Source organism: Streptococcus sp. HMSC10A01, assembly GCF_001807785.1.
Lineage (GTDB): Bacteria > Bacillota > Bacilli > Lactobacillales > Streptococcaceae > Streptococcus > Streptococcus gordonii.
Window position 1 is genome coordinate 1 of the sequence record NZ_KV790961.1, and the last position, 115343, is coordinate 115343.

General features: G+C 40.3%; 113 protein-coding genes, 1 tRNA gene, 1 pseudogene and 1 other annotated feature. Of the genes and pseudogenes, 90 read left to right on the forward strand and 25 right to left on the reverse strand.

Annotated features, from left to right (window positions below; all coding sequences use genetic code 11):
• Window positions 1-772, forward strand: a 772-nt coding sequence (locus HMPREF3108_RS00005) for an SHIRT domain-containing protein (protein WP_141738439.1), incomplete at its 5' end; no start/stop codon positions are given.
• A gap of 209 nt (window positions 773-981) precedes the next feature.
• Here the strand turns inward: HMPREF3108_RS00005 and ald are convergent.
• A complete protein-coding gene (ald, locus tag HMPREF3108_RS00010) occupies window positions 982-2094 on the reverse strand; it encodes an alanine dehydrogenase (protein ID WP_048778434.1) in 1113 nt (370 codons plus the stop codon).
• 192 nt (window positions 2095-2286) lie between these two features.
• On the opposite strand from ald, the gene HMPREF3108_RS00015 reads away from it, so the two are divergent.
• From HMPREF3108_RS00015 to HMPREF3108_RS00090, 18 genes are all read left to right on the forward strand, one after another.
• Window positions 2287-2856, forward strand: a complete 570-nt coding sequence (locus HMPREF3108_RS00015) for a GNAT family N-acetyltransferase (RefSeq protein WP_070492813.1) — start codon at window positions 2287-2289, stop codon at window positions 2854-2856.
• Between the two features lie 50 nt (window positions 2857-2906).
• Window positions 2907-2979: transfer RNA gene (locus tag HMPREF3108_RS00020), tRNA-Thr, on the forward strand.
• 223 nt (window positions 2980-3202) lie between these two features.
• Window positions 3203-3700: an rRNA maturation RNase YbeY gene (gene ybeY, locus HMPREF3108_RS00025; protein WP_070492815.1), complete on the forward strand. Its 498-nt coding sequence runs from the start codon at window positions 3203-3205 to the stop codon at window positions 3698-3700.
• Window positions 3681-4079 (forward strand): diacylglycerol kinase, encoded by a 399-nt coding sequence (gene dagK / locus HMPREF3108_RS00030; RefSeq protein ID WP_008809070.1) that lies wholly within the window; start codon window positions 3681-3683, stop codon window positions 4077-4079. The genes ybeY and dagK overlap by 20 nt, the downstream gene beginning before the upstream one ends.
• A 66-nt stretch (window positions 4080-4145) precedes the next feature.
• On the forward strand, window positions 4146-5045 hold the full coding sequence (era, locus tag HMPREF3108_RS00035) for a GTPase Era (RefSeq protein ID WP_008809069.1): 900 nt from the start codon (window positions 4146-4148) through the stop codon (window positions 5043-5045).
• Window positions 5046-5071: 26 nt separating this feature from the next.
• On the forward strand, window positions 5072-5854 hold the full coding sequence (locus tag HMPREF3108_RS00040; RefSeq protein WP_070492873.1) for an alpha/beta fold hydrolase: 783 nt from the start codon (window positions 5072-5074) through the stop codon (window positions 5852-5854).
• Between the two features lie 38 nt (window positions 5855-5892).
• Window positions 5893-5979, forward strand: coding sequence for a helix-turn-helix domain-containing protein (locus HMPREF3108_RS11035; RefSeq protein WP_141738440.1), 87 nt, complete (start codon window positions 5893-5895; stop codon window positions 5977-5979).
• Between the two features lie 24 nt (window positions 5980-6003).
• Window positions 6004-6828, forward strand: a complete 825-nt coding sequence (gene mutM, locus HMPREF3108_RS00045; protein ID WP_070492817.1) for a DNA-formamidopyrimidine glycosylase — start codon at window positions 6004-6006, stop codon at window positions 6826-6828.
• A gap of 5 nt (window positions 6829-6833) precedes the next feature.
• Window positions 6834-7430 (forward strand): dephospho-CoA kinase, encoded by a 597-nt coding sequence (coaE, locus tag HMPREF3108_RS00050; RefSeq protein WP_048778451.1) that lies wholly within the window; start codon window positions 6834-6836, stop codon window positions 7428-7430.
• A 40-nt stretch (window positions 7431-7470) separates the two neighbouring features.
• Complete coding sequence (locus tag HMPREF3108_RS00055) at window positions 7471-8646, forward strand: multidrug efflux MFS transporter (RefSeq protein ID WP_371106292.1); 1176 nt, start codon at window positions 7471-7473, stop codon at window positions 8644-8646.
• Window positions 8636-8785 (forward strand): 50S ribosomal protein L33, encoded by a 150-nt coding sequence (gene rpmG / locus HMPREF3108_RS10395; protein WP_008809064.1) that lies wholly within the window; start codon window positions 8636-8638, stop codon window positions 8783-8785. The genes HMPREF3108_RS00055 and rpmG overlap by 11 nt, the downstream gene beginning before the upstream one ends.
• A 42-nt stretch (window positions 8786-8827) precedes the next feature.
• Window positions 8828-9061: a preprotein translocase subunit SecG gene (gene secG, locus HMPREF3108_RS00060; RefSeq protein ID WP_012000186.1), complete on the forward strand. Its 234-nt coding sequence runs from the start codon at window positions 8828-8830 to the stop codon at window positions 9059-9061.
• A gap of 85 nt (window positions 9062-9146) precedes the next feature.
• Window positions 9147-11495 carry a ribonuclease R gene (gene rnr / locus HMPREF3108_RS00065; RefSeq protein WP_070492818.1) on the forward strand — a complete coding sequence of 783 codons (2349 nt, stop codon included), beginning with the start codon at window positions 9147-9149 and terminating at the stop codon, window positions 11493-11495.
• On the forward strand, window positions 11458-11925 hold the full coding sequence (gene smpB, locus HMPREF3108_RS00070; RefSeq protein ID WP_002894882.1) for an SsrA-binding protein SmpB: 468 nt from the start codon (window positions 11458-11460) through the stop codon (window positions 11923-11925). Before rnr ends, smpB begins: the two co-directional genes overlap by 38 nt.
• Window positions 11926-12176: 251 nt before the next feature.
• Window positions 12177-13907: a C69 family dipeptidase gene (locus tag HMPREF3108_RS00075; RefSeq protein ID WP_070492821.1), complete on the forward strand. Its 1731-nt coding sequence runs from the start codon at window positions 12177-12179 to the stop codon at window positions 13905-13907.
• 177 nt (window positions 13908-14084) lie between these two features.
• On the forward strand, window positions 14085-14945 hold the full coding sequence (gene tehB, locus HMPREF3108_RS00080; RefSeq protein ID WP_070492823.1) for an SAM-dependent methyltransferase TehB: 861 nt from the start codon (window positions 14085-14087) through the stop codon (window positions 14943-14945).
• Between the two features lie 270 nt (window positions 14946-15215).
• Window positions 15216-16880 carry a C69 family dipeptidase gene (locus HMPREF3108_RS00085; protein ID WP_070492825.1) on the forward strand — a complete coding sequence of 555 codons (1665 nt, stop codon included), beginning with the start codon at window positions 15216-15218 and terminating at the stop codon, window positions 16878-16880.
• Window positions 16873-17685 carry a PrsW family glutamic-type intramembrane protease gene (locus tag HMPREF3108_RS00090; protein WP_070492827.1) on the forward strand — a complete coding sequence of 271 codons (813 nt, stop codon included), beginning with the start codon at window positions 16873-16875 and terminating at the stop codon, window positions 17683-17685. Before HMPREF3108_RS00085 ends, HMPREF3108_RS00090 begins: the two co-directional genes overlap by 8 nt.
• Before the next feature lie 169 nt (window positions 17686-17854).
• Here HMPREF3108_RS00090 and HMPREF3108_RS00095 read toward each other — a convergent pair whose 3' ends face one another.
• A complete protein-coding gene (locus HMPREF3108_RS00095) occupies window positions 17855-18415 on the reverse strand; it encodes a TetR/AcrR family transcriptional regulator (RefSeq protein WP_045502009.1) in 561 nt (186 codons plus the stop codon).
• 140 nt (window positions 18416-18555) lie between these two features.
• On the opposite strand from HMPREF3108_RS00095, the gene HMPREF3108_RS00100 reads away from it, so the two are divergent.
• From HMPREF3108_RS00100 to HMPREF3108_RS00155, 12 genes are all read left to right on the forward strand, one after another.
• Window positions 18556-19257: an ABC transporter ATP-binding protein gene (locus tag HMPREF3108_RS00100; RefSeq protein WP_061595859.1), complete on the forward strand. Its 702-nt coding sequence runs from the start codon at window positions 18556-18558 to the stop codon at window positions 19255-19257.
• Between the two features lies 1 nt (window position 19258).
• Window positions 19259-21982, forward strand: a complete 2724-nt coding sequence (locus tag HMPREF3108_RS00105) for an ABC transporter permease (RefSeq protein WP_070492829.1) — start codon at window positions 19259-19261, stop codon at window positions 21980-21982.
• A gap of 95 nt (window positions 21983-22077) precedes the next feature.
• Window positions 22078-22926: a metallophosphoesterase family protein gene (locus tag HMPREF3108_RS00110; protein WP_061585194.1), complete on the forward strand. Its 849-nt coding sequence runs from the start codon at window positions 22078-22080 to the stop codon at window positions 22924-22926.
• 59 nt (window positions 22927-22985) lie between these two features.
• Window positions 22986-23435 carry an Rrf2 family transcriptional regulator gene (locus tag HMPREF3108_RS00115; protein ID WP_048778474.1) on the forward strand — a complete coding sequence of 150 codons (450 nt, stop codon included), beginning with the start codon at window positions 22986-22988 and terminating at the stop codon, window positions 23433-23435.
• A 231-nt stretch (window positions 23436-23666) separates the two neighbouring features.
• Window positions 23667-24545: a VOC family protein gene (locus HMPREF3108_RS00120; protein ID WP_070492831.1), complete on the forward strand. Its 879-nt coding sequence runs from the start codon at window positions 23667-23669 to the stop codon at window positions 24543-24545.
• 111 nt (window positions 24546-24656) lie between these two features.
• On the forward strand, window positions 24657-24929 hold the full coding sequence (locus HMPREF3108_RS00125) for a PspC domain-containing protein (protein ID WP_008809048.1): 273 nt from the start codon (window positions 24657-24659) through the stop codon (window positions 24927-24929).
• A gap of 26 nt (window positions 24930-24955) precedes the next feature.
• Entirely contained in the window at window positions 24956-25414 is a 459-nt protein-coding gene (locus HMPREF3108_RS00130; protein ID WP_045634667.1) for an NUDIX hydrolase, read from the forward strand.
• Window positions 25415-25572: 158 nt separating this feature from the next.
• Window positions 25573-26508: an HPr(Ser) kinase/phosphatase gene (gene hprK, locus HMPREF3108_RS00135; protein WP_045634666.1), complete on the forward strand. Its 936-nt coding sequence runs from the start codon at window positions 25573-25575 to the stop codon at window positions 26506-26508.
• A complete protein-coding gene (gene lgt, locus HMPREF3108_RS00140; RefSeq protein ID WP_045634665.1) occupies window positions 26501-27310 on the forward strand; it encodes a prolipoprotein diacylglyceryl transferase in 810 nt (269 codons plus the stop codon). The genes hprK and lgt overlap by 8 nt, the downstream gene beginning before the upstream one ends.
• Window positions 27303-27686 carry a DUF948 domain-containing protein gene (locus HMPREF3108_RS00145; protein WP_045634664.1) on the forward strand — a complete coding sequence of 128 codons (384 nt, stop codon included), beginning with the start codon at window positions 27303-27305 and terminating at the stop codon, window positions 27684-27686. The genes lgt and HMPREF3108_RS00145 overlap by 8 nt, the downstream gene beginning before the upstream one ends.
• A 21-nt stretch (window positions 27687-27707) precedes the next feature.
• Complete coding sequence (locus HMPREF3108_RS00150; RefSeq protein WP_061595854.1) at window positions 27708-28151, forward strand: YtxH domain-containing protein; 444 nt, start codon at window positions 27708-27710, stop codon at window positions 28149-28151.
• An 89-nt stretch (window positions 28152-28240) separates the two neighbouring features.
• Entirely contained in the window at window positions 28241-29041 is an 801-nt protein-coding gene (locus HMPREF3108_RS00155; RefSeq protein ID WP_061595853.1) for a C39 family peptidase, read from the forward strand.
• Between the two features lie 43 nt (window positions 29042-29084).
• Here HMPREF3108_RS00155 and HMPREF3108_RS00160 read toward each other — a convergent pair whose 3' ends face one another.
• The gene (locus tag HMPREF3108_RS00160; RefSeq protein ID WP_070492833.1) at window positions 29085-29372 is read right to left on the reverse strand and encodes a DUF3270 family protein; all 288 of its coding nucleotides are present in this window, start codon (window positions 29370-29372) and stop codon (window positions 29085-29087) included.
• A 195-nt stretch (window positions 29373-29567) separates the two neighbouring features.
• On the opposite strand from HMPREF3108_RS00160, the gene HMPREF3108_RS00165 reads away from it, so the two are divergent.
• Together HMPREF3108_RS00165 and HMPREF3108_RS00170 are read left to right on the forward strand one after the other, a co-directional pair.
• The gene (locus HMPREF3108_RS00165) at window positions 29568-30497 is read left to right on the forward strand and encodes a peptidase U32 family protein (protein WP_061595852.1); all 930 of its coding nucleotides are present in this window, start codon (window positions 29568-29570) and stop codon (window positions 30495-30497) included.
• Between the two features lie 197 nt (window positions 30498-30694).
• The gene (locus HMPREF3108_RS00170; protein WP_045773811.1) at window positions 30695-31981 is read left to right on the forward strand and encodes a peptidase U32 family protein; all 1287 of its coding nucleotides are present in this window, start codon (window positions 30695-30697) and stop codon (window positions 31979-31981) included.
• Between the two features lie 35 nt (window positions 31982-32016).
• Here HMPREF3108_RS00170 and HMPREF3108_RS00175 read toward each other — a convergent pair whose 3' ends face one another.
• Window positions 32017-32355, reverse strand: a complete 339-nt coding sequence (locus HMPREF3108_RS00175) for a hypothetical protein (RefSeq protein WP_176744503.1) — start codon at window positions 32353-32355, stop codon at window positions 32017-32019.
• 139 nt (window positions 32356-32494) lie between these two features.
• Between HMPREF3108_RS00175 and HMPREF3108_RS00180 the strand changes: the two genes are divergently transcribed.
• Window positions 32495-32707: a YdbC family protein gene (locus HMPREF3108_RS00180; protein WP_008809037.1), complete on the forward strand. Its 213-nt coding sequence runs from the start codon at window positions 32495-32497 to the stop codon at window positions 32705-32707.
• A 12-nt stretch (window positions 32708-32719) separates the two neighbouring features.
• On the opposite strand, the gene HMPREF3108_RS00185 is transcribed toward HMPREF3108_RS00180, so the two are convergent.
• A complete protein-coding gene (locus HMPREF3108_RS00185) occupies window positions 32720-33274 on the reverse strand; it encodes a biotin transporter BioY (RefSeq protein WP_070492837.1) in 555 nt (184 codons plus the stop codon).
• Between the two features lie 433 nt (window positions 33275-33707).
• Here HMPREF3108_RS00185 and HMPREF3108_RS00190 point away from each other — a divergent pair.
• Both HMPREF3108_RS00190 and HMPREF3108_RS00195 read left to right on the forward strand, forming a co-directional pair.
• Window positions 33708-34850 (forward strand): annotated as a pseudogene (locus HMPREF3108_RS00190) (5-methyltetrahydropteroyltriglutamate--homocysteine S-methyltransferase).
• A gap of 17 nt (window positions 34851-34867) precedes the next feature.
• Entirely contained in the window at window positions 34868-35599 is a 732-nt protein-coding gene (locus tag HMPREF3108_RS00195; protein WP_061595848.1) for a cyclase family protein, read from the forward strand.
• A gap of 323 nt (window positions 35600-35922) precedes the next feature.
• Here HMPREF3108_RS00195 and gorA read toward each other — a convergent pair whose 3' ends face one another.
• Window positions 35923-37272, reverse strand: a complete 1350-nt coding sequence (gene gorA, locus HMPREF3108_RS00200; RefSeq protein WP_070492839.1) for a glutathione-disulfide reductase — start codon at window positions 37270-37272, stop codon at window positions 35923-35925.
• Between the two features lie 202 nt (window positions 37273-37474).
• Here gorA and HMPREF3108_RS00205 point away from each other — a divergent pair, with 202 nt between their 5' ends.
• From HMPREF3108_RS00205 to HMPREF3108_RS00215, 3 genes are read left to right on the forward strand one after another with little or no spacing between them, the layout of a single operon-like run.
• Window positions 37475-38659, forward strand: a complete 1185-nt coding sequence (locus HMPREF3108_RS00205; RefSeq protein ID WP_070492841.1) for an efflux RND transporter periplasmic adaptor subunit — start codon at window positions 37475-37477, stop codon at window positions 38657-38659.
• Window positions 38643-39338 (forward strand): ABC transporter ATP-binding protein, encoded by a 696-nt coding sequence (locus HMPREF3108_RS00210; RefSeq protein WP_045773804.1) that lies wholly within the window; start codon window positions 38643-38645, stop codon window positions 39336-39338. Before HMPREF3108_RS00205 ends, HMPREF3108_RS00210 begins: the two co-directional genes overlap by 17 nt.
• The gene (locus HMPREF3108_RS00215) at window positions 39339-40613 is read left to right on the forward strand and encodes an ABC transporter permease (protein WP_061601738.1); all 1275 of its coding nucleotides are present in this window, start codon (window positions 39339-39341) and stop codon (window positions 40611-40613) included.
• 88 nt (window positions 40614-40701) lie between these two features.
• Here HMPREF3108_RS00215 and lysS read toward each other — a convergent pair whose 3' ends face one another.
• The 6 genes from lysS to HMPREF3108_RS00245 all read right to left on the reverse strand — a co-directional run bounded on the left by lysS (window position 40702) and on the right by HMPREF3108_RS00245 (window position 45805).
• Window positions 40702-42192, reverse strand: coding sequence for a lysine--tRNA ligase (gene lysS, locus HMPREF3108_RS00220; protein WP_070492843.1), 1491 nt, complete (start codon window positions 42190-42192; stop codon window positions 40702-40704).
• A gap of 91 nt (window positions 42193-42283) precedes the next feature.
• Window positions 42284-42925, reverse strand: a complete 642-nt coding sequence (locus HMPREF3108_RS00225; protein ID WP_012000218.1) for a histidine phosphatase family protein — start codon at window positions 42923-42925, stop codon at window positions 42284-42286.
• Between the two features lie 29 nt (window positions 42926-42954).
• The gene (locus HMPREF3108_RS00230) at window positions 42955-43431 is read right to left on the reverse strand and encodes an aminoacyl-tRNA deacylase (protein WP_048778503.1); all 477 of its coding nucleotides are present in this window, start codon (window positions 43429-43431) and stop codon (window positions 42955-42957) included.
• A complete protein-coding gene (locus HMPREF3108_RS00235; protein WP_048778506.1) occupies window positions 43431-44273 on the reverse strand; it encodes a DUF368 domain-containing protein in 843 nt (280 codons plus the stop codon). The genes HMPREF3108_RS00230 and HMPREF3108_RS00235 overlap by 1 nt, the downstream gene beginning before the upstream one ends.
• A 140-nt stretch (window positions 44274-44413) precedes the next feature.
• Entirely contained in the window at window positions 44414-45223 is an 810-nt protein-coding gene (locus tag HMPREF3108_RS00240) for a glycoside hydrolase family 25 protein (RefSeq protein ID WP_048778509.1), read from the reverse strand.
• A gap of 105 nt (window positions 45224-45328) precedes the next feature.
• Window positions 45329-45805, reverse strand: a complete 477-nt coding sequence (locus HMPREF3108_RS00245; RefSeq protein WP_061603691.1) for a glutathione peroxidase — start codon at window positions 45803-45805, stop codon at window positions 45329-45331.
• 136 nt (window positions 45806-45941) lie between these two features.
• Between HMPREF3108_RS00245 and ftsW the strand changes: the two genes are divergently transcribed.
• The 8 genes from ftsW (at window position 45942) to HMPREF3108_RS00285 (ending at window position 55323) form a co-directional block, all read left to right on the forward strand.
• Window positions 45942-47153, forward strand: a complete 1212-nt coding sequence (gene ftsW / locus HMPREF3108_RS00250; RefSeq protein WP_060554005.1) for a cell division peptidoglycan polymerase FtsW — start codon at window positions 45942-45944, stop codon at window positions 47151-47153.
• A gap of 51 nt (window positions 47154-47204) precedes the next feature.
• Window positions 47205-50051: a phosphoenolpyruvate carboxylase gene (ppc, locus tag HMPREF3108_RS00255; RefSeq protein ID WP_048778511.1), complete on the forward strand. Its 2847-nt coding sequence runs from the start codon at window positions 47205-47207 to the stop codon at window positions 50049-50051.
• Window positions 50052-50346: 295 nt separating this feature from the next.
• Window positions 50347-51543 (forward strand): elongation factor Tu, encoded by a 1197-nt coding sequence (gene tuf / locus HMPREF3108_RS00260; protein WP_045634647.1) that lies wholly within the window; start codon window positions 50347-50349, stop codon window positions 51541-51543.
• A 273-nt stretch (window positions 51544-51816) separates the two neighbouring features.
• Window positions 51817-52575: a triose-phosphate isomerase gene (gene tpiA / locus HMPREF3108_RS00265; protein WP_012000225.1), complete on the forward strand. Its 759-nt coding sequence runs from the start codon at window positions 51817-51819 to the stop codon at window positions 52573-52575.
• Window positions 52576-52704: 129 nt separating this feature from the next.
• Entirely contained in the window at window positions 52705-52938 is a 234-nt protein-coding gene (locus tag HMPREF3108_RS00270) for a DUF1146 family protein (RefSeq protein WP_037622338.1), read from the forward strand.
• A 39-nt stretch (window positions 52939-52977) separates the two neighbouring features.
• On the forward strand, window positions 52978-54258 hold the full coding sequence (gene murA / locus HMPREF3108_RS00275) for a UDP-N-acetylglucosamine 1-carboxyvinyltransferase (protein ID WP_045634645.1): 1281 nt from the start codon (window positions 52978-52980) through the stop codon (window positions 54256-54258).
• The gene (locus HMPREF3108_RS00280) at window positions 54251-54439 is read left to right on the forward strand and encodes a DNA-directed RNA polymerase subunit beta (protein ID WP_020992673.1); all 189 of its coding nucleotides are present in this window, start codon (window positions 54251-54253) and stop codon (window positions 54437-54439) included. The genes murA and HMPREF3108_RS00280 overlap by 8 nt, the downstream gene beginning before the upstream one ends.
• Window positions 54440-54483: 44 nt before the next feature.
• Window positions 54484-55323 carry a DNA/RNA non-specific endonuclease gene (locus HMPREF3108_RS00285; protein ID WP_045634644.1) on the forward strand — a complete coding sequence of 280 codons (840 nt, stop codon included), beginning with the start codon at window positions 54484-54486 and terminating at the stop codon, window positions 55321-55323.
• A 212-nt stretch (window positions 55324-55535) separates the two neighbouring features.
• On the opposite strand, the gene HMPREF3108_RS00290 is transcribed toward HMPREF3108_RS00285, so the two are convergent.
• The 5 genes from HMPREF3108_RS00290 to HMPREF3108_RS00310 form a co-directional block, all read right to left on the reverse strand.
• Window positions 55536-56237 carry an alpha/beta hydrolase-fold protein gene (locus HMPREF3108_RS00290; protein ID WP_070492845.1) on the reverse strand — a complete coding sequence of 234 codons (702 nt, stop codon included), beginning with the start codon at window positions 56235-56237 and terminating at the stop codon, window positions 55536-55538.
• Window positions 56218-57246, reverse strand: coding sequence for an ABC transporter substrate-binding protein (locus tag HMPREF3108_RS00295; RefSeq protein ID WP_070492847.1), 1029 nt, complete (start codon window positions 57244-57246; stop codon window positions 56218-56220). Before HMPREF3108_RS00295 ends, HMPREF3108_RS00290 begins: the two co-directional genes overlap by 20 nt.
• 144 nt (window positions 57247-57390) lie before the next feature.
• The gene (locus HMPREF3108_RS00300; RefSeq protein ID WP_061598661.1) at window positions 57391-58146 is read right to left on the reverse strand and encodes an ABC transporter ATP-binding protein; all 756 of its coding nucleotides are present in this window, start codon (window positions 58144-58146) and stop codon (window positions 57391-57393) included.
• 1 nt (window position 58147) lies between these two features.
• Entirely contained in the window at window positions 58148-59194 is a 1047-nt protein-coding gene (locus HMPREF3108_RS00305; protein WP_070492849.1) for a FecCD family ABC transporter permease, read from the reverse strand.
• Between the two features lie 460 nt (window positions 59195-59654).
• On the reverse strand, window positions 59655-60737 hold the full coding sequence (locus tag HMPREF3108_RS00310) for a M24 family metallopeptidase (RefSeq protein ID WP_070492851.1): 1083 nt from the start codon (window positions 60735-60737) through the stop codon (window positions 59655-59657).
• A 164-nt stretch (window positions 60738-60901) separates the two neighbouring features.
• Here HMPREF3108_RS00310 and ccpA point away from each other — a divergent pair, with 164 nt between their 5' ends.
• The 15 genes from ccpA (at window position 60902) to ftsY (ending at window position 78631) form a co-directional block, all read left to right on the forward strand.
• Window positions 60902-61906, forward strand: a complete 1005-nt coding sequence (ccpA, locus tag HMPREF3108_RS00315; RefSeq protein WP_008809011.1) for a catabolite control protein A — start codon at window positions 60902-60904, stop codon at window positions 61904-61906.
• A gap of 144 nt (window positions 61907-62050) precedes the next feature.
• Window positions 62051-63049, forward strand: coding sequence for an LTA glycolipid anchor biosynthesis glycosyltransferase, IagA/BgsA family (locus HMPREF3108_RS00320; protein ID WP_048778535.1), 999 nt, complete (start codon window positions 62051-62053; stop codon window positions 63047-63049).
• 1 nt (window position 63050) lies between these two features.
• Window positions 63051-64364, forward strand: a complete 1314-nt coding sequence (locus HMPREF3108_RS00325) for a glycosyltransferase family 4 protein (RefSeq protein ID WP_048778536.1) — start codon at window positions 63051-63053, stop codon at window positions 64362-64364.
• Window positions 64365-64495: 131 nt separating this feature from the next.
• Entirely contained in the window at window positions 64496-64765 is a 270-nt protein-coding gene (locus HMPREF3108_RS00330) for a hypothetical protein (protein ID WP_256262205.1), read from the forward strand.
• A gap of 333 nt (window positions 64766-65098) precedes the next feature.
• Entirely contained in the window at window positions 65099-65470 is a 372-nt protein-coding gene (locus tag HMPREF3108_RS10860; protein ID WP_045773786.1) for a hypothetical protein, read from the forward strand.
• A 91-nt stretch (window positions 65471-65561) separates the two neighbouring features.
• Window positions 65562-67505: a threonine--tRNA ligase gene (gene thrS, locus HMPREF3108_RS00340; RefSeq protein WP_012000240.1), complete on the forward strand. Its 1944-nt coding sequence runs from the start codon at window positions 65562-65564 to the stop codon at window positions 67503-67505.
• Window positions 67506-67710: 205 nt separating this feature from the next.
• On the forward strand, window positions 67711-68412 hold the full coding sequence (gene yycF / locus HMPREF3108_RS00345; RefSeq protein WP_008809004.1) for a response regulator YycF: 702 nt from the start codon (window positions 67711-67713) through the stop codon (window positions 68410-68412).
• Window positions 68405-69766, forward strand: a complete 1362-nt coding sequence (gene vicK / locus HMPREF3108_RS00350; RefSeq protein ID WP_008809003.1) for a cell wall metabolism sensor histidine kinase VicK — start codon at window positions 68405-68407, stop codon at window positions 69764-69766. Before yycF ends, vicK begins: the two co-directional genes overlap by 8 nt.
• Entirely contained in the window at window positions 69759-70562 is an 804-nt protein-coding gene (locus HMPREF3108_RS00355) for an MBL fold metallo-hydrolase (RefSeq protein ID WP_045502133.1), read from the forward strand. The genes vicK and HMPREF3108_RS00355 overlap by 8 nt, the downstream gene beginning before the upstream one ends.
• A gap of 34 nt (window positions 70563-70596) precedes the next feature.
• Window positions 70597-70956 carry a YbaN family protein gene (locus HMPREF3108_RS00360; RefSeq protein WP_048778539.1) on the forward strand — a complete coding sequence of 120 codons (360 nt, stop codon included), beginning with the start codon at window positions 70597-70599 and terminating at the stop codon, window positions 70954-70956.
• Between the two features lie 239 nt (window positions 70957-71195).
• Window positions 71196-71894 (forward strand): ribonuclease III, encoded by a 699-nt coding sequence (rnc, locus tag HMPREF3108_RS00365; protein WP_045502139.1) that lies wholly within the window; start codon window positions 71196-71198, stop codon window positions 71892-71894.
• Window positions 71885-75418: a chromosome segregation protein SMC gene (smc, locus tag HMPREF3108_RS00370; protein WP_070492853.1), complete on the forward strand. Its 3534-nt coding sequence runs from the start codon at window positions 71885-71887 to the stop codon at window positions 75416-75418. Before rnc ends, smc begins: the two co-directional genes overlap by 10 nt.
• Before the next feature lies 1 nt (window position 75419).
• Entirely contained in the window at window positions 75420-76217 is a 798-nt protein-coding gene (locus HMPREF3108_RS00375; protein WP_061583524.1) for a Cof-type HAD-IIB family hydrolase, read from the forward strand.
• On the forward strand, window positions 76214-77023 hold the full coding sequence (locus HMPREF3108_RS00380; RefSeq protein ID WP_061601753.1) for a Cof-type HAD-IIB family hydrolase: 810 nt from the start codon (window positions 76214-76216) through the stop codon (window positions 77021-77023). Before HMPREF3108_RS00375 ends, HMPREF3108_RS00380 begins: the two co-directional genes overlap by 4 nt.
• A gap of 18 nt (window positions 77024-77041) precedes the next feature.
• A complete protein-coding gene (ftsY, locus tag HMPREF3108_RS00385; RefSeq protein WP_061601754.1) occupies window positions 77042-78631 on the forward strand; it encodes a signal recognition particle-docking protein FtsY in 1590 nt (529 codons plus the stop codon).
• A gap of 45 nt (window positions 78632-78676) precedes the next feature.
• On the opposite strand, the gene zwf is transcribed toward ftsY, so the two are convergent.
• From zwf to HMPREF3108_RS10575, 4 genes are all read right to left on the reverse strand, one after another.
• On the reverse strand, window positions 78677-80137 hold the full coding sequence (zwf, locus tag HMPREF3108_RS00390; RefSeq protein ID WP_070492855.1) for a glucose-6-phosphate dehydrogenase: 1461 nt from the start codon (window positions 80135-80137) through the stop codon (window positions 78677-78679).
• Between the two features lie 131 nt (window positions 80138-80268).
• A complete protein-coding gene (locus HMPREF3108_RS00395) occupies window positions 80269-81084 on the reverse strand; it encodes a TIGR03943 family putative permease subunit (RefSeq protein WP_048778554.1) in 816 nt (271 codons plus the stop codon).
• Window positions 81081-81986, reverse strand: a complete 906-nt coding sequence (locus HMPREF3108_RS00400) for a permease (protein WP_048778557.1) — start codon at window positions 81984-81986, stop codon at window positions 81081-81083. Before HMPREF3108_RS00400 ends, HMPREF3108_RS00395 begins: the two co-directional genes overlap by 4 nt.
• A complete protein-coding gene (locus HMPREF3108_RS10575; protein WP_020992669.1) occupies window positions 81983-82120 on the reverse strand; it encodes an SPJ_0845 family protein in 138 nt (45 codons plus the stop codon). The genes HMPREF3108_RS00400 and HMPREF3108_RS10575 overlap by 4 nt, the downstream gene beginning before the upstream one ends.
• Before the next feature lie 170 nt (window positions 82121-82290).
• Between HMPREF3108_RS10575 and HMPREF3108_RS00405 the strand changes: the two genes are divergently transcribed.
• The 8 genes from HMPREF3108_RS00405 (at window position 82291) to HMPREF3108_RS00440 (ending at window position 92951) form a co-directional block, all read left to right on the forward strand.
• Entirely contained in the window at window positions 82291-84423 is a 2133-nt protein-coding gene (locus HMPREF3108_RS00405; protein WP_048778560.1) for a Tex family protein, read from the forward strand.
• Entirely contained in the window at window positions 84410-84850 is a 441-nt protein-coding gene (locus tag HMPREF3108_RS00410) for a SprT family protein (RefSeq protein WP_048778563.1), read from the forward strand. The genes HMPREF3108_RS00405 and HMPREF3108_RS00410 overlap by 14 nt, the downstream gene beginning before the upstream one ends.
• Before the next feature lie 167 nt (window positions 84851-85017).
• Window positions 85018-86679, forward strand: coding sequence for a ribonuclease J (locus HMPREF3108_RS00415; protein WP_048778565.1), 1662 nt, complete (start codon window positions 85018-85020; stop codon window positions 86677-86679).
• Window positions 86680-86729: 50 nt separating this feature from the next.
• The gene (locus HMPREF3108_RS00420) at window positions 86730-87521 is read left to right on the forward strand and encodes an alpha/beta hydrolase (RefSeq protein WP_048778568.1); all 792 of its coding nucleotides are present in this window, start codon (window positions 86730-86732) and stop codon (window positions 87519-87521) included.
• Window positions 87522-87658: 137 nt separating this feature from the next.
• A complete protein-coding gene (locus tag HMPREF3108_RS00425; protein ID WP_048778570.1) occupies window positions 87659-88372 on the forward strand; it encodes a matrixin family metalloprotease in 714 nt (237 codons plus the stop codon).
• A gap of 485 nt (window positions 88373-88857) precedes the next feature.
• Complete coding sequence (locus HMPREF3108_RS00430) at window positions 88858-90474, forward strand: M20/M25/M40 family metallo-hydrolase (protein WP_070492857.1); 1617 nt, start codon at window positions 88858-88860, stop codon at window positions 90472-90474.
• A 115-nt stretch (window positions 90475-90589) separates the two neighbouring features.
• On the forward strand, window positions 90590-91333 hold the full coding sequence (locus HMPREF3108_RS00435) for an ABC transporter ATP-binding protein (protein WP_060553979.1): 744 nt from the start codon (window positions 90590-90592) through the stop codon (window positions 91331-91333).
• On the forward strand, window positions 91323-92951 hold the full coding sequence (locus HMPREF3108_RS00440; RefSeq protein ID WP_060553978.1) for a hypothetical protein: 1629 nt from the start codon (window positions 91323-91325) through the stop codon (window positions 92949-92951). The genes HMPREF3108_RS00435 and HMPREF3108_RS00440 overlap by 11 nt, the downstream gene beginning before the upstream one ends.
• 20 nt (window positions 92952-92971) lie before the next feature.
• Here HMPREF3108_RS00440 and HMPREF3108_RS00445 read toward each other — a convergent pair whose 3' ends face one another.
• The gene (locus tag HMPREF3108_RS00445) at window positions 92972-93913 is read right to left on the reverse strand and encodes a polysaccharide deacetylase family protein (RefSeq protein ID WP_048778575.1); all 942 of its coding nucleotides are present in this window, start codon (window positions 93911-93913) and stop codon (window positions 92972-92974) included.
• A 119-nt stretch (window positions 93914-94032) separates the two neighbouring features.
• Between HMPREF3108_RS00445 and HMPREF3108_RS00450 the strand changes: the two genes are divergently transcribed.
• From HMPREF3108_RS00450 to HMPREF3108_RS00485, 9 genes are all read left to right on the forward strand, one after another.
• Complete coding sequence (locus HMPREF3108_RS00450) at window positions 94033-95319, forward strand: homoserine dehydrogenase (protein ID WP_012000260.1); 1287 nt, start codon at window positions 94033-94035, stop codon at window positions 95317-95319.
• A 1-nt stretch (window position 95320) separates the two neighbouring features.
• Window positions 95321-96187, forward strand: coding sequence for a homoserine kinase (thrB, locus tag HMPREF3108_RS00455; RefSeq protein WP_070492858.1), 867 nt, complete (start codon window positions 95321-95323; stop codon window positions 96185-96187).
• A 90-nt stretch (window positions 96188-96277) separates the two neighbouring features.
• Window positions 96278-97201, forward strand: a complete 924-nt coding sequence (locus tag HMPREF3108_RS00460) for a hypothetical protein (protein ID WP_070492860.1) — start codon at window positions 96278-96280, stop codon at window positions 97199-97201.
• A gap of 96 nt (window positions 97202-97297) precedes the next feature.
• The gene (gene murB, locus HMPREF3108_RS00465) at window positions 97298-98206 is read left to right on the forward strand and encodes a UDP-N-acetylmuramate dehydrogenase (RefSeq protein ID WP_045502202.1); all 909 of its coding nucleotides are present in this window, start codon (window positions 97298-97300) and stop codon (window positions 98204-98206) included.
• Window positions 98207-98224: 18 nt separating this feature from the next.
• Window positions 98225-98371 (forward strand): hypothetical protein, encoded by a 147-nt coding sequence (locus tag HMPREF3108_RS10775; protein ID WP_155718594.1) that lies wholly within the window; start codon window positions 98225-98227, stop codon window positions 98369-98371.
• Between the two features lie 47 nt (window positions 98372-98418).
• Window positions 98419-99576, forward strand: coding sequence for an ABC transporter ATP-binding protein (locus HMPREF3108_RS00470; protein ID WP_045502205.1), 1158 nt, complete (start codon window positions 98419-98421; stop codon window positions 99574-99576).
• On the forward strand, window positions 99557-100363 hold the full coding sequence (locus tag HMPREF3108_RS00475) for an ABC transporter permease (protein WP_012000265.1): 807 nt from the start codon (window positions 99557-99559) through the stop codon (window positions 100361-100363). The genes HMPREF3108_RS00470 and HMPREF3108_RS00475 overlap by 20 nt, the downstream gene beginning before the upstream one ends.
• On the forward strand, window positions 100360-101133 hold the full coding sequence (locus tag HMPREF3108_RS00480) for an ABC transporter permease (RefSeq protein ID WP_008808976.1): 774 nt from the start codon (window positions 100360-100362) through the stop codon (window positions 101131-101133). The genes HMPREF3108_RS00475 and HMPREF3108_RS00480 overlap by 4 nt, the downstream gene beginning before the upstream one ends.
• On the forward strand, window positions 101130-102200 hold the full coding sequence (locus HMPREF3108_RS00485; protein ID WP_046165813.1) for an ABC transporter substrate-binding protein: 1071 nt from the start codon (window positions 101130-101132) through the stop codon (window positions 102198-102200). Before HMPREF3108_RS00480 ends, HMPREF3108_RS00485 begins: the two co-directional genes overlap by 4 nt.
• A 33-nt stretch (window positions 102201-102233) precedes the next feature.
• Here the strand turns inward: HMPREF3108_RS00485 and HMPREF3108_RS00490 are convergent, their stop codons facing one another.
• Together HMPREF3108_RS00490 and ppdK are read right to left on the reverse strand one after the other, a co-directional pair.
• Complete coding sequence (locus HMPREF3108_RS00490; RefSeq protein ID WP_048778583.1) at window positions 102234-102641, reverse strand: DUF6556 family protein; 408 nt, start codon at window positions 102639-102641, stop codon at window positions 102234-102236.
• 285 nt (window positions 102642-102926) lie between these two features.
• Window positions 102927-105548, reverse strand: coding sequence for a pyruvate, phosphate dikinase (gene ppdK, locus HMPREF3108_RS00495; protein ID WP_048778585.1), 2622 nt, complete (start codon window positions 105546-105548; stop codon window positions 102927-102929).
• Between the two features lie 234 nt (window positions 105549-105782).
• On the opposite strand from ppdK, the gene HMPREF3108_RS00500 reads away from it, so the two are divergent.
• The 11 genes from HMPREF3108_RS00500 (at window position 105783) to HMPREF3108_RS00550 (ending at window position 114577) form a co-directional block, all read left to right on the forward strand.
• Window positions 105783-106421 (forward strand): CBS domain-containing protein, encoded by a 639-nt coding sequence (locus HMPREF3108_RS00500; protein ID WP_048778587.1) that lies wholly within the window; start codon window positions 105783-105785, stop codon window positions 106419-106421.
• Between the two features lie 2 nt (window positions 106422-106423).
• Complete coding sequence (locus HMPREF3108_RS00505; RefSeq protein WP_048778590.1) at window positions 106424-107236, forward strand: pyruvate, water dikinase regulatory protein; 813 nt, start codon at window positions 106424-106426, stop codon at window positions 107234-107236.
• 55 nt (window positions 107237-107291) lie between these two features.
• On the forward strand, window positions 107292-109202 hold the full coding sequence (locus HMPREF3108_RS00510; RefSeq protein WP_061593612.1) for a fructose-bisphosphatase class III: 1911 nt from the start codon (window positions 107292-107294) through the stop codon (window positions 109200-109202).
• A 99-nt stretch (window positions 109203-109301) separates the two neighbouring features.
• Complete coding sequence (locus tag HMPREF3108_RS00515) at window positions 109302-110444, forward strand: cysteine desulfurase family protein (protein ID WP_061593611.1); 1143 nt, start codon at window positions 109302-109304, stop codon at window positions 110442-110444.
• Between the two features lie 3 nt (window positions 110445-110447).
• Window positions 110448-111662, forward strand: coding sequence for a tRNA uracil 4-sulfurtransferase ThiI (thiI, locus tag HMPREF3108_RS00520; RefSeq protein ID WP_061603713.1), 1215 nt, complete (start codon window positions 110448-110450; stop codon window positions 111660-111662).
• A gap of 21 nt (window positions 111663-111683) precedes the next feature.
• Window positions 111684-112205 (forward strand): methyltransferase family protein, encoded by a 522-nt coding sequence (locus HMPREF3108_RS00525; RefSeq protein ID WP_061603714.1) that lies wholly within the window; start codon window positions 111684-111686, stop codon window positions 112203-112205.
• A 102-nt stretch (window positions 112206-112307) separates the two neighbouring features.
• Complete coding sequence (locus HMPREF3108_RS00530; protein WP_061603715.1) at window positions 112308-112901, forward strand: hypothetical protein; 594 nt, start codon at window positions 112308-112310, stop codon at window positions 112899-112901.
• 94 nt (window positions 112902-112995) lie between these two features.
• Window positions 112996-113083, forward strand: a sequence feature (ribosomal protein L21 leader region).
• A gap of 37 nt (window positions 113084-113120) precedes the next feature.
• Window positions 113121-113435 (forward strand): 50S ribosomal protein L21, encoded by a 315-nt coding sequence (gene rplU, locus HMPREF3108_RS00535; RefSeq protein WP_009754237.1) that lies wholly within the window; start codon window positions 113121-113123, stop codon window positions 113433-113435.
• A gap of 15 nt (window positions 113436-113450) precedes the next feature.
• Window positions 113451-113795: a ribosomal-processing cysteine protease Prp gene (locus HMPREF3108_RS00540; RefSeq protein ID WP_012000277.1), complete on the forward strand. Its 345-nt coding sequence runs from the start codon at window positions 113451-113453 to the stop codon at window positions 113793-113795.
• A gap of 17 nt (window positions 113796-113812) precedes the next feature.
• Window positions 113813-114106 carry a 50S ribosomal protein L27 gene (gene rpmA, locus HMPREF3108_RS00545; RefSeq protein WP_003032879.1) on the forward strand — a complete coding sequence of 98 codons (294 nt, stop codon included), beginning with the start codon at window positions 113813-113815 and terminating at the stop codon, window positions 114104-114106.
• A gap of 165 nt (window positions 114107-114271) precedes the next feature.
• The gene (locus tag HMPREF3108_RS00550) at window positions 114272-114577 is read left to right on the forward strand and encodes a rhodanese-like domain-containing protein (RefSeq protein WP_060553965.1); all 306 of its coding nucleotides are present in this window, start codon (window positions 114272-114274) and stop codon (window positions 114575-114577) included.
• A gap of 59 nt (window positions 114578-114636) precedes the next feature.
• On the opposite strand, the gene HMPREF3108_RS00555 is transcribed toward HMPREF3108_RS00550, so the two are convergent.
• Entirely contained in the window at window positions 114637-115164 is a 528-nt protein-coding gene (locus tag HMPREF3108_RS00555) for a hypothetical protein (protein WP_008808966.1), read from the reverse strand.
• Window positions 115165-115343: the final 179 nt, after the last annotated feature.

Below are 115343 nucleotides of genomic sequence, written 5' to 3' on the forward strand. Positions count from 1 at the left end.
AGTGACTCATAAAGCAGTTCACGAGTTTGTGAGTGGAACCCCAGGCAAAGAACTTCCACAAGAAGTAAAAGCCCTGCTTCCAGCAGATCAAACAGATCTGAAAGACGGAAGTCAAGTTACTCCAACACAACCAAGTCAAACGGAGGTTAAGACAGCAGAAGGCACTTGGAGCTTCAGATCTTATGACAAGACATCAGAGACAGTCAATGGTTCAGATGTTAAGTTTGTAGGGACATGGGAATTTACAGTAAGCCCAGCTCCAACAGTGACTCATAAAGCAGTTCACGAGTTTGTCAGCGGAACTCCAGGAAAAGAACTTCCACAAGAAGTAAAATCCTTGCTTCCAGTAGATCAAACAGACTTGAAAGACGGTAGTCAAGCAACGCCAACGCAACCAAGTAAAACAGAGGTTAAGACAACTGAAGGCACTTGGAGCTTTAAATCATACGATAAGACATCTGAAACCATCAATGGAGCAGATGCACACTTCGTCGGCACATGGGAATTCACCCCAGCTTTAGCACCACATAAAGGTTCCGGAAATAATACTAAATCAGAAGAAGCTACGACTAAAAATAAGAATGTTTTACCAGGCGCTGGTGAATTGTCTATTAAAAACAAGAATGTTTTACCAAGTATTGGTGAATCATCTACTAAAAATAAGAATCTTTTGCCAAATACAGGTGAAACTTCTACCGTTCTTCTTTCAATGATTGGTTTTGCTATCGCAGGTCTAGTTGGTTACGTAGTTCGTAAGAAAGGTAAAGCTTAGAATTTTCAGCTGAATAAGGAATCTAAATTTGATTCTTTATCATATCATGAGAGAGAACGGGCTCGTTCTCTCTTTTTATGTGACTTTTAGTCTGTCTATTTTTGTAAGGTGAGTAACAAAAGAACCACTCGTTAAGCGAGTGGTTCTGATTTTGTATTTTGAAAAATTTGGCTTCTATTTAAGGTGTTTATATGAACTAAGTAGACTAACTAAACGAGTTCATCAATCGAAGTGTAGTCCTTATTTAAGCCTTCTGCAACAGGCTGACTAGTAATGTGACCTTGGTAGGTTGTAACACCTTGACGTAATCCCTCATCATCTGCAATAGCTTTTCTGAATCCTTTTTCTGCCAAGGCTTCGATGTAAGGCAGGGTAACATTGGTTAATGCAATAGTAGATGTGCGGGCTACAGCACCAGGGATATTTGCAACTGCATAGTGGAGGACTCCGTGTTTTTCATAGACAGGCTCGGTGTGAGTCGTTACTCGATCTGCTGTTTCAACAACTCCACCTTGGTCAACAGCTACGTCTACAATAACTGATCCCGGACGCATCTGCTTAACCATATCATCTGTCACCAATTTTGGAGCTTTAGCTCCAGGAATGAGGACAGCACCGATCACGACATCAGCCTCTCGAACGCTAGCTTCGATATTGAAAGGATTAGACATGAGGGTCTGGATTTGATGGCCAAAGACATCTTCTAAGACAGACAAACGCTTAGCACTGATATCCAGAATAGTTACCTGAGCACCTAGTCCAAGAGCGATACGAGCGGCATGAGTTCCTACGACACCACCACCGATGATAGTTACTTTCCCCTTAGGAACACCTGGTACACCACCTAATAAGACACCAGATCCTCCTTCTTGTTTAGTTAAGAAGTGGGCTCCGATTTGGACAGCCATTCGTCCAGCGACCTCACTCATTGGTACCAAGAGTGGCAATTGTCCATCTTGATCGCGTACGGTTTCATAGGCTAGACCAGTCGTCTTGGCACTCGTCATAGCATCAGCTAGCTCAGGAGCGGCAGCCATGTGCAGGTAGGTAAAGAGCAAGAGGTCATCACGAAGATAGCCATATTCAGCTTCTAAAGGCTCTTTAACTTTGACTACAAGTTCAGCCGCCCAAGCTTCTGCAGCAGTAGGGACGATTTTTGCACCTTGTTTTTCGTAGTCTGCATCCGCAAAGCCAGAACCAAGTCCTGCATTCGTTTCAATCAGAACTTCATGGCCTTTACCAACTAAACTGTGAACACCAGCAGGTGTCAAAGCTACACGATTTTCATTATTTTTGATTTCTTTTGGAATACCGATTAACATTGTATTTCTCCTTATCTAAATACATGTGAACAAAGACTTTGATTTAAGAATATACCTTAAATCCTCTTATTCTCATTATTCTAATTTAATGTAATTATTTTATATAAAAGAAGCTTAAATTGCAAGGAGAAAATGACGTCTTGCTTTGATTGATCACTTATGATATGCTTAAAAACAAAAAGGAGGACGATAATGGAAAATATTTATGTTAAACTATCTAGACACACTAGACTGGAGACAGATAGACTAGTTTTGCGTCCGGTAACTTTAGATGATGCACCAGCAATGTTTGAATATGCATCAGATGAGGAGAATACTCGCTATACTTTTGAGACAAACAAAAGCCTAGAAGAGACTCGTAATAATATTGCTCTATTTTACATGGCAAACCCTTTGGGACGTTGGGGAATAGAAGTAAAATCTAGTGGTCAGTTTATTGGAACCATCGATCTCCACAAAATAAACCTAGATTTAAAGACAGCTGCTATTGGCTATGTTCTTAATAAAAGACACTGGAACCAAGGCTACACGACAGAGGCTAATTGTGCAGTGATAAAATTAGCTTTTGAAGAAATTGGAATGAATAAACTTGTAGCTTTACATGATAAGGCTAATCCAGCTTCTGGCCGTGTGATGCAAAAATCTGGAATGATTTTTTCTCATGAGGAACCTTATGCAAGCTTGGACAAACATGAAAAAAGCCGCCTAGTGACGCGAGTCTACTATGGCCTGACCAAAGAGCAATATTTTGCGGATAAATGAGTCGGCAAGTATTGACAAGCACCTATCTGCATGGTATAGTAGATAGGTACGCTGATTTAGCTCAGTTGGCAGAGCGCATCCATGGTAAGGATGAGGTCGCCGGTTCGATCCCGGCAATTAGCATCTTGTAGAACAAGGTTGGGTCTTCCCAGCCTTTTCTTTTTGTCAATGAAAGCAGCTAGTAAAAGGAAAAGTTTTTGGGAAGGGAAAAAATAAAAATAGCTTCTTTTTTTTGCAGTGAGAGTTTGACGAATCTGCTCTGCTATTTTGAAAAAAGAAAATTCCTAGCTATTATCTAGCCTCGATTATGATATAATAAAGGTGATACAAGTAAAGTAGGTGCATTATGTATATAGAAATAGTTGATGAAACGGGTCTGGTTTCAGAAGAAATCATCAAACAGACACAAGACATTTTGGAATTTGCTGCCCAAAAGACGGGTAAGGAAAAGAAAGAAATGGCTGTAACTTTTGTAACTAATGAGCGTAGTCATGAGCTCAACTTGAAATATCGAGATACGGACCGACCAACGGATGTGATTAGCTTGGAGTACAAACCTGAGCTGGATATTGCTGTTGACGAGGAGGATTTGCTGGACCATCCTGAGCTAGCTGAGATGCTGGAAGATTTTGACGCCTATATCGGCGAGCTATTCATTTCGGTTGATAAGGCGCGTGAGCAGGCGGAAGAATATGGCCACAGCTTTGAGAGGGAAATGGGATTTTTAGCAGTGCATGGTTTTCTGCATATCAACGGCTATGATCACTATACGCCGGAAGAAGAAGCAGAAATGTTTGGTTTACAGGAAGAGATTTTGACGGCCTATGGACTCACAAGGGAATAATAAACGCAAATGGAAAAACCGAGATGTCGTCTCGAGTCTGGAATTTGCCTTAACAGGGATTTTTACTGCCATTAAAGAAGAACGAAATATGCAGAAGCATGCTTTTTCTGCTGTTCTTGTAGTGATTGCGGGTTTGATTTTTCGAGTTTCTGCCATAGAATGGCTGTTTTTGCTATTGAGTATTTTTTTGGTTGTCTCATTTGAGATTGTTAATTCAGCCATTGAAAATGTAGTAGACTTGGCCAGTGATTATCACTTTTCTATGTTGGCTAAGAATGCTAAAGATATGGCGGCTGGAGCTGTTTTAGTGATTTCTGGTTTTGCAGTAATCACAGGTTTGATCATTTTTGTTCCTAAAATTTGGGACTGGATTTTTTAAAGTTTTGAAAATCGGGGGAGACTGCCGATTTTCTGCTGTTTTAATGAAAATAATAGAGGTGAAATAATGACATTTAAATCAGGTTTTGTAGCTATTTTGGGACGCCCTAATGTTGGGAAATCAACCTTTTTGAATCATGTAATGGGGCAAAAAATTGCCATCATGAGTGATAAGGCTCAAACCACTCGAAATAAAATTATGGGAATTTACACGACGGATAAGGAGCAGATTGTTTTTATCGATACGCCGGGAATCCACAAGCCCAAGACGGCTCTAGGTGATTTCATGGTGGAAGCAGCCTATAGCACCTTGCGTGAGGTGGATACCGTCCTCTTCATGGTGCCGGCTGATGAGCCACGTGGCAAGGGCGATGACATGATTATCGAACGTCTGAAAGCGGCTAAGGTGCCAGTTATTTTGGTGGTTAATAAGATTGATAAAGTCCATCCAGATCAGCTTTTAGCGCAAATTGATGATTTTCGTCAGCAGATGGACTTCAAAGAAATCGTACCGATTTCCGCCCTGCAGGGCAACAATGTCTCTCATCTAGTTGACATTCTAAGTGAAAATTTGGAGGAAGGCTTCCAGTATTTTCCAGCAGACCAGATTACCGATCATCCGGAGCGTTTTCTGGTGTCAGAGATGATTCGAGAGAAGGTTTTGATGCTGACGCGAGAGGAAATCCCGCACTCAGTCGCAGTAGTTATTGACAGCATGAAGCGAGATGATGAGACGGACAAGGTTCATATCCGAGCAACTATCATGGTGGAGCGTGACAGCCAAAAAGGCATTATCATCGGTAAAGGCGGATCCATGCTGAAGAAAATCGGCTCCATGGCTCGGCGCGATATTGAGCTCATGCTGGGGGACAAGGTCTTCCTAGAAACCTGGGTCAAGGTCAAGAAAAACTGGCGGGATAAGAAGCTGGACCTAGCAGACTTTGGCTATAATAAGAAGGAGTATTGAGGTTTTCTAAGCCAGTAAGTGAGGTGATGGAGATGTCGTCATTATCCATTGACGAAAGAGGGCAGCAAAATCCAAAAAGTATTATCTTTTTGCATGCTTCAGGCTCGAGCAGTCGGATGTGGTGGCACCATGTTGCTGCGCTTGAGCAAGATTTTCATTGCATTCTTGTGGATTTACCTGGTCACGGAGCCAGTCATAATATTGAGTGGACAAACTTTGATAATGCCGTGGAAATGATTGTGGCTGTCATTAAAAGCAAAGCACATGGCAAGCCGCACTTGGTTGGGCTTTCATTAGGCGGTTCACTCATACTTAAGTTGTTGGAAAAACATTCTAGCCTTATAGATAGAGTCATTGTGGATGGGGCAAGCCCTCAGCCAATTAAGGGCTATCGCAAGATCATTGCCATCGTATATCTGATGTCTTTCTTGAAAAATACTAAATTTGTAGCCAATTTCCTGACAAAGATGATGCAAGAGGACGGAGCACCCGTCCAAGACGTTCAGCGCTTTGTTGTAGATTTCCAAAGATCTAAACGGCGCTCGTTTCGCCGTGCTATGTCGCAGGCGAATCTGTTGAGACTTGACATGCAGTTTGATAATCCTGCTTTCTTTGTCTCAGGTGGGAAAGAAGCTGAAACCATTCATAACTGGCACCGTAGGTTGGCAGATAAAAATGCTAGGTCTGAATGCGCCTATTATCCTGACAAGGGCCATGCTTGGCTTTTTAGCGATGTGGATACGCATATTCAGCTACTAGGTTATTTCTTTCAAGGTGCTACATTTCCAGAGAAATTGAAGAGATTCTGATATATCCTAGACTTCTTATATTGCTTCCAAGATGAGGCATGATAAGGTTATTCAGAATTTTGTCGGCCATCTGTGAAACGCTGGATTATCAGCCTAATGATATTTTAGAGTATATTTCTGACTAATAATAGGAGATAGAAAGGAGCTTTATGCCTGAATTACCTGAAGTGGAAACGGTTCGGCGGGGGTTGGAGCGTTTGGTTGTTGGCAAGACAATTGAGCAGGTGCAGGTCCGTTATGCCAAGATGATTGGCACGGGAGTGGACAGCTTTATCCACGACTTGCCAGGCCAGACCATTGAAAAGATTGGCCGTCGGGGCAAGTATTTGCTTTTTTATCTGACGGGTGGAGTGCTGATTTCCCATCTACGAATGGAAGGCAAGTATCTTTTTTATCCTGATGCGGTGCCTGAGCGCAAGCATGCCCATGTCTTTTTCGAGATGACAGATGGTGGGACGCTTGTTTATGAGGATGTCCGCAAGTTTGGGACCATGGAGCTGTTGAGAAAGGATCAGCTGGAGGCTTATTTTGCTGCCAGAAAGCTTGGTCCTGAGCCGACAGAGGCGGATTTTCTTTTGCCGCCTTTTGCAGCAGCTTTGAGTCGTTCTAAGAAGCCCATCAAACCCTATTTGCTGGAGCAAACCTTGGTCGTCGGTCTGGGCAATATCTATGTAGATGAGGCTCTTTGGCGGGCGCGGATTCATCCGGCAAGACCAGCAGCTAGTCTAAAGCCTGCTGAAGTCAAGCGGCTGCGTGAGCAGATTATAGAAGTTTTGCAGCTTGGAATTGAAAAGAGGGGATCGACCATTCGGACTTACCGCAATGCTTTGGGTGAAGATGGCACCATGCAGGATTTTTTGCAGGTCTATGGGAAGCCTGGACAACCCTGTGCTAGATGTGGCAGCCCGATTGAAAAAATTAAGCTGAGCGGACGCGGTACTCATCTCTGTCCTCACTGTCAGAAAGCGAGGTAGCTACCATGGCAAGAATTATTGGTATCACTGGCGGCATTGCCTCTGGTAAGTCAACAGTGACAGAGTTTTTGAGGCGGCAGGGCTACCAAGTCATTGATGCGGATCAGGTGGTTCATGAGTTACAGGAGCCTGGGGGACGGCTTTATCAAGCTCTTTTATCCGCTTTTGGTCCAGCTATCTTACAAGAAGATGGGCGCTTGAATCGACCCAAGCTGGGAGCTATGATTTTTGGGAATCCCGAACTTTTGGCCCAGTCCAGTCAAATACAAAATCAGATTATCCGTGAGGAACTGGCTCACAGGCGTGACCTACTAGCAGAGACGGAAGATATCTTTTTCATGGATCTTCCCCTCTTGTTTGAGCTGGGTTATGAGTCCTGGTTTGACCAAATCTGGCTGGTGGATGTGACGGAGGAAACTCAGCTCAGTCGCCTTATGACTCGAAATGCTCTTAGTCAGAAAGAGGCTGAAAAACGCATAGCTGCTCAGCTATCTCTTCAAGAAAAACGAAATAGAGCAGACGTACTTATTGATAATAATTGCCCGCTAGAGCTTACTCAAGAGCAACTTCGCGATACTTTGCAAAAACTAGAAAGAAGATGATTTTATTACAAATCAAGTAAATTGGAAACACAATCTTTGGATTGCCTGGTTGGGAAATTTTTTTGTTGGAGCTAGTCTATCTTTGGTCGTTCCTTTTATGTCCCTTTTTGTGGAAGAATTAGGAGTGCGTGGCCATATGGTTGATCTATATGCAGGAATTGCTGTATCGAGCTCAGCCATGACAGCAGCTTTTCTCTCGCCGGTTTGGGGAAGTTTAGCAGACAAATATGGTCGTAAACCCATGATGATTCGGGCTGCACTGGCTATGACCTTTACTATGGGGGGAATGGCATTTGTACCAAGTGTTTTTTGGCTGATTGTATTACGGCTTTTAAACGGTGTCTTTTCTGGCTATGTCCCAAATAGTACAGCCTTAATCGCTAGTCAGGCTCCCAAAAAGTATTCTGGCTATGCTTTAGGAACTTTATCGACTGGTGTGGTGGCAGGAACATTGATGGGGCCACTATTAGGAGGTTTTGTAGCACAAAGCATCGGAATTCGAAATGCCTTTTTGCTTGTTGGCTTATTTCTTTTCATTGTCACTCTTTTGACAATCTTCTACGTAAAAGAAGACTTTGAACCGGTGGCTAAAGATAGACAGTTAGCAACCAAGGATCTTTTAGCTGAGCTACCCCATAAATCTATTTTGTTTGCCTTGTTCTTGACTAGCATGGTAATTCAAATGTCTGCTCAGTCTATTTCTCCTATTTTGACTCTTTATATTCGATCTATGGGGCAAACAGATAATCTGATATTTGTCTCCGGACTTATTGTGTCAGCTATGGGAGTTTCTAGTATTTTGTTTTCTAGTCATCTTGGGAAATTAGGGGATAAGATTGGTAACCACCGTCTCCTACTTTTAGCACTGTTGTACAGTTTTGTTATCTATCTATTCTGTGCTTGGGCGAAGACACCTTGGGAATTGGGTTTTTTGCGTTTCTTATTTGGCATGGGAACAGGTGCACTTTTACCTGGAGTCAGCTCTCTGCTTAATAAGTTGACACCTAAAGAAGGGATTTCTAGGATTTTTAGCTATAATCAAACCTTCTTTTATATTGGTGGAGTCGTAGGACCAATAATGGGGTCAGCTATTGCGGTCAGTCTCAGTTACCACTGGGTCTTCTATGTGACGGCAGGTTTGGTCTTGCTAAACTTTTTCGTTTTGTTAATTTGTTTTAGAAAATATTTAGGAGTGAGAGAAATCAGTGCGGGTTAAAGTAAATCTTAAATGTTCTTCCTGTGGCAGTCAAAATTATCTGACCAGTAAGAATAGTAAAAACCATCCAGAAAAGATTGAAGTATTAAAATATTGTCCTAAAGAAAGAAAAGTAACTTTACATCTTGAATCTAAATGAATTTTATGATAAAATAGATAAGATTTTAAGGAGTTTGTATTTATGTATAATCTATTATTAATGATTCTATTAATTTTGTCAGTCATTATTGTCATTGCAATCTTTATGCAGCCAACAAAAAACCAATCTAGCAACGTTTTTGACGCAAGCGCGGGTGATTTATTTGAACGATCAAAGGCGCGAGGTTTTGAGGCTGTTATGCAGAATTTGACCGGTCTTCTCGTCTTTTTCTGGTTAGCGGTTGCCTTAGCGTTGACAATCTTATCTAGTAGATAAAATGGGCTCTGACTTTGTCTTAGCCTTTTTTTAAAGTTAAAAATAGGCTATAAAATAGTTTAATGGAGCAAAGAAGAGAAAAAGTATGAAATCAGAAATAATTCAATATTTAGAAACGAGACAGCAGGCCAGCGTGGATGAGCTAGCAGCTGCTCTTGGGAAAGAGTCTTCCAAGGACTTTAGTAGCTTGGTTAAGACCATCTCCCAGATGGAAAGAAAGCATCAGATTCGCTTTGATGACAAGGGGCGGATTGAGCTGTATGAAAAGAAAAAACAAGAAAGATTGACCCTTAGGGGGATTTTTCATGCTCATAAATCAGGCTTTGGCTTTGTCACCCTGAATGAGGAAGAGGATGATCTCTTTGTCGGTCGCAATGATGTCAATCATGCCATAGATGGCGATACAGTGGAAGTAGTTATTACCAAGGTGGCAGACCGGATCAAGGGAACATCAGCTGAGGCTAAGATTATCGATATTTTGGAGCACAGCCTGACGTCAGCGGTTGGCCAGTTGGTTTTGGATGAGGAAAAGCCTAAGTACGCGGGCTATATCCGCTCGAAAAATCAGAAAATTAGCCAGCCTATTTATGTCAAAAAACCAGCCATGGTTTTGGATGGCACAGAAGTGCTCAAGGTTGCTATTGATAAATATCCAACCAAGAAACACGATTTCTTCGTGGCTAGTCTGGTTGATGTCGTCGGTCATGTCAACGACCCAGGTATTGATGTACTGGAAGTGCTGGAGTCCATGGATATTGTCTCTGAGTTTCCAGAAAAGGTCTTGGAAGAGGCCGAGCGAGTTCCAGAGGCACCGACAGAGAGTGATTTGACAGGACGTTTGGACCTGCGTGAAGAGATTACTTTTACTATCGATGGGGCGGATGCCAAGGACTTGGACGATGCGGTTCATATCAAGCGCCTGAAAAATGGTAACTTTGAGCTGGGCGTCCATATCGCAGATGTGTCCTACTATGTCAAAGAAGGCTCTGAGCTGGACAAGGAAGCCCTCAATCGGGCGACCTCTGTCTATGTGACTGACCGCGTGGTGCCTATGTTGCCAGAGCGCCTGTCTAACGGTATCTGCTCGCTCAATCCCAATGTGGACCGGCTGACCCAGTCGGCTATCATGGAGATAGATGCCAAGGGTCGCGTGGTCAAGCATACTATTACCCAGACTGTGATCAAGACGATCTTCCGCATGACCTACAGTGATGTCAACGACATCATCGCAGGAGATGAGGAAAAAGCTGAGCAGTTCAAGGCCATTGTGCCTAGTATTGACAGCATGGTACGACTACATGAGATTCTGGAAAGGATGCGCTTTAAACGCGGTGCACTCAACTTTGACACCAATGAAGCCAAAATCATGGTCAATAAGGAAGGTCGGCCGGTGGATATTGTTTTGCGCCAGCGGGGGATTGCTGAACGTATGATTGAGTCCTTTATGCTGGTGGCAAATGAGACGGTGGCTGAGCATTTTGCTAAGCTAAATCTGCCCTTCATCTATCGGATCCATGAGGAGCCAAAGGCGGAGAAGGTGCAGAAGTTTATCGACTACGCCTCTAGCTTTGGGATTCGGATATACGGGACGGCTAGCTCTATGAGCCAGCAGGCTCTTCAGGATATTATGGAAGCGGTCAAAGACCAGCCTTATGAGGATGTCCTATCCATGATGCTTCTGCGCTCCATGCAGCAGGCTCGCTACTCTGAGCACAATCACGGCCACTATGGTCTGGCAGCGGAGTTTTATACGCATTTCACCAGTCCTATTCGGCGCTATCCGGACCTTCTGGTTCATCGAATGGTACGGGATTATAACAAGTCTAAGGAAATAGCAGAGCATTTTGAGCAAGTAATTCCAGAGATTGCCAGTCAGTCTTCCAGCCGAGAGCGTCGGGCTATTGAGGCCGAGCGTGAAGTTGAAGCCATGAAGAAGGCTGAGTACATGGAAGAATTTGTTGGGGAGGAGTTTGATGGCGTGGTCTCAAGCGTGGTTAAGTTTGGACTCTTCGTCGAACTGCCCAATACGGTAGAGGGCTTGATTCATGTTACCAACCTGCCAGAGTTTTATAGCTACAATGAGCGGACTATGACCCTGCAAGGAGAAAAGTCTGGCGTGGTCTTCAAGGTCGGCCAGCAGATTCGCATCAAGCTGGTTCGAGCGGATAAGGCTACAGGCGAGATTGACTTTGAATATCTGCCTAGTGAATTTGACCTGGTAGAAAAGACTGGCAAGAGTGGCAGAGGCAAGTCAGGCAGAAGGAGACTCCGTGAGGATGACAAGCGCAGCCATTCTTCTAAAGAAAAAGGCTACAGAGATAAGAAAGATAAGAAGTCCAAGAAAGGCAAGAGCCAGAAGGCATTTTACAAGGAACTAGTCAAGAAAGGAGCCAAGCATGGCAAAGGGAGAAGGAAAGGTCGTCGCGCAAAATAAAAAGGCCAGACACGACTACACCATCGTAGATACCATCGAGGCTGGCATGGTGCTGACCGGTACGGAAATCAAGAGCGTCCGTGCTGCCCGTATCAATCTAAAAGACGGCTTTGCCCAAATCAAGAACGGTGAGGCCTGGCTCAGCAATGTCCATATCGCGCCTTATGAAGAGGGCAATATCTGGAACCAAGAGCCTGAACGTCGCAGAAAGCTGCTGCTGCATAAGAAGCAGATCCAAAAGCTGGAGCAGGAGACCAAGGGAACCGGGATGACGCTGGTGCCACTCAAGGTCTATCTCAAGGACGGCTATGCAAAGCTCCTCCTAGGACTAGCCAAAGGGAAGCACGACTACGACAAGCGCGAGTCCATCAAACGTCGCGAGCAAAACCGCGATATAGCAAGACAGATGAAGAACTTTAATACAAGATGAAAGACTGGGCGACCGGTCTTTTTTATCTCTTCTCTTTCTGTCCATTGCCATAAATAGACTAAAAGTACACAAAAGAACCATTAAATCAAAATAATATAGAATAAACAAACACTTTTGTAATAAATATTGTAAACGCTTGCAAAAACACCTTTATATAGTATACTGAGGATGGAATGTTTTGGTATTATGGTTTATACTACTTAGACTGGGACTTGATTCCAGCCCTGCAGATAGTCAAAAGGAGATAGACTATGAAGAAAATACTGCTCAGACTAATGTTCCTTGCAATGTTAGTAGCTCTTTTGCCTGTTCATGTGGCACAAGCGTGTTCTGCGTTTATTGTCGGTAAAGACCTGACAGCAGATGGCTCTACTCTATTTGGTCGGACAGAGGACTATCCATACGCCCCTGACGGTGGTCGGCACAATCAAAACTATGTAGTAGTGCCAGCTAAGACCTATAAAGATGGCGATAAGATAGAAGATGAGTCAAATGGCTTTACCTATCCGCATTTGGCGAATGAAATGAAATACACAGCTGTCTACGACTCTGATCGTGACAACGGAAGTAACGGAAACTTCGCTGCGCATGGTTTTAATGAACTTGGTGTAGCTATGACAGCGACCGTTTCAGCAACACCAAACGATAAAGTGTTAAAAGAAGATCCACTTGTAAAAGATGGTCTTCCAGAAGCATCATTAGTTGACCTTGCTTTGCCTCGTGCGAAAACAGCACGTGAAGTTATTGAGACAGTCGCGAAAGTTCTGGATGAAAAAGGGTCAGCAGAAGGAAATATCATCGTTGCAGCAGATAAAAATGAGCTATGGTACATGGAAATCCTGTCTGGTCACCAATATGTAGCCATCAAATTCCCAACGAATAAGTATGCTGTCTTTGCGAACACTTACTATCTTGGTCACGTTGACTTGAACGATAAGGAAAATGTCATTGCTTCTAAAAATGTGGAAGAAGTAACTAAAAAAGCAGACAACTATAAGACCGACAAAGATGGCAACTTTATGATTGCTAAATCATACGGACCTGATAAATATATGGAACGTAACCGTTCTCGGACTTATGCAGGTATCAAGTGGATGGACCCACAAGCAAAAGTAAATTATGACGATGAAGCTTTTGATCTCTTGCGCGAACCAACTGATCCAAATAAGAAATACACGGTTCATGATGTGATCGCGGAACAAAGAAATCGTTTTGAACACTTGCCAGAATATAAGGCAGATGATTTGGTTGAAGTTGGTAAGAAAATAGATACCAATGTTTATAAGTATGCTTTAGGTAACGAAAATGTAATCGACGCCCACGTTTATCAAATCAAACCAAACCTACCAAATGCCTTTGGCGGTGTTATGTGGCTGGGTCTGGCACAAAGTCGCAACACACCATATGTACCATTCTATGGTAATGTAGAAGATACTTACGAAGCTTTCAAGAACCGTTCTACTAAATATGACGGAAAATCTTGGTATTGGACTGTTTGGCATATTGACCAAATGGTTATGAAATATCCAGAAATCTTTGGTAACAGCATTCAAGAAAAATGGAAAGAAAAAGAAGCTGAATGGGATAAAGAACAGACCGAACGCGACGCCAAATATGCAAACTACACAGATGAACAAGCCAAAGCCGCTGGACCAGAAGTGACTAAGGAAGCCTTGGAACGCTCAGAAAAAATCTTTAAGGAAATCAAAGCAGTCGAAGCTGAGATGGAAGAAAAGATCAAGAAGGAAAAAGGTCAAGATGCCGACCTTGTTTATACTGGATATAACAAGGCAAATCTCTTGGCAGATGCCAAAAAAGGTAAGGAAAAAGACAAAGCTAAGGAAAGTGATACCAAGAAAGAAAACTCTGAAACTAAGAAGAGCGATTCTAACCAGTACGGTTTGTGGATAGTCATAGCCTTAGTCGTTGTTGTAGGTGGCTTTATTGCTTTCAAACAATTTAGCAATAAAAAAGAAGACTAAGTTTTCTTATCTATTCTGACTAAAGAACCGAGTTCCGATACTCGGTTCTTTTTCCATTTCTAGCTTTAACTTCTCAAAGGTTTGGTATTTTCTTAATTTTGATGTGCAGGTAAGCTTGTCAAGAGGACGATTTTTCGGTATGATTAAAAAGAAATCAGATTGCTTGGAAGGAATTATATGATGCAAGATTTAGTTATGTATAAACGTATGCCCATTTGGACTGCAGAAACTATGCCAGAAGCTGTGCAACGCAGGCATAATACCAAGGTAGGTACTTGGGGGAAAATCACAGTTCTTACTGGAGAATTAAAATTTATTGAAATGACTGAGGATGGGGAAGAGTTGGCTGAGCACATTTTTAAAGCTGGGGAAGACAATCCCTATGCCCAGCCCCAGGCTTGGCATCGTGTCGAAGCCTTGACTGACGATCTCGAATGGTACTTAGAGTTCTACTGTCTACCTCAGGATTACTATGCAAAGAAATATGGTCTGACGCCTGTCCATTCTGAGGTACTGGAAGCTACAGAAACTGTAAAACCTGGAAAAGCATTGGACTTAGGCAGTGGCCAAGGAAGAAATGCTCTCTTTTTGGAGCAGTTAGGATTTGATGTAACTGCGGTAGATGTTAATCCCTTATCATTGGACAATCTTGCCTCTATTATTGAAGCAGAAGATCTGAATATGTTAGCCGGAACTTATGACATTAACTCTGCAAACCTGACTCAAAAGTACGATTTCATTGTATCCACTGTAGTCTTTATGTTCTTGAATCGTGAACGTGTTCCTGAGATTATCCGCAACATGCAAGAGCAAACAAACCCAGGTGGCTATAATCTTATCGTCTGTGCCATGGATACAGAAAGTCATCCATGTCATATGCCTTTCTCTTTTACCTTCAAGGAAGGAGAGCTACGTGAATACTACAAGGATTGGGAATTCATCAAATATAATGAAGATTTAGGCAGACTTCATAAGGTTGATGAAAATGGCAATCGAATCCAGCTTCAATTTGCGACGATGCTGGCTAAAAAGAAATAAATAATAATGGAAGTATTAGTTTTGCTAGTATTTCCAATTTTTTTAAGTTTTGCAAAAAAATTTTTATACAGCATGAGGGAAATGTTTGTAAATTTATACAAGAACCTCAAGTGAAAAATTAAATTTACAAAGTAATCAGAATTTTTCTTAGGTGAATTTATTCATTTTTCTGTAGAAGCCTATTTTGAAAACGCTTGCAAGAGTAGAAAGAGAATAGTATACTAAACATGTGGTATTCGGTTTACCAATTAATATATAAAGGAGAAACTGATGAAAAAGAATCTTTTCAGATGGTTTGTTACAGCCATGATGCTTCTTATACTCTTTCCTTTCCAAGTCGTCCAAGCTTGTACGGGCTTTATCATTGGGAAGAATTTGACGACCGATGGTTCGACTCTCTATGGCCGAACAGAGGACTTGGAGCCTAATCACAATAAAAACTTTGTTGTGAGGGAGAGAAAGAATAATAAAGCTGGTGATAAATTCGTAGATGAAACCAATGGCTTTAGCTTTGATTTACCAGCTGTTAGTTACAAGTATACGGCAGTTCCAGATGTGACTCCAGAACAAGGTGTCTTTGATGAAGCTGGCTTCAACGAGGAAGGAGTTTCTATTTCTGCGACTGTCTCAGCAAGTGCCAACGATGATATTCAGAAAAAAGATCCTTACGTTAAGGATGGTATTGCCGAGTCAGCTATAACTTCTGTAGTTCTTCCTCATGTCAAAACAGCTAGAGAAGGAGTAGAGCTCCTAGCAAAAATTGTCAGAGAAAAGGGTGCGGCAGAAGGAAATATCATAACGATTGCAGACAAGAATGGTGTTTGGTATATGGAGATCCTTTCTGGGCACCAATACGCAGCAATCAAGTTTCCGGATGACAAATACGCTGTCTTTCCTAACACCTTCTTCCTTGGCAATATCAATGTAAATGATACAGAAAATACTATTGCTTCAGCAGATCTTGAGAAAACAGCTCGTGATGCAGGAACTTACAAAGAAGTTAATGGGGCTTTTCATATAGCTCAATCGTATAATCCGCCTTTGGCTGAAGCGAATCGGTCTAGGGTTTGGTCTGGTATCAAGGCTTTGAATCCAAATGCAGATGTGAAATATGACGATGAATATTTTGAACTCATGCACTCAACCAATGACAAGCTTAGTCTACGTGATGCTATGAATTTGCAACGAAACCGCCTAGAGGGAACAGACTTTAAACCGCTGGATCAGATGGAGCTAGATGGTAAAGGGATTCCAGATAAGAAAAAGGCAGATCCTGTTTATAAGTATCCGATCTCCAATCCTAATGTCATGGAAGCACATATCTTCCAGTTAAAAGATAATTTACCTGCTAAAACAGGGGGAGGCATTTTCTGGCTTTCAATGGGAAGTCCACGAAATGCACCATACCTACCTTATTATGCAAATATCAATAATACTTATCAGGCTTATCAAGAAATGAGTACAGCTTATAATGAAAATTCTTGGTATTGGACAATTAGCCGTATCAATGATCTAGTAGCTAAATATCCAGATTTATTTGAAGATGGTTCTATCCGTAGTGAGATTGAACGTCTAGAAACCCAATGGATGGAAGAGCAGGCTGCTTATGATAAAGAACAAATTAGCCTTGCTAATCAACCAGAAGAAGCTAGTTTGAAAGCAACAAAACTTTCCATGGAACGAGCGGAATCAGTCTTTAAACACCTCAAGGAAATTCAGAAAAAAGCTGAAGACAAGGTAGTAAGTGAATATGGTATTAAAGCCCTAAAAGAAATTGAGGAGTCAGAAGATTCTAATACTGAAGAAACCATTCGTCTGGAAGATTTTGACTACGATATTGCTTTGGCTGGAGGAATCTTTGTTCTGACTGTTGTTGGAATAGTAATCTATCTCGTAAAACGCAAAAATAAAAAAGGAGCAGACAGTCATGAATAAAACAAGAAGAATTGCTCTCTATATTTATTTGGTATTAGCAGGTATTGGCTTGCAGTTTGAATTAGGAGACATGGCAAATAAGGACATCACCCTAGAGGCTGGTCGCGACCTCATCCTTAATCTAGCTGTTTTAGCGGCCTTCTTCCTACCTATCTATTTCTTGATTAAAAAGCTTGCCAAAAAGTTATCTGTAGAGACCATTGTTCTCGGAACTGCCCTTTTTGGAGGTGCATTTATTGCAGGCTGGCTTAGCTTTGCAGGTAATAGCCTGATTGACATTATTAACTCAAATTTCATCAAAGATCCTGCTGTTTTTAATGACTGGACCAATGCATTGACAGCTCCATTTGCTGAGGAATTTTTCAAGGCCTTGACTGCCTTTGCAGCCCTTTATATTTTGGGCAAAAAAGATCTTCAATCTGTCTTAATAGCTGGACTGAGCTCTGGTTTTGGTTTCCAAGTCATAGAAGATATTGGTTATGTATCCAGACAGACTTTTGGTGGAGAAAATAGCGGTGCTTTGGAAGCGATTGGTAGAATTGCTGGTGGATTTGCTTCTCATACGCTCTATACGGCAGTTGTGACTGTTGGGGTCTACCTTCTCTTTTCTAAAGTTTATAAGAAATATCGCCGCTTCGGTCTCTGGTGCGTCGTTTCAACAGTTGTTAACCATTTTATTTGGAACTCTCCATTTTACGAAACAGAACACCGGATCAATCTAGTTGTTGGAGCTCTTTTTGCCTTTCTTGCCGCTACCTTTGTAGAGGTTTACCGACTAGTCATAAAAGAGAGTAATTTAAGTTGAATAAACTAAAAACAAGCCTTTGAGAGGCTTGTTTTTAGTTTGAAAAGTGAGGTCTGTTTGCACATATCAGTTAGGTTCAGCATATAATTCTCTCTTCCCAGACTACCAGTATTCCGTGTAAGTAGAAGCTTATGTCACAAAGAGATTGACAAAGTAGTTCTGCTCCTTCTTATCTCAAATAATCATAGTTATAAGTAGTCAAAATTATGTCAGTGAGTTCTTCAGGTTCTTCTTGAGCTCCGCCAGCTATCCAAAGAGAAATAATCCCCTCAACACTTGATAGGAAGATTTCTAGGGCGTATTTCTGAGGGATATGGAAGTTCTCTTCTAAAAAACGCTGGGTAGCAGCCTTTTGCTTATCACTCAGAATGATAGTGGTTATGTACTCCCGAATAGCTTCGCGAAAGTCAATATAATGGCTCTTGGTCAGGGCATTGATAAGACGTTCATTAGCGCGCAGTATATGAAATTTTGCTATCATTAACTTTTTGGGATATTCGTTCTCCGCTTCAAACATGCTATAACTAGAAAGTTGGGAAATAATTTCTTTTTTGAGACTATCAACCATCTGATACTTATCTTGGTAGTGGAGGTAGAAGGTGCCGCGATTAATCCCTGCCCGTTTGCAGAGTTTGCTGATGGAGATAGTATCAAACCTTTCTTCTGATAGTAGCTGAATCAAGGCTTCTTTGATATCTTCCTTGGTGCTGGTTTTTCGTTTCTGGACCATTTTCTTCCTTTTTCTTAAATCAACACTTTGTTGATTTTTGCTTATTGCTTTTTATCTAAGCTCATTATATAATATCTGTGATTTAGAATCAACATCTTGTTGATTTAAGGAAACGAGCTTTGAAAAGGAGAGATGATGACATGGCTTATATTGAAATGAAACATAGCTTTAAACGTTATCAGGTAGGTGAGGCAGAAATTGTCGCTAATAACGATGTTTCTTTTGAGATTGAAAAGGGGGAACTGGTCATTATCCTGGGGGCTTCTGGTGCCGGTAAGTCAACAGTGCTCAATATTCTCGGAGGTATGGATACCAATGATGAGGGAGACATCCTGATAGACGGCCAGAATATTGCTGACTACAATTCCCACCAGCTGACGGACTATCGTCGTAATGATGTGGGCTTCGTCTTTCAGTTTTACAATTTGGTGCCCAATCTGACAGCCAAGGAAAATGTTGAATTGGCTTCTGAGATTGTCAAGGATGCTCAAGATCCTGTTGCCGTTCTAACTGCGGTTGGTATGGAAAATCGCCTCAATAATTTTCCTGCGCAGTTATCAGGCGGGGAGCAGCAGCGAGTGTCCATTGCTCGGGCTGTGGCAAAAAATCCCAAGATTTTGCTCTGCGATGAGCCGACAGGGGCTCTGGACTACAATACTGGCAAGCAAGTGCTGCAAATCTTACAGGACATGTCTCGCAATCAAGGAGCGACGGTGATTATCGTGACCCACAATGCTGCCTTGGCTCCCATTGCTGACCGGGTCATCCGCATGCACGACGCGAGAGTCAAGAGTATCACAGTCAATGATCAATCACAGGATATAAGTACATTGGAGTATTGATATGAAGAGAAAGATTTATTGGAAAGATATTCTGCGCTCCTTCACTAGCTCTAAAGGACGTTTCCTATCTATTTTAATCCTCATGATGCTGGGTTCTCTAGCTCTCGTGGGGCTCAAGGTCGCTCCTCCCAATATGCGCAGAACAGCAACAGATTACTTGAAAGAACAGCGAACCATGGACTTGGCTATTATGGCGGACTATGGTTTGGATAAGGCGGATCAGAAAGAGCTGGAAGCTATCAAGGGAGCCGATGTCGAGTTTGGCTATCTGACAGATGTCACTGTAGATGAAGAGGCTCTCCGAGTTTTCTCAGATACCAAGGATATTTCAAACTTTCAAGTGACCTCCGGTCGTCTTCCTAAGAAGGAGCAAGAAATTGCCCTAGCTAGCTTTTGGTCTAAAAAATATAAAATTGGCCAGGAGATTGATCTGACCGAAAAAGCCGGCAGTCGATCAGTTCTGAAAAACAAGACCTATAAGATCGTGGGATTTGTCAACTCGGCAGAGCTCTGGTCTGATAGAAATCTGGGCAATGCGACTAGTGGTAGCGGGGCTTTATCAGCCTATGCTGTAGTCAGCCCTAAGGCTTTTGATTCAGATGTTTACACTATTGCCCGCCTGCGCTATCATGATATAGAAAAGCTGGCTCCCTTCTCTGAAAGCTATCAGGAGCGTTTGGAGCAGCACCAGACTGCTTTGGACAAGAGCCTGGAAGATAACGGAGCGGCCCGGTTTAAGCGATTAGAGGCGGATGCCAAAAGCACCGTTCAGAAGGGCCAAGATAAGATTGCTCAGGCTGAGGGTGAGCTGACCCAAGGTAAAAAGCAATTAGAGCAAGCTCAGAGTCAGCTGGACCAGCAAAAAAACCAGCTAGCGGCAGCTCAAGCCGCTTCTATCCTAGCTCCTGCACAGCTCAGCCAGAGCCAGCAGCAGATTCAGGAAGCTGAGTCCCAGCTCAATCAGAAAAAAGTAGAGCTAGCTCAGGCAGAGAAAGACTTATCAGCTAGCAAGGACAAGCTAGCTGACGCTAAGGCAAACCTGAGTCGTTTGAAAGAGCCGGCCTATCATAGCTATGACCGCAAGTCCCTGCCAGGTGGGAATGGCTATCATATGTATAAAAACTCCATGAATAGTATTGCGTCGATTGGCAATATCTTCCCGGTGGTGCTCTATTTGGTGGCAGCAATGGTGACCTTTACCACTATGACGCGCTTTGTCGATGAGGAGCGAACAAATGCAGGTGTCTTTAAGGCCTTAGGCTATCATAGCCAAGATATCATTCGCAAGTTTGCTCTTTACGGTTTGGTAGCGGGCAGTCTAGGTACCCTCATAGGGATTCTGCTGGGACATTATTTCTTGTCGGGAGTGATTTCTTCTATTATTACTAGAGGAATGGTACTTTCTACCCCTCATGCATATTTTTATGTTTCCTATAGTTTACTGGCCCTGGGACTTTCCCTTCTATCCAGTGTCCTCCCTGCCTATTTGGTGGCAAGACGGGAGCTGAGAGAAGAAGCAGCTCACTTGCTTTTGCCCAAGCCACCGGTCAAGGGCTCCAAGATTTTCTTGGAAAGTCTGCCCTTTATCTGGCGACGTCTTAGCTTTACTCAGAAAGTCACAGCTCGCAATATCTTTCGCTATAAGCAGCGGATGTTTATGACTATCTTTGGTGTGGCGGGTTCTGTTGCCCTGCTCTTTGCCGGCCTAGGACTCCAATCTTCTATTGGTGGTATTCCCAAACGTCAGTTTAAGGAGATTCTGCGATACGACTTGATTGTCGCTGTCAATCCTGGAGAAAATCAGGCTGAGCAGGACAAGCTGAAAAAGCTGCTGGCAGATGACTCGATTGCTGATTATCAGGAAATCCATAGTGAAACCTTGACAGAGAAATACAAAGGAAAAAAAGAGACAGAATCAGTCACTTTAATGGTTACGGACAAGGAAAATTTCGAACCTTTTATTTCCATGGAAACTCCTGACAACCAGCAAAAGCTGACTCTCAAGGACGGTGTAGTTGTTTCGGATAAATTGGCCCGTATAGCTGGGGTTAGCCCCGGTGGCCGTATAGAGCTGGGTGGCAAGTCTGTCAAGCTCGCAGCAGTCAATGAGAATCATTTTGGCCATTTTGCCTTTATGAAGGCGACTGACTACCAGAAGATTTACAGAAAAAAGCCCGAGAAAAACGCTTATCTAGTGCGACTCAAGAACCCTTCTAGTAAGAATATTGTGGACAAGGCCAATGAATTTATGAGCCTCAAGTCTGTCAAGAGTGTCTCACAAAATGCTAGTATGGTGAAGCAGTTCAACGTTCTAGCTGATTCTCTTAATAATACGATGCTTATTTTGGTGGTGATCTCTGTTCTTCTAGCAGTTGTCATTCTCTACAATCTGACCAATATCAATGTAGCTGAGCGGATTCGCGAGCTGTCCACTATCAAGGTTCTGGGCTTCCATAATAAGGAAGTGACCCTCTATATCTATCGAGAGACCATTATTCTGTCAGTAATTGGGATGGCAGTTGGGCTTCTAGGCGGTTTCTTCCTGCATCGTTTTTTGATTGAGAAGGTTGCGCCTAGCATTATCAGCTTAAACCCTCAAGTAAGTCCCTCAGTCTATCTGTTTCCTCTAACTGCAGTGACTCTTATTCTGACCTTGCTTGGCTTCTTTGTCAATTACCGCCTCAGGCGGTTGGATATGCTGGAAGCGCTCAAGTCTGTTGATTGATAAAAAAAGACTTCAAAACTTTCACTCACTTGATGGGTGGAAGTTTTTTTGAACTTTGATATAATATTCCTTGTAAAGAAAGAGAAAGACACACGATGACACGAAAAATTGCCTTATTATCCGATGTACATGGAAATAGCACAGCCTTGGAAGCAGTGCTGGCGGATGCGGAAAGCCAGCAAGTGACAGATTATTGGTTTTTGGGAGACTTGCTCCTGCCAGGAACCGGTCGTAGAAATATCTTAGATAGGATGGATCAGCTGCCCATCAGCCTCCAAGTCAGAGGGAATTGGGAAGACAGTCTCTGGCATGCCCTGCATCAAAAGCTGGATTTGGCTCGTCCTAGTCATCTCTACCTGACCCGGCTCTGCCATTTTGTCCTAGAGGAAATCAGTCCTGAAGAGATTGACCGCATGCAGGAACTTCCTCTGCAAATCTTGACAGAAGTAGAGGGATTGAAGATTGCGGTCAGTCACCATCTGCCAGATAAGAATTGGGGGCGGGAGCTGATTCATATTGGCGCGCAGAGCGATTTCGACCGCCTTTTTGAGGGCAATGACTGCGCTATCGCTGTTTATGGTCACATTCACCAGCAGTTTCTCCGCTACGGGACTAAGGGCCAGCTGATTATCAATCCCGGCTCTATTGGTCAGCCATTCTTTCTAGATTCGGCTTTGCGTCAGGACTTGCGAGCCCAGTATGCCATTTTAGAGATTGATGAGACGGGTCTGGCTGATGTCGACCTGCGGCGCGTGCCCTACGATGTGGAGCAGGAGCTGAGATTGGCTCGGGAGCTCCACTTGCCTTATTATGAGATTTATGAGGAGAGTCTTGTTAATGGTATCCACCATACCCACAATCATGATCTGCTGAGAGAAATCAGCGAGCGGGAAGGATATGCAGATGAGATTGCAGCTTTCTTAAAGTCTAGTCGTAACTCTTGAAGTTACACCATTTTTGAGCTATAATAAAAATAAAGGAAAATGATAAGGGAGAAGAAGAGATGCAGATTTCTAGCCGTTTTACCATTGCCACCCATATGCTGATTGTTCTGGCTTTGGAAGGAAAAAAACGAAAACTGACAAGTGATATTCTTGCTGGCAGTGTCGGTGTCAATCCAGTTATTATTCGTAAGACCCTATCCCAGCTCAAGAATGCAGGAATGATTACCGTTGCTCGTGGGACCGGAGGAGCAGAGATTGCTAAAGATTTGAAAGATATTAGCCTTTTAGATGTTTATTGTGCTGTTGAGTGTCTAGGAAAGAGTGGCCAGCTCTTTAGCTTTCATGACAAGCCCAATCCAGACTGTCCTATCGGCAAGAACATTCACAATGTCTTAGACGACCGCTTGGCAGCTATTCAGGCAGCCATGGAAGCTGAATTGGCTCAGACCAGCCTTGACGAAGTTGTCGCAGCAACCGAAAAAGAAATTAAAGAACAATCTGTTTCCTAGAAAGCAGGTTGTTTTTTTGGTGAATAGTATTCTAAGATGTAATTATTGACATTACATTAAAATGTGCTATACTAATAGATGTAACAAAAACAATTACAATTCAGAAATAATCCTTAGGAACAAATGGCAATGTGAAAAGCCATATCAAGGAACCTATCTCTGTTTTGGAGAAATAAAAAAAGATGGAGCAGGAGCACTGCTGAAATTTTAAATTTAAGAGAGGAGAAAAACATGACTTTTGAATATCAAAGCAATATTTATCTAGGAGAGGTGGCACTTTATGTGGCCGATTTAGCAAGACAAAAGGATTTTTATCAGCGTATTTTAGGCTTGGACCTTTTGGAAGAGCAGGACGGACAGGTGGCTTTGGGCAGGGACGGACAAGTTCTGGTGAGACTTTTAGCGACCAGTGACCGGCAGCCCGTTAAGTCGGTTTACGGTCTTTATCATCTGGCACTCTTACTTCCAAGTCGTCAAGCTTTGGCGGATATCCTGAAGCATTTATCAGAAAATAAAGTTCCTATGGTTGGAGGAGCGGATCACGGTTATAGTGAAGCCATTTATCTGGAGGACCCAGAAGGCAACGGCATTGAACTTTATCGGGACAAGCCTCAGGCTGATTGGGATATTCGGGAAGATGGCCGCATTATCGGAGTGACGGAAGCGCTCGCGGCTCAAGAAATCTATGAACTCGGTCAGGAAGTCCAGCCGTTTAGTATTGCTGAAGGCACTCGTATGGGCCATGTCCACCTGTCTGTGAAAAATAGCAGAGCAGCCAGTCATTTTTACCAAAAGCTTCTAGGCTTAGAGGATAAATTTTCTGTACCTTCTGCTAGCTGGCTGGCATCAGGTAACTACCATCATCATTTAGCCGTTAATGAATGGGGAGGTTCTCACTTGAATCATCGCCAACCGAAGCAACTGGGACTAGCCTATTTTGAAGCGCAAGTAGAAGGGAAAGAAGACCTAGTAGCTATTTATGAAAATGCTCAGGACTTGCAAGCGCCAGCCCGATGGATTAGCTCCCAAGTGCTAGAAGTCACAGACCCAGATGGAATTGCTGTGAGAATGATTGCACCCACTAAAGTAAACATAGAAAATAAAGACTAAGAATAATCTTAGTTTTTTCGCTTAAATAACAATTAGAATCAGCCCTGAGCCTGATGGATTTTCCAAAAGAAATGATAAAATGAGACTATCTACAGAAAGAGGAAATAGAACATGAAAACGGTCCTTTATAAAACAAGAAGAAATCGATTGTTAGCCGGTGTTTTAGCTGGTTTGGCAGATAAGTTTAAATTTGATCTTAGTTTGATTCGTTTTTTATACATCCTTTTTACCATTTCGTCTTTTGGATTTGGAGTTGTTATTTACATTTCTTTAGCTGTACTTCTTCCAACCAAGGAAGACATAGAGGCCGAAATGTACGGGACTGGACCAAGAAAGCGTAAGGATGCAGAACCAATTGATGACGATAAAGGACTCTTTTGGTAATGGCTTACCGGTCAAAAAGGAGAACTATGGAAATATGGGATGCTTATAATGACAAGCGAGAAAAAATTGGCCAGTACTTGGTAAGAGGAGAGAGGATACCGGCTGGCTTATATCATCTCTGTGTGAATGTCATAGTACGACATGAGGATGGGGACATTCTTTTTATGAAAAGAAGCAGCCAAAAGGAACTCTACCCCAACTACTTTGAATTTGGAGCTGGAGGAAGTGTACTAGCTGGCGAGGATAGCCTTAGCGCAGTACTTCGCGAGTTGAAAGAAGAAACAGGTTTAGTCCCCAGCCAGATAAAACTCATTGAGCAGACAATATCCTCTGAAGATCGGTGTCTATTTGATTACTATGAAGCAATTATAGTAGGTGATAAGGGGAATATAACTTATCAAGATGGTGAGACTGATGGACATGTCTGGGTAGGAATAGATGAATTGCCCGTTTTCATGAAAGAGGAGCTTCTCTTTCGACATTAAAAAATATTATTAAAAAAACTAATAGAAAAACAAGGTGACAGATAAAGTGTAGAAACCTCCCCTGTCATCTTTTCTTTTCCCAAAAAGGACGCTGAAACTCTCTATAAAAGTAATTTTTTGCTATAATAGAAAAAGAAAGATTCCAAAGGGGGAAACTTATGTCTGTTAAGGTCAAGGACCTCTTGCAAAAAGTAAGATTACAATTGATTTACGGTAGCGAAGAACTACTGGAAAAAGAAATTACGACATCCGATATTTCACGGCCTGGGCTTGAAATGACGGGATATTTTGACTACTATACACCAGAGCGCATTCAGCTGATTGGGATGAAAGAATGGTCTTATTTGATGAAGATGACGAGTCATAACCGCCATCAAGTCCTTCTGAAAATGTTTCAACCGACGACACCAGTTGTGATCATTGCTAGAAATTTGGAAATTCCAGATGAAATGATGCAGGCTGCTGAAGAAAAGCAGATTGTTATTTTACGTAGCCATACATCAACCAGCCGTTTATCAGGAGAAATATCCAGCTATCTAGATTCTCGTTTGGCTGAAAGGACAAGCATTCACGGTGTCTTAATGGATATCTATGGCATGGGAGTTCTCATTCAGGGTGACAGTGGTATCGGTAAAAGTGAGACGGGACTTGAGTTAGTCAAAAGAGGTCACCGTTTGGTTGCAGACGACCGTGTTGATATCTTTGCTAAGGATGAAATGACTCTCTGGGGTGAGCCAGCTGAAATTCTGCGTCATTTGCTGGAAATTCGAGGTGTTGGAATTATCGATGTGATGAGTCTCTATGGTGCTAGTGCAGTTAAAGATTCATCGCAGGTTCAAATTGCAGTATATTTGGAAAATTACGACGTCAATAAGACTTTTGACCGCCTAGGTAATGCTTCAGATGAATTAGAAATTGCCGGTGTTCGAATCCCAAGGGTCCGCATTCCAGTTAAAACTGGTCGTAACATCTCCGTTGTAATTGAAGCTGCGGCCATGAATTATAGAGCAAAAGAGATGGGCTTTGACGCTACAAAGATTTTTGAAGAACGCTTGACAAATCTGATCAGCCAGAATGAGGTGAAGCATGATTAATCCAATTGCCTTTCAAATCGGACCATTTGCTATTCGCTGGTATGCAATCTGTATACTTTCAGGCTTAATATTAGCTGTTTACTTGGCTAGGAAGGAAGCCCCTCGTAAAAAGATTAAACCTGATGACATTATTGATTTTATCTTGATTGCTTTTCCGCTTGCTATCGTGGGTGCACGACTGTACTATGTGGCCTTTGAATGGTCTTATTATTCAAAACAACCATTTATTGAGATTTTTATTACCTGGCATGGTGGTTTAGCTATCTATGGAGGACTGATTACTGGTGCTCTAGTTCTTTATTTCTTTTCTAGGAGTAAATTTATTAATACTTTAGATTTCTTAGATATCGCGGCTCCAGGTGTTATGATTGCTCAGAGTATTGGCCGCTGGGGAAATTTTATCAACCAGGAAGCTTACGGTGCTGCGGTCAAGAGTTTAGACTATTTGCCAGGGTTTATTAGAGATCAAATGTATATCGATGGAGCTTATCGGCAACCTACTTTCCTTTATGAATCTACTTGGAACTTGCTAGGCTTCATCCTTATTCTCTTTTTACGCAGAAAACCCAATTTTCTCAAGCAAGGAGACATTACAGCCTTCTATCTTATCTGGTACGGTTGTGGTCGGATGATTATTGAAGGGATGCGGACAGACAGTCTCTACTTTATGGGACTAAGGGTTTCTCAGTGGTTGTCTGCTCTCTTGATTATTTTTGGTGTAGCCTTGGTTGTTTATCAACGTAGAAAAAAAGATACACCGTATTATGACACATCTTTAGAAATGGAGAAGAAAAATGCTTGAAATTTCATATAGTTTAGTCGCAGTTGCTTTGATTGCTTTGATTGTTTACTCCATCTTCTTGGTTAGAAAAATTAGCAATGTAGTGGATGAGACAGAGAAGACTATTAAGGTTCTTACTACAGATGTCAATGTCACACTATATCAAACCAATGAATTACTAGCTAAAGTAAATGTTTTGACTGATGATATTAATGGTAAAATGGAGACCATAGAACCCCTCTTTACAGCTGTTGCAGATTTATCGTTGTCTATTTCAGATTTAAATGATTCAGCTCGTAATCTGAGTAAAAAAGCAGCAACTGCTGGTAAAAATTCAGTCAAAGCGGGTGCGGGTTTAACAGCTTGGCGTCTATTATCAAAATTTTTCAATAGATAATCATAAGAAAGAAGGTCCATTATGGGTAAATTTTCATCGATTGTATTAGGAGCAGCGGCTGGGGCTGCAGCAGCTATCTTCTTAAGCAGTGAAAAAGGCAAAGAAGTAAGAGCTAGAGTCAGTAATTTTATCAAAGAAGTGCAAGAGAACCCAGATGAGTTTAAAGAGCAGGTGTGTCATTCTGCAACTGACTTGAAAAATCAAACAGTAGATACTGTTACACAAGTAAGAGACAAGGTCAATAATGGTGAGATTACAAAAGAGTCTATTTTGACATCTGTAAAGGAAACTACAAAAGAGATGTTAGACTATTCACAGGATAAGTTCCAAGCTATTAAAGAAAAAATTCAGGAAGAACATCTGACTAAAGACGACTTGATCTCTTCTATCAGGGAAAAAGCACATGCTTTGACGGATGAAAAAGATCATTCTGAAGAAATTGTTATAGACCTAAAAGAAGACTAAAAGAGCTGGTTAAACCAGCTTTTTTATTTTGTAGAATAACTTGACTCCAGGTACGGAAAAGACTATGATAAAGTTGGGGAGGTGGTCTGATGAAATGCATCAAACTTTTAAGCCTTATGTTTGCGATATTGTTTTTTACTGCATGTGCTAACCAAAGAAAAGTAGCAAAACCCTTAGATTCTTCTAACTCTGTTTCTAGTAAGAAGTTTTCAAGCAATTCATCTACTTTTTACAGATCAAAAGAAACTTCTTCGGACAATGGTTCGTCTTCGAGTAGTGCTTCAGAATCGCAGGAGATGCCACAAGTTCAAAAAACAGAAGAAGGATCACTTCAGTTGAGACATAGGCTGGAAGTACCTATGCAGGTGCAAAGAGCATGGAATACTTGTGCTCCAACGACTGTCAGCATGATGTTAGCCTGTCGGGGAATCGATATGTCGCAAGAACAATTGGCTGAGGAAATGGGCACAGATGCTCATTTTGGGACCCATAATGCCAATGCTATTCAGGTACTTAATCAGCATTTATTTGGTTATCCAGAACCAACTGATGGACAGGCGGGCTATCGCTTGGAAACTGTGAGATCTAGCTCATCTAATTCAATTGATATGCGCCTCTTTAAAGAGCGACTCAAGAAGAATATTGATGCTGGCTATCCTCTATATTATACGTTTGATAATTCAAAGATGTATCCTGGACGTAGTGGGGAGCACAATGTTATCGGAATTGGATATGAATTAAACTCAGATGCTTCTGATATTATTGGAGTTTATTATATTGATCCATCTTATACTGTTCAAAATCCGGTTTATGGAGGGTTAAAGAAAGTGACCCCTCAAGAGCTTTTGACAGCTATGTTGACTTGCCAAGAGCCGAATTATGCATGGTAAGAAAAAAGACCTGCTTCAAGTCAGAAGTAGGTCTCTTGTTTGATTAAAATTTCTTTTTTGAAATAAAACGATAGGTTTGCACTGTTGCAAAGCTTAAAGTCATAGCTAATGCCAGAGCAAAGAAAGTATTCAGTTTGAAAGACAGAAACAGAAAACTAAAAATTGCTGTTAAAATACAAAACGCAGCAATATTAAAGAAGAAAAGAAACTCTTTTATTTTAGGTTCAATATCTGATTCTGGAATATATTCTTGGTATAAAGGTAATTGTTCTTCAGGAACTTCCTGATAGATATAATCCTCTTGATAATTTTTATAATCTCTAAGTGTCATTTTTCTCTCTCCTACTAGTACTATATCATTGTATCATGATTTATTGGGGTAATTATTACATTTTTGTTACAGAAAGAATAAAAATAGTTTTCAATATAAAAATAAAGTATCGAAAATTTAAGAAAAAATAGAAGTAAAAGAAAGAATTTAAAAAGAAAACTGGTTCATTTCTAAAAGTGTGTTATAATTAACTTTATGGAAAAGATAATTATTACAGCGACAGCTGAAAGTATTGAGCAAGTGAAGGAACTGCTGGAAGCAGGAGTTGATCGGATTTATGTTGGCGAGAAAAACTATGGTCTTCGTCTTCCCCACACTTTTTCTTATGACGAATTACGAGAGATTGCTAATTTAGTTCATGAGGCGGGAAAAGAAATAGTCATAGCAGTCAATGCTCTCATGCACCAGGAAATGATGGACAAGATCAAGCCATTTCTTGATTTTCTAACAGAAATCCAGACGGATTATATTACTGTTGGAGATGCGGGAGTTTTTTACGTTGTTAACCGCGATCAATATCCCTTTAAGACAATTTATGATGCTTCAACCATGGTTACCAGCAGTCGTCAGATTAATTTTTGGGGACAAAAAGCTGGCGCATCAGAAGCAGTTTTAGCTAGAGAAGTTCCCTCAGCTGAACTTTTTGCCATGCAGGATATTTTAGAGATTCCTGCAGAGGTCTTGGTCTATGGGGCTAGTGTCATTCATCACTCCAAGCGCCCTCTGCTTCAAAATTATTACAATTTCACCCATATTGATGATGAGAAGACGAGGGAGCGTGATTTGTTCTTGGCTGAGCCAGGTGACCCAAGCAGTCATTATTCCATTTTTGAAGACAATCACGGAACTCATATATTTGCAAATAACGACTTAGATTTGATGACAAAATTGACAGAGTTAGTGGATCATGGATTTACTCATTGGAAATTAGAAGGAATCTATACTCCAGGTCATAATTTTGTAGAAATCGCTAAGTTGTTCATTCAAGCTCGAGATTTAATTTTGGCTGGTAAATTCACCCATGATCAGGCCTTTCTTTTGGATGAAGCTGTTCACCGTTTTCATCCTAAAAACCGTTTCTTGGATACTGGTTTTTATGAATACGATTCAGATATGGTCAAATAATTATAGCTATCTAAGAAAGCAAGAAATTTTCTTGCTTTTTTCTGTTGCTAAGATGTAAAATCACAATTTTTTGAATTCAGGAAAGATTAGAATTGTGAAAACATTTGCCACATCTTGATTTTCCAAGTTTTTTGCTATAAAATAGAAAGGATTAAAAATTAGGGATTATCGATCTTATCTTGCAAATAGGAGAAATGATGACAAAAACATTGAAACGACCAGAGGTCTTGGCACCTGCTGGTACTTTAGAGAAGTTAAAAGTAGCTGTTCGCTATGGCGCGGACGCGGTATTTATTGGTGGTCAGGCCTACGGACTTCGTAGCCGAGCTGGAAACTTTACTTACGAACAAATGGAAGAGGGGGTTCAGTTTGCGGCAAAGTACGGCGCAAAGGTTTATGTTGCTGCTAATATGGTGATGCACGAAGGTAATGAAATCGGTGCTGGAGAATTCTTCCGTAAGCTTCGTGATATTGGGATTGCTGCAGTAATTGTTTCAGACCCAGCTCTGATTGCTATTGCAGCATCAGAAGCACCAGGATTAGAAATCCATTTGTCTACCCAAGCTAGTGCAACTAATTATGAAACCCTTGAATTTTGGAAAGAGTTAGGCTTGACGCGTGTTGTTTTAGCGCGTGAAGTTTCCATGGAAGAATTAGCAGAAATCCGTAAAAGAACGGATGTTGAGATTGAAGCCTTCGTTCACGGAGCAATGTGTATTTCCTACTCAGGACGCTGTACACTTTCTAACCACATGAGTATGCGTGATGCTAACCGTGGTGGTTGCTCGCAGTCTTGTCGTTGGAAATACGACCTTTATGATATGCCTTTTGGCCAAGAAAGAAAGAGCTTGAAGGGTGAAATCCCAGAAGAATTTTCTATGTCTGCGGTAGATATGTCCATGATTGATCACATACCTGATATGATTGAAAATGGTGTGGACAGTCTGAAAATCGAAGGTCGAATGAAGTCTATACACTATGTATCCACAGTATCGAACTGTTACAAGGCAGCTGTCGATGCCTATTTGGAAAGTCCTGAGAAATTTGAAGCGATTAAACAGGACTTGATTGATGAAATGTGGAAAGTTGCTCAACGCGAATTGGCAACGGGATTTTACTACGGTACTCCAACAGAGAACGAACAGCTCTTTGGGGCACGCCGAAAAATTCCGGAATACAAGTTTGTGGCTGAAGTTGTAGACTATGATGCTGAAAAACAGATCGCGACTATTCGTCAGAGGAATGTTATTCATGAAGGAGATCAGGTTGAATTCTACGGTCCTGGCTTCCGTCATTTTGAGACAGTCATTACAGATTTGCATGATGCGCAGGGCAATAAAATTGATCGAGCGCCAAATCCTATGGAACTCTTAACAATTTCTATGCCGACACCTGTTTGCCCAGGTGATATGGTGCGTAGCAGAAAAGAAGGCCTTATCAATCTATATAAGGAAGATGGTACTAGCGTGACTGTCCGCGCCTAGATATAAAATAAATCCCAGTTTGTAAAAACTGGGATTTATTTTTTCTTTGGATTAGCTTTCTGTGCTACTCGAACGGTCTGAGGAACCAGACGAACACGTTGAATATCTGGAATCCGAATAATAGTTGACATGCTCTTATTAAAATTTTTAACAATCAACTGCTGGCGTTCTTTGTCATACTTAACAATATCGCCAGTAAAGCTTTTATTTTGAAAAATAACATGAATTCCGGATTTTTTCTTTAAGGCTAGCTCAATCGCGGATAAGATAGCAGTGTTATTCTCGCCGATCTGTTCGTTTTTTTTATCGTTTATAAACTCATTAGCTTTCTCAGTCAGCATTCTTAGAAATTTTTTCATAGCTAAAATCTCCATAACTTGATACAATATCATTATATAACATTTTCTCGTAAAATTCTAAATTTTTACGAATGAATTAAATGAGAGATGGAAAACTGTTAAACAGCAGAGGCTGTTTTAGCTCATCTACTTTTGAATTCACCAAGGAGGTACTATGTCAGAATTTACATTTGAGATTGAAGAAAAACTTCTAGTCTTATCAGAAAACGATAAAGGCTGGACCAAAGAGCTTAACCGAGTTAGCTTCAATGGAGCGCCAGCTAAATATGATATTCGAACTTGGAGTCCGGATCACAGTAAAATGGGCAAGGGAATCACTCTTTCTAATGAAGAATTTCAGGTTCTTCTTGATGCATTTAAAAACTGATAGAAAAGTCTATCAGTTTTTTTGTTTATCAGCAAAGTAAGGATGAAATCCGAGACTTTTTAATACTGGCAAGCTGATAATAGCTATCAGGAGCATTTTTAAAAGATCCGGTAGAATGAATGGGGTAACGCCTACAGCGATAGCTTTTGAAAAATTAAGATTCCCTAAGATGTTCAAACCTATAATTCCACCGATAAATAGGATGGTATCTCCCAAGATATTTGCCAGTAAAATGGTCAAGAATGAACTGTTTTTATGAGTTAGGATAGAAGTGATGAAGGCAAAGAGAGGAGCAGACAAAAGGTAACCAGCAGTTGGATTTAGGAATGATTGAAATCCGCCGTGACCGCCTGCAAAAACTGGGAGACCGATAGCACCAAGTAGTAAATAAAGTAGCGTAGCTGAAACCGCTTCTCTGGGTTTAAAAATAGTTGCAATCAAACCGATGGCAAAGGTTTGGAGAGTAATAGGAACAGCTCCAATAGCAAAGCTAAATTGTGATAAAACCGCTAAAATAGCAGCCCCAATGGCTGGGAGCACAAGTAAGAAAACTTTATTTCGATTCATAATAGTAAACCTCTTTTATAATTTATGGTAACTATTTTAAGATCTCTAGTGCTAAAAGTCAAGTGTTTTTTATCGACTTAGACTATTTCGTATTATTTTTTCTTTTTACTCCTGAAATACAAGAAAATAAATGCTATTAAACCAAAGATGTTAAAGAAGATAATACCAAATGTTGTAAGAATTTTATTTGTTTTACTCATCAAACTCTCCTCATATATACGTGTTTCTCTAGCATAGCAAATTAATATCCAAAAGAAAAGTAGGAATTGGAAGAACTGATATAGTTATAAACTATATAATAATCAATAAAATAAGATTAGCTCAAAACCCTTTAAAAACTTGAGATAAGGTTGTCGTGTTGATATAATGAACCATAACCAAATTTCCATTTGATTTTTATAACATTTCTTTACACTAGAAAAGGAGAGTTGAGATGACAGTTAATCATGGACCATTTCGAGTTGATCACGTTGGCTCTTTCCTTCGCCCTAAGGAATTGGTAGAAGCTCGTGAAGCCTTTGCGGGGGGGACTATTAGCAAAGAAGAGTTAACTGCAGTGGAAGACCAAGCTATTCGAGCTTTAGTTTCTAAAGAAATTAAAGCTGGATTGAAGAATGTAACAGACGGAGAATTTCGTCGGGCTTATTGGCATTTGGACTTTTTCTGGGGCTTTCAAGGAATTGAGCATGTTCAAGCTGCAGAAGGCTATCATTTTCATGGGGAAACAACCAAGGCAGATTCGGCCCTCATCGCTGGTAAGATTACCGGTTTTCACCATCCCTTTGTGGAACATTTTAAGTTTCTAAGAGATTTAGTGGCTGATCAAGATGGAGTTGAAGCAAAGTATACCATTCCAGCCCCTGCCCAATTTTATTTTGAATTAATCCGGGATGCCGAGCATGTGGAGAAGCTCAATCAAGTTTATCCTGACTTCAATCAATTGAGAGAAGATATAAAAAAAGCATATTTACAAGTTGTTGAAGATTTATATGACGCTGGCCTCAGAACGCTACAAGTGGATGATTGTACTTGAGGTGTCTTGGTAGATGATAATTTCTTGACAGCCTGGGGTGCTCTTCAAGGTAAGACCAAAGACCAAGTTCGTGCTGAATTAGCGGAGCTCTTCTTAAGTTTCAATAATGATCTTTATCAAAATGTCCCTGCTGGTTTGACTGTTAATACCCATGTCTGCCGTGGTAACTACCATTCTACCTGGGCTTCTTCAGGTGGATACGGTCCAATTGCTGAAGAATTATTTGAAAAAGAAAAGGTGAATGCTTATTTCCTTGAATTTGATACTGAGCGAGCCGGTGGTTTCGAACCCTTGGCTAAAGTAACACCAGGGAAAAAAGTAGTCTTGGGCCTCTTGACGTCAAAAAGTGGTGACTTAGAGAAAAAAGAAGAAGTTATTGCTCGGATTAAGGAAGCTAGTCAGTATGTACCGCTAGAAAATCTTTACCTTTCAACCCAGTGTGGCTTTGCTTCTACGGAAGAAGGAAACATCCTAACAGAAGAGAGTCAATGGGAAAAAATTACTTTGATTTCAGATATTGTAAAAGAAGTCTGGGGAGAATAGAATCGGAGGAAAAAAATATGGCAGATTTGCTTGAAATATACCAAGAATTAAAAAATAAAAAATGGGTTAATCTTTCTCATCAAATTAAGGAAGATAGTCCGCACTTTCCGGCTTTACCAGCCTTAGAGAAGAAAGATATTTTTACTCTAAAAGATGGTTTCCATGTGCAGCAGTTTTCGGTAGTTGGTCAGTATGGTACTCATATTGATGCTCCTATTCATTTTGTAGAAGGTGGCCGTTGGTTGGAAGAAATAGACTTAAAAGATCTCCTTCTTCCTTTGTTTGTCATTGATAAATCAAAAGAAGTAGAGGAGAATCCAGACTTCATTTTGACCAAACAAGATATTTTGGACTTTGAAGCTGAGCATGGGAAGATTCCTGAAGGAAGTTTCGTAGCTTTTCGGTCAGACTGGTCCAAGCGTTGGCCTAGTCAAGACGCTATGAGAAATTTAGATGATCAAGGAATCCAGCATACACCTGGCTGGGGACGAGATGCTTTGGAATTTCTGATTCATGAGCGAGGTGTAGCTGCAGTAGGTCATGAAACTTTTGATACTGATGCAGGTCTTCCTACAGCTGAGCATGGCTTGGTTAATGAATATTATCTCTTGGCTGAGGACATTTACCAAGTAGAGGTATTGTCTAACTTGGACCAATTACCTGCTAAGGGAGCTCTAATTTCTATCAGTTTCCCTAACTGGCATCAAGCTAGTGGTTCGCCAGTACGAGCTTTAGCCATTTTACCATAAGAAAAATGAGTCTGAAGTTTTACTTCAGACTCTCTTTTTTACAAAACTTTAGAAATTTTTGAGATTTTCTTGATGAAATCTTGATAAAGAGGCTGTAAAATAAAGATTGTAGGATTAACAAGTTAATACGAGTCAAATCTTTCTTTTAGAAACTAAAAATGATGCATGGGAAGGTAAAAATTTTTGAAGAATCCTTATAGAATCTTACAAAAATGTAAGAATCAAAAGAAAAATGAAAGATTAGATTATGGAATACTTATAAGCTTTATAATAAAATAAGGACATAAGCCAAAAAAGGCTTGTAAAACAAACCTTTTCTCTTCTTATCTCATAGTAACGAACTCTTCTGATCCCGTTGGGTGAATGGCCACTGTAGCATCAAAATCAGCCTTGGTTGCGCCCATTTTGATTGCAACGGCGAAGCCTTGAATCATCTCGTCTACCCCATATCCGATACCATGCAGACCAACGACCTTTTCATTCTCACCAGCCGTGATGAGCTTGAACTTGGCCTGTTGGCGATGCTGAGTTACTGCCGAATACATGGAAGCAAAGCTAGATGTATAGAGGTGAATATTATCAGCTCCATAAGTTTTTTTGGCCTCTTCCTCGGTTAGCCCAACAGTTCCAATAGCAGGGTGGGAGAAGACGACGGTAGGAATAGTTGAATAGTCCATCTTTGCGTCTGTTTTGCCGTTGAAAAGTCGCTCGGCTAATGTACGACCAGCCTTGATGGCAACAGGGGTTAGTTCTTTCTCGCCTGTTACGTCACCTAGGGCATAGATACCTGAAACTACAGTGTTTTGGTATTCATCTACAGCGATGAAACCTCGTTCGTTGAGAGTGACACCAGCAGCTTCTAGATTGAGGCCTTGAACATTAGGTTTTCGGCCGATGGCCCAGATGACATGCTGAGCTATGTGGCTACTACCATCTTCAAAATGAAGTTGCAGTTGATTGTCATCTAGTTTCTCAAGTTTTGTAGGTACTTTGTGAGTATGTAGGGCAAGACCTGTCTTATCCATTTCTTCAAGTAAACCATCTACGATATAAGAATCAAAGTTCCGTAAGGGACGATCACGTCGGACAAAAAGGTCTGTTTTGACTCCAAGAGTATGGAGGACTCCTGCCAATTCAACTGCGATATAGCCAGCTCCAACGATGGCTACAGATTCGGGTAATTCTTCCCAAGCGAAGACATCATCAGATGTTTCACCTAATTCAGAGCCTGGAATAGAAGGGATAGCAGCATGAGCACCCGTTGCAATGACAATGTGTTTAGCTCGGATTAGCTCACCATTAACCTCGACAGTGTTAGCATCAACAAAGCGACCGCGTCCTTCAATCAATTCAACTCCATTGCGTTTAAAACTTCCGTCGTAAGAAGATCGAGCACGATCAATATAGGCTTCGCGGTTTTTACGCAAAGTGGCAAAGTCAAAGCTTTGTTTTTCTGAAGTAAAACCATAGTCAGGACCGTAGTATTGGATGGCCTCAGCAATTTGAGCACCATACCACATGATCTTTTTAGGAACACAGCCAACATTGACACAGGTGCCACCTAACTTCTTTTCCTCAATGACAGCGACCTTAGCACCATGTTCGCCAGCTCTATTCATGGTAGCGATACCTCCGCTACCACCTCCGATAGCAATCATATCAAATTCTTTCATAATGTTTATTCTCCTTCTTTCAATATGAGGTAATTGTACCCTTTTTAAGAAATGAATGCAAAAATCTGCTACGAGAAAAACTGACATTTGAGAAAGATATAATGTCATTTGAAAATTGCTAAGTTCAAAACAATAGTTCCAGGTTATAATGTATGTTATAATGAAAAAAATTAATTAGATTTCATTTTTAAAGGAGATTCCAATGAAAAAATTGAAAAAGTGGCAGTTGACTGCTCTGATTGCTGTTCCTCTTGTCATTGTAGTAGTTGTTCTTGCTATGCTGTTTTTGAATCAGAAAAGTGGCAGCCAAGAAGCTTTAGATTCGAAACCTCTGGTTCAAAAGGCAAAAGAAGGATCAGTAGCATCTTCTGTACTTTTGTCAGGACAAGTATCTGCTAATAATGAGCAGTATATTTATTATGATTCGACAAAGGGAGATCTAGAAGGCGTCCTCGTTAATGTGGGTGATCAAGTTACAGTCGGACAAGCTTTGGTCCAATATCGAAACACTGAGGCGCAATCTAACTATGATTCTGCTGTTCGAGCTCTCAATAAAATTGACCGTCAAATTTATGAACTGCAAAATAATGGGACAGCTCCTACCCCAAGCCCAACAGCAGAAGGAGAAGAATCTGGCGAAAGCACTGCACCAGCGGTTAATACACAACAATCCTTGGATTCTCAATTAAAAGATTTGCAAGACAACCGAGCTGATGCTGCAGATAAAGTCAATAGTTCCAAACTTTTACTTGATGCTACAACTGTATTAAGTACTGTTGAAGGAACAGTAGTTGAAGTTAATCGTGATGTTTCAAAATCAACAACAGGATCTAATCAAACATTGGTCCATATTGTTAATAATGGTAATCTCCAAGTCAAGGGTGAATTGTCAGAGTACAATTTAGCTAATCTGTCAGTGGGCCAAGAAGTCAGCATTACTTCAAAAGTTTATCCAGATAAGACTTGGACTGGTAAAATCAGCTATATCTCTAACTATCCAAAAGATGCTCAGCAAGCAAGCTCAAGTGCGTCAGCTGCTGGAGGATCAGGTGGAGGATCAGGCGCTAAATATCCCTTTACCATTGATTTCACTAGCGAAATAGGTGATTTAAAGCAAGGATTCTCTGTAAATATCGAAGTGAAGAATAACAGCAAGGCCATTCTTATTCCGGTAAGCAGTGTTGTTACTGATGAAGATGGAAAAAATTACATTTGGAAACTAGATGATAAGGGTATAGCTAAAAAAGTTGAAGTCACACTTGGAAATGCTGATGCTGAAAATCAAGAAGTAACATTTGGCTTATCAAAAGATGATAAAGTGATTATAAATCCAACTGCTGATTTAAAAGATGGGCAGGAGGTAAAATCTTATGAAGAAATTAATTGATTTAAGTGGCATCAATAAGAGCTATCGCAACGGAGATCAAGAACTGCAGGTTTTAAAAAACATCAATCTTCAAGTTGAAGAAGGCGAGTTTTTAGCCATTATGGGACCATCTGGATCTGGTAAATCAACCTTGATGAATATTATTGGTATGTTGGATCGTCCTTCTAGTGGAACCTATCATTTAGATGGGAAAGAAGTGGCTCGTTTGGGTGAAAAGAAATCAGCTAAAGTCCGTAATCAGGAAATTGGCTTTGTCTTTCAGCAGTTTTTCCTCTTGTCCAAGTTAAATGCTCTTCAAAATGTTGAATTACCTTTGATTTATGCAGGAGTTTCTCAGTCTAAACGTAAGGCTTTAGCAGAACAATACTTGGAAAAAGTTGAGTTAGAAACGCGGATGCATCACTTACCATCAGAATTATCAGGGGGGCAAAAGCAGCGTGTTGCGATCGCTCGTGCCCTAGTAAATCGTCCCTCTATTATTTTGGCGGATGAGCCAACAGGGGCCCTGGATACAAAAACAGGTGAGCAGATTATGGAATTGCTGACTGAATTAAATAAAGAAGGCAAAACCATCATTATGGTTACCCATGAACCAGAAATTGCAGCCTATGCTAAACGACAAATTGTCATTCGAGATGGCGTAATTTACTCTGATTCAGCACAGAAAGGAGAAGCATAGATGCAAAACTGGAGATTTGCTATTGGCTCTATTATGGGTCACAAAATGCGCTCCTTTCTAACAATGATTGGAATTATCATCGGGGTCGCTTCGGTTGTAGTTATCATGGCTTTAGGAAATGGGATGCAACAGGGAGTTACCAAAAGTTTCACGAAGGATCAACAATATGTCGCTCTGAATTATTCACCAACAAAGAGTAATTATGTTATGGGGATGAATCTTATGGAAGGCCCTGCAGGAAATGAGGGAGGTGGCCAGGAAGTTGATAACGAAGAAAATGAAGCTCCACCAGTTATTCAAGATGCTTGGGCTAAAGAGCTATTGAAAATTGACGGAGTGAAAGGTTACTATACAACCAATGGTGGACCATCTGCAACATTCTCTTATCAAAATAAGAAAGCAGATGGAGTATTTATCACTGGTGTTAGCCAATCTTTCTTTCAAATTAGAAAATATGAGATCTTGGCAGGTCGTACCCTCCTTCCTGTGGATTACCAGCGCTTTTCTAATGTGATGATGATTGATGAAACAGTTGCAACCTCACTTTTTGGAAGTAGCGCAGAAGCCTTAAACAAAATCGTATCAGTAGGAGATAGCAACTATCGGGTTATTGGAGTCTTTAAAGATCCCAATGCTGGTCAAAGTATGAGTATGAGTTCAGGAAGTGCTCTAATGGCTAATACCCAAGTAGCATCTGAGTTTCATTCAGAAGAAATCTCAACTGTTTACGTCTATGTTCCAGAAGTCAGCCGTGTCAACGAAGTTGGGATAGAAGCAGCTAAAAAATTGACCCAGCTTTCAGGAGCACGCCAGGGTGAATATCAAATCTTGAATATGGAGAGTATGCTGGAACAGTACAAGCAGATTACAGGTACCATGACAGGAGTTATTGGCGCGATAGCAGGAATCTCACTCTTTGTCGGTGGTATCGGGGTTATGAATATCATGCTGGTGTCAGTTACCGAGCGGACTCGTGAAATCGGTCTGAGGAAAGCTTTAGGAGCTACAAGAGGAAACATCTTAACCCAATTCTTGATTGAATCCATGGTTCTTACCCTAATTGGAGGAATGTTGGGCTTAGGACTGGCTTATGGTATTAACGCGTTAATTGCTGCAGTCGTACCAGAAGATGTCTTTGGTGGACCTCCAATCGTATCTACTACCGCTGCAGTAGGAAGCCTTGTCTTCTCAGCAATGGTAGGTGTTGTTTTTGGAATTCTACCTGCGAATAAAGCTTCTAAATTGGATCCAATTGAAGCACTGAGGTATGAATAATGAAATAAGAAAAAGAGTTTAGGAACCTAAACTCTTTTTTTGGTTATAAAAAACACCGCTGGAGTACAGCAGTGTTTGAATGTGAAAATTATTTCATTGTCGGGAAGAGCAAGACGTCGCGAATAGTAGTCACGTCAGTCAGCAACATAACTAGACGGTCGATCCCAATACCCAGACCTCCAGTTGGTGGCATACCATATTCTAGAGCTTCGACATAGTCATAGTCAATGCCAGTTGCTTCATCATCACCAAGCTCTTTGGCTTTAGCTTGCGCTTCAAAACGAGAGAGTTGATCGATTGGATCGTTCAATTCGGTGAAGGCGTTGGCATATTCTTTGGTCATGATGAAGAGTTCGAAACGGTCAGTGAAGCGTGGATCTTCTGGATTTTTCTTGGCCAGAGGAGATACTGCAACAGGATGACCATAGACAAAGGTTGGTTGAGTTAAGGTTTCTTCAACAAATTCTTCAAAGAAAGCGTTAATAACATGGCCGACCTCTGTGAAGTGCTTTTCGAGAGGAACATTCTTTTCTTTGGCCAAGGCAGCGGCTTCTTCAAAGCTCATATCTCGCCAGAAATCTACGCCAGTAATTTCCTTGATGGCATCTACCATATGAACGCGTTTAAATGGTTCATTGATCTTGATTTCAGTTCCCTGATAGTTTATAGGTCCATCTCCACATACAGAGATAGCTGCATGTTGAATAATGCCTTCTGTCAAGTCCATAATATCTTGGAAGTCTGCATAAGCTTGGTAAACTTCAATAGATGTAAACTCTGGATTATGAGTAGCGTCCATTCCTTCGTTACGGAAGATACGTCCGATTTCATAGACCCGTTCCATACCACCTACGATGAGGCGCTTAAGGTGCAATTCAGTTGCAATTCGAAGCACCATATCAATATTTTGGGCATTGTGATGAGTAATGAAAGGACGGGCAGCAGCACCGCCTGCTTCATTGTGGAGAACAGGAGTTTCAACTTCAAGGAAGCCTTGACCATCTAAGTAACGGCGGATTTCAGAAATGATTTTTGAGCGAGTAACAAATCGATTGAAGCTCTCACGGTTAGAAATCAAATCCAAATAGCGTTTGCGGTAGATAGTCTCCACATCTGTCAGTCCATGGAATTTTTCAGGAAGAGGACGAAGTGCTTTAGAGAGGTGGGTAATATGGGTAGCTTTAATAGATAATTCTCCCATATCAGTACGCATCACTTCACCTTCAACTCCAAGGAAGTCTCCTAAGTCAGCTTTTTTAAAGATTTCATAGTTTTCTTCACCGACTTCATCTTTGCGGACGTAAATTTGAATTTGGCCCTCGCGGTCTTGGATGTGAGCAAATCCAACTTTTCCTTTACCACGTTTAGTCATGAGACGTCCAGCAATAGTAGCTGTATCAGCTAAGTCGTGCAACTCTTCTTTACTTTTATCTGCGTATTTTTCTTTTAATTGTCCAGAGTTTGCAGTGCGCTCAAAACGTTTTCCGAAAGGATCAATTCCTTGCTCAGCCAGCGCAGCCATTTTTTCACGGCGAATAATTTGCTGGTCATTTAATTCTTCAAAATGTTCAGTAGTCATGTTTTCCTCCAAAAGTATTCCAATTTATTTTATCACAAAATTTATGGAAATTCACCTATATTTAGCTTTTAAGAAAGAAAAAACTGCGAATTTAAAGATTCACAGTATCAAGATTTTCAAGATGGTCAGTATTGTTCCAGTCTAGTAGAGAAAACTTCTCAAAATCAGTTGTTTCGAGGATGGTGACACTTCCATTACTGAGGCCACCATTTTTTCGTATGCTGCCAACATCGTAGCCAAGAAGAGTCCGAATTGAAGCCGTAAGATTAGCTCCATGTCCAACAAATAAGAGATTCTCCGCCTCTAAATCTTTTAGAGACTTGATAAAATGGATAACCCGATGGGTCGTTTGGTAAACTGATTCAGCATCAAATAAACTATGGTCAAACTGAGCAAGATTATGACGAAAGGCATGCATTTGGTGGGGATATACGGCAGCAACAGTTGCCCATTTTGCCCCCTCTAATTTACCTAATTTCCATTCTCTTAATTCCTCTTTAAGAATAATTTCTTGCGGAAACTGGTTTTCTGAATTTATAATTTCAGCTGTTTTTACAGCTCTGCTTAAATCACTAGAGAATATCTTATCAAAACGAGTTTTAGCAAGGTGATTCCCTAGAACATGTAATTCTTCAATAGCAGTAGGTAAGAGAGGTGAATCGCCTCCAGCACCCTGAAAGCGACCTTCCAAATTCCACTCAGTCTTTCCATGACGGATAAAGTATAGTTTCATAGTTTTCTCTTTCAAATAAAATGCCTGATTTAGTCTTCTTTTATATCTGCAAAATCTGCTTTGACAAAATCCGCCAAGTCCTGGGCCTTGATTAGAACGCTACGTCCAACTTCTCCAGCGGATACGATAATGGCTTCTCGTTCTAGAGCAACCTGGTCGATGAAGATAGGGTAGGAGTGCTTTTGGCGGATACCAACTGGATTGTTGGCACCGTGAACATAACCAGTTGTTTTTTCGAGTTCCTTTTGAGGAATCATAGCAACCTTTTTATTTCCAGAAATCTTGGCTAATTTTTTCTCAGATAAATGCTCAGTAATGGGGAGAATACCAATTACAGGCCCGGTTTTATCCCCTGTCAGTGCAAGGGTTTTATAGATCTGAGACCGGTCATCTATGTCGCCAGTTTCATTTTCGAGGGCATTAATTTGCAATCCTTGGTGGGGAATATCCGCCTTAGTTAAGATTTGTTCGACTAGTGTTTTTTTTAATTTTGTTTTTTTTGCCATTATTTATACTTCTCTTCTAACTGACTCATCCAAATTCCCAGCCAAATACCTAAGCCAAAGAAGAAGGCTGTTATGACAAAGGTGATAATAGAAGTTCCTGCATAAGTAATGCTTTCACTATTACCAGCATTTGGAATGACAATAAGCAAGGTGCTAGAAAGCACAACACCTATAATGAAATGATAGACTCGCGAGTGAAAATTTTTGAGTGCATAGTCCATTGTTTTTGAAAAAGCTATGAGAGCTAAGGCTCCTCCGATTGCAATTGGTAAAAATGTTCCAAAAAGATCTAAGGACTTAAAACCAGTCAACATTGGAGTGTATAAGCCTAATATCAAAAGTAGATTAGAGGGACTAAGACCAGGAACTAATATTCCTAAGGCAATTAAGGCTCCTGCAAGTATAAAGGTCAAGAAGTTTGCTGGAAGTGTTCCTACCAAGCTATTGAGGAAATATAGGAGTAAACCTGACAGGATAAATGTCAGCCAAAAAATAGCTATATCTATTCGATCACGGTCTGACTCGCGAACAGACTCCTTGATTAAACTAGGAATCGTCCCAATAATAGCTCCAGCAAATCCCCAAAGAACAATAATCTTATAGTGGGCTAGTAAATATTCAACCGGAAGAGAAAAGAGGGCAATTCCAAGAATCATACCTATACCAACCGGAAAGAAAAAGAGGACATTCTCTTTGAAGTTATCTTTGATATGAGCTAGAAAGGATATCATACGCTCATAAATTCCCAAGATGGCAGCTAAGACTCCGCCAGAAACACCAGGCAAGATAAAACCTAGTGCGATAATCACTCCTTTAATCATTCTTGTAATCCAAGAAAACATCAAAATCTCCTTAACATGTTCAATGTAGTTTATTATAACATATTTTACTTTTAGTTAGTGAAAATTTAAGTAAAGTCCTAAAATGGGCAGAACTTGCTTAAAGTGAAAAGAAAAAATCAAGTAAAATACTTGATTTTAAATCATTGTTTGCCAAATAATTTGGCATGTGTTTCCTCTCGGTTCTTTAAAGTTGAAATCTGGTTTAAGTCTAATGGATGAGAGAAACCATTTAAAGTTCCTTGGGAAGTATATTGGTGCAAGTCATAATCAATGTCAGTCTTGGGAGCGGCATTGTAATAACCATTATCAGTTCCATAAGTTGGAATCCAAAGAGCTGTAAATTTCTCAGTATTTATGCTGTGTTCTTCCATGAAGTAAGTGCCTACATAAATCCCGATATTCTTTACGCCTAAAGACTCTAATTTAGCACGGAAGGCTTCGACTCCTCCGTTCATATCAGACATAGTTTTTTCTTCAACATCTAGCCAGTAATAGGTCGGCTTGTATTTTGATGCAGCCTTGTAAAAACTTTCTGCCTCTTTTTCCATTTCCTTAGTTGAAGAAGCAGATACATAAGCATAGACTGCTACAGGGATGTTACGTTTTTGAAATTCCTTGATATGGGTTTTATATGCTTTATCCAGCCCGTTAGCATAGGTAGCAGCATTCTCCTTTTTGGTATAGGAACCGCTTTGGATACGCACAATGACTCCTGAAACATTTTTTGCCAATTGATCATAATCAATCTCGCTCGGAAGTTGCCAACCAGACAAATCGATGATTGGTTTAGAAAGATCTATTTTTTCCGAAGAGCTTGAAGAAGATGATTGGACAGTTTTTGTTTGTTCTCGTTGACCTTTCGCATTCGATAATTGCCTGCTAACCAATATTGTTAGAATAAAGCAGACAAAGAAAACGAGTACAACGATTGGTTTTATCTTCTTTCTCATACTTTTTTTATTTTAACCTAAAATAAATAAAAAAGCAAAAAAAATCATTTATAATAGAACTTTTTGAACACCTAGCGCTTAAGTTTTTCCTTGTTTGAGATTTATTCATTTTAAAAGTTTTTGAATGTCATTTTCAATATCTTGAGGAGATGTTTGAGGAGAGTAGCGATTTATCACATGTCCTTCTTTATCTAAAAGAAATTTGGTGAAGTTCCACTTAATATCTTTAGAAAGAAATCCACCTTTTTCTTTTTTAAGCCAAGTATATAGTGGGGCAGCTTCTTTCCCATTTACGTTAATCTTTTGAAAACGGGGAAAGGTGGTCTGATAGTTTAGTCTACAGAAATTATTGATTTCTTCTGCGTTTCCTGGAGCTTGGTTTTTAAACTGATTGCAGGGAAAATCTAATATTTCAAATCCTTCACCATGATAGCGAAGATATAATTCCTGCAGTCCTTTATACTGTGGAGTAAATCCGCAGCCAGTTGCTGTATTTACAATGAGTAAGACTTTCCCATTAAAACTGTCCAGTGAAAGCTGACTGCCATCTTGTTTTTCGACAGAAAATTGGTAAACATTCATAGTTTTAGACCTCCAATCAGTTGTTTTCTTACATTTTATCATAAGATTTTGCTACATTGCGAAAAGGATATGGCTTTTTTTTCGTTTTGAAAAATGATATAATGTACAATGAAATTTTAGAAAATTTAGGTGAAGTATGAAGATTGACAAACGACACCTATTAAACTACTCTATCTTGATTCCCTATTTGATTTTATCAGTTTTAGGCTTGATTATTGTCTATTCAACAACCAGTGCGACCTTGGTTCAGTCAGGTGCTAATTCTTTTAAATCAGTTATGAATCAAGGCATATTTTGGATTGTGAGTTTAATAGCAATTGTCTTTATCTACAAGGTAAAGATCGATATTTTTAAGAAACAAGAGGTTTTGTTTGGCTTCATTTTAGTGGAAGTGATCCTGTTACTCTTATCGCGTTTTGTAACTCGTGCTGTAAACGGAGCTCATGGTTGGCTTTTTATTGGCGGTTTTAGTATTCAGCCAGCTGAGTATCTGAAAATTCTGCTTGTCTGGTTCTTAGCTCTGAGGTTTTCAAGAAAGCAGGAAGAGATTGAAATATATGATTATCAAGCATTAACTTTTAACCGTTGGTTGCCCAGAACTTTAAGCGATTGGCGGACTATCACAGGAATTTTGATAGGTATTGTTGTTATCATGCCGGACTTGGGGAATGCAACTATTTTAGCTCTGACAGTCCTGATAATGGTTTCTGTAAGTGGTATTGGACATCGATGGTTCTCGGCTATTCTGGGAATACTAGTAGGAACTTCAACCTTGATCTTATCCAGTATTTGGCTGATTGGTGTGGAAAAGGTCTCCAAAGTTCCCTTATTTGGATATGTTGCTAAGAGATTTAGTGCTTTCTTTAATCCCTTTACTGATGTGTCTGGAGCAGGACATCAGCTTGCGAATTCATACTATGCGATTGTTAATGGAGGCTGGTTCGGGTTAGGATTGGGAAACTCCATTGAAAAGCGAGGATACCTGCCGGAGGCTCAGACAGACTTTGTATTTTCAATTGTTATTGAGGAATTGGGCTTTATTGGTGCTAGCTTAATTTTGGCCCTACTGTTTTTCCTAATCTTGAGAATCATTTTGGTAGGTATTCGAGCTAGAGACCCTTTTAATTCAATGGTAGCTTTGGGAATTGGAGGCATGATGCTGACCCAAACCTTTATAAACATTGGAGGGATCTCTGGATTGATTCCTTCAACAGGGGTGACTTTTCCATTCCTATCTCAAGGTGGGAACAGTCTCTTAGTTCTGTCAGTTGGAATTGCCTTTGTACTCAATATTGATGCCAACGAAAAACGAAACAATATCAATCGTGTTTTAGAAGAAACTTTGTGAGACCAGCTGGTTGTTAGCTAGTCTTTGTCCTTAAATAGAAAGGTTCAGACCATGTCATTTAATAAGTTAGAAAGCTTTAGTAATAAAGAGGTTATTCGAGAAGAAGTTTCCATTTTGACGGACTTACTTACTGATGTTACGCGTAAAATTCTTAGTCCTGAGACATTCGAAAAGATTGCAATGATGGAGGACTTAGCTGTTCACTCCAAATACCAGGAACTAAAGGAAATCGTAGAAGAACTAACAACAGAAGAAATGGTCTATATTTCTCGTTATTTTTCTATTCTTCCACTCTTGATTAATATTTCTGAAGACGTTGATCTAGCCTATGAAATCAACCATCAGAACAATATTGACCAAGATTATCTTGGAAAGCTATCAACAACTATTGACTTGATTTCAACGCGGGAGAATGCAAAAGAAATTCTAGAAAATTTAAATGTTGTTCCGGTACTGACTGCTCACCCAACTCAAGTGCAAAGAAAGACAATGCTGGATCTGACAAATCATATTCACACCCTTTTGCGTCAGCATCGAGATGTTAAGGCTGGTCTGGTTAATGAGAAGAAGTGGCTAGGCAACCTTCGTCGTTACATCGAGCTCATGATGCAGACAGATATGATTCGGGATAAGAAGCTAAAAGTAACCAATGAAATTACCAATGTTATGGAATACTACAATAGCTCTTTTCTACAAGCCATTACCAATTTTATGGTCGAATACAGACGCTTGGCAGAAGAGCGGGGTATCAAGTTGGATAATCCTAAACCTATTACCATGGGAATGTGGATCGGTGGCGACCGGGATGGGAATCCTTTTGTAACGGCAGAAACCTTGAAACTATCAGCCACTCTCCAGAGTGAAGTCATTCTCAACTATTACATTGACAAGGTTTATACACTTTATCGTACTTTCTCTCTATCAACAAATCTCTCAGAAACTAGTCAGGCAGTAGCAGAAATGGCTGCTTTGTCAACTGATAAGTCTGTTTATCGTGAAAATGAACCTTACCGACGTGCTTTTCATTATATACAGTCTAAGCTGATTCAGACCTTGCTGTACCTAAAAGAAGGTAATTTTTCAAATGAAGGTCAGCGCTTTACTGATCGAGCTGAGAAAACATTGTCTACCAAAACAACTCCTTCTGTGAGTAATAAGGGGCGGGAAATTATTCCAAACTATATCCAGTCACGTATCAGTGAAACCTTAACTGAGTTGAAGAAAGAGGAAACACCTTCTTACAAAACTGCAAAAGAATTCAAGGAAGACTTACAAGTCATTTATGATTCTCTTATCGAACATCATGGTGAGGCTTTGGTGACAGGAGACCTGACTGAACTTTTACAAGCAGTAGATGTTTTTGGCTTCTTCTTAGCCAGCATTGATATGCGACAAGATTCCAGTGTTCATGAGGCTTGTGTGGCTGAACTCTTGGCTTCGGCAAACATTGTAAAAGATTACAGTAGCTTATCTGAAGAAGAGAAATGTCAGGTACTACTTAAGCAGCTGCTAGAAGATCCTCGTATCCTATCAGCTACCCATGAGCCTAAGTCTGAACTTCTGCAAAAAGAATTAGAAATTTTCAAGACTGCTCGACAGCTGAAAGATGCACTTGGTGAAGAAGTCATCAAGCAGAATATTATCTCTCACTCGACCAGTGTATCAGACTTACTGGAGTTGGCTATCATGCTGAAAGAAGTAGGACTGATTGATGAAAATGGGACTCGAGTACAGATTGTTCCTCTTTTTGAGACCATTGAAGATTTGGATAATTCATGCGAAACAATGGAGAAGTATCTATCTTTGCCTATTGCTCAGAAGTGGATTGCCTCTAAGAATAATTACCAAGAAATCATGCTGGGCTATTCAGACAGTAATAAAGATGGTGGTTACCTATCTTCTTGCTGGACTCTCTATAAGGCTCAGCAACAGCTGACTGCTATTGGTGATAAATTTGGTGTTAAAATTACCTTCTTCCATGGTCGTGGAGGTACAGTCGGACGTGGTGGCGGTCCAACCTATGAAGCTATTACTTCACAACCCTTAAGAAGTATCAATGACCGTATCCGTCTTACTGAACAGGGCGAAGTGATTGGAAACAAATATGGTAATAAAGATGCCGCCTACTATAACTTGGAGATGCTTGTTTCTGCAGCAATCAATCGAATGGTAACACATAAGAAAAGTGATACCCATACTTCCAATAAATATGAGAGGATTATGGATCAGGTTGTCGAGCGAAGCTATCAGATTTATCGTGATTTAGTTTTTGGCGACGAGCGCTTTTATGATTATTTCTTTGAATCTAGCCCAATCAAAGCAATTTCTAGCTTTAATATTGGCTCTCGTCCTGCTGCTCGTAAAACGATTACTGAAATCGGTGGTCTTCGAGCGATCCCATGGGTCTTCTCTTGGTCTCAAAGTCGAGTGATGTTCCCTGGTTGGTATGGTGTTGGCTCAAGTTTCAAAGAATTTATTGATCAAGATCCGGAAAATAATCTTGCTTTTCTACAACTTATGTACAAGAGATGGCCATTCTTCAAGTCTCTATTATCAAATGTTGACATGGTCCTGTCTAAGTCCAATATGAACATCGCTTTTGAATATGCTCAGTTATGCGAAGATCAAAATGTTCGAGATATTTTCAACATTATCTTAGACGAGTGGCAACTAACCAAGAATGTTATTCTTGAGATTGAAGGACACGATGAGCTCTTGGCTGAAAATACTTATTTAAGAGACAGCTTGGACTATCGTATGCCTTACTTTAATGTTTTGAACTATATTCAACTAGAGCTGATTAAACGTCAGCGTAATGGCCAACTTACACCTGATCAAGAAAAGCTGATTCATATCACTATCAATGGTATTGCAACAGGTCTACGAAATTCGGGCTAATACAAAGAAAAAATCGGAATTATTTCCGATTTTTTTATAATCGATTAAATCATTTTTGTAGTTTTGTTAAACCATTTAACGAAGTAAGAAGAGAAGCAGCTGATGAGTTTAAGATTATATGCTAGTAGTCAACTTGTCATATACAAGTTGAGCTTTCTGTTAGAAAAGGTTTATTCACAAAAAATGTGTAAAAGGCTTGCATTTTCACTAGAATTTGATAAAATAGTAAGGAAAGTTAGACTGTATTGCCTACTGTCTATCTATAAAATATATTTTATTGGAGGCTTTTACTCAAATGGCAAAAGAAAAATACGATCGTAGTAAACCACACGTTAACATTGGTACTATCGGACACGTTGACCACGGTAAAACTACTTTGACAGCAGCTATCACAACTGTATTGGCACGTCGCTTGCCTTCATCAGTTAACCAACCTAAAGACTATGCGTCTATCGATGCTGCTCCAGAAGAACGCGAACGCGGTATCACAATCAACACTGCACACGTTGAGTACGAAACTGAAAAACGTCACTACGCTCACATCGACGCTCCAGGACACGCGGACTACGTTAAAAACATGATCACTGGTGCCGCTCAAATGGACGGAGCTATCCTTGTAGTAGCTTCAACTGATGGTCCTATGCCACAAACTCGTGAGCACATCCTTCTTTCTCGCCAAGTTGGTGTTAAACACTTGATCGTGTTCATGAACAAAGTTGACTTGGTTGACGATGAAGAATTGCTTGAGTTGGTTGAAATGGAAATCCGTGACCTCTTGTCAGAATACGACTTCCCAGGTGACGATCTTCCAGTTATCCAAGGTTCAGCTCTTAAAGCTCTTGAAGGTGACTCTAAATATGAAGATATCATCATGGAATTGATGAACACTGTTGATGAATACATTCCAGAACCAGAACGCGACACTGACAAACCATTGCTTCTTCCAGTCGAAGACGTATTCTCAATCACTGGACGTGGTACAGTTGCTTCAGGACGTATCGACCGTGGTATCGTTAAAGTCAACGACGAAATCGAAATCGTTGGTATCAAAGAAGAAATCCAAAAAGCAGTTGTTACTGGTGTTGAAATGTTCCGTAAACAGCTTGACGAAGGTCTTGCAGGGGACAACGTAGGTGTGCTTCTCCGTGGTATCCAACGTGATGAAATCGAACGTGGACAAGTTATTGCTAAACCAGGTTCAATCAACCCACACACTAAATTCAAAGGTGAAGTTTATATCCTTACTAAAGAAGAAGGTGGACGTCACACTCCATTCTTCAACAACTACCGTCCACAGTTCTACTTCCGTACAACTGACGTTACAGGTTCAATCGAACTTCCAGCAGGTACTGAAATGGTAATGCCTGGTGATAACGTAACTATCGAAGTTGAATTGATCCACCCAATCGCCGTTGAACAAGGTACTACTTTCTCTATCCGTGAAGGTGGACGTACTGTTGGTTCAGGTATGGTTACAGAAATCGAAGCTTAATTCAATTAAGTTACCAGATTAACAATTTAAGTCAGACACTAAACCCGCTTATGCGGGTTTTTTTATATTTTTTTGAAAGAAGGATTTGTTTACTAATATTCCTAACACCAATGTATTTAGCTTCATAATGGACATATAGCAAGGTCTTTTATAAAATAGAGAGCAGTATTTTAGCCGTTTCAATTTGATAAAAACTTAGCAAGCGCCTTTATTTATTGAGTCAACTGTGATACAATGGAACATGAAAATAAAATGAAAAAAGAGGTATGTGAAATGTCACGTAAACCATTTATCGCTGGTAACTGGAAAATGAACAAAAATCCAGAAGAAGCAAAAGCATTCGTTGAAGCCGTTGCATCAAAACTTCCTTCATCAGACCTTGTTGAAGCAGGTATCGCAGCTCCTGCAGTTGATTTGACAGCTGTTCTTGCTGCTGCTAAAGGTTCAAACCTTAAAGTTGCTGCTCAAAACTGCTACTTTGAAAATTCAGGTGCTTTCACTGGTGAAACTAGCCCACAAGTTTTGAAAGAAATCGGTACAGACTACGTTGTTATCGGTCACTCAGAACGTCGTGACTACTTCCATGAAACTGACGAAGATATTAACAAAAAAGCAAAAGCAATCTTTGCAAACGGTATGCTTCCAATCATTTGTTGCGGTGAGTCACTTGAAACTTACGAAGCTGGTAAAGCTGCTGAATTTGTAGGTGCTCAAGTATCTGCTGCATTGGCTGGATTGACAGCTGAACAAGTTGCTTCAACCGTTATCGCTTATGAGCCAATCTGGGCTATCGGTACTGGTAAATCAGCTTCACAAGACGATGCACAAAAAATGTGTAAAGTTGTTCGTGACGTTGTAGCTGCAGACTTCGGTCAAGAAGTTGCGGACAAAGTTCGTGTTCAATACGGTGGTTCAGTTAAACCTGAGAACGTAGCTTCATACATGGCTTGCCCTGACGTTGACGGTGCCCTTGTTGGTGGAGCTTCACTTGAAGCTGAAAGCTTCTTGGCATTGCTTGACTTTGTTAAATAATGATTAGATATAAGCTTGTTGCTGTAAGGCAACAAGCTTTTTTCTGTTAGAACTTGCTTCAAGAACAAGGCGAGAGGGGATAAGTAAAGGTCATTTCCCATTATTTAGTATTTTTGGTATAATAGGTCTATGATTCAAATAGTTTTTACGCTTAGCAGTCATTTACTATTTATTTTTTTGTCTCATCAGTTATTATCTAGTCTTGTTAACTGGGAGAGGCTCTTGAAAGTAAATGCTGATAATGCTTTAAAAATTCGCTTACTCATTCTATTCTTGAGTATTGCGCTTGGTTATCTGGTTAGTCTTTTTTTCCTAAGTATTTATCAAGTGAGTTTTGATATTTTGAATGGAAACGTAAAATAAGAGAGAAGCTAGAAACAATGAATGAGTAAGGGAGTATATATGGATAAAATTATTATTCAAGGTGGAAATAATCGCTTAGTTGGAACAGTACAAATCGAGGGTGCAAAGAATGCAGTCTTACCTCTTTTGGCTGCAACCGTCTTGGCAAGTAAAGGAAAAACGATTTTAACAAATGTACCTGTCCTTTCAGACGTCTTTACCATGAACAATGTTGTTCGCGGTTTAAATACTACTGTAGACTTCAATCAGGATGAGCATGAGATTGTGGTCGATGCTAGTCAAGATATCACAGAAGAAGCCCCCTATAAGTATGTCAGCAAGATGAGGGCATCTATTGTCGTCCTAGGGCCTATCTTGGCGCGTAATGGACATGCTAAGGTATCAATGCCTGGTGGCTGTACGATTGGAAGTCGTCCAATTGATTTGCATCTGAAAGGTCTTGAAGCAATGGGGGCTGAGATTACTCAGACAGCCGGTTATATTGAAGCAAAAGCAGATAAGTTGCACGGGGCACATATTTATATGGATTTCCCGAGTGTAGGCGCGACTCAGAATATTATGATGGCTGCGACACTGGCTGAAGGGACAACTGTTATTGAAAATGCTGCTAGGGAACCAGAGATTGTTGATCTAGCTGTCTTGCTCAATAAAATGGGGGCTAAGATCCGTGGTGCAGGGACTGAGACCTTAACCATTCTTGGAGTCAAAGAATTAATAGGAACCAAACATAGTGTCGTTCAGGATCGAATTGAAGCGGGAACATTTATGGTTGCTGCTGCTATGACAGGTGGTGATGTTCTGATTCAGGATGCGATTTGGGAACACAATCGTCCTTTGCTAGCTAAGCTACAGGAAATGGGTGTATCAGTAACTGAAGAAGAAGAGGGAATCCGGATTCAATCAGATCTATCTCGCTTAAAAGCCGTTAGTGTTAAAACCCTGCCTCACCCAGGTTTTCCAACGGATATGCAGGCTCAGTTTACTGCCTTGATGACGGTAGTTCGTGGCGAATCAACTATGATTGAGACAGTCTTTGAAAATCGCTTCCAACATTTAGAAGAGATGCGTCGTATGGGCTTGCACTCTGAAATTATGCGGGATACAGCAAGAATTGTTGGAGGGCAGAAGCTTCAAGGAGCAGAGGTCATGTCTACTGACTTAAGGGCTAGTGCGGCCTTAATTTTGACTGGCCTTATCGCTAGTGGGGAAACCAAGGTTAGCAAATTAGAGCATTTAGATCGTGGTTACTATCTTTTCCATGAGAAATTGGCTGCTCTAGGAGCCAACATCAAGCGTGTGAAGGAAGATGACGATGAATGATGAGTTGAAATATGTAGCGAAACAAGTTGGGATTGTTCTCTTAGTGATTTTATTGGGACTCCTTGTCTTTGCTATTGGTTTAGTTATTGGTTATGGTGTGATTGGTGGTGGCGATAATCCTTGGTCCATCTTATCACCTGATAAATGGCAGAGCATTATTAATAAATTCACAGGTAAATAAGGAGTATAGGGCAGTTTGTCCGCTCCTATTTTTATGAGGAAAAAATGAAGAAAAAACAAGAAGAGAAACTCTTTCAGAGCATAGTAGGACTGATTCTGGCACTTGTTCTGATAGCTGGTGCTAATTATTTCTCAAACCATCAGAATCAGGATAACATAAAGTCTAATCCACAGGTTCAAAGAACAGGAAGAAGGGATATCTCAACTCCCGAGCAAGCACTATCTCAGAGTGTGCTGACTGATTCTGTTCGTAAGCAATTAAAAGGCAGCATAGAATGGAATCAGGCAGGTGCTTTTATTATTAATGGCAACAAGACAGACCTGAATGCTGATATTGCCAGTCAGCCTTATGCACAAAATCAAACGAAGTCAGTCCAGGGACAGTTAGTACCAATAATTGGGAACGCACTGCTTTCTAAACAGACTAGACAATACAAAAATCGAGAAGAAACCGGAAACGGGACGACAAGTTGGGTTCCTGCCGGCTGGCATCAGCTGAGAAATCTTACTGGAGATTTTAATCATGCTGTTGATCGAGGGCATTTATTAGCTTATTCTTTAGTCGGAGGCTTAAAGAACTTCGACGCTTCTACAAGCAACCCGGAGAATATCGCTGTTCAAACAGCCTGGGCAAATCAAGCAAACAGCCCTTCGTCTACTGGACAAAATTTTTATGAAAGCTTGATTCGGAAGGCTTTGGATAAAAAGAAGCGAGTTCGTTATCGAGTAACCTTGATTTATGCTAATCCTGATGACTTAATAGCAGCGGGCTCTCATTTAGAAGCAAAGTCTAGCGATGGAAGTCTTGAGTTTAATGTCTTCGTTCCAAATATTCAAACCGGGATTCGTATTAACTATAGAACTGGAGAAGTAACTGTAGAGTAGTTATACTTTAAGACAGAAAAAGCACCAATTTTACCCTACCCTAGTTTTTAGATTATTTCTATCTAAGTCTTAGGGGGAAGTAAATCTGGTGCTTTTTATCATCTTTCTAAAATCAGAAGAGATGAGGGAGGTAGAAGCAGTCTACTTCAATAAAAATTAAAGTGTTTCTCTATATAGTGCCATGATTAGATTAAAGTTTTCAAGAAAGATAGTTAACTAGTTGTTTCTATATTCCAGTTTTGAACTAACCATTTTATAAAGGAATCATATCTTGATTGAAGAGCATCATGATGTCCAGAAGAATCAAAGACAGAGTAAGTGTCAGTTATCTGATTTTGAATGACACTGTGGACCAGTTCGGCATAGAATGGTGCTTTAGCCAAGCGATTAGAATGATGAGCACCTTCTGTCTTTCCATTCTGTAAATAGACTAGACAGTCCTTGTTTTTCAAGTCCTGTGTCTGGCAATAGTCGGTAAAACCTGGGTACCAAAAGGAACCGCAGATAGAAAAGACACAGGGGATCTTGCAGTTGCTATAGAGGCTGTATACAGCAACTAGTCCACCGAGAGAGTAGCCACCATAGGCAATTCTCTTGTCGTCCAGTAGGTAGTGCTGTCTGATTTCTGTTAAAATACCGCTGAAGAGCTTTTGATGGTAACTATCTGCTTTGCCACCAAAATCAGGATTGCCAGGCTTTAGAGCATTGGCTTTCCAGGGTGTAAAATCGTCCAGCCTATTGTTCGGTATCAGTCCAATCAAGATTACCGATGGAGAAAGCTTGCTTAGGTAGTTTATCTGGCCATCATTTAGCAAGATTGCTGGATAAGGTCGTGATCCGTCATAATCTTGGGGCAGAGTAATATTGACAGTGATACCCTCCCAGACAAAGGCCTTATTTATTGATAAAGTCATTGATTTTCTCGAGTGAGTCGATTACAGCAGGACCATAATCCATAAACTCATCATAGGAGATGGTCATAATTTTCTGATTTTTGACCGCTGGGACATCTTCCAGAACTGGATTGGCTTTCATTAGATCAACTGCTTGCTCATCCATGGACTTGTTGCGGTCGCTGGTTACGTAGATGATGAGTTCTGGATCCATAGAAACCAGGTTTTCCAAGGTTAAGCCAGAGGTTCCAGTCGCTACATTGGTATAGCCGAGCTGGTTTAGCAGACTTTCTTGCAGAGCAGATTTATAAGCACCGAAAGTCTCATCGTTATATGCACACATGATGAGCGCTTTTTTCTTTTCTCCTTGGCTAGCCTTATTCGCCTTCTTGACAGTGTCAATTCTTGCCTGTAGCTGGTTGGCATACTGATTGGCCTTATCTTGAACGTTAAAGATGGTTCCTATATTCTTGACATCTTCAACGATATTGCCTAGATCTTGCTTGGTATTGGACAGGGAAGCCTTTTGTGTATAGACAGGGATTTTATTTTCATTCCAGGCACTAACTGTCCCCAGAGATTTTTCGGAAAACATCATGTTTCGTCCAAGAAGAGCGTCTGGCTCATAGGATAGCACAGTTTCTTGTGATACAGTTTTCTTGTCGCCGACCTGCGGAATGGTGGCAATATCAGCCTTGTATTTATCTGTGACGTCGTTGTCTGGATTGAGCATACCAGCAATCTTGTCTTTCAAGCCTAGTTCAATCAAGATTTCGGTCGTCGAAAGATTGTTGGTGATGACCTTTTCCGGTGCCTTTTCAAAGACCTGATCAATCTCCTTGCCTTCGGCATCGTAGGTTTTGATTGTCACTGGATATTTTGTCTCTGCTGTGCTCTTTTTCGCGTTTTGTGTTTTTGAGGAAGATTGCGAAGTTGAGCTTTCTTTCGTACTTTCCTTAGATGAGGAATTGCAGGCTACCATTGTCAGTGCAGCTGTTGAGACGAGTAAGATACTGAGAGTTTTTTTCATATACATTTCCTTTCATGTGTTGTGAATATAGCTAGATTAGGCTAAGGTTTTCAAAAAGTGGCTATCCAAAAGTTTCCATTAATTATAAGAAAGTCACATTGGAAACAATTTTTTCTTCAACTATTCATCTCTGAAAATAGTTTCTTAGAGATACTGAATCATTGCTTGTTGATCGCTGGTCCAAGCGACCTTGCTTTGAACACCATAAATGACTTGCAGTGATTCTTGACAAATTACTTCTTCAGGGATGCCTTGGTATTGGATTTCACCTCCTTTCATAAGATACAGATAATCTGAGTAGCGACAGGCTAATTGAATATCGTGTAGAACAGCCAATACGTTGATATCTAAGTCTTTAACAATACTTAGAATATCCAGCTGGTATTTGATATCCAGATGATTGGTAGGCTCGTCTAGGAGTAGCAAGCTTGGTTGCTGGGCTAGAGCTCTAGCCAACAAGACTCTTTGCTTTTCTCCTCCAGATAGGGAGGAGTAGGAGCGTTTGGCTTTGTCAGCCATGTCTACTTTAAGTAAAGATTGGTGAACCAAGTCATAATCTTCTTCTTGTTCCCTCTGTAAAAAAGATAGGTGGGGGATTCGCCCCAGTAACACGATTTCCTCAACAGTGGTGTCAAATTGCAACTGGTTAAATTGACTGAGAACTGCCATGCCTTTAGCGGTAGATTTTAAACTCAAATTTTTTAATGGACTTCCGTTTAAAAAAATCCTACCACTGTCTGGTTTAATTTGACGATATATAGTCTTCAATAGGGTTGTTTTACCGCAGCCGTTGGGTCCAAGAATAGTGTGGAATTTTCTCCCTTCGACTTTTAGAGAAATGCCATTTAAAATTTTTTTCTGGCCAATTGAATAGTGAATATCTTCGCAAATTAGATCCATCTCAACTAAGCATCTCCTTTCGACTTTTAGCAACCATATAGATAAAAAAGGGAGCTCCTACTAAAGCGGTAAAAATACCAATCGGAAGTTCAGAGTTTTTTATTAAAATCCTGGAAAAAACATCGGCCCAAAGAATAAAGAGGGCTCCAAGAAGGCTGGCTATGGGTAAGATTTCTTTATAATTGCTTCCTATTAGGGCTCTGGCTAAATGAGGAGTGATCAATCCTACAAAACCAATAATTCCACAAGACGCTACTAGCATAGCAGTGATAATCGCGACAATAGTGATATAAAGATACCAATAAAAGCGTAAGGGCACACCCAATGTTAAAGCAATTTCTTCCCCCATCGTCATGGCGTTAAAAATTCGATATTGAGACCAAAAGAACAAAAGGGAAAGACTGACAATGAAAGCAGGAAAAGTTAGATTCGACCAAGATGCCCCTGCCAGAGAACCCATAGTCCAAAATTTGATAGTCAAGGCGCTATCAGCATTGGCGCCAAGAGAAATGATAAAATTAGCAAAGGCAATAAAGAGGGCGTTAACTACTGTACCGGAAAGAATCAGACTGGATGTTGTCGACTTTCCTTGTATAGTCGCAATTAGTAAAACAGCAGCAGTTGCTAGAAGTGCTCCCGTAAAAGCAGCAACTCCAGTGAAGGCTTTAAGGCCTAAAATGATACTGAGTGTAGCTCCAAAAGTAGCTCCTGAAGAAATCCCCAGAATGTAAGGTTCGGCAATGGGATTGTTGACTGTGGACTGCATCACACACCCGCAGATAGAAAGTCCAGATCCTGCAATAATGGCAAGGAGTACTCTTGGGACTCGCATATTCCATATGATTGCGATACTTGATTTGGAAAGGTTACCAATATCTGAGAACCAGCCTAGCTTACTGAACACAATCCGGTAAGTATCTAACAAATTGATTTTAACAGCTCCTAAAGAAACTGATAAAAACAACGAAAAAAGTAAAAATATAATGAGAAATAGTAAGAGAGTAAGATAGAGAAGATAGCCTCTACTTTTGACTTTCTTGACGGACATAGATGGCTCCTTAAAACGAAAGTAAATTAGAATATTCTGACAATTTAATGAAATTATAACATTTTAAAAAAAGAAGGGCAAGGGAAGACATGATTTGATACGTTAATCATTTATTCATTTAAAAAATTTCATCAAATGGTTGTCGACTGTTTTTCAGGATTCTTATTTTTTAGAAAAAAAGCCCAAACAATAGAGTTCAGGCTTGTAATTGCTGTTTCAAAGTGAGGACAATGAGGATCCAGAAAGTGCCAAAAAAATTTCATCCAATAACGAATAGAAACAAAGAAAAAGTAATCTTTCATTTGCAAGTAAAGTCCAGAGACAGAAGTCTATAGTTTATGTCTTCGTTCCGAGTATTCAAATTGGAATTCGTCTCAACTATAGAACTTGGCGGAGTAACAGTAGACTAAGTAGATGTCAAACTAGTAAAAAAGCACCGCAATGGGCGCCTTTTGTTATTCTAATCAAAGTAGAGCAAGTCCTTGCTAGTTTCAGTGAAGAGTTCAAATCCGTTTTTAGTGACATAACCACAATCTTCGATGCGGACACCGACCTTGCCAGGAATGTAAATACCAGGTTCAACAGAGAAGCACATACCTTCTTCAATAACCATGTCATTACCTTCCATGATAGATGGAAATTCATGAACATCCATACCGATACCATGGCCAAGACGGTGGTTGAAATACTCACCATAACCAGCTTTTTCGATAACTTGTCGAGCAGCCCGGTCTACTTCATGGGCTGTTACACCTGGTTTGATAAAGTCAAGTGCAGCTTGCTGGGCTTCTAGAGTTAGATGGTAGATATCTTTTTTGAACTGGTCAGGTTGGCCAACCGCAACGGTCCGTGTCATATCACTAGCATAGCCATTAACCATACATCCTAGGTCAAAGAGTAGGAGAGCATTGTTTTCAATTTTGTTTGCTCCTGGAATACCATGAGGATTGGCTGCATTATTTCCAGTTAGGACCATAGTTTCAAAACTCATTTCATAGCCTTCTTGCTTGATGGCGAAATCAATCTGAGCAATGATGTCTGTTTCAGTTTTATTTAAAGAAATATTGTCAAAACCAATGTTAACGGCTTTGTCAGCATATTGGCCTGCTACAAACATTTTTTGGATTTCATCGGCAGACTTAATCAGGCGCATCCGTTGAATAAATGGTGTAAGGTTTGTAAATTCAGCCTGTTCAAAGACAGTCTTCAAACCGTGATATTTAGTTAAAATTAGGTTATCAAATTCAACAGCCACAGCTTTAACCCCTTCGACCGGTAGGGAAGCCTTAATTTTGTTCCAAGGGTTTTCAGAATCTACATAACCTACTACAGGAAAAGAAACGGTACTAGAAGCACGCTCTACTTCTAAAGCGGGAACAAAGAGTAGAGGTTCTTGATCTGTGAAGACAAAGAGAAACATTTGACGTTCATGAGGGTCACTATAAAATCCGGTTAAGTAATGAATTGTGACTGGATCTGAAATGATTGCAGCGTCTTTTTTCTCATTTTCAAGAAAACTACGAATTTGATTCAATTTTGTCATAATGAAACCTTCTTTCTATGCCTCTATTTTGGCAAAAAATGGCTAAAAAAGCAAGAGTTTTCAAATAAACTCATCAAAATGCTTGAAAGTGTTTCCAAGAAGTGATAAAATGTTCTTGGTAGGAATATGAAAACGTTATTTTCAAATTTAGGAAAGGAAACAATATGAACACAGACGATACAGTAACCATTTATGATGTCGCCCGTGAAGCAGGGGTTTCTATGGCGACAGTTAGTCGTGTAGTTAATGGAAACAAGAATGTAAAAGAAAACACACGAAAAAAAGTTTTGGAAGTAATTGATCGCCTTGATTATCGTCCAAATGCAGTGGCTCGCGGTTTGGCTAGCAAGAAGACTACAACAGTTGGAGTCGTGATTCCAAGCATTACAAATAGTTATTTCTCAACACTAGCAAAAGGAATTGATGATATTGCTGAGATGTATAAATACAATATCGTCCTAGCAAACAGCGATGAGGATGATGATAAGGAAGTTTCAGTTGTAAACACTCTCTTTTCGAAACAAGTAGATGGTATTATCTTTATGGGTTACCACCTTACTGAAAAGATTCGTTCAGAATTTTCACGCTCACGCACGCCGGTTGTCTTAGCTGGAACTATTGATGTGGAGCACCAATTGCCAAGTGTTAATATAGATTATAAACAGGCTACAATTGATGCTATCACATTCCTTGCTAAGCGCAATAAAAAAATTGCTTTTGTATGCGGACCTTTAGTTGATGATATCAATGGGAAAGTACGCTTATCCGGTTATAAAACGGCTCTTAAGAGTAAAAAGCTGTCATACAGCGAAGGTCTTGTTTTTGAGTCTAAGTATAGCTATGATGATGGCTATAATTTAGCTGAAAGAGTAATTGCTTCTAAAGCAACGGCTGCTTTTGTTACAGGTGATGAGCTGGCAGCTGGTCTTTTAAACGGACTAGCTGATCGCGGAGTAAAAATTCCAGAGGATTTTGAAATTATCACTAGCGATGATTCACAAATATCTCGCTATACACGTCCAAATTTGTCAACTATCAGCCAGCCTTTATATGATTTAGGTGCTATTAGTATGCGTATGCTGACTAAGATTATGCACAAAGAAGAGTTGGAAGAACGTGAAGTTGTTCTGTCTCATGGTATTTACGAACGGGACTCAACTAGAAAATAAAAGTTAAAGTCACCATTTGGTGGCTTTTTTTGTATGCAGTTTGAGGCTACTTATTGGCAAGAAAAGCAATAGGATTGAGAGATCCATACCTGCTTTTGCCATTTAAAGTTTAATTTTTTTCTGCTTTCAGGTATAATAGTATTTATGAAAGTTTTATTGTATTTAGAAGGAAAATCAGTGCTAGAAAAATCTGGTATTGGTCGAGCTTTGCAACACCAAATGCATGCCTTGGACCTAGCTGGTATTCCGTATACGACAGATATTTTAGGTGATTATGATGTGGTCCATATTAATACTTACGGGCCAAGAAGCTTGCTTCTCTTGCACGCTGCTAAGAGACATGGGAAGAAGGTTATTATGCATGGCCATTCTACCAAGGAGGATTTTCAGAATTCTTTTATTGGGTCAAATTTATTTGCACCGTTATTTGGTAAGTATCTGGCTCATATGTATCAAAAGGCTGACTTTGTTATTACACCGTCAGAGTATTCTAAAAAGCTTATTGCAGGCTACGGGGTAACGACACCGATTATTGCTGTTTCAAACGGTATAGATCTTGGAAAATACCAAGCAGATCCTAAAAAAGAAAAGGTTTTTAGAGAACATTTTCAGGTTAAGGAAGGCCAAAAGGTTGTTGTCTGTGCAGGCCTCTATTTTAAGCGAAAAGGAATAGAAGACTTTGTTGAAGTGGCTAGAAGGATGCCTGATGTTCGTTTTATTTGGCTAGGTTCGATCAATAAGTGGTTGATCCCTGCTTCAATTCGTAGATTAGTAGAAAAAGATCATCCTTCTAATGTGGAGTTTCCTGGCTATTTTAAGGGAGCAGTTTTTCAAGGAGCTATGTCAGGAAGTGATGCCTTCTTTTTCCCATCCTACGAAGAGACAGAAGGTATTGTGGTCTTGGAAGCCCTAGCTAGCAAGCAACATGTTGTCCTTCGAGATATTCCTGTGTATGAGGGATGGATTAGCGAAGAATCTGCTGAGCTTTGTCATAATGTTGATGAATTTGTTGAGTCACTTCGAAAGGTTCTAGACGGTCAAGTTGATAAACGTGAAGCTGGTTATCGAGTGGCTCAAAGTCGTTCAATTGATGATGTAGCCTATCAGCTAGTAGAAGCCTATCGAAAAGTATTGGAGATGTAATATGCGCGTTGGTCTTTTTACAGATACCTATTTTCCTCAGGTCTCGGGTGTAGCGACGAGTATTCGTACTTTGAAGACGGAACTTGAAAAGCAAGGACATACTGTTTTTATCTTTACGACAACTGATAAAGACGTGAATCGTTATGAGGATTGGCAGATTATTCGGATACCGAGTGTTCCCTTTTTTGCCTTTAAAGATCGTCGGGTTGCATACCGCGGTTTTTCTAAGGCTTTAGAGATTGCTCGCCAGTATCAGCTTGATATCATTCACACACAGACTGAATTTTCATTGGGATTGTTAGGAGTCTGGATTGCTAAGGAATTAAAGATTCCTGTCCTGCATACCTATCATACTCAATATGAAGATTACGTCCGCTATATTGCAAATGGAATGCTGATTCGGCCTAGTATGGTTAAGTATATCGTCCGTGGTTTTTTGAATGATATGGATGGTGTGATTTGTCCTAGTGAGATCGTCTATGATTTGTTAACACGCTACAAGGTTACAACTGAAAAGAGGGTCATTCCTACAGGGATTGATTTGGCTAAGTTTGAACGACCTGAAATCACCAAAGATCATATTGAAGATTTACGAAAGAAACTGGCAATCGATGACTCAGAAACTATGTTGCTCAGTTTGTCTCGAGTTTCTTATGAGAAAAATATTCAAGCAGTTATTGCAGCTTTACCAGATGTCTTAAAAGAAAATGCTACTGTAAAATTGGTAGTGGCAGGAGACGGCCCTTATTTGTCGGACTTGAAGGAACAGGCTGAGAGTTTAGGTATTACTGATTCTATTATTTTCACAGGCATGATACCTCCAAATGAAACTGCCCTTTACTATAAGGCGGCTGATTTCTTTATCTCTGCCTCAACTAGTGAGACGCAGGGACTAACATATTTGGAAAGTATTGCCAGTGGTACACCGATTATTGCCCACGGCAATCCTTATCTAGATAATGTTGTGACGGATAAAATGTTTGGGACACTTTATTATGAGGATAACGACCTATCTGGTGCTATTTTAGAAGCAGTTATGACAACGCCTAAAATGGACGAAGAGAGATTGGCAGATAAACTCTATGAAATTTCAGCAGAAAATTTTGGGCGCCGTGTCTATGAATTCTATCTGGATTTAGGGATTTCTAAAGATTTTCAAAATGAAATTAGGCCGGATGAAACAAGAACAAAGCGCTTTGCAAAATCAATGATAAAACTGCCAGGTAAAATTATCCTTCTTCCGGTAAATGGTTCAACTCGGATGATTAAAGCTTCAAGAAAACAAATCAGAAAAATTCGCAAATACCTAGAATAAGTTTATTCTTTGAAAGGTGAAAAGGAGATGAGGGGATGAGAGACTGAAAAAATGAATTTCTTTTCTTACTTCCCCTTGTTTTTTTCTATTTAATATTTGATATTTTGCTAATATATTTGCCACTTGATTCAATGGTAAGTAAAAACCTTGTGGTTGGAAACATTCTTATCTTTTCACCTCTTGTCACTCTATTAGTATCCTTGCTATATGCAGTAATTTATGGATTTTCATTGCATTTTTCTATTTTAGTTGGCCTTCTGTTTTTGCTGACAATTTTTATCTTTGGAGAATGGATTCCTCTCTATCACTTGGTTTATTTTCTTTCTTCACTGGCTGGTAATGGATTAGGCCATTTGTTTTATCATTTGAGAAAGAAAAAAAGCGAAGCTAGAAAAATGTAAAAGTTCTTGCAAATTTTTTCAATCGTGCTATAATGTTTCCTAGAGACATATCACCTGCAGGAAATCTTTTAGAGAGCGCGTGGAGCTGGAAATCGCGTAGAGGATGCAGTTGGGACTACTCTACTGGATTTTATGAAAACATAAAACGGTGGCTACGTTAGAGCCAATCAGAGGTGTCCCTCTTTTTTGAGGAACATAAATGAAGGTGGAACCACGTTGCGACGTCCTTTCGAGGATGTCGCTTTTTGTATGGAGAATAGTTACGACAAAGTTAAAATGAAATTTAGCTAAGAGCTGAATGAGGTAATAGATTTGAAGAAATATTTATCTTGGATGATGACTTGTACCTTCCTTATAGTCTATGTATGGCTAATGAAAACTCTCAGCCTATGGGGTTTAGAGTATATTGTCGTCTTTTCATTTTTTCTACTCATTCCTCTCTTGCCCTTCCTTGCCCCCTTTCTTGGTATCTTAATGTTTTTCAACAACAAGAAACTCATTATAACGGGATATCTTTTAAGTTTGACAGCTGCTATCTATTTGGTCAATGCGATAAAAAGCTATCCGATAAGGATATACATGGAAGGTGAGATGACTGATGAGCAATACTTGTCTTTAATCCTTTCTTTGGTATGCTATCTATTTATTTCTACAGCTTTCTTTTTCTTTAGAATGAGAAAGTTAAACTATCATTTGCTTAGATAATCAATTGATATCATTCATTGTAAATAGCTAGTTTCCCCATTCCTTCAAACCTCAGTTATAAAAATACGATAATTTTTTAAAGGAGAAAACCATGATTAAGATTACTTTCCCAGATGGCGCTGTTCGTGAATTCGAATCTGGCGTTACAACTTTTGAAATTGCACAAAGCATTAGCAATTCCCTAGCGAAAAAAGCCTTGGCAGGTAAATTCAACGGCAAACTCATCGACACGACTCGTGCTATCACCGAAGATGGTTCCATCGAAATCGTGACACCTGATCACGAAGATGCCCTTCCAATCTTGCGCCATTCAGCTGCTCACTTGTTTGCTCAAGCAGCTCGTCGTCTTTTCCCAGATATTCACTTGGGGGTTGGTCCAGCTATCGAAGATGGTTTCTACTACGATACGGACAACACAGCTGGTCAAATCTCTAACGAAGACCTTCCTCGTATCGAAGAAGAAATGAAGAAGATCGTCAAGGAAAACTTCCCATCTATTCGCGAGGAAGTTACCAAAGACGAGGCACGTGAAATCTTTAAGAACGACCCTTACAAGTTGGAATTGATCGAAGAACACTCTGAAGACGAAGGTGGTTTGACTATCTACCGTCAGGGTGAATACGTGGACCTCTGCCGTGGACCTCACGTCCCATCAACTGGTCGCATCCAAATCTTCCACCTTCTCCATGTAGCAGGTGCTTACTGGCGTGGAAATAGCGACAACGCTATGATGCAACGGATCTATGGTACAGCTTGGTTTGACAAGAAAGACTTGAAGAACTACCTTCAAATGCGTGAAGAAGCCAAAGAACGTGACCACCGTAAACTTGGTAAAGAACTTGACCTCTTCATGATTTCACAAGAGGTTGGACAAGGTCTGCCATTCTGGTTGCCAAACGGTGCGACTATCCGTCGTGAATTGGAACGCTACATTGTCGACAAGGAAATCGCTGCAGGCTACCAACATGTTTACACTCCACCACTTGCATCAGTAGAGCTTTATAAAACTTCTGGTCACTGGGATCACTACCGTGAAGATATGTTCCCAACTATGGACATGGGAGACGGTGAAGAGTTTGTCCTTCGTCCAATGAACTGCCCACACCACATCCAAGTCTTCAAACACCATGTTCATTCTTACCGTGAATTGCCAATCCGTATCGCTGAAATCGGTATGATGCACCGCTACGAGAAATCTGGTGCCCTCACTGGTCTTCAACGTGTGCGTGAAATGTCTCTTAATGACGGTCACCTCTTTGTTACTCCTGAACAAATCCAAGAAGAATTCCAACGTGCCCTTCAGTTGATTATCGATGTTTACGAAGACTTCAACTTGACTGAGTACCGCTTCCGTCTCTCTCTTCGTGACCCTCAAGATACTCACAAGTACTTTGACAACGATGAAATGTGGGAAAATGCCCAAACCATGCTTCGTGCAGCCCTTGATGAAATGGGTGTTGACTACTTTGAAGCTGAAGGTGAAGCAGCCTTCTATGGACCAAAACTCGATATCCAAGTTAAGACGGCCCTTGGAAAAGAAGAGACCCTTTCGACTATCCAACTCGACTTTTTGCTTCCAGAACGCTTTGACCTCAAATACATCGGAGCTGATGGTGAAGAGCACCGTCCAGTTATGATCCACCGTGGGGTTATCTCAACTATGGAACGCTTCACAGCTATCTTGATTGAGAACTACAAGGGTGCATTCCCAACATGGCTTGCACCACATCAAGTGACCCTCATCCCCGTTTCTAACGAAAAACACGTGGACTACGCTTGGGAAGTGGCTAAGAAACTCCGTGACCGCGGTGTCCGTGCTGATGTGGATGAGCGTAATGAAAAAATGCAGTTCAAGATTCGTGCTTCACAAACCAGCAAGATCCCTTACCAATTGATCGTTGGGGACAAGGAAATGGAAGACGGAACAGTCAACGTTCGTCGCTACGGCCAAAAAGAAACACATACGGTAGCAGTAGACGAATTTGTTGAAGCTATCCTAGCTGATATCGCCAACAAATCACGCGTTGAAAAATAATTATCAAGAACTCGCTTTGCGGGTTCTTTTTGTAATCTCATTTTTTGACAGTTTATTTTTAGATTTTTTTATGAGCTAATTTTTTACAGCATTGTCACGAATGTCTTTAAATTGTAAGATAAAGAATAGTATTTTTAATTGGGGAAATTAGTCTATTTTAAGAAAGTTTGTTATAATAAAAGAGACAGAAAAAAAGGTGAAAGATATGAAGAAAATATTAGTTGTAGATGATGAAAAACCAATTTCAGATATTATAAAATTTAATATGGTAAAAGAGGGCTATGAAGTTGTTACTGCTTTTGACGGTCGTGAAGCTCTTGAGATGTTTGAAGCTGAAAATCCAGATATTTTGATTTTGGATTTGATGTTGCCAGAGTTGGACGGGCTAGAAGTAGCACGTACCATTCGGAAGACCAGTAACGTTCCAATTATTGTCCTATCTGCTAAAGATAGTGAGTTTGATAAAGTTATCGGCCTCGAAATTGGAGCAGACGACTATGTGACCAAGCCTTTCTCTAACCGTGAGCTCCAAGCTCGTGTCAAGGCTATTTTGCGACGTTCAGAATTTGCTGTAGATACCCAAGAAAGTGAAAAGGGTTCAAATGAGTTGACAGTGGGCGAATTGCAAATTTTACCAGATGCTTTTGTTGCTAAGAAACATGGCGAGGAACTAGAATTAACCCATCGTGAGTTTGAATTACTCTACCATTTGGCTAGTCATGTTGGTCAAGTAATGACACGCGAACACCTGTTAGAGACAGTTTGGGGTTATGATTATTTTGGTGATGTACGTACTGTTGATGTGACGATTCGCCGTTTACGTGAAAAGATTGAAGATACGCCAAGCCGACCAGAGTATATTTTAACTCGTCGTGGTGTTGGCTACTATATGAGAAACAATGATTGAAAATATTAGACAATTTGTGTTTTCTGTAGATTTTGTTTTTGTTTTAATTGTTTTAGGTTTTATTTTGGTAGTTGCCCTGCTCTTTTTAGAGAATCGAAGGGATAATCGCCAACTTCGCCTGCTCAATCAAAAGATCAAAGATTTAATCGCAGGAGACTATTCCGAGGTTCTGGATATGCAGGGCAGTCCAGAAATTACGGATATGACCAATAGTATAAATGATTTGTCTGAGGTGACTAGATTAACACAAGAAAATCTGGAGCAAGAAACCAAACGTTTGACTAGTATCCTGTCCTACATGACAGATGGGGTTTTGGCAACTAATCGTCGAGGTCAGATTATCATGATTAATGATATGGCTTCTAAGCAACTAGGTGTTGATCCAGAGGAAGTCCAAAATACAAGTATATTGGACTTGTTGGATATTGCGGATGAATATGATCTGCGAGATTTAATTACCAAGATGCCGGAATTGACGATTGATTCACAGGATGAAAATGGAGAATATTTAAGTCTGCGTGTTCGTTTTGCCTTGGTTCGTAGGGAATCTGGTTTTATCTCTGGTTTGGTAGCTGTTCTGCACGATACGACGGAACAGGAAAAAGAGGAGCGGGAACGTCGACTTTTTGTATCAAATGTTAGTCATGAGCTCCGTACCCCTTTGACAAGTGTTAAGTCTTACCTAGAAGCTTTGGATGAGGGCGCTCTTTCTGAGCCAGTTGCACCTGAATTTGTTAAAGTTTCTCTTACTGAAACGAACCGAATGATGCGGATGGTTTCTGATTTGCTTAGCTTATCAAGGATTGATAATGATAGTAGTCATTTGGATGTAGAATTAACTAATTTTACAGCCTTTATCACTTTTATTTTGAATCGTTTTGATAAGATTAAAAGTCAGGATGAAACCAAAAAATATGAGATTGTACGAGATTATCCAATCACACCTATATGGGTTGAAATTGATACTGATAAAATGACGCAGGTCATTGATAATATCATGAATAATGCTATCAAGTATTCTCCAGATGGTGGAAAGATTACTGTAGGAATGAAAACGACTGAAGATCAGTTGATTATTTCAATTTCTGATGAAGGATTGGGAATTCCTAAGAAAGACCTGCCTAAGATCTTTGACCGTTTTTATCGAGTGGATAAGGCTCGAAGCCGTGCGCAAGGCGGAACGGGCTTAGGACTTGCGATTGCAAAAGAAATCATCAAGCAGCACCATGGCTTTATCTGGGCCAAGAGTGAGTATGAAGTCGGATCAACTTTTACAATTGTCCTGCCGTATGATAAGGATGCTGTTTTGGATGATGGCTGGGAAAGTGAAGAAGTAGAAAGTAAAGATGACTAAGGAAGGTTTTAAGTATAGCATTTTAGCATCTGGATCTAGCGGTAATTGTTTTTATTTAGAAACAGATAAAAAGAAGATTTTGGTGGATGCGGGACTATCTGGTAAAAAAATTACTAGTCTCCTAAGTGAAATTAATCGTAAACCAGAAGATTTAGATGCTATTTTAGTAACTCATGAACATAAGGATCACATTCATGGTGTTGGGGTCTTAGCCCGCAAGTATAATTTAGATATCTATGCTAATGAAGATACTTGGAAAGCTATGGATAGTGCCTTAGGGAAAATTGATATCAGCCAAAAGCATATTTTTGAAATGGGTAAGGTTATGACTTTTGGTGATATAGATATTGAAAGTTTTGGTGTTAGCCATGATGCGGCGGCACCACAATTTTATCGGTTTATGAAAGACGATAAAAGCTTTGTCATGCTGACGGATACGGGCTATGTGAGTGACCGTATGGCTGGAGTAGTTGAAAATGCTGATGGTTACTTGATTGAGAGTAATCATGATGTAGAAATTTTGCGTAGTGGAGCTTACCCTTGGAGTCTTAAGCAACGTATTTTATCTGATAAAGGGCATTTATCTAATGAAGATGGTGCTGATACGATGATTCGAACCTTGGGGAACCGTACCAAAAAGATTTATCTAGGTCACTTGAGTAAGGAGAATAATATCAAGGAGCTGGCTCATATGACTATGGTTAATCAGCTGGCTCAAGCTGACTTGGCAGTCAATCATGATTTTCAAGTTTTGGATACTTCTCCTGATACGGCTACGCCTCTGACATCAATTTAATCATATTGAAAATGAAAAATTACTAGGAGATTTTATGCGTCCCATTTATTTTCTTGTTGGGCTTGTGTCTTTGGGGCTGGGTGTTGTTGGAATTCTTCTTCCAATCTTGCCCACAACGCCTTTTTTGCTCTTGTCCATAGCTTGCTTCTCTCGGAGTTCCAAACGTTTTGAAAATTGGCTCTATCATACAAAAATGTATCAGATTTATGTGGCGGATTTTCGGGAGACAGGATCGATTGCCAAGGAGCGTAAGAAAAAGATTATTGTATCCATCTACATTTTGATGGGCATTTCTATATTTTTTGCTCCTCTTGTACTTGTAAAAATCGGTCTATTTGCCCTAACAATTTTTATCACCTACTACTTATTTAAGGTCATTCCTGATAAGGAATAACTATAGAAAAGACAATTGTTATAATTGTCTTTTTTCCTTTGCCTAAAGCAAGAAAAAGAGGGCAGGAAAATTTAATTTTTGGTATAATAGTAGCTGTGCAGTCTTCTTTCTAATAGAAGATTTAAAGAGCAGTGGGACTTGCTTTTACCCTTTGTTAAGAGTGTCTTTCTACTCTACTTTGCTATAAAGATAGAAAGGATTGGACTTGTGTTTATCAGTTTGAACACAGGTAGAGGTTTATGAAAAAATTAGAAAACCTTTTGTTTGATCGATTTGGCTTGGTTTTTAAGGATGTTTCATTGCTAGAAACAGCTTTTACTCATACAAGCTATGCCAATGAACACCGCCTCTTAAAAATTTCACACAATGAACGCCTGGAATTTTTAGGAGACGCTGTTCTGCAATTAATTATCTCTGAGTATTTATTTGAAAAATACCCCAAGAGACCTGAAGGAGATTTGACTAAGCTTCGTTCAACGATTGTTCGTGAGGAAAGTTTGGCGGGTTTTAGTCGTGATTGTCAGTTTGATCTCTTCATCAAGCTGGGTAAGGGAGAAGAAAAATCTGGGGGCCGTGAGCGCGAAACGATTTTAGGGGACTTGTTTGAAGCTTTCTTAGGAGCTTTGTTACTTGATAAAGGCTTGGAAGTTGTGAAGGACTTTATTTATCAAGTCATGATTCCTAAGGTGGAGGCAGGAGATTTTGAGCAGGTGACAGACTATAAGACAAAATTGCAAGAGTTACTTCAGTCTAATGGAGATGTAGAAATTCTTTATCAAGTCGTGTCTGAATCTGGGCCAGCTCATGCCAAAAATTTTGAGGTTAGCGTTTCGGTTGACGGCCGTTTAGTAGGAAAAGGCCAAGGGCGTTCTAAAAAGCTGGCAGAACAAGAGGCTGCTAAGAATGCCTTTGAAAAGGAAAATCATTCATGTATTTAAAAGAAATTGAAATCCAGGGTTTTAAATCTTTTGCGGATAAAACAAAGGTAGTTTTTGACCAAGGGGTAACAGCAGTTGTCGGCCCCAATGGTTCAGGTAAGTCCAATATTACAGAAAGTCTTCGCTGGGCTTTGGGAGAATCCAGTGTTAAGAGTTTGCGTGGTGGTAAGATGCCCGATGTCATTTTTGCAGGGACAGAAACACGCAAGCCCCTTAATTATGCGTCTGTAGTAGTGGTTCTTGATAATAGCGACCAATTTATCAAGAATGTAGCTAAGGAGATTAGAGTAGAGCGTCATATTTATCGCAGTGGTGATAGTGAGTACAAAATAGATGGTAAAAAGGTTCGTTTGCGTGATGTTCATGATCTCTTTATGGACACTGGGCTTGGACGGGATTCCTTCTCTATTATTTCCCAAGGTAAGGTAGAAGAAATCTTTAACAGTAAGCCGGAGGAGCGACGTGCTATTTTTGAAGAAGCTGCGGGCGTACTGAAATATAAGACGCGTCGTAAGGAAACCGAGAGTAAATTGGCTCAAACCCAAGACAATTTGGACCGCTTGGAAGATATTATTTACGAATTGGATGGGCAAATCAAACCTTTAGAGAAACAAGCACAAACTGCTAAACGCTTTTTGGAGTTAGATCAAGAAAGGCGGGAACTTTACCTAGATGTCTTAGTTGCTCAAATGATCGCCAATAAGGAAAAGCTGAACCAGGCAGAGGAGGATTTGGCCAAGATTCAGGAAGAGCTGTCAGCCTATTATAGCAAACGCGATGAATTGGAATTGGAGAACCAAGATCTCAAATCCAAGCGTCATGAGCTTAACCAGACCTTGGCGGCCGACCAAGCTAAGCTACTCGAATTAACTCGTCTGATTAGTGATTTGGAACGACAAATTGATCTCTCTAAGTTAGAGTCGAGTCAGGCAGCAAGTAGCCGTAAAGAGAATGAGGCTCGTTTGGCTACATTAGTAGAGAAGTTGGAGCAAACAGAGCAAGATTGTAAGGCTAAGACTGAAAATCTGGCTCTTATTGCAGAAAAATTGGACAAGAATCAGCAGGAAATGGCTGAGCTAGAAAAAGAGATTGCCGATTTTTCTGAGGATCCTGATCAATTGATTGAGCATTTACGAGATCAATATGTCAAACTCATGAAAGAAGAGGCCGATTTATCCAATGATTTGACTGCTTTGGAAAGCCGTCAGGCTAATCAGTTGAAACTAAATGAGAGCAAACAGGCTGATTTTGAAAAAATTAAAAGGGACTTGTTAGAAAGCCAAAAGGCTGAAACAGCCCATATAGAAGAGTTAGAAACAGCTCGGAAGAATCTTAAAGACTTATTGAATGCTTACCAGGCGCAGGTGGAAAAAGTACAAGAACTGCAGACAAGTTACCAAAATCAACAAAAAGCCATGTTTGATTTGTTGGATGATTTGAAAAATAAGAAGGCTCGTTCTGCAAGTTTGGAAGCTATTCTTAAAAATCATAGTAACTTTTATGCAGGTGTAAAAAGTGTCTTGCAGGAGTCTGAACGCTTAGGTGGGATTGTTGGTGCTGTTAGTGAAAAATTAAGTTTTGATCCGCATTATCAGACAGCTCTTGAGATTGCTTTAGGAGCTAGCAGTCAAAATATCATTGTCGAAGATGAAGCAGCTGCTACAAGAGCAATTGATTTCTTGAAGAAGAATCGAGCTGGTCGGGCAACTTTCTTACCACTGACAACGATTAAACCGCGTCAGCTAGCTGATCATTATCGGACAAGCATTGAGTCTAGTAAAGGTTTCCTTGGTTTGGCATCTTCGCTGGTCACTTATGATGCAAGCTTGGATACCATCTTCCAAAATCTGCTTGGGACGACAGCCATTTTTGATACGGTAGACAATGCAGGAGCTGCGGCCCGTCAGGTTCGTTACCAAGTCAGAATAGTCACTCTAGACGGGACAGAACTGCGAACAGGTGGTTCCTACGCTGGTGGAGCAAATAGAAACAACAATACGATCTTTATCAAACCGGAATTGGACGCTCTTTTGTCTGATATAAAGGAAAAAGATGTCCAATTGAAGGAAAAAGAAGAGACTGTCCAAATCCTACACAATCAACTGAGTCAAGCTAAGCATGTCTTAGATCAAATCAAGGAAGATGGCGAAAGCGCCCGCTTGGCAGAACAAAAAGCTAGTTTAGCTTATGAGCAAATTGCAAAGCGAGTGGAAGAGCTGACGAATCTGAAAGATATGCAAGAGCAAGAATTGGCAAGGTTGTCTGGCTTAGATATTTCTGGCGAACAAGCCAAATTGCAGGCTCGTTTAGTAGAAATTGAACAGGCTAAATTGGATGTGACACAGGAAATTGAGCAGGTTAAATCGAATAAAGATGCTGTTCAAGAACGTTTTGATAAACTTTCCAATAAATTGTCAGACTTAAAACTATCTCGGACTGAGCTGACCTCTCTCCAACGTTTTGAGAAAAATGACTTAGAACGTTTGGAAGAAGAAAAAATAGCTTTAGTCAAAGAACAGTCTACTCTAGAACTCTTAATGGAACAAAAAGAATCCAGTCTCCAAAAGGTGGACATTGCAGTTCTAGAAGATCAGTTGAAGACTGCAAATCAAGAAAAGACAGACTTAAACCAAGGACTGATTCGCCTGAAATTTGAATTGGAAGATTTGGAAGGTCAGTCTGAAGACATTCTCAGCCATTTGGATCAGGCTCGTAAGCAAAATGAAGAATTGATACGTAATCAGGCCAAGGCTGAGGCTGAAAAAGAAAAGATTACTGATGTTTTGCGTCGTCTCTTAACCAGTCTGACGGAAGAATATCAAATGAGTTTTGACGAAGCCAATCAGAAGGCTCGTCCTCTCGAAAACTTAGCAGTATCGGAAGGGCAAGTCAAAGACTTGGAACGATCTATACGTGCGCTTGGCCCAGTAAACCTGGATGCTGTTGAACAATTTGATGAAGTAAAAAATCGTTTGGACTTTCTCAATACACAACGAAATGATGTCTTGTCCGCTAAGAATCTTCTCTTGACAACCATCGAAGAAATGAACGATGAAGTCAAGGAACGTTTCAAGTCAACCTTTGAGGCTATTCGTGAAAGCTTTAAAATGACCTTCAAACAAATGTTTGGTGGAGGATCGGCAGATTTAATCTTAACAGAAGGTGACCTTTTGACAGCTGGAGTTGAAATTTCGGTGCAGCCACCTGGCAAGAAGATCCAGTCCCTCAATCTCATGAGTGGTGGGGAAAAGGCCTTGTCAGCTCTCGCTTTGCTCTTCTCCATTATTCGAGTGAAAACCATTCCTTTTGTTATTTTGGATGAAGTTGAAGCGGCCTTGGATGAAGCAAATGTTAAACGTTTTGGGGATTATCTCAACCGCTTTGATAAGGAGAGTCAGTTTATCGTTGTTACCCACCGAAAAGGGACCATGTCAGCAGCTGACTCCATTTATGGAGTGACCATGCAGGAGTCCGGTGTGTCGAAGATTGTTTCGGTGAAATTAAAAGATTTAGAAGGTATGTAAAATGGATATTAAACTAGTTGCAACCGATATGGATGGTACCTTTTTAGATGGTCAAGGGCAATTTGACATGGAACGTCTGAAAAGTCTTTTAGTCAAATTCAAAGAGAAAGGTCTCTATTTTGCGGTAGCTAGTGGCCGAGGGATTCTGTCTCTGGAGAAGCTGTTTGCCGAAGTTCGTAATGAGATTATTTTCATTGCTGAAAACGGCAGTCTAGTTGAATTCCATGGGCAGGATTTATATGAGGCTACGATGAGCCGAGATTTTTATTTAGATACTTTTGAAAAGTTAAAGGAGTCTCCATATGTAAATACTGGTAAGCTCTTGCTAACAGGTAAAAAAGCTTGCTATGTTTTAGACAGTGTAGATCCGACCTATCTACATTTTTCAGCTCACTACAATGAAAATATTGTAAAGGTGGCTAGTTTAGCTGATATTGATGATGAGATTTTCAAATTCACGACTAATTTCACACCTGAAACTATAGCTGAAGGAGAAGCTTGGGTCAATGAAAATGTTCCTGGAGTCAAAGCGATGACAACGGGCTATGAATCTATTGATATTGTTCTTGATTATGTGGATAAGGGGGTTGCGATTGTCGAATTAGCCAAGAAACTTGGTTTGGAAATGGGCCAAGTCATGGCTTTTGGTGACAATCTTAATGACCTTCATATGATGCAGGTTGTTGGCCATCCGATTGCACCAGAGAATGCCCGCCCAGAGATTTTAGAATTAGCAACTGAGGTGATTGGCTCTCACAAAGATCAGTCTGTAATTGCCTATATGGAGAAACTAGTATGACAGCTATTAAACTGATTGCGCTTGATTTAGATGGAACCCTGTTGACTTCTGACAAGAAGATTTCTCAGAGGAATATAAAGGCTCTAGCAGCAGCCAGGGCAAAGGGAGTAAAAGTTGTATTGACGACAGGCCGACCACTCAAGGCTATGGAGTTTTTACTAGATGAGCTGGGAACAGCAGGTTTAGAGGATGAATATACTATTACATTTAACGGTGGTTTGGTACAGCGAAATACTGGTGAAATTATAGATAAAACCGTCTTCTCCCATGCTGATGTGGTTCGTATTTTTGAAGAAACGCAGAAGCTTTCTTTGCCACTCGATGCTATTAGTGAGGGAGTTGTGTATCAGCTGCAATCTGAACAGAAATCCCTCTATGCCCAAGCCAATCCTTATCTCCAGTTTGAACACGTATCGCTAAACGATCTATTTGAGGAACAGACCTACAATAAATGTGTGACAGCCTTTGATCCATCCAGCATTGATAAGGCACTGCCTCAGATTTCACCTGATCTATTTGAGCGATATGAAATTTTTAAATCTCGAGATATGCTGTTAGAGTGGTCTCCGAAAAATGTTCATAAAGCAACTGGTTTAGCAAAATTAAGCCAGCATCTTAGTTTAGATTCCAGTCAGATCATGGCTTGTGGAGATGAAGGAAATGACCGTTCCATGATTGAGTGGGCAGGACTTGGTGTGGCCATGGGGAATGCAACGGAAGAAATCAAAGCAGTAGCCAAGGTAGTTGCTCCGCTGACCAACGATGAAGACGCAGTCGCTTGGGCGATTGAAAACTATATTTTATAGAGAAAAGGAGGACAGACCATGGGCTTATTTGATCGCCTTTTTGGCAGAAAAAAAGAAAAAAAAGAAGACATCCGAGAAGAGGAGTCTGTTCAGACGGAAGTTTCTGAAACAGAGGACGCAATAGAAGAACTGGAAAATGAAAATCAGTCTCAAGTAGAAAATGCTGCTGAAGTAAGTTTACAAGAGGAGAATCAACCTTTTGAAGAAGAGGAAAAGCAGGAATTTTACGAAGAGCTAGAAGAGCGCTTAGCAGAAGACCAGGTCTTAAATGAGGTCATAGAAGACAAGACTCAAAATATATTCGAGGATCAAGAAGCGGATGAACTCCAGCAAGAAGAGACTGAAGAGAGTGTAAGCATTGCTGAAAAGTCTGAAGAAGCTCAAATAGACAATTCAAGTGAAGAAGAGCTTGCTGAAGAACCAGCCTCAGTCCAAGAAGAGTCTGAAGCAGATCAATTAGAACGTGACTCAGAAACACCAGCACTTGAAGATAGCAAGTTAGAAGACCAAGGCCCTCTAACCGTCGATGAACCAGGTCAGGCTGATGAAGATGCGAAAGACTCAAATCAAGCAGAAGCTGTTGAGGAAGAGAAGCAAGATTTACCAGATGAAGCGGAGCAAGGTCTAGATACAAGTGAAGAGGCTGAAGTTACAAAGTCAGACCAGGAAGAAGGTCATACTGAAACTGTTCAAGAAAAGTATGACCGTAGTTTGAAAAAAACTCGGACAGGATTTGGAGCTAAGCTCAATGCTTTCTTTGCTAATTTCCGTACTGTCGACGAAGACTTCTTTGAAGATTTGGAAGAGCTGTTGATTACCAGTGACGTTGGTGTGCAAGTGGCCTCTAATTTGGCAGAAGAGCTACGCTATGAGGCTAGATTGGAAAATGCTAAGAAACCTGATGCTTTACGAAAGGTTATCATAGAAAAGCTAGTTGATATCTACGAAAAAGATGGTCGTTACAATGAGAAAATTAATTTCCAAGATGGTTTGACAGTCATGCTTTTTGTCGGTGTCAATGGTGTTGGGAAAACTACATCTATCGGTAAGTTGGCCTACAAGTACAAGCAAGAAGGCAAGAAGGTTATGTTGGTAGCAGCAGACACCTTCCGGGCTGGAGCAGTAGCCCAGTTAGCGGAGTGGGGGAAACGTGTTGATGTACCTGTCGTGACTGGTCCAGAAAAGTGTGATCCAGCCAGTGTTGTTTTTGACGGTATGGAGCGCGCCCAAGCTGAAAACGTCGATATTCTGATGATTGATACTGCTGGTCGCTTGCAAAATAAAGATAATCTCATGGCTGAATTGGAAAAGATTGGCCGGATTATTAAGCGAGTCAATCCAGATGCTCCTCACGAGACTTTCCTGGCTTTAGATGCTTCAACAGGACAAAATGCCCTCGTTCAAGCCAAGGAATTTTCAAAGATTACTCCAGTTACAGGAATTGTTCTGACTAAAATTGATGGAACAGCGCGTGGGGGAGTTGTTCTCGCTATTCGCCAGGAATTGGATATCCCAGTTAAATTGATTGGATTTGGTGAGAAGATTGATGATATTGGGGAGTTCAATTCAGAGAATTTCATGCGTGGCCTTCTAGAAGGACTGCTTTAAAGATAGAAAAAGAAATCCATATTCCTTGGATTTCTTTTTCTATCTTTAATTTTGAGGGTTCCATTGCCATTCAGCTCCAAACTGAGCCAATAATTCTGCTGAAGCAGCTGGTCCCATTGTTCCAACTGCATATTCATGAAGTGGCGCTTGATTGTTTCTCCAGAGCTCTTCAATTTGATCAATTAATTTCCAGCTGGCCTTTACTTCTTCCCAGTGACTAAAGTTAGTTGAGTCATTGTTAAGTACATCAAAAATTAATTTTTCGTAAGGTTCAGGTGAAGCTCCAGAAGCAGTCGCATCTGTACGATAATCTAAAGAAATAGGGGATAAACTGAAGAGTTCACCGACTTCTTTACCATTAACACTGAGGGAGAAACCTTCTGTTGGTTGGATATAAATGGTCAGAACATTCGGTGCTAGTTTTTCACCAAAAATGGAATCCATTTGTTTGAAGACGATGTTAACATGGGTCCCTTTTTCTGTTAGACGTTTACCTGTGCGGAAAAAGAAAGGAACATCACGGAAGCGGTCACTGTCAACAAAGAAGGCACCTGAAACAAAAGTTTCAGTCATAGATTCTGGATTGACATTGGGTTCACTTCTATAAGAAATATATTTCTTACCATTGACTTTTCCAGACTTGTATTGGCCACGAATGAAATATTTTTTCAAATCTTCTTGGCTCGGTTGTGTCAAACGTTCAAAAACCTTGATTTTCTCTGCACGGATCTCATCTTTTGTAAAGCTGTTGGGTTTATCCATGGCAAGAAGAGACAGCAATTGCAAGGTATGGTTTTGGACCATATCTCTTAGGGCGCCGGATTCATCGTAATATCCGCCACGTTCTTCTACACCCAGTTTTTCGGCGAAGGTGATTTGGACATTGTCAATGTGGTCGCGGTTCCAAATATTCTCAAAAAGTGAGTTGGCAAAACGAATAGCAAAGATGCTTTGGATCATTTCCTTGCCCAGGTAATGGTCAATTCGGAAGATTTGCTCTTCATCAAAAGTTGCCAACAAGTCATCATTAAGTTGGCTAGCTGATTCCAAGTCTGTTCCAAAAGGTTTTTCGACGATCAAACGCTCAAATCCTTTGCCATCGACAATGTTTTCAGATTTGAGATGTTTGGCAATGGTTCCGAAAAACTGAGGAGCCATGGATAGGAAGAAGAGTTTATTGTGTTCTGCTTGATATTCTTCATTGAGTCGGTTTTGAAGCTTGCGTAGCTCAATGTAGTGTTCGGTATCCTGCACATCATGACTTTGATAGTAGAAGTGGCTGGCAAATTCCTGTGCTTGCTCAGGACTATCAGCTAAATCAGCGATAGACTCAACGACAACTGATTCAAAGTACTCCTTGCTCCATGGCCTGCGAGCTGTTCCGATAACAGCAAAATGCTTAGAAAGGTTGCCAGACTTATATAATCTAAAAAGTGAGGGATAGAGCTTACGTTTAGCCAAATCTCCACTAGCTCCAAAAATTGTAACAATAACTTTAGATGACATCCTAATATCCTTTTTTTCTAAAATGATGTATCTATTTTATCACAAATGCCTCAAAAATGGTAAATGACGCTACGAATAGAATTTAATTTGTCTGAGTTTAAGAAAAGAGTTAGACTACTTGTCTAACTCTTCTAAAATACTCGATAAACATAAGGATTGTCTGGTTTTTCTACCTTTTCAAAACTGGAGACCTTTAGGATAGGCAGACTCTGTCCTAAATTCTTATGGTATTGGACAGCAACCTTTCCTTTAGCATGGATCCAAGTATTGTCTTCAAAATGTTGGGTATTTCCAGTTGTCAAGAGACCATAGACTCCAGAGTCAGCAATACAGTGGATGATACCAAAGCGAAAGAGAAACTGACTTTTCTGATCGCTAGGGTCATTGTAGACAAAACCGGTAAATTCAAGCGTTTTACCAACAAATTCATCTGGATAATCATAGATAACTTCCATAACTTCCATGTAATTTTCAGTCGTGACCTGAATGGTACTTTTGTTGATATATTTCTTGGCAACTGCCCGCATTTCTTTTTCATAAGCCCCTTTTGTAAAGTAGGTGCTAGTATCCGGTTTCAGGTATTGGCTGGTTGTTCCTTCGTCCTGTTGAATAGCAGTTGAAGTTCCCTCAGCCAGCGGGAAATGAAAACCTTTAGCAGAAACTGTAGTCGAATCCAAGGTAACAGTTGGAAAGAAAATTCCTACAAAGAGTGGGATGATAAGGAGCAGTATGCTACCCAGTTTTGCCCAGCGAGTGTTTAAATGACTGTGAACCTCCATCTTCTTCATCCAGACGATGAGTTGAACCACTGCCAGAATAAATGACAGAATCATAGACAAGTATGCCAGATAGGAATAGTGGAGATTGATATATTGATTAAGCTTGCCTGTCAGTTGCAGATACATGGTGATCTCAAAGTAACCAACTAGGATTAAAAATCGAATCATAGAACCACCCCCACAAGCCAAGAATAAAGAAAGACTACAATAGTAACTAGACTGATAAATTGCCAGATAAAGCGTGTCTTAAAGTAGTTTTTCATCATCAGTAGATTCTTGACATCAAGCATAGGCCCAATGACCAAGAAAGCTAGGACTGGCGATAAGCCGAAGCTCGAAATTAAGGAGCTTCCGATGAAAGCATCAGCTTCGCTACAAAGTGAGAGCAGGAAGGACAGCATCATGAGCAGAAGAATAGCAACAGCTGGAGTCGAGCTGATAGAAGTCAGGATTCTGGTTGGCACATAGACTTGGACCAGACTGGCGAAGAGACAACCAAAGACCAGATAGCGACCGGTATCGAAAAATTCGTCAATGGCCTGCACAAAGACCTGAAAGAGCTTTTGTCCTTTGCTGAGATGTGAAAAGTCATGCTCATGAACCGCCTTGCGGTTTTCTTTTTGAATATTGCTGTCTGCAAAGAAACCTAAAAAGATCCCTAAAACAATAGCCACTACCATAGAACCTAAGGCACGAAGCAGAGCCATTCGGAAGGAATTACCAAAGGCTGAGTAGGTCGCAAATAGCACGATAGGATTGATAACAGGTGCTGTCACTAGAAAAGGAACAGCTGTGTAGCTGGGCACTTTCTTTTCTAAGAAGCGGTTAATAATGGGAACAATTCCGCACTCACAGGAGGGAAAGACAATACCGATCAAGCTTCCAAAGAAAATCCGAGCCCATTTATTTTTGGGTAAGAAGTGATAGACTTTTTCTGGAGTGACGTAAACTTCAATAAAGCCAGAAATAATACTTCCAATCAAAACAAAAGGTAGGGCTTCAATGATGATAGAGAGAAAGATAGCACCAGCCTGTAAAACGCTAGCAGGCAGATTTGAAAAGAGACTCATGCTTTTTTAGCCTTTTCTTCTGTTTCTTTTTTCTTTTTATCATCAGGGAATTCTACTTTTTCTAGCTTAGGAAGGGTTGCAAATTCCTCGAACATCTTATCTAAATCATCTGTTCTATTATATTTTACAGCCATAGGGCCACCTCATTTCTAAAATAATAATTCTATTATACTACCAAAAAGGAAAAAATGATATTTTGAGACATAGGACCTAGTTTCTAATGAGAACTTAGAGTTATAAAAGAATAATAGAAGTTTGACTTTCTGAATTTTTAAGATCAATCTTGTGGTATAATAGAAACGTTATGGAAAATATAAATATTGAAAAAATTGCCCAGAAATTTGGCCTTAAAGAAAGCCAAGTATCACAGGTCCTAGATCTGACTGCTGAGGGAAATACAATTCCTTTTATTGCTCGTTACCGTAAGGAAATGACGGGAAATCTAGATGAGGTCGAGATTAAGGCAATCATTGACTTAGATAAGAGTATGACTGCCTTGGCAGAGCGTAAAGCAACGGTCTTGGCTAAGATTGAGGAGCAGGGCAAACTAACGGATGCTCTTCGCTCTGAGATTGAGGCTGCTGAAAAGCTGGCTGATGTGGAAGAACTCTATCTGCCCTACAAGGAGAAGCGCCGTACCAAGGCTACTATTGCGCGTGAAGCAGGTCTCTTTCCTTTGGCTCGTTTAATCCTTCAGGATGCGGCTAATCTGCAGGAAGAAGCTGAGAAACTGATTAGTGAAGCCTTTCCAACAGCAGAAGCTACTCTAGCTGGAGCAGTGGATATTCTGACTGAGGCGATTTCTGAAGATACCAAGCTGCGGGCTTGGACCTACCACGAGATGCAGACTAATTCTTCTATCGTATCCAGTCTCAAAGACGGTGATTTGGATGAAAAGCAAGTCTTCCAGATTTATTATGATTTTTCTGAAAAAGTAGCGACCATGCAGGGCTACCGGACACTGGCTCTCAACCGTGGTGAGAAGCTAGGTGTTCTAAAGGTCGGTTTTGAGCACAATCTTGAGAAAATTTTGCGCTTCTTTGAAGTACGTTTCAAGGTGAAAAATGCCTATATTATTGAAGCTGTCCAGCAAGCAGTTAAAAAGAAAATCATTCCAGCTATGGAGCGTCGTATTCGGACTGAGCTGACTGAGGCTGCTGAGGATGGAGCGATTCAGCTCTTCTCAGATAACCTCCGTCATCTTCTCCTGATTGCCCCTCTCAAAGGTCGCGTGGTACTGGGCTTTGACCCAGCCTTTCGGACAGGGGCTAAGCTGGCTGTTGTGGATGCGACAGGTAAGATGTTGACGACTCATGTTATCTATCCAGTAGCGCCAGCAAAGCCAGCTCAGATTGAAGCTTCTAAGAAGGAGTTATCAGAGCTGATTGAGCAGTTTGGCGTGGAAATCATTGCCATCGGAAATGGAACTGCCAGCCGAGAAAGCGAAGCCTTTGTAGCAGAAGTTTTGAAATCTCATCCAAACGTCAGCTATGTCATCGTTAATGAAAGCGGAGCATCTGTCTACTCTGCTAGTGAACTGGCTCGTCATGAGTTTCCAGATTTGACGGTTGAAAAGCGTTCAGCTATTTCCATTGCCCGCCGTCTGCAGGATCCTTTGGCTGAGCTGGTCAAGATTGATCCTAAGTCTATCGGGGTTGGCCAGTACCAGCATGATGTCAGCCAGAAAAAACTGTCTGAAAGTCTGGACTTTGTCGTTGATACCGTGGTTAACCAAGTAGGAGTCAATATCAACACCGCAAGTCCTGCACTGCTGGCCCATGTAGCTGGTCTCAATAAAACTATCTCAGAAAATATTGTCAAATATCGCGAAACGGAAGGCTTGATTCGGTCTCGCGAAGCTATCAAGAAAGTGCCACGTCTGGGCGCAAAAGCCTTTGAACAGGCAGCAGGCTTCCTGCGTATTCCCGAAAGTGAGAACCTGCTAGACAATACGGGCGTTCACCCAGAGTCTTATAAGGCAGTGGAGGAGCTCTTTAAGAGTCTGGAAATCAGTAGTTTGGATGAAGTGGCTCAAGCTAAATTAAAGGCTGTTCAGACTGCTAGTTTGGCTGCAGAGCTAGGCTTGGGAGAAGAAACCCTCAAAGATATTATTGCGGATTTGCTCAAGCCTGGCCGAGATTTGCGTGATTCCTTTGACGCGCCAGTTCTGCGGCAGGATGTCTTGGATATCAAGGACCTGCGCATCGGTCAAAAGCTGGAAGGTGTCGTACGGAATGTCGTCGATTTCGGAGCTTTTGTGGATATTGGTATCCACGAAGATGGTCTCATCCATATTTCTAAGATCAGTAAAAACTTTGTTAAGCATCCAAGTCAAGTCCTGTCTGTTGGTGATTTGGTCACTGTTTGGGTGGATAAGCTAGATGTGGAACGGGAGAAGGTCAACCTTTCTCTGGTAGCACCAAATGAATCTAACTAACTATGTCAAGCAGGTTTCGCTGGAAGATTTCGGTTGGGAATTCCGCCATCAAGCTTTTTGGAATAAGCATCTTCGGACGACTGGTGGGCGCTTCTTTCCCAAAGATGGTCATCTGGATTTCAATCCTAAAATCTATGAAACTTTTGGACTGGAGACCTTTCGAAAGATTGTCCGCCATGAGCTAGCTCATTATCATCTCTATTATCAGGGCAAGGGGTATCGTCATAAGGATAGAGATTTTAAGGAACTGCTTAAACAGGTAGGAGGCTTGCGCTATACACCTAGTATTTCTAGTCCAGAAGGCAAATTACATTACCAATGCCAGCAATGCCGTGCAGATTTTTATCGACAAAGACGGATTGATCTTAAGAAATACTGTTGTGGTCGCTGTAAAGGAAAATTACGATTATTAAAGCAAGAAAGATAGAAATTCTATCTTTTTTGTTTGCAGTAGACTAACCTCATTTTTGAAAAAAGAGTGAAAAAGTTGTATAATATAGGGGATATGCAGCGAAAGTTGCAAGACTGTAATTCGACTTGGATTCCAAGGACCGTTAGTAATAAAATATAAATGTATGGAAGGATACAAAATTAATGAGTAAAGTGAAAATCATCGCTTTAGGTGGTGTCAGAGAGAATGGTAAAAATCTCTATATCGCCGAGGTGGATGAATCAATTTTTGTTTTGGACGCAGGTCTAAAATATCCAGAAAATGAGCAGTTAGGTGTCGATGTGGTGATTCCTAACATGGATTACCTCTTTGAAAATAGCGATAGAATTGCAGGTGTCTTCCTGACCCATGGTCACGCGGATGCTATTGGAGCTTTGCCTTATCTTTTGGCGGAAACCAAGGTGCCTGTATTCGGTTCAGAACTGACTATTGAGCTGGCTAAACTTTTTGTTAAAAATAATGATGTTGTTAAGAGATTTAATGACTTTCATGTGATTGATGAAAATACAGAAATTGAGTTTGGAAATGTGGTTGTTTCCTTCTTTAGAACGACTCACTCGATACCAGAGAGCTTGGGTATTGTGATAAAGACTGATGAAGGAAATATTGTTTACACAGGCGATTTCAAGTTTGACCAATCAGCTAGCCAGTCTTATGCGACTGATTTTGGACGCTTGGCTGAGATTGGACGGGAAGGTGTATTAGCTCTCCTTAGTGATTCTGCTAATGCAGACAGTAATGTTCAAGTAGCAAGCGAAAGTGAAGTGGGCGATGAAATTATGCACACTATTGGCGACTGGGATGGCCGTGTAATTGTGGCTGCAGTAGCCAGCAACCTTTCTCGGATTCAGCAGGTCTTTGATGCTGCAGCTGATACTGGACGGCGTGTTGTCTTGACAGGTTTTGATGTTGAGAACATTGTCCGCACAGCCATTCGTTTGAAGAAGCTTTCTTTAGCAGATGAACGTCTCTTGATCAAGCCAAAAGAAATGTCTAAGTTCGAAGACCATGAGCTGATTATTCTGGAGACAGGTCGGATGGGTGAACCTATCAACGGCTTACGCAAAATGTCAATTGGTCGTCACCGTTATGTGGAAATCAAAGAGGGTGACCTAGTTTATATTGTAACGACACCATCTATTGCTAAAGAAGCAGTTGTTGCCCGAGTAGAAAATATGATCTACCAGGCAGGCGGAATCGTGAAATTGATTACCCAGCATTTACGTGTATCTGGTCATGGAAATGCTCGTGATTTACAATTGTTGCTCAATCTTTTGAAGCCTCAATTCCTTTTCCCAATTCAAGGAGAATACCGCGAGCTGGATGCTCATGCTCGAGCTGCTATGGAAATTGGTATCTTACCTGAGCGGATTTTCATTCCAAAACGCGGAACCATTATGGAATATGACCGTGGAGATTTTGTTCCAGCTGGCTCAGTGTCAGCAGGAGACGTCCTTATTGATGGAAATGCTATTGGCGATGTTGGCAATATTGTCCTCAGAGACCGCAAGGTCTTATCAGAAGACGGAATCTTTATCGTTGCAATCAGTGTGAATCGTCGGGAGAAAAAAATTATTTCCAAGGCTAAAGTTCATACTCGTGGTTTTATTTATATCAAAAAGAGCCGTGATATTTTGATAGAAAGTGCCGAATTAATTAATAAAACAGTTGAGGACTATCTAGCAAAAGATGAATTTGATTGGAGTGAACTAAAAGGAAACGTTCGCGATGTACTTTCAAAATATCTCTTCGAACAGACCAAACGTCGCCCGGCTATTTTACCAGTAGTGATGGAAGTAAAATAAATGAATAACAGCCTTTAGGCTGTTTTTAAATCATAGAATAGGAGACTAAGATGGCTTTTCTTGAAATTGAATATAATTCCAAAGTTTTAGAAATGGAAAGACATGTCAATGTTATCTATCCAGATGCCAGTGAGATTGATCCAGTCCTAGTAGAAGATAAAGATATTCCAGTTTTATATCTTCTGCACGGGATGGGGGGGAATGAAAATTCCTGGCGTAAGAGAACCAATATTGAACGTTTGTTGAGACACACGAATTTGATTGTTGTGATGCCCTCAACTGACTTGGCCTGGTATACAAATACAAACTACGGGCACCGTTATTATGACGCCATAGTTAAAGAGTTGCCCGAGGTCTTACAGCGTTTCTTTCCAAATATGAGCCGTAAGCGGGAGAAAACTTTTATTGCGGGGCTTTCGATGGGAGGATACGGAGCCTATAAAATTGCTTTGAAAACCAATCGTTTTTCTTATGCAGCTTCCTTTTCTGGTGCTCTTGGTTTAGGAATTGATGGGACTAGTCTTGATGATCTTCCTGGTGACAATCGTGCTTACTGGGAAGGGGTCTTTGGCAACTTGGATTCTCCTGATATGAAGCAACACTTTTTAACAAGTATGGTAGCAGAGTCAGACAAGAAAACTAAGTTTTATGCTTGGTGTGGAGAGCAAGATTTTCTCTATAAGGCTAACCAAGTAGCTGTCAAAGAGTTGAAGAAACTTGGCTTAAAACTGGATTACAAACATAGTCCTGGTAAGCATGAATGGTATTATTGGGAAAAGCAACTGGAATATCTCTTAGAGTGGTTGCCGATTGACTATAAGCCAGAAGAGCGTTTGTCATAAAATTAGAGACGAGTAGAAAGTGGGTAGAAGTCGTTGATTTATCTAGTGAAATCCACTTTCTTCTATTTGTATCTTTAGAAAACTTTAAGCAAGGTCTTTTATAATCTGTTTCTATCTAGGAGTGAGAGGAGGCGAGAATGAGATTTCTTTTAAACCTTTTTCATTTTATATGGCGAATGTTCTGGCGCCTTGTATGGGCAGGAATCGTAGCTTTTATTATCTTAGTGAGCGTTCTCTATTTAACGAATCCTAGTCAAACTGGACTACCGGCTATAAGACAGGCTGTACAGACAGCGGTTAATCAGTTAGATACTTTTTTAGATCAACAAGGTATTCACACTGGCCTTGGTCAAAATGTTCAGAATCTGGGAGAGCATTTAACTGATGAACATGTAGCGAGTTCGGATGGAGCACGTTGGGAAACTGCTAGAGCGACAGTTTATATTGAGACGGAAAATCCTACTTTTCGAGCAGCTTATCAGGAGGCGATGAAGTCTTGGAATGCAACAGGAGCCTTTACTTTTCAACTTGTAGAGGATAAAAGCCAAGCTAATATCATCGCTACTGAAATGAATGATAGTACTATTACGGCAGCTGGAGAAGCTGAGTCTCAGACAAATGTCTTGACCAAGCGTTTTACTAAAGTAACTGTTCGTTTGAATGCTTATTATCTTTTGAACAGCTACTACGGATATTCTCATGAAAGGATTGTGAACACAGCAGCTCATGAGTTGGGCCATGCCATTGGGCTGGACCATAATGAGTCGGAGTCTGTCATGCAGTCAGCAGGATCTTTCTATAGTATACAGCCAATAGATATCCAAGCTGTTAAGGAATTATACCAAGACTAAAGACAGAAATATTTAAGTTCAGAAGAAATGTTATTCCCCTCTCCTTTTGAAGGAGAGGGGCTTTTCAATTCAAAGACTCGAGCTAAGATCTATTTTTCTTTTATCTAGATCACAGAATTAGGCATCTTTCATTTCTTTCTAAGAAAACTATTTTATCCTTGGAAAAGTTGGATTGGATGGTAGAGGAAAAGCCAGCGAGTTAACAAAAATGTGAGTAGTTATGATAGATTCGTGACGTATTCAGATTTGATTGTCCTTTTAATTTAGAGTTGTGGGATAGAAAAAGAGCTAGTAGCTTTTCTAGTTGGTCGATTTAAGAAGATGAAATACTGATGATAAATCTCTCCTTAGTCTGATACTTTTAGGTTGCGTAATTTTTTATTTTTGTTTAAAATAATACCTATTTTTCCTTGTTAATTGAAAGTCTGAGTGCTACAATATAGGCAAAATAGAAGAAAGACAGGTTCTCTGTTCAGGTGAAGAAAATGAAGGAAAGAATAGCTGATATATTTCAAAAAAGTATGGCCATTAAAAGCTTTACTCACACTGCTTTCGAACGGGATATCGAAAATTTTTTGATGAACTATATAGGACAAATCCCTTATTTTCAAACTCATCCAGAACTTTTTGGCTCTTGTCCGATTCCTGAGGATGGTTTGGGGCGTAGTATTAATTGGGCCTTGGTGCGTCGTGATTCGGCTGATACAGTCATACTTTTCCATCATCACGATACAGTGGATACGGAAGACTTTGGTTCGTTGAAAGACTTGGCTTTTGATAATCAGGCACTGAAAGAAAAGCTAAAGGAAGAGTCTATACATCAGGATGTCCTGGCTGATATCGTTTCAGGAGACTGGCAATTTGGTAGAGGTTCCTGTGATATGAAGGCAGCCCTAGCCCTGCAGTTGGGGGTCTTAGAGGAATACTCGTCTGTCTCCACAGGCCAAGCAAACTTGCTTTATTTGTCTGTTGGCGATGAGGAAGCGTATTCTCAAGGGATGAGGGCAGCTGTTGGCTTGCTCTATGATTTAAAAGAGCGCTTTGATCTTAATTACATTCTTGCTATTGATTCGGAACCTTTTGAAAGTACATCTGAATCAGAAAAGGTCCTGCATGTTGGGACAGTTGGGAAATTGATGCCCTTGATCGTGACCCAGGGTTTGCTTTCTCATATGAAAGAACCATTAAAAGGTGTGAATGCGATTTCTCTTTTAGCTAAAATTGTTGAAAAAATAGACTTAAATCCTTTGCTATCTGATGCAGCTTATGGAGAACAGTCCCCCTTACCTTCTTGGTCATTTATGAGAGACCTAAAAGAGCAATATGATGTGTCAACGGTCCTACGTGCAGCTGGATATTTTAGTCTTCTGTATCTGGATAAAAGTCCTCAAGACTTGTTGAATCTGATCCAAGGACTGATGCAAGAAGCACTAGACGAATTTTATGATAAGTATACCAAATTGCAGGATCAATATCAGGAAAGCAAATCAATGGCTAAGCCAAGGGTGCTAACCTATCAAGACTTGTTAGAAGAATGCCAAAAGAAGGCTGGTTTTAAAGACTTTATGGAAGGGGTCAATCAGGAAGCTAAAGTAGAATTACAAAAGGGCTTGTCCTATCAAGAAGTTACTCTGTCCAATGTTCAAAAAGTTCTTGATTTTTACGATAAGAAAGAAGCCTTGGCTGTACTTGCCGTTGCTCCACCTTATTACCCAACAATGAATAGCAGACGACTTCAAGAACAGGATCTTGACATGGATCGATTCATTTCTTTCTATCAGAATTATTTAGCAAATAAGGGGAGTTACCAGTTGAAAGTTGAAGAGTTTTTCATGGGCATTTGTGATATGAGTTACTGTGCTTTGGAGAAGCCTTTGAGTGACTATCAATCTCTTCTGAACAGTATGGCAGTCTCAAAAGAGATTTACCCGCTTGATTTGGAAAAAATTGCTAGTATTAATGTTGCTGCTGTAAATTTGGGGCCTTGGGGCAAGGACTTACACCAGTTGACAGAACGGGTCTATGAGGAAGATATGTTAGATACCATACCAGCTTTCTTTCTCTATCTTTTAGAACACCTTGACGAAGTCAAAAGGAACTAATTCAGCCTTTTCATTGTGTAATAGAGGAAAAAACGAACATTATCGTTATAAGAGAGACAAACAATTTTAAAAGATATATAATAAATATATTATAAATAAGAGCGGAGGAACTCTGATGATTGAATTTAAAAATGTAACCAAAGATTATGATGGCCATCTGGCCCTTAGGAATCTAAACTTGACCATTCAAAATGGTGAAATTGTCGGTCTGATTGGTCATAATGGTGCAGGAAAATCAACGACAATCAAGTCACTAGTCAGTGTCATTAATCCAACGAGTGGTCAAATCATTGTTGACGGACAAGAGTTGTCTGCTAACCGACTGGCCATCAAGAAAAAAATTGGTTATGTCGCCGACTCACCAGACCTCTTTCTTCGTCTAACAGCTAATGAATTCTGGGAGTTAGTAGCTACATCTTACGATATGAATGAAGCTGACTGTGAGGAACGATTACAGTACTTGTTGGAAACATTTGATTTTGCAGATCATCGATATGAGGTCATCGAATCCTTCTCACATGGTATGCGTCAAAAAGTTTTCGTCATTGGTGCTCTACTTTCTGACCCGGATATCTGGGTATTGGACGAGCCCTTGACAGGTTTGGATCCTCAAGCGGCATTTGATCTTAAGAACATGATGCGGGAGCATGCAGATAAGGGAAATACTGTTATCTTTTCAACCCATGTCCTAGAAGTAGCTGAGCAACTCTGTGATCGTTTGGCCATCTTGAAAAAAGGAGAGTTAATTTTTTATGGAACGATCGAAGAACTCAAGTCCCAACACCCTGAGCAAAGTCTAGAGACTATTTATCTGGGCTTGGCTGGACGGAAAGAAGAGGTGGTCCACGATGCGCTTTAAAGCCTTAAAAAGTTTAATTCGGACGAATATTATTTATACAACACCCCCGTCAAGTCTCACACGCTTTCGTCAGAAGCAAGCAAAAAAGCCGGACAAGAAAATCAATGTTTCTAGACAGTTGATTATGACCCACTTGTTTACAAGTTTACTTTATCTTCTTATCTTTGGAGTGATGAGTGCCTTTTATCCTTTAGTAGACCATCCAGGAATCTTTACCAATATGGTATCTATTTTTAGTCTGATGGTTCTATCACAGGGGTTCTTATCTTTCTATAACGTTTTCTATGAAAGTAAGGACTTGCAGTCTTATCGACCCTATGCTTTTAGTGAAGCAGAAATCATGATTGGGAAGAGTATCTCTGTTGTTCTGACGGTTTTGCTTGGAGCTCTTCCGATTTTAGCTTATTTCATAAATCTTCAGATTCAAAGTGGGAATCCTTTTTGGCTGGCTATTCCAATCGTTCTGATTTCGCTAGTGGTTTTGGGATCTGTTCTGGCTTTCGGGATTTTGACAGCTGTTCATTTTATTACTAAAACTTCTGTCTTCCGTCAGCATAAGCAAGTAGCCTCTAATATTCTTTTGGGAGTGACCAATCTCTTGATTTTTGGATCAATTATTTTGGTCAATACTCAAAATAGAGAATTACTTCTTAAAGATACTGGTAGCTATTTGCCACCGATGGAAGCCTTTTATTATTTTGGTGTTACTCCTTTTGCGCCCCAATCTCTTATTGGAATTGGTGCCTGGGCCTTGGTTGCCGCGCTTCTATTTTCAATCGTAAAATGGAAGGTTCTACCAGAGTTTTATGAAGCGGCTTTGAAAACTTCTGAGACTGTTAATAAGAAACAACGTGTTCGTAAATTTCAACTTGGAAATCAGAAGTCATTCCCTCGCTTTGTTTGGAGCTATCAGCTTAGCTTGATCAGTGACGGTTCTGTTTTTCTTCAATCAGTCTTTATGTCTAGTGTTATGCCTTATCTCTTCATACTTCCTGGACTAATGGGCTTTATTCAGGGAGGAGGATTTGAGCTTAGCCCGTACTTAACACCGAAGTTTCTGTTACCATTGATGTTGATCACGGTGTTCATTGCTACTTTTAATGCAGGTTCGACCAACTTAACTATGATTGGGATTTCCTTGGAGCGCGAGAATTTTTCCTATTTGAAAGTACTTCCCTTTGATATGAAAGCATATCTTCGCTTAAAATTCTGGTATCTTTTCTTGATCCAGTCAATCTTGCCACTCTTGATATTTGTAGTGGTCAACCTATTATTGGGCACCCATTTGTTATCTCTTTTGGTTATGGTCCTTGTCTGGATCAGTAATTGTTTAGCATGGAGTATCTGGGGCTTCCAACGGGACAATCGTCTCTTGGTTACCAACTGGTCTAATGTCACAGAATTATTCAACCGATCTAACAATACTCTAAAGACAATGATTGCTTTTCTAATCTTATTTGTTTTTATTGCTGCAATTGGTGGTTCCTATGCCTTGATATTCTATCTAAAAGAAGCAGTAGTCTATGGTATTACCTTAGGATTTTTCCTTATTATCATGGTTCTTTCTGGTGTTCTTTATTTTCACTATGCAAATAAATTTAAAAAGGCTCTTGAATGAGAGCCTTTTTGTTATGGTCTTTAATTTGCTATCTCATCTAGGAGACTCTGTGCAGTGGTCGTTGGATTGACACGAACACGATTGAGTGATAGAAGTCCGTCTGAGAGAGAAGCCAAGCCATTATTGGTCGTCAATCCCATTTTATATCCTAACTTTTCTGCAAGCTGAAGAGTTGTCTCACTGTAACGGCCAGAAGGATAAGCTACGGTAGTGGTTGTCTGAGAAAGATTACGATCTAAATACTCTTTTGAATCTTGTAATTCTGAATTTTGAGTATCAGCACTTGATACGGATAAATCTGGATGGTTCACGGTATGATCTTCAAAGGACATGCCATTTTTCTTCATTTCTTTGATCTCATCAAGTGTTAGAATATCTTCGCGACCTGCTTGAACAAAACCTGTAATGACATTGTTAGTGGCCTTCATTTGGTATTTTTGTAGGATAGGATAAGCTTGAGTATAGAAGTCCTTAAGACTATCATCAAAAGTTAACCAAACGACCTTCTTATTCTCTGGGAGGACATTTTCAGTTAAGGCCTTATAAGCTTCAGCAGGAGAAAGAGTGTAGTATCCTGCTTCTTTCAAGGCCTTTAAGTGGCTTTCAAAAGTTTCCGGATCAACAATTAGTCCAGAGTTAGCGGCTTCAGACGGGTCCATGACATGGATAGCATGATACATCAAGATGGGCAATTTAACAGGCTTATCTTGCTTGACCCATTTGATTTCTTCTTTCTTTTGACTAGTGGAGGAGGGCTGGCTCGCCTCTTCTGAAGGGCTTGCTTTACTAACTTGGCTAGCTTCAGGCTTGCTTGCTTCTTGCTGACTATTACTGTATTCTTTCCAAAGGAAAATACCACCAGTAACGATAAAGATGAGAAGAATGAGGTTCAACAGAAGTAAGATATCTCTTTTCTTTCGAGCCTTTTTTTCTGCAGAACGATTGCGATTAGGATAAGTCATAATTTCTCCTTGGCTAGATATTTGCTTTTATTATATCAAATCTAGAGAGGAATAGTATGAATTTTGTGCTAAATTCTGATATAATAGACTTTATACAGAAAAAATTTGAGGAGTGCTTCATGTCTATTAAAATAGCTTTACTTGGTTTTGGAACAGTGGCCAGTGGTGTGCCATTTCTACTGAAGGAAAACGGAGAGAAAATCGTTCAAGCAGCCCATTCAGAGATTGATGTTGCTAAAGTCTTGGTTAAGGATGATGCTGAAAAAGAGCGTCTTTTGGCAGCAGGAAATGACTTTAATTTTGTTACAAATGTTGAAGAAATCCTGAATGATCCTGAGATTACAATCGTTGTAGAGTTGATGGGACGGATTGAGCCAGCGAAAACCTTTATCACTCGTGCTCTTGAAGCTGGCAAACATGTGGTGACGGCCAATAAGGACTTGTTGGCAGTTCACGGAGCTGAGCTGTTGGAAATTGCTCAAAAACAAAACGTGGCTCTCTACTATGAAGCAGCTGTTGCTGGCGGTATTCCGATCCTGCGTACCTTGGTCAATTCATTGGCTTCTGACAAAATTACTCGTATCCTAGGTGTGGTTAATGGAACCTCTAACTTTATGATGACCAAGATGGTAGAAGAGGGTTGGTCTTATGAAGATGCTCTTGCTGAGGCTCAGAAACTTGGATATGCTGAAAGTGATCCGACCAATGACGTAGATGGCATTGATGCTGCCTATAAGATGGTTATTCTTAGCCAGTTCGCCTTTGGTATGAATGTTAAGTTTGAAGATGTGGGCCATCAAGGAATTCGAAATATCACACCAGAAGATGTGGCTGTCGCTCAGGAATTGGGCTATGTAGTTAAACTAGTTGGATCTATCGAAGAGACGCCATCAGGGATCGCAGCAGAAGTAGCTCCAACATTCCTTCCTAAAGCGCATCCACTTGCTAGTGTCAATGGGGTGATGAACGCTGTCTTTGTTGAGTCCATAGGTATCGGAGAGTCTATGTACTACGGACCGGGAGCTGGCCAAAAACCAACTGCAACTAGTGTCGTGGCAGACATTGTTCGGATTAGTCGTCGTTTGAATGAAGGAACAGTTGGCAAGGCATTTAATGAATTTAACCGTGAGTTGGTCTTGGCTAAGCCAGAAGATGTGAAGAGTAGCTATTACTTCTCTATCTTAGCGCCTGATTCTAAAGGCCAAGTTCTGCATTTGGCTGAGATTTTCAATGCTGAGGATGTTTCCTTTAAGCAGATTCTGCAGGAAGGTACAGACGGTGAGAAGGCTCGTGTGGTGATTATTACCCATGCTGTCAGCAAGACACAGCTGGAAAATGTCACTGCTAAGCTTAAAGAAGTTGCTGAGTTCGATTTGCTCAACACCTTCAAAGTATTAGGAGATTAAGATGAAGATTATTGTACCCGCTACCAGTGCTAATATTGGTCCAGGCTTCGATTCAGTTGGTGTGGCTGTCAGCAAGTATTTGACCATTGAGGTTCTGGAGGAAAGAGATGAGTGGCTAATCGAACATGACTTAAATCCAAGAATTCCCAAGGATAAACGAAACTTGCTAATCAAAGTAGCCTTGCAACTGGCACCAAATCTTCAGCCTTACCGTTTGAAGATGACCAGCGATATTCCTTTGGCACGTGGTCTGGGGTCATCTAGCTCAGTTATCGTGGCTGGTATTGAATTGGCTAACCAATTAGGAAAACTGGATTTAACGGATGATGAAAAGCTGGATTGGGCAAACAAGATTGAAGGTCATCCAGACAATGTAGCTCCAGCTATCTTTGGAAATCTAGTCATATCTAGTGTTTTTAAAGGGGCTGTTTCCTCTGTTAGGGCAGACTTTCCAGAGTGTTCTTTCATTGCTTATGTTCCTAAGTACGAACTGAAGACACGTGATAGTCGCAGTGTTTTGCCATTTAAATTTTCTTATAAGGAAGCAGTAGCAGCTAGTTCTATTGCCAATGTCGCCATTGCAGCTCTTCTCAAGGGAGACCTTGTCAAGGCAGGCCGAGCCATTGAATCGGATCACTTCCATGAGCGTTTTCGCCAAAAACTCGTCAGAGAATTTCCTAACATTAAGAAATTGGCTAAAAAACATGGAGCTTATGCTACTTATTTATCTGGAGCAGGTCCAACAATTATGATTTTAGCTCCAAAAGATAGGGCCAAATTAATTCAAACACGGATTGAGGGATGCAAGTATAATGGAGAAGTCTTTATACTAGATGTTGACAGAGATGGTGTTCGAGTGGAATTTTAAATGCTTTAAAATAGACGAAGAGACTGTCTATTCCTATCAAAAAAATTATGATATAATCAAATGAATATCCAACTAGGAGGTTTTACACGAATGGATAAACTTGAATGGCAGGATCTTGCTAGCCAGCTAGGACTTGAGTACGATGAAGATACGAAAATTATTTTCGGTCAGAAAGATGGGTACACTCTTTTTATTGAAGATGCTGGTGAAAAAATCTACCGAATTTGTTTTTCAGTTAAAGGTGATGAAGCACTTTCCATTGCGGAAGATCTGAAAGAATTGAAAAAATCCACTAAGGGTATGACAAATGCTCAGCTTACGCGTTACAAGCTTGTTGTTACTGTTAAAGGCGGAATGACTAAGGGTAGAACCAAAGAAACAATTGCTGAATGTTTGGAATCTAGTGTCACCTTCTTAAAAGAGCATGGGTTAATCAATGTTTGTGAGCACACTGGAGAAGCAGAGCCAACAGCAGTTTACCAAGTAGGAACAAACTTGTTGATTTTATCGGCTGATAGCTTCCAACAGTTGAGCTCTAATCTTGCAATTGAGAATCAAAGCTATGATCAGCAAAATGAAAATGTGATTGGCGGAATCGTCGGAGCCTTTGTTGGATGTTTGATCGGTGGAGCAGTTACATTGGGAATTGCTCAATTGGGTTATGTCTCTTTTGTATCTGGTTTGGTTATGGGGGTTTGTACCATTAAGGGTTATGAACTTTTAGGAAAGAAATTATCTAAACTTGGAATTGGTATCAGTATTTTCTTTATGCTTGTGATGATTTTATTTGTTCACCAGCTTGACTGGGCTTTATTAGTTTCAAGAGAAGTAGGTACGGATGTCTTTACAGCTTTCTCTTATTTCACAAATTATCTCTTATCTGGTGGAGAAGTTCATTATACCTACTGGCTTAACCTTGGATTGCTCTATCTCTTTACAGGAATTGGTGCCTACTCTATGGTACACAATGCTTTAGGTAATCATACCTTGAAGTATGTCACTCGGAAATTATAAAAGAAAACTGGCTGAGACCAGTTTTTTTGTATTTTTATCGAAAATGCCGATTAATTTTGATATAATAGAATCAATTTGTGATAAGAAAGAGAAATCATGGTGAATATAGAATTATTAAAGTCGGAATTAGCGGGAATTGATATCCGTTTTGATGAACCACTGAAGAAATACACTTACACAAAAGTTGGTGGTCCGGCTGATTATTTAGCTTTTCCTCGTAACCGATACGAATTAGTTCGACTGGTCAAGTTTGCTAATAGAGAGCAGATTCCATGGATGGTTCTGGGGAATGCTAGTAATATCATTGTTCGTGATGGTGGTATTCGTGGCTTTGTGATTATGTTTGACCAGTTACATACCATTATGGTAAACGGCTATACGATTGAAGCCGAAGCCGGGGCTAAATTAATCGACACGACTCATGTGGCCTTGCATCATAGCTTGACAGGTTTTGAGTTTGCATGTGGAATTCCAGGAAGTGTAGGTGGAGCTGTCTTCATGAATGCTGGCGCCTATGGTGGCGAAATCGCTCATGTCCTAGTATCTTGTAAGGTCCTGACTCCAGAAGGAGAAATCAAGACGATTTCAGCAGAGGAAATGAAGTTTGGCTATCGCTCTTCGGTAATTCAGGAAACGGGTGATATTGTCATTTCTGCTAAATTCGCCCTTTCTCCAGGAAATTACACAGCCATCCAGCAGGAAATGAAACGTCTGACACACCTGCGTGAACTTAAGCAACCGCTAGAATATCCATCGTGTGGTTCGGTCTTTAAACGTCCTTTAGGCCATTTTGCTGGCCAGTTGATTAGTGAAGCTGGTCTCAAGGGACATCGGATTGGTGGCGTTGAGGTTTCAACCAAACACGCTGGTTTTATGGTCAATATTGCAGATGGAAATGCTCAGAACTATGAAGATTTGATTGCTCACGTGATTCAAACTGTTGAAAATGAATCTGGTATAAGGTTGGAGCGTGAAGTCCGGATTATTGGAGAGACTTTACAGTAAAATTTTACTGAGATTGAAATGTTAGATAAGAAGGTTAGTCGTTGTCTAGTAATGAACGACTTTCTGCTTTTTTCTGACCGCTACGTTTTAGTTGAGGGGGTGACGCCTATCGATATCGCAAGTATGCAGGGCACTAGTTGCCCTCGAGAAGCAGTAGCGGCTTGACAGAGCCTCAATCTGTTAATACATGAAAAAGAAGGAATTTATGTGAATTGAAAAAACCAATTATCGAATTCAAAAATGTTTCTAAGGTTTTTGAGGATAACAATACTGTTGTTTTAAAAGACATTAACTTTGAGCTAGAAGAAGGAAAATTTTATACTCTTCTGGGGGCTTCAGGGTCTGGTAAATCTACTATTTTAAATATTATCGCAGGCCTCCTAGATGCCTCTACAGGAGATGTCTTTTTGGATGGGGTACGGATCAATGATGTACCTACCAATAAACGTGATGTACACACTGTCTTTCAGTCTTATGCCCTTTTTCCACATATGAATGTCTTTGAAAACGTGGCCTTTCCGCTACGTTTGCGTAAGGTTGAGAAGAAGGAAATTGAACGTCGTGTCAAAGAAGTGTTGAAAATGGTTCAGCTGGAAGGTTTTGATCGCCGTTCTATTCGAAAATTATCAGGTGGTCAGCGACAACGGGTAGCCATTGCTCGAGCGATCATTAATGAACCTCGAGTGGTCCTCTTAGATGAACCACTATCAGCTCTTGATTTGAAATTGCGGACGGACATGCAGTATGAACTTCGTGAGTTGCAACAGCGCCTAGGCATTACCTTTGTCTTTGTTACTCACGACCAGGAAGAAGCTCTAGCAATGAGCGATTGGATCTTTGTCATGAATGACGGAGAGATTGTCCAGTCTGGTACACCGGTTGATATCTATGATGAGCCGATTAATCATTTTGTTGCAACTTTCATTGGAGAGTCTAATATCCTTCCTGGTAAGATGATTGAGGACTATTTGGTTGAGTTCAATGGCAAACGCTTTGAAGCGGTGGACGGTGGTATGCGTCCTAATGAGTCGGTTGAAGTTGTTATTCGACCAGAAGATCTGCGCATCACTCTGCCAGAGGAAGGAAAACTACAGGTTAAGGTTGATACTCAGCTTTTCCGTGGAGTCCACTATGAAATCATCGCCTATGACGAACTGGGAAATGAATGGATGATTCACTCGACCCGCAAAGCCATTGTCGGTGAAGTCATTGGTCTTCAGTTTGAACCAGAAGATATCCATATTATGCGTCTCAATGAAACAGAAGAAGAATTTGATGCTCGTATCGAAGAATATGTTGAAATTGAAGAACAAGAAGCTGGTCTGATTAACGCAATCGAGGAGGAAAGAGATGAAGAAAACAACCTCTAACCTCTTTATTGTTCCATATTTTTTATGGATTGTGCTTTTTGTACTAGCACCAGTGGCTATGATTATCTGGAATTCCTTCTTTAATATTGAAGGAGGATTCACCTTAGAAAACTACCGGACTTATTTTGCCTCTCAGAATCTGACCTATTTAAAAATGAGTTTCAATTCGATTTTTTACGCGGGAATTGTAACTTTGGTCACCTTATTGGTCAGTTATCCAACGGCATTTTTCTTGACTCAGCTCAAGCACAAGCAACTCTGGCTCATGCTGATTGTCCTACCGACTTGGATTAATCTTTTGCTGAAGGCCTATGCCTTTATTGGAATTTTCGGTCAGGATGGCTCTATCAACCAATTCCTTAGCTTTATCGGAGTTGGACCTCAGCAAATTCTTTTTACCGATTTTTCTTTCATTTTTGTTGCTAGTTACATTGAGCTTCCCTTCATGATTTTGCCAATCTTCAATGTGTTGGATGATTTGGATCCAAATCTCATTAACGCCAGTCGTGATTTGGGAGCCAATCGTTGGGATACTTTCCGTCGCGTGATATTCCCACTTTCGATGAATGGAGTGCGCTCAGGAGTTCAGTCAGTTTTCATTCCCAGTCTCAGCCTCTTCATGCTGACTCGTCTGATTGGCGGAAATCGAGTTATTACCCTAGGGACAGCGATTGAGCAACACTTTCTAACGACGCAAAACTGGGGGATGGGTTCAACCATCGGAGTGGTTCTGATTATTGCCATGCTCCTGATTATGTGGGCAACCAAAGAAAGGAGAGATCGATGAAGAAACTATCCAGTATCTATCTAGCTTTTGTCTTTCTGATTCTTTATCTGCCAATCTTCTATCTGATTGGTTATGCCCTCAATGCTGGTGACGATATGAATCAATTTACCGGCTTTAGCTTGACTCACTTTGAGAACCTCTTTGGTGACAAGCGTTTGATGCTGATTTTGGCTCAAACCTTCTTTCTGGCCTTTCTTTCTGCTTTAATCGCGACAATCATTGGGACTTTTGGAGCAATCTATATCTATCAAGCCAAGAAAAAATACCAGGAAGCTTTCCTTTCTGTCAACAATGTCTTGATGGTAGCGCCAGATGTAATGATTGGTGCCAGTTTCTTGATTCTCTTCACAAATATGAAATTCCAGCTGGGCTTTATCTCAGTTCTGGCTAGCCACGTGGCCTTCTCTATTCCAATCGTTGTTCTGATGATTCTGCCAAGGCTTAAAGAAATGAATGACGACATGATTAAGGCGGCTTACGACTTGGGAGCCAGTCAGTTACAAATGCTGAAAGAAATCATGTTGCCTTATCTGACACCAGCTATTATAGCAGGGTATTTTATGGCGTTTACCTACTCTTTGGATGATTTTGCAGTGACCTTCTTTGTAACGGGGAATGGGTTTACTACCTTATCAGTGGAAATTTATTCTCGTGCCCGTCAGGGGATTTCTTTGGAAATCAATGCCCTATCTGCTTTAGTCTTTCTCTTTAGTATTTTACTGGTGATTGGCTATTACTTCATTTCACGAGAGAAGGAGGAGCAGGCATGAAAAGACTCTATTCCTTTCTAATCGGTATTGTTGCCATTGTCGCTGTCTTATGGCTAGTTAGTGTTCAGCTTGAAAATCAAACCAAAACTAGTGGTGGAGATAAACTGGTCATCTATAACTGGGGTGACTATATTGACCCAGAATTGCTAGAAGAATTCACCAAAGAAACGGGAGTTCAAATCCAGTACGATACCTTTGATTCAAATGAATCAATGTACACTAAAATCAAGCAGGGAGGTACGACCTATGACATTGCCATCCCTAGTGAATACATGATTGCCAAGATGATCAAAGAGAATTTGGTAGAAAAGCTAGATCACAAGCAGATCAAGGGGATGGAGAATATCGGTTCAGATTTCTTAGACCAGCCTTTTGATCCAGGGAACCAATATTCTGTTCCATATTTCTGGGGAACCCTGGGCATTGTTTATAATAGCAAATTGGTTGACAAGGCTCCAGAACATTGGGATGACCTTTGGCGCCCAGAATACAAAAACTCTATCATGTTGATTGATGGAGCGCGTGAGGTTATGGGCTTAGGTCTCAATTCTCTTGGCTATGGGTTGAATGACAAAAATGCGGATCATTTGCAGGAAGCTGTGGACAAGCTCTACAAGCTTACACCAAATATCAAAGCTATTGTAGCAGATGAGATGAAGGGCTACATGATTCAAAATAATGCGGCGATTGGTGTAACTTTCTCTGGAGAAGCTAGGCAGATGCTAGAGAAGAACGAAGACTTGCGTTACGTAGTTCCTAGTGAAGCCAGCAACCTTTGGTTTGATAACATTGTCATTCCAAAAACGGTTAAAAATAAAAAAGCAGCTTATCAATTTATTAACTTCATGCTGCGTCCAGAAAATGCCTACAAGAATGCGCTTTATGTTGGCTATGCAACACCCATTCCAAAAGCCAAGGCTCTTTTACCAAAAGAAGTCCAAGATGATGAAGCTTTCTATCCAACGGCAGAAACGATGAAACACTTAGAAGTCTATAAACAAATTGGACCAAAGTGGTTAGGGATTTATAATGACCTCTATTTACAGGTTAAAATGTATAGAAAATAAAAAAATGAGCTGGAACAGATGTTCTGGCTCATTTTATTGTTGACTTCCTTGCTCACTGCTACTAGCACTTGTCACAGACTGGCTAGAAGAAGTAGTGTCGTTGCTTGAAGAACTTGAACTGGTCTCTGTGCTAGTTGCAACTGAACTCTCTTGTGTGGAGGTCTCAGTGGCCTCAGAGGTGGAGGCAGTAGTAGTCTCTTTTTCGACTTCCTTGATAATAGTAGTCGTTTGAGCAGAAGAACTGGTATCTGATTTCTTTTGTTCATTGGACTTCATTGCATTCATAATAGTAATAGTCGCTGTGATAATACCCAGAACACTACCAATCAAGGTTAAGGTTTTCTGAAAAGCAGATAGGCCTTTTTTGATATGGCGCCCAGCTTTTCCAGTTTCCTGATTATCTTTATTTGTTTTCTTATTTTGACGAGAATAGTTGGTCATAATGTTTTTCAAACTCCTTTGCAAATACTAAATATGAATTCAAGTTCATTTCATATTTTCCATTATACGTCTTTTATTTTAAAATGTCTTAAAAAAATAAAAATTTTATATTTGAAAACGCAGTCAGTAGTTTTTTCATATAAAGATAGAAGTTTGATGATAAGAGATGCCTGGTTAAACCTTCAGAATAGTGAAAAGAATCCTGCTTAGGGAAACATGGCTTTTATCATAAAGTAAGGCTGGGAATTCTTTGTCCCAGCCTTCTTTAAATAACTATAAAGAGTTTTAGCTTCTTTCTTCTTGGAGAACAGCTTGCGCAACGGCGAGTCTAGCTGCAGGAACCCTGTATGGCGAACAGGAAACATAGGTAACATCGATTTCCTGGAAGAAAGAGATAGAAGCAGGATCACCGCCAACCTCACCACAAATACCAATGGATAGATTTGGTTTTACTTGATGAGCCTTGTTGATTGCAATTCTCATTAACTCACCAACACCATCCTTATCAATATTTTGGAATGGATCGGATGAGAGAATGCCCTTCTTTTTATAATGGCCAATAAATTTTCCAATATCATCTCGAGAGAAGCCATAGGTCATTTGAGTCAAGTCGTTGGTCCCAAAACTAAAGAAATCAGCTTCCTGAGCCAGCTTGTCAGCAGTCAGACAAGCTCGTGGCAATTCAATCATAGTACCAATTTCGTATGGGAAGGGATCTTGTTCATAGTCTTGGAAGAGGCATTGGATATGCTCAGTTAGATAAGACTTAACAAAGTCCAGTTCTTTTTTATCTGCTATCAAGGGGATCATAATTTCTGGCTTGATTTTAAGTCCTTCTTGATGCAGTCTAATGGCACTTCTAAAAATAGCCTCAGCCTGCATTTTGTAAATTTCTGGCTGAGTAATTCCCAGACGGCATCCCCGATGTCCTAGCATAGGGTTGCTTTCCTGTAAGTTTTCAATTTGGCGGGCCAGCTTTTCTGTTGACTTGTGCAATTTTTCGGCTAAAAGCTTGATTTCCTGAGGGTCCTTTGGCAGAAATTCATGCATTGGTGGATCTAAAAGGCGAATAATCATTGGTTTATCCTGAACTGCTCGGAACATATGGTAGAAGTCTTCTTCTTGGAAATGTAAAAGCTGCTTGAGGGCCATCTGAATCTCCATCTCATTGTCAGCAAGGATGAGGCGACGCATTTCTAGGATCCGGTCCTGACCAAAAAACATGTGCTCAGTACGTGCCAGTCCAACCCCTTGAGCACCAAATTTCATAGCTGTTTCCAAATCTTTGACTGTCTCAGCATTTGCTCGAACTTTCAGATGAGCAACTTCATCAGCCCAAGAAAGCAGACGCTGTAGATCTTGATTATTTTCAACTAGGACGGTTGGGATTTCTCCGCTATAAATGCAACCTGAACTACCATCAACAGAAATGATATCTCCTTCAGTAAGAGTAAGACCTCCACATGAAAGTGTCTTGCTTTCTTCGCGAATGCTTAGTTCTCCACAGCCAGCGACACAGCAGGTTCCCATTCCTCTAGCGACAACGGCTGCATGAGAGGTCATACCACCTTGGCTGGTTACAATAGCTTGGCTGACCACCATTCCTTCAATATCTTCAGGAGAAGTTTCCTGTCTGACTAAAATGACTTTTCTTCCCAGATCATGTAGTTCTTTAGCTCGATCAGCTGTAAAGACTATTTCACCAGTAGCAGCTCCAGGACTTGCTGGCAAACCTTGTGCTATGAAAGAAGCTTTTTCCAATCCTGCATCTTCAAAGACAGGATGAATTAGCTGACTAATAGACGCAGGAGATACTCTTAAGAGGGCATCATTTTTACTGATAATACCTTGCTCTACTAAATCTAACGCAATTTTTAATGAGGCTTTGGCAGTCCGTTTACCATTTCTAGTTTGTAAGATATAAAGCTTCCCTTTTTCAATAGTAAATTCAATGTCCTGCATGTCTTTATAATGGTTTTCAAGAATGCTAGCGTAGTCCTTAAAGGCTTTATAGGCTTGGGGTTGAGCTTTTTCTAATGCAGCTATAGGTTCTGGAGTCCGTATGCCAGCGACCACATCTTCTCCTTGGGCATTCAGTAAAAATTCACCGAATAATACAGCTTCACCGCTAGCAGGGTTCCTAGTAAAACAGACTCCAGTTCCACTGTTTTGATCACTATTTCCAAAAACCATGGCTTGAACGTTTACAGCTGTTCCCAAATCATGAGAAATATGATTTAAATCACGGTAAATTTTAGCTCGATTATTATTCCAGGACTTAAAAACAGCTTGAATAGCAGCGTAAAGCTGGTCTATCGGATTTTCTGGAAAATTCTTATTTTCTTGATGGTAGATTTCTTTATATTGCTTAACCAAGTCTTGGTGCTCAGCAATTGACAATTCTTTAAGGTTTTTATTCTGATTCTTTTCAAAGTTTTCTAATAAAGTATCAAAAAGTTCTTTAGGAATACCATATACAACGTCTGCAAACATTTGAAGAAGACGTCGGTAACAGTTGTAGGCAAAGTCAGGATTAGTCTGTTCGGCTAATATTTGTGTCCGATGATCATTGAGCCCAAGATTCAAAATGGTATCCATCATTCCGGGCATGGAGAATTTTGCACCGCTACGAACGGAGACTAAAAGCAAGTCAGAGTTCTCTCCATTAAAAGATTTATTCGTTTTCCTCTCAAGAAGGGTAATCGCTTTCAAAATATGATCTTTTAAAGAGGAATCAAAGAAATCAGGATTTTCGAGAAACTTGTTACAGCTTTCTGTAGTAATGGTAAAACCGGGAGGAACAGGCAATCCCAAATTGCTCATCTCTGCTAAATTGGCTCCTTTTCCGCCAAGGAGAGCTTTGTCATTCGCACTTCCTTCCTCGAAGGAATAAATCCATTTTGTCATATCTGCCTCCAAATTAATTTAATATGTGTCATATAAAAAGACAAATTCATTGTAATATACATCATATATACTTGTCAAATAAAAAACATGCAGGTTTTTTGTTGACATATTTATTTTTTTTGATATAATGTGTAACAAAAATGATGATTATATAATAACTTTTAATTTAAATATGCCAAGAATATCCATTATTTATTTTTATCATTTATTGAATACAGAAAGGTTTTATGTTAATTGAAATTAAGCGAACGACAAAAGAAAATTGTAGAAATTGTTAAAGTTCAGCAGCCTTTAAGCGGTGAGAAAATTTCGGAGCTACTGGATATTTCTCGGGCGACATTACGGTCAGATCTTTCCTTTCTAACCTTGGTTGGAATTTTAAAGGCTACTCCGAAAGTTGGTTACACGTATTCTGGCACTGATCTTGAAACACTTTTCTTTTTTGATACTTTTCGAAAAGAAGTAGTAGAGATTATGACTTCTCCGGTCTTGGTAAGCCATGATTCTTATATTCAGGATGCTATTATTACTCTCTTTATGTATGATGCAGATGTTCTCTATGTCATTGATGAAGAAAAGCTTCTCCTTGGAATTATGTCGCGTAAAGATCTTCTGAGGGCTTCACTCAATTCAAATATCAATAGTACACCTGTAGCAGTTTGTATGACCAGGATGCCCCATATTAAAACATGTCACAAGAATATGAATATTTTAGAAGCTGCTGCCCTCCTTCAAGATTATGCCATAGATTCGTTGCCAATAGTGGACGAGGAGAATGAGCGTAAAATTTTAGGAAGCGTGACCAAGTCAGCCTTGTTGGATTATATTATTCAGCAAGCTCGAAGCGCTGAGGTGAATAGAGAAGAGGAATAAATATGAAAAAAGAAATGATTGTTTATAGTGTTTCAGATTCATTAGGTGGGACTTCCCAAAAGTTGCTGTCAGCAGTTACGGCTCAGTATCCAGATATCATTTTTAATAACAGCTATCGTTTTCCTTTTATTAATAAGGAGGAGGAACTGTTAGATATTTTACGAGACGCTATCAAGGATGATGCCCTAGTAATTAGTACCTTGGTTGATGGCAAGCTAGCCTCTGTGGCTAGAGAATTTAGTCAGGCTCATGGTCTGTCCTATTTGGATTTGATGCATCCATTTTTTGAAATTATCAAGGAAAAGACGGGTACTGACCCGATTGAAGTCCCTGGGACTCTTCATCGTTTAGATAGCGAATACTTTAATAAAATTTCAGCTATTGAATTTGCGGTCAAGTATGATGACGGTAAAGCGCCACAAGGATTTTTAGATTCAGATATAGTCCTGTTGGGTGTTTCCCGCACTTCGAAAACACCTCTTAGCATTTACTTAGCTAATAAAGGATATAAGGTTTCAAATTTTCCTTTAATCCCAGAAGTTCCTCTGCCTCAGGTTTTGGAAAAAGTTGATTCTCGCCGTTTAATTGGTCTTGTTTGTGAGCCAGAAAAATTAGCGAAAATTCGTAGTCACCGTCTCGACTCTTTAGGCTTGACCCAGGAAACCAGCTATACAGATCTGGAAAAAATTTATCAGGAATTGGACTACTCTAAAACCGTATTTAAAAAATATGGAGCTCAGATCATTAATATGTCAGATAAATCAATTGAAGAGACAGCTTTCTTGATCGAAGAGCATTTAAAAAAACTGAACTAAGCGAATGAAGAGTTAACTGTTTTTCATAAATAGGTTAGAGCGTTGGAGGGCAGATATGGAGCAATATAAGCGTATTTTACTGAAAGAATTTGACTCTCGGCAAAAGGTTATTACAGAACTAACCAACCTTGAAGCAATTTTAAACCTTCCTAAAGGGACAGAGCTTTACATCAGTGATATTCATGGAGAATTCGAGGCTTTTGACTATATTTTAAGAAGCTGTGCTGGTATTCTTAATGAAAAAATTAAGGATTGCTTCGGGGATTCTTTATCACAAGATGATAAAAACAGACTATCAGCTTTGGTTTCCTATCCAGAACTTGTCTTGAAAGAAGGCAATAAAAGCAGAGACTGGTATAAGGACACCATCCCTCAGCTGTTAAGCTTGCTGACCTTTGCAGCAGCCAAGTATAGTCGCTCCAAGCTAAGAAAGGCCTTGCCCCCTCAATATGCCTATATCATTGAAGAATTGGTTTATAGTGATACCGCTTTAGCGGATAAAAAAACTTACTTCGAAAATATTCTGTCTTATGTTATTGAGCTACGCGAAGCTGTTCCTTTTATTCTGGGGATATCTAGAAGTATCCGTCGCTTATTGATTGACCACTTGCATGTGGTGGGAGATATTTTTGATAGAGGGGCTGGTAGTCCTCAAGTCATGGATGAACTCTTGCATTTTCATTCTTTAGACATTCAGTGGGGAAATCACGATATTATTTGGATGGGAGGCTTTTTCGGCTCTAAAGCCTGCATGCTCAATGCCTTGCGTATTGCAGCACGCTATGGTTATCTGTGGGATATTGAAAAGGCGTATGGCTTAAATCTTCGAGCCTTAACACTATTTGCGGATAGAACCTATAAGGCCAATCCTAAGTTTAGACCTATTCTGGGACATAGAGAAGACGATTTCACTTCTGAAGAAATTTTACAGTTGGAAAAGGTTCATCAAGCTCTTACCATAATACAGTTTAAGCTAGAAAGTCAATTAATAAAAAGACGCCCTGAGTTCCAGATGGAGGACCAGGTTACCTTGGATAAAATTGATTACTGGGAAGAATGTCTGACGATCGATGATAAAAAACATCCTTTGATTAATACTTGTTTTCAAACTATTGATCCAACAAATCCATCAGAATTAAGTCCAGAAGAAGCGCAAGCAGTTGACAGTATGTTGGCTTCCTTCCAAGAATCTCTCAAGCTGGCTGAACATATCAACCTGCTCATGAAAAAGGGTTCAATGTATAAGATTTACAACCAACATTTGCTCTTTCATGGCTGTATTCCTCTTGAACCTTCTGGAGAGTTTCAACCTTTTATGATTCATCAAGCGCATTATGTAGGAAGAGAATTGCTGGATTTCTTTGAATACCATATTCGCCAAGCAGCAAAGAATAAGGAAATCGGCGATGATTTTTCGACAGACTTAATTTGGTATTGTTGGAGAGGTAAATTGTCCCCTCTATTTGGGAAAGATAAGATGACCACTTTAGAACGTTATTTTATCGAGGATAAGGATACCCACAAGGAAGTGGAAAATTCTTATTTTTCTTATCGTAATTCTGAGAAAATTTGTCAATTGATTTTAGAAGAATTCGGCCTCTTTTCCCAGGAGTCTAGAATGGTCAACGGCCACACTCCAGTCAAGACAGGCAAGGGAGAATCTCCTATTCGTGGTGGTGGCTTGCTCTTCGTCATTGATGGCGGTTTGTGTGAAGCTTATCAAGAAAAGACTGGAACAGCAGGATATTCTTTGCTGAATAATTCTTACGGTTTTCAACTGGTAACCCACCAACCCTTCCAAAATGCCCAAAAGGTAGTAGAAGCACCTTTTGCCCAGACTTCTTTAAAGAAAGTTATTGAAAATGTTGAACAGCGAACTCTGATTAAATCCACTAGTATCGGTCAAATATTGATGGCCCAGCAACAAGAACTTTTTGCTCTGCTACATGAATTTTACGACTTTTAAAACATACCCTAGATTCTTCTTGAATTTAGGGCTTTTTCTTTCTTGTTCCTGTTTCTCTTTCGTGTTACAATAGGAGTATTGAAATTTTGAGGAAAGAACATGATTTATTTAGATAATTCAGCGACAACAAGACCTTATCCTGAGTCTTTGGCCACTTACACAGAGGTTGCTTCTAAAATCTGGGGAAATCCTTCCAGTCTGCACAGTTTAGGCAGTCAGGCAACCCGTCTCTTAGAAGCTTCACGTAGGCAAATTGCAGAGCTTTTGGGCAAGTCTTCGTCGGAGATTTTTTTTACGTCTGGAGGGACAGAAGGAGACAACTGGGTGCTTAAAGGAGTTGCCTTTGAAAAGGTTCCTTTTGGAAAACACATCATCGTGTCTAACATTGAGCATCCCGCTGTTAAAGAATCAGCTCTTTGGCTACAGAGTCAAGGGTTTGAAATAGATTTTGCCCCAGTGGACAAGTCTGGTTTTGTTGATGTAGACAAGCTAGCGGAGTTGATTCGACCAGACACTACACTAGTCTCTATCATGGCTGTCAATAATGAAATTGGCAGTATTCAACCCATTCAGAAAATATCCGAACTGCTAGCAGACAAGCCGACTATTTCCTTTCATGTGGACGCTGTACAGGCTGTTACGAAGATTCCAACAGCTGCTTATCTGACGGATCGCGTGGATTTTGCGACATTTTCCAGTCATAAATTTCATGGTCTTCGGGGTGTGGGAATTGTCTATATCAAGTCTGGCAAGAAAATCAGTCCGCTTTTGACTGGTGGAGGCCAGGAGTCGGACAAGCGTTCAACGACGGAAAATTTAGCTGGCATTGCAGCGACAGCCAAAGCTCTGCGTTTGTCCATGGAAAAGCAAGAAGCATTTGCCCAGCGGACGGCTCAGATGAAGAAGATTCTTCTTGAAGAACTGCAGAAATATCCAGATGTGGTGATTTTCTCAGACATGGGAGATTTTGCGCCTCATATACTGACCTTTGGTATCAAGGGAGTGCGTGGCGAAGTTGTCGTTCATGCATTTGAAGACTACGAGATTTATATCTCGACTACCAGCGCTTGCTCTTCTAAGGCTGGAAAGCCAGCAGGAACCCTAATCGCTATGGGGGTTGAAAAGTCTATCGCTCAAACGGCTGTCCGTATCAGTTTGGATCTTGACAACGATATGAGCCAGATGGAGCAGTTTTTGACAACTTTTAAAATCATTTACGAAAAAACTAGAAAAGTAAGGTAAACAATGCATTATTCAGAAATTATGGTACGCTACGGTGAGCTCTCAACCAAGGGCAAGAACCGCATGCGCTTTATCAACAAACTCAAACGCAATATCCAATCAGTCTTATCAATCTATCCGCGGGTTCATGTCAAGGCTGACCGTGACCGCACTCATATCTATCTGCATGGAACAGACTATCAGCCGGTCGCTGAATCACTCAAGCAGATTTTTGGGATTCAGAATTTCTCTCCATCTTATAGGGTTAAAAAGTCTGTACCAGCCTTGATTGAAGCTGTTCAAACCATCATGAAGCAAGTCTATCAGGAAGGCATGACCTTTAAGATTACCAGCAAGCGCAGTGATCACAGCTTTGAGTTAGATAGCCGTGAGCTTAACCAAACGCTTGGCGATGCTGTTTTTGAGGCTATTCCCAATGTTCAGGTTAAAATGAAAGCGCCAGACATCGAGCTTCGCGTCGAGATCCGAGAAGAAGCGGCCTATATCTCTTATGAGACGATTCGTGGTGCTGGGGGACTGCCAGTCGGCACTTCAGGAAAAGGCATGCTCATGCTGTCGGGTGGGATTGACTCACCAGTGGCTGGTTATCTGGCTCTCAAGCGTGGTGTAGATATCGAGGCGGTTCACTTTGCCAGTCCTCCATACACCAGTCCAGGTGCGTTGAAAAAAGCTCAAGATTTGACACGAAAACTGACCAAGTTTGGTGGCAATATCCAGTTTATCGAAGTGCCTTTCACAGAGATTCAAGAGGAAATCAAGGCCAAGGCTCCTGAAGCCTACCTGATGACCCTGACTCGTCGCTTTATGATGCGCATTACGGATCGGATTCGGGAGGAACGGGGGGCTCAAGTCATTATCAACGGAGAAAGTCTAGGTCAGGTGGCTAGTCAAACTATCGAGAGTATGCAGGCTATCAATGCTGTAACCAATACACCGGTTATCCGTCCAGTCGTGACCATGGACAAGCTGGAAATCATTGAGATTGCAGAAAAAATCGATACTTTCCAAATTTCTATCCAGCCATTTGAAGACTGCTGTACTATTTTTGCGCCTGACCGTCCTAAGACCAATCCTAAGATAGAGAATGCAGAGCAGTACGAAGCTCGCTTAGATGTTGAAGGTTTGGTAGAACGCGCTGTTGCAGGCATCATGATTACTGAGATCAGACCACAAGCAGAGACTGATGAAGTTGACGAGCTGATTGAAGGGCTGTTGTAAAAGCGAGAGAAGGTGACGTTTATGCTTGCTGTTTTTCTCTTAATTCCTTTTTTGTTGATTCGTTTTCCTTTATTGAGTCATTACAGCAAAAATGCTTTGTCACGAGCGGCTTATTTTGCGCCAGTACAAGGAAAAGAAAAGATAGCTTATATGATTTATCAATTGAGCAATCTAGCCTTGTTCATAACTCCTTTTTTGCTTGAAGTTAAGTTTGATTTTTCTCTTTTCTTTTATGCTGGTATAGCTATTTACCTGCTTGGTTTGGCTTTGTGTGTTATCAGTATGAGGAATTTCGCTAGACCAGATGCAAACGGCATGAATACAAAGGGTCTTTATCGCTATTCCCGTAATCCCATGTATGTAGCTTACTTTGTTTGTTTTTTAGGAATAGCTTTTTTGACTAAGTCAATGATTTTCTTTCTGATTTTAGTGATTTTTCAGACTGCGGCCCATTGGATTATCCTATCTGAGGAGCGCTGGTGTCTTGAAAAATTCGGAAAGTCTTATCAAGACTATCAAGATAAAGTGCGACGCTATTTTTAAGCTTCTTCCAATCAATAATTACAAGATAAATTTATTAATAAATAGAATAGTAAAATACTCTTGATTTAAGTTTTAATAAAATAGTAGAAAAAAGGAGAATGAATGAGCGATTGGTATTATTTTTGGAGAGGACTTGCTGGAGCATTTTCTTGGGAAAAGGGTCAAGATAATGCTTTGATTGGAGGAGAACCTAGCTGGACTTATTTATTAGGGCTTAGCATTAACTTTTTAGTGATTCTAGGAATTTTTGGTCTAGTCTTGTTTGGATTCTATAAAACCAAAGTTCAAGCAGGTTCTTGGAAGGCGGCTTTCGGAGTCTTTTGGGATAATCTATTTTCAAGAGGGCGCGCCAGAGGTATTTTAGGTCTTATAGTTGGCTTCCCCATTATTTTCATTGCAATCCCCTTCTATGCTGGATATCGTGTGACCAATGGTGTTTGGCGCTACAATTATTTTACTAATCAAGAAACAGTTACTAAGACGGTCTTACTTTCTGAGTTAGATACTTATGTTGGAAGTAGGAAGTCAGGTAGCTCTAGTATTACCTTGACAGTCTTTAATGGAAATGAGAAGCGTACAGTCAACATCGCAAACTCAAGTCAGACACTAGCTCGCACCTTAAAATCAGAATTAAAGACACCGACAATGATTGATGTTGAAGTCAATAAAGAAGGACAGATTATCTTTGTTCATTAAAAAAATTTAATAAGCCTGAAAATCCGTTTTCATTGGGTAAAAAGGCTTGTCAAAAGGGAAGAGAAGTGCTATACTTAGAGAGTTGACTATGCACGTTCCTGTGCAACCGCACGAACATCGTTGCTCACATAGTGAGTATAAAGTGGTTCGTCCCACGATGCTAGGCGAGTCTTCACAAAAATACGGGGGAAACCCCAAAAAAATCATAGGAGGTGCATAATGAGCACATACGCAATCATTAAAACTGGCGGAAAACAAGTTAAAGTTGAAGTTGGTCAAGCAATCTACGTTGAAAAATTGAACGTTGAAGCTGGTCAAGATGTTACTTTTGACGAAGTTGTTCTTGTTGGTGGTGAAAAAACTGTTGTCGGAACTCCACTTGTTGCCGGAGCTACTGTTGTCGGAACTGTTGAAAAACAAGGTAAACAAAAGAAAGTTGTTACTTTCAAATATAAACCTAAAAAAGGCAGTCACCGTAAACAAGGTCACCGTCAACCATATACTAAGGTTGTCATCAACGCGATCAACGCTTAATTTTCAGGAGAACACATGATACACGCAGTCTTTGAGAGAGCTGAGGATGGCGAACTAAGATGTGCAGAGATTACTGGACACGCCGGAAGCGGCGAATACGGCTTTGATGTCGTGTGTGCATCGGTTTCGACGCTTGCCATAAATTTTGTCAATTCAATTGAAAAATTTGCGGGCTATGAACCGACCTTAGAATTAAACGAAGATCAAGGTGGATTCTTACGGGTTGAAATCCCAAAAGATATTGCACCGAACCAGAGGGAAATGACTCAGCTTTTCTTTGAATCCTTTTTCTTAGGAATGGCAAACCTATCGGAGAACTCATCAGAGTTCGTCCAAACAAGAGTTATCACAGAAAACTAACACGGAGGAAAAACATTATGTTAAAAATGAATCTTGCTAACTTGCAATTATTCGCCCACAAAAAAGGTGGAGGTTCTACATCTAACGGACGTGACTCACAAGCGAAACGTCTTGGTGCTAAAGCTGCTGACGGTCAAACTGTTACAGGTGGCTCAATCCTTTACCGTCAACGCGGTACTCACATCTATCCAGGTGTAAACGTTGGCCGCGGTGGAGACGATACTTTGTTTGCAAAAGTTGAAGGCGTAGTTCGCTTTGAACGCAAAGGACGCGATAAAAAACAAGTTTCTGTTTACCCAATCGCTAAGTAAGGTTATAAAACCAATAAACAAAAGGCTTTCTGAGAGATCAGAGAGCCTATTTTTTGTTTTGCTAGCTGTATTTTAATAAGTAAGATGATGGGGGAAACCGTTTCCTTGACTTTAAAGTATTGAAATGATTGAATAGAATTGAAAAAAAGATTATTAGGAGGGAATATGTTCCATTTTTTTACAAAAGTTGAAAGTATTTCAACAGCAGAATTAGAGAAAAGGTTGAAGACGAATATTAAGCTACTGGATGTTCGAACCCCGTCTGAATATAGCAAGGGTCACATCAGGGGAGCCCAGAATCTTCCTTTAGGGCAACTCGATCGCTATTCGCAGTCAAAAGAAGAGAAGCTTTATGTGATTTGTCACTCAGGTGTTCGTAGCAGATTAGCAGCGAAAAAGCTTAAAAAGAAAGGCTATGATGTTGTGAATGTTTCTGGAGGCATGATGTCTTGGAAAGGGGATGTCGTTTAAAGTAAGTCAATAAAAAACTCTTTGCCAATTTTTAATGAATGGCAAAGAGAAGGAGTCGCTTATTTGACTGTTGTAGGGATGATATCTTTAGTTTTTCCAGAATGAGCAATCACACGATATTCGTTTGGTTTTGTTTCGTATTGGAATGCAATGGTTGTGGTGTCGTCTGGTAATTTTTGTGCAATGTCAGCAATAGTCTGACGGAAACCTTGCAGGATTTGTTTGTCTTCTTCTGTGGCAGTATTATTATCAAAAGCAGCCATCATTTCCTTAGTTCCAGCAGCTGTATCACCTTTGATAGAAGCTGTAATGACGGTATGTCCATTCGGGAAAGCTTCGTCTTTTACATCTTTTTCAACTTTAATATCAAAATCTTTAGAATTTCCATTTGGATCAAATATTGATTTCAGCTCATTGATAACATCTTCTTGAGAAGTACCAGCTGATTTGCTTTTTTTGGCAGTAGATACTGATGAAGTGACTTCTGAAGAAGATGATGAAGATGTTTCTTCAGTTGATTTCGCAGAGCATGCAGCTAAGACGATAAATGATAGGGCAGTTAAACTATAGAGTGAAATTTTCTTCATAGATTCCTCCTGGAAAGGTTAAGGTTATATTATTCTCTTATAACTGGAAAACAGTATCAAGAAATAAATTGTAGATATATTGTAACCAACGCTAAGCCAGTCGTCAAGCGACTTTCAGGCTTTTTAGGCAACTTGAGTAAAAAATCATATAAAGGATATAAGAACTACAGATGAACATA

What these genes read in the sequence shown, in the direction of transcription:
- ald (WP_048778434.1), bottom strand. Translation starts at nt 2,094, where the DNA reads ATGTTAATCGGTATTCCAAAAGAAATCAAAAATAATGAAAATCGTGTA.
- HMPREF3108_RS00015 (WP_070492813.1), top strand. Translation starts at nt 2,287, where the DNA reads ATGGAAAATATTTATGTTAAACTATCTAGACACACTAGACTGGAGACA.
- ybeY (WP_070492815.1), top strand. Translation starts at nt 3,203, where the DNA reads ATGTATATAGAAATAGTTGATGAAACGGGTCTGGTTTCAGAAGAAATC.
- dagK (WP_008809070.1), top strand. Translation starts at nt 3,681, where the DNA reads ATGGACTCACAAGGGAATAATAAACGCAAATGGAAAAACCGAGATGTC.
- era (WP_008809069.1), top strand. Translation starts at nt 4,146, where the DNA reads ATGACATTTAAATCAGGTTTTGTAGCTATTTTGGGACGCCCTAATGTT.
- HMPREF3108_RS00040 (WP_070492873.1), top strand. Translation starts at nt 5,072, where the DNA reads ATGGAGATGTCGTCATTATCCATTGACGAAAGAGGGCAGCAAAATCCA.
- HMPREF3108_RS11035 (WP_141738440.1), top strand. Translation starts at nt 5,893, where the DNA reads ATGATAAGGTTATTCAGAATTTTGTCGGCCATCTGTGAAACGCTGGAT.
- mutM (WP_070492817.1), top strand. Translation starts at nt 6,004, where the DNA reads ATGCCTGAATTACCTGAAGTGGAAACGGTTCGGCGGGGGTTGGAGCGT.
- coaE (WP_048778451.1), top strand. Translation starts at nt 6,834, where the DNA reads ATGGCAAGAATTATTGGTATCACTGGCGGCATTGCCTCTGGTAAGTCA.
- secG (WP_012000186.1), top strand. Translation starts at nt 8,828, where the DNA reads ATGTATAATCTATTATTAATGATTCTATTAATTTTGTCAGTCATTATT.
- rnr (WP_070492818.1), top strand. Translation starts at nt 9,147, where the DNA reads ATGAAATCAGAAATAATTCAATATTTAGAAACGAGACAGCAGGCCAGC.
- smpB (WP_002894882.1), top strand. Translation starts at nt 11,458, where the DNA reads ATGGCAAAGGGAGAAGGAAAGGTCGTCGCGCAAAATAAAAAGGCCAGA.
- HMPREF3108_RS00075 (WP_070492821.1), top strand. Translation starts at nt 12,177, where the DNA reads ATGAAGAAAATACTGCTCAGACTAATGTTCCTTGCAATGTTAGTAGCT.
- tehB (WP_070492823.1), top strand. Translation starts at nt 14,085, where the DNA reads ATGATGCAAGATTTAGTTATGTATAAACGTATGCCCATTTGGACTGCA.
- HMPREF3108_RS00085 (WP_070492825.1), top strand. Translation starts at nt 15,216, where the DNA reads ATGAAAAAGAATCTTTTCAGATGGTTTGTTACAGCCATGATGCTTCTT.
- HMPREF3108_RS00090 (WP_070492827.1), top strand. Translation starts at nt 16,873, where the DNA reads ATGAATAAAACAAGAAGAATTGCTCTCTATATTTATTTGGTATTAGCA.
- HMPREF3108_RS00095 (WP_045502009.1), bottom strand. Translation starts at nt 18,415, where the DNA reads ATGGTCCAGAAACGAAAAACCAGCACCAAGGAAGATATCAAAGAAGCC.
- HMPREF3108_RS00100 (WP_061595859.1), top strand. Translation starts at nt 18,556, where the DNA reads ATGGCTTATATTGAAATGAAACATAGCTTTAAACGTTATCAGGTAGGT.
- HMPREF3108_RS00105 (WP_070492829.1), top strand. Translation starts at nt 19,259, where the DNA reads ATGAAGAGAAAGATTTATTGGAAAGATATTCTGCGCTCCTTCACTAGC.
- HMPREF3108_RS00110 (WP_061585194.1), top strand. Translation starts at nt 22,078, where the DNA reads ATGACACGAAAAATTGCCTTATTATCCGATGTACATGGAAATAGCACA.
- HMPREF3108_RS00115 (WP_048778474.1), top strand. Translation starts at nt 22,986, where the DNA reads ATGCAGATTTCTAGCCGTTTTACCATTGCCACCCATATGCTGATTGTT.
- HMPREF3108_RS00120 (WP_070492831.1), top strand. Translation starts at nt 23,667, where the DNA reads ATGACTTTTGAATATCAAAGCAATATTTATCTAGGAGAGGTGGCACTT.
- HMPREF3108_RS00125 (WP_008809048.1), top strand. Translation starts at nt 24,657, where the DNA reads ATGAAAACGGTCCTTTATAAAACAAGAAGAAATCGATTGTTAGCCGGT.
- HMPREF3108_RS00130 (WP_045634667.1), top strand. Translation starts at nt 24,956, where the DNA reads ATGGAAATATGGGATGCTTATAATGACAAGCGAGAAAAAATTGGCCAG.
- hprK (WP_045634666.1), top strand. Translation starts at nt 25,573, where the DNA reads ATGTCTGTTAAGGTCAAGGACCTCTTGCAAAAAGTAAGATTACAATTG.
- lgt (WP_045634665.1), top strand. Translation starts at nt 26,501, where the DNA reads ATGATTAATCCAATTGCCTTTCAAATCGGACCATTTGCTATTCGCTGG.
- HMPREF3108_RS00145 (WP_045634664.1), top strand. Translation starts at nt 27,303, where the DNA reads ATGCTTGAAATTTCATATAGTTTAGTCGCAGTTGCTTTGATTGCTTTG.
- HMPREF3108_RS00150 (WP_061595854.1), top strand. Translation starts at nt 27,708, where the DNA reads ATGGGTAAATTTTCATCGATTGTATTAGGAGCAGCGGCTGGGGCTGCA.
- HMPREF3108_RS00155 (WP_061595853.1), top strand. Translation starts at nt 28,241, where the DNA reads ATGAAATGCATCAAACTTTTAAGCCTTATGTTTGCGATATTGTTTTTT.
- HMPREF3108_RS00160 (WP_070492833.1), bottom strand. Translation starts at nt 29,372, where the DNA reads ATGACACTTAGAGATTATAAAAATTATCAAGAGGATTATATCTATCAG.
- HMPREF3108_RS00165 (WP_061595852.1), top strand. Translation starts at nt 29,568, where the DNA reads ATGGAAAAGATAATTATTACAGCGACAGCTGAAAGTATTGAGCAAGTG.
- HMPREF3108_RS00170 (WP_045773811.1), top strand. Translation starts at nt 30,695, where the DNA reads ATGACAAAAACATTGAAACGACCAGAGGTCTTGGCACCTGCTGGTACT.
- HMPREF3108_RS00175 (WP_176744503.1), bottom strand. Translation starts at nt 32,355, where the DNA reads ATGGAGATTTTAGCTATGAAAAAATTTCTAAGAATGCTGACTGAGAAA.
- HMPREF3108_RS00180 (WP_008809037.1), top strand. Translation starts at nt 32,495, where the DNA reads ATGTCAGAATTTACATTTGAGATTGAAGAAAAACTTCTAGTCTTATCA.
- HMPREF3108_RS00185 (WP_070492837.1), bottom strand. Translation starts at nt 33,274, where the DNA reads ATGAATCGAAATAAAGTTTTCTTACTTGTGCTCCCAGCCATTGGGGCT.
- HMPREF3108_RS00195 (WP_061595848.1), top strand. Translation starts at nt 34,868, where the DNA reads ATGGCAGATTTGCTTGAAATATACCAAGAATTAAAAAATAAAAAATGG.
- gorA (WP_070492839.1), bottom strand. Translation starts at nt 37,272, where the DNA reads ATGAAAGAATTTGATATGATTGCTATCGGAGGTGGTAGCGGAGGTATC.
- HMPREF3108_RS00205 (WP_070492841.1), top strand. Translation starts at nt 37,475, where the DNA reads ATGAAAAAATTGAAAAAGTGGCAGTTGACTGCTCTGATTGCTGTTCCT.
- HMPREF3108_RS00210 (WP_045773804.1), top strand. Translation starts at nt 38,643, where the DNA reads ATGAAGAAATTAATTGATTTAAGTGGCATCAATAAGAGCTATCGCAAC.
- HMPREF3108_RS00215 (WP_061601738.1), top strand. Translation starts at nt 39,339, where the DNA reads ATGCAAAACTGGAGATTTGCTATTGGCTCTATTATGGGTCACAAAATG.
- lysS (WP_070492843.1), bottom strand. Translation starts at nt 42,192, where the DNA reads ATGACTACTGAACATTTTGAAGAATTAAATGACCAGCAAATTATTCGC.
- HMPREF3108_RS00225 (WP_012000218.1), bottom strand. Translation starts at nt 42,925, where the DNA reads ATGAAACTATACTTTATCCGTCATGGAAAGACTGAGTGGAATTTGGAA.
- HMPREF3108_RS00230 (WP_048778503.1), bottom strand. Translation starts at nt 43,431, where the DNA reads ATGGCAAAAAAAACAAAATTAAAAAAAACACTAGTCGAACAAATCTTA.
- HMPREF3108_RS00235 (WP_048778506.1), bottom strand. Translation starts at nt 44,273, where the DNA reads ATGTTTTCTTGGATTACAAGAATGATTAAAGGAGTGATTATCGCACTA.
- HMPREF3108_RS00240 (WP_048778509.1), bottom strand. Translation starts at nt 45,223, where the DNA reads ATGAGAAAGAAGATAAAACCAATCGTTGTACTCGTTTTCTTTGTCTGC.
- HMPREF3108_RS00245 (WP_061603691.1), bottom strand. Translation starts at nt 45,805, where the DNA reads ATGAATGTTTACCAATTTTCTGTCGAAAAACAAGATGGCAGTCAGCTT.
- ftsW (WP_060554005.1), top strand. Translation starts at nt 45,942, where the DNA reads ATGAAGATTGACAAACGACACCTATTAAACTACTCTATCTTGATTCCC.
- ppc (WP_048778511.1), top strand. Translation starts at nt 47,205, where the DNA reads ATGTCATTTAATAAGTTAGAAAGCTTTAGTAATAAAGAGGTTATTCGA.
- tuf (WP_045634647.1), top strand. Translation starts at nt 50,347, where the DNA reads ATGGCAAAAGAAAAATACGATCGTAGTAAACCACACGTTAACATTGGT.
- tpiA (WP_012000225.1), top strand. Translation starts at nt 51,817, where the DNA reads ATGTCACGTAAACCATTTATCGCTGGTAACTGGAAAATGAACAAAAAT.
- HMPREF3108_RS00270 (WP_037622338.1), top strand. Translation starts at nt 52,705, where the DNA reads ATGATTCAAATAGTTTTTACGCTTAGCAGTCATTTACTATTTATTTTT.
- murA (WP_045634645.1), top strand. Translation starts at nt 52,978, where the DNA reads ATGGATAAAATTATTATTCAAGGTGGAAATAATCGCTTAGTTGGAACA.
- HMPREF3108_RS00280 (WP_020992673.1), top strand. Translation starts at nt 54,251, where the DNA reads ATGAATGATGAGTTGAAATATGTAGCGAAACAAGTTGGGATTGTTCTC.
- HMPREF3108_RS00285 (WP_045634644.1), top strand. Translation starts at nt 54,484, where the DNA reads ATGAAGAAAAAACAAGAAGAGAAACTCTTTCAGAGCATAGTAGGACTG.
- HMPREF3108_RS00290 (WP_070492845.1), bottom strand. Translation starts at nt 56,237, where the DNA reads ATGACTTTATCAATAAATAAGGCCTTTGTCTGGGAGGGTATCACTGTC.
- HMPREF3108_RS00295 (WP_070492847.1), bottom strand. Translation starts at nt 57,246, where the DNA reads ATGAAAAAAACTCTCAGTATCTTACTCGTCTCAACAGCTGCACTGACA.
- HMPREF3108_RS00300 (WP_061598661.1), bottom strand. Translation starts at nt 58,146, where the DNA reads ATGGATCTAATTTGCGAAGATATTCACTATTCAATTGGCCAGAAAAAA.
- HMPREF3108_RS00305 (WP_070492849.1), bottom strand. Translation starts at nt 59,194, where the DNA reads ATGTCCGTCAAGAAAGTCAAAAGTAGAGGCTATCTTCTCTATCTTACT.
- HMPREF3108_RS00310 (WP_070492851.1), bottom strand. Translation starts at nt 60,737, where the DNA reads ATGACAAAATTGAATCAAATTCGTAGTTTTCTTGAAAATGAGAAAAAA.
- ccpA (WP_008809011.1), top strand. Translation starts at nt 60,902, where the DNA reads ATGAACACAGACGATACAGTAACCATTTATGATGTCGCCCGTGAAGCA.
- HMPREF3108_RS00320 (WP_048778535.1), top strand. Translation starts at nt 62,051, where the DNA reads ATGAAAGTTTTATTGTATTTAGAAGGAAAATCAGTGCTAGAAAAATCT.
- HMPREF3108_RS00325 (WP_048778536.1), top strand. Translation starts at nt 63,051, where the DNA reads ATGCGCGTTGGTCTTTTTACAGATACCTATTTTCCTCAGGTCTCGGGT.
- HMPREF3108_RS00330 (WP_256262205.1), top strand. Translation starts at nt 64,496, where the DNA reads ATGGTAAGTAAAAACCTTGTGGTTGGAAACATTCTTATCTTTTCACCT.
- HMPREF3108_RS10860 (WP_045773786.1), top strand. Translation starts at nt 65,099, where the DNA reads ATGATGACTTGTACCTTCCTTATAGTCTATGTATGGCTAATGAAAACT.
- thrS (WP_012000240.1), top strand. Translation starts at nt 65,562, where the DNA reads ATGATTAAGATTACTTTCCCAGATGGCGCTGTTCGTGAATTCGAATCT.
- yycF (WP_008809004.1), top strand. Translation starts at nt 67,711, where the DNA reads ATGAAGAAAATATTAGTTGTAGATGATGAAAAACCAATTTCAGATATT.
- vicK (WP_008809003.1), top strand. Translation starts at nt 68,405, where the DNA reads ATGATTGAAAATATTAGACAATTTGTGTTTTCTGTAGATTTTGTTTTT.
- HMPREF3108_RS00355 (WP_045502133.1), top strand. Translation starts at nt 69,759, where the DNA reads ATGACTAAGGAAGGTTTTAAGTATAGCATTTTAGCATCTGGATCTAGC.
- HMPREF3108_RS00360 (WP_048778539.1), top strand. Translation starts at nt 70,597, where the DNA reads ATGCGTCCCATTTATTTTCTTGTTGGGCTTGTGTCTTTGGGGCTGGGT.
- rnc (WP_045502139.1), top strand. Translation starts at nt 71,196, where the DNA reads ATGAAAAAATTAGAAAACCTTTTGTTTGATCGATTTGGCTTGGTTTTT.
- smc (WP_070492853.1), top strand. Translation starts at nt 71,885, where the DNA reads ATGTATTTAAAAGAAATTGAAATCCAGGGTTTTAAATCTTTTGCGGAT.
- HMPREF3108_RS00375 (WP_061583524.1), top strand. Translation starts at nt 75,420, where the DNA reads ATGGATATTAAACTAGTTGCAACCGATATGGATGGTACCTTTTTAGAT.
- HMPREF3108_RS00380 (WP_061601753.1), top strand. Translation starts at nt 76,214, where the DNA reads ATGACAGCTATTAAACTGATTGCGCTTGATTTAGATGGAACCCTGTTG.
- ftsY (WP_061601754.1), top strand. Translation starts at nt 77,042, where the DNA reads ATGGGCTTATTTGATCGCCTTTTTGGCAGAAAAAAAGAAAAAAAAGAA.
- zwf (WP_070492855.1), bottom strand. Translation starts at nt 80,137, where the DNA reads ATGTCATCTAAAGTTATTGTTACAATTTTTGGAGCTAGTGGAGATTTG.
- HMPREF3108_RS00395 (WP_048778554.1), bottom strand. Translation starts at nt 81,084, where the DNA reads ATGATTCGATTTTTAATCCTAGTTGGTTACTTTGAGATCACCATGTAT.
- HMPREF3108_RS00400 (WP_048778557.1), bottom strand. Translation starts at nt 81,986, where the DNA reads ATGAGTCTCTTTTCAAATCTGCCTGCTAGCGTTTTACAGGCTGGTGCT.
- HMPREF3108_RS10575 (WP_020992669.1), bottom strand. Translation starts at nt 82,120, where the DNA reads ATGGCTGTAAAATATAATAGAACAGATGATTTAGATAAGATGTTCGAG.
- HMPREF3108_RS00405 (WP_048778560.1), top strand. Translation starts at nt 82,291, where the DNA reads ATGGAAAATATAAATATTGAAAAAATTGCCCAGAAATTTGGCCTTAAA.
- HMPREF3108_RS00410 (WP_048778563.1), top strand. Translation starts at nt 84,410, where the DNA reads ATGAATCTAACTAACTATGTCAAGCAGGTTTCGCTGGAAGATTTCGGT.
- HMPREF3108_RS00415 (WP_048778565.1), top strand. Translation starts at nt 85,018, where the DNA reads ATGAGTAAAGTGAAAATCATCGCTTTAGGTGGTGTCAGAGAGAATGGT.
- HMPREF3108_RS00420 (WP_048778568.1), top strand. Translation starts at nt 86,730, where the DNA reads ATGGCTTTTCTTGAAATTGAATATAATTCCAAAGTTTTAGAAATGGAA.
- HMPREF3108_RS00425 (WP_048778570.1), top strand. Translation starts at nt 87,659, where the DNA reads ATGAGATTTCTTTTAAACCTTTTTCATTTTATATGGCGAATGTTCTGG.
- HMPREF3108_RS00430 (WP_070492857.1), top strand. Translation starts at nt 88,858, where the DNA reads ATGAAGGAAAGAATAGCTGATATATTTCAAAAAAGTATGGCCATTAAA.
- HMPREF3108_RS00435 (WP_060553979.1), top strand. Translation starts at nt 90,590, where the DNA reads ATGATTGAATTTAAAAATGTAACCAAAGATTATGATGGCCATCTGGCC.
- HMPREF3108_RS00440 (WP_060553978.1), top strand. Translation starts at nt 91,323, where the DNA reads ATGCGCTTTAAAGCCTTAAAAAGTTTAATTCGGACGAATATTATTTAT.
- HMPREF3108_RS00445 (WP_048778575.1), bottom strand. Translation starts at nt 93,913, where the DNA reads ATGACTTATCCTAATCGCAATCGTTCTGCAGAAAAAAAGGCTCGAAAG.
- HMPREF3108_RS00450 (WP_012000260.1), top strand. Translation starts at nt 94,033, where the DNA reads ATGTCTATTAAAATAGCTTTACTTGGTTTTGGAACAGTGGCCAGTGGT.
- thrB (WP_070492858.1), top strand. Translation starts at nt 95,321, where the DNA reads ATGAAGATTATTGTACCCGCTACCAGTGCTAATATTGGTCCAGGCTTC.
- HMPREF3108_RS00460 (WP_070492860.1), top strand. Translation starts at nt 96,278, where the DNA reads ATGGATAAACTTGAATGGCAGGATCTTGCTAGCCAGCTAGGACTTGAG.
- murB (WP_045502202.1), top strand. Translation starts at nt 97,298, where the DNA reads ATGGTGAATATAGAATTATTAAAGTCGGAATTAGCGGGAATTGATATC.
- HMPREF3108_RS10775 (WP_155718594.1), top strand. Translation starts at nt 98,225, where the DNA reads ATGTTAGATAAGAAGGTTAGTCGTTGTCTAGTAATGAACGACTTTCTG.
- HMPREF3108_RS00475 (WP_012000265.1), top strand. Translation starts at nt 99,557, where the DNA reads ATGAAGAAAACAACCTCTAACCTCTTTATTGTTCCATATTTTTTATGG.
- HMPREF3108_RS00480 (WP_008808976.1), top strand. Translation starts at nt 100,360, where the DNA reads ATGAAGAAACTATCCAGTATCTATCTAGCTTTTGTCTTTCTGATTCTT.
- HMPREF3108_RS00485 (WP_046165813.1), top strand. Translation starts at nt 101,130, where the DNA reads ATGAAAAGACTCTATTCCTTTCTAATCGGTATTGTTGCCATTGTCGCT.
- HMPREF3108_RS00490 (WP_048778583.1), bottom strand. Translation starts at nt 102,641, where the DNA reads ATGACCAACTATTCTCGTCAAAATAAGAAAACAAATAAAGATAATCAG.
- ppdK (WP_048778585.1), bottom strand. Translation starts at nt 105,548, where the DNA reads ATGACAAAATGGATTTATTCCTTCGAGGAAGGAAGTGCGAATGACAAA.
- HMPREF3108_RS00505 (WP_048778590.1), top strand. Translation starts at nt 106,424, where the DNA reads ATGAAAAAAGAAATGATTGTTTATAGTGTTTCAGATTCATTAGGTGGG.
- HMPREF3108_RS00510 (WP_061593612.1), top strand. Translation starts at nt 107,292, where the DNA reads ATGGAGCAATATAAGCGTATTTTACTGAAAGAATTTGACTCTCGGCAA.
- HMPREF3108_RS00515 (WP_061593611.1), top strand. Translation starts at nt 109,302, where the DNA reads ATGATTTATTTAGATAATTCAGCGACAACAAGACCTTATCCTGAGTCT.
- thiI (WP_061603713.1), top strand. Translation starts at nt 110,448, where the DNA reads ATGCATTATTCAGAAATTATGGTACGCTACGGTGAGCTCTCAACCAAG.
- HMPREF3108_RS00525 (WP_061603714.1), top strand. Translation starts at nt 111,684, where the DNA reads ATGCTTGCTGTTTTTCTCTTAATTCCTTTTTTGTTGATTCGTTTTCCT.
- HMPREF3108_RS00530 (WP_061603715.1), top strand. Translation starts at nt 112,308, where the DNA reads ATGAGCGATTGGTATTATTTTTGGAGAGGACTTGCTGGAGCATTTTCT.
- rplU (WP_009754237.1), top strand. Translation starts at nt 113,121, where the DNA reads ATGAGCACATACGCAATCATTAAAACTGGCGGAAAACAAGTTAAAGTT.
- HMPREF3108_RS00540 (WP_012000277.1), top strand. Translation starts at nt 113,451, where the DNA reads ATGATACACGCAGTCTTTGAGAGAGCTGAGGATGGCGAACTAAGATGT.
- rpmA (WP_003032879.1), top strand. Translation starts at nt 113,813, where the DNA reads ATGTTAAAAATGAATCTTGCTAACTTGCAATTATTCGCCCACAAAAAA.
- HMPREF3108_RS00550 (WP_060553965.1), top strand. Translation starts at nt 114,272, where the DNA reads ATGTTCCATTTTTTTACAAAAGTTGAAAGTATTTCAACAGCAGAATTA.
- HMPREF3108_RS00555 (WP_008808966.1), bottom strand. Translation starts at nt 115,164, where the DNA reads ATGAAGAAAATTTCACTCTATAGTTTAACTGCCCTATCATTTATCGTC.